A 111,480-nucleotide genomic window follows, 5' to 3' on the forward strand; every position below is an offset into this window, starting at 1 on the left:
GTCTTCGGGCGCATGCGCGGCGGCGGCCACGACGAGGCCGAGCTGGAGCAGCAGCTGGCGCAGCGCGGCCTGGTGAATCGGCTGCTCGGGCCGGTGACGAGGTCGGTGACCAAGCCCTGGCAGATGTATCCGATCGGGCTGCTGTTCGGTCTCGGCTTCGACACCGCCACCGAGGTCGCGCTGCTGGTATTGGCCGGCACCGGCGCGGCGGTGGGCCTGCCCTGGTACGCGATCCTGTGTCTGCCGATTCTGTTCGCCGCCGGCATGAGCCTGCTCGACACCATCGACGGCGGCTTCATGAACTTCGCCTACGGGTGGGCCTTCGCCAAACCCGTGCGCAGGGTCTACTACAACATCACCGTCACGGCGCTGTCGGTCGCGGTCGCCCTGATCATCGGCACCATCGAGCTGCTCGGCCTGCTCGCCGGCCAATTGGGCTGGACCGGCGGCGTCTGGGACTGGGTCGGCGGACTCGACCTCGACGTGGTCGGTTTCCTGGTGGTCGGCCTGTTCGTCCTCACCTGGGCCATTGCCCTGCTGACCTGGCACTACGGTGGCCTCGAGGAAAAATGGACCACCGCGCGGCAACCTGACGCCGGGGAATGAACCGCAGGGGTGAGGTGGTGTGCGGGGAGCGGCTCGGGAGTAGCTTGAGAGGGGTCCTTCTCGGTAGGGGTTCTTCTCGACGAGACGAGTCGTTGTGCACGAGATGGCGATTACCCAGAGTGTCATCGATGCCGTCGGCGAACACGCGGCCGGCCGCACCGTCCATAGCGTGACGCTCGAGATCGGCGCACTCTGTGCCGTCGTCCCCGACGCCCTGCGATTCTGCTTCGATCTGGCCGCCGAGGGAACCGTCGCGTCGGGCGCACGTCTGGACATCCATCTCATTCCCGGCATGGCCCGGTGCCGGGCCTGCGGCCGGGACTTCGTCCTGCCCGATCCTGTGCTGCTGTGCCGTTGCGGCAGTGCGGATGTCGAGGTGACCGCCGGGCGGGAGTTGCGAATCCGATCCATGGAGGTGAGCGACCCATGTGTGCTACCTGCGGATGCGGTGGCGAGACGGGCGGACTGATCACCGTCCCCCACCCGCACGACCCGGGCGAAGACCATGACCATCACGGCCACGTCCATGACGACCACACCCATCACGACCATGGGCACCCCGGGCACGACCATGCCGGCCACGAACACGGCGGTGACCACGTGCACCTGCCGATCACCGAGACCGTGACGCTGGAACAGCAGGTCCTGGCCAAGAACGACCGGCTGGCACAGGAGAACCGGGCCTGGCTCGCCGAACGCGACATCCTCGCGCTCAATATGACGAGCTCGCCGGGCGCGGGAAAGACCACGCTGCTGGTGCGCACCATTCGTGAACTCGGTGGAGCACCGATCGCCGTCATCGAGGGGGATCAGGAGACCCTGCTCGACGCCGAGCGGATCATGGCCACGGGATGCAAGGTGGCACAGATCAATACCGGTGCCGGCTGTCACCTGGACGCGGCCATGACCCGGCGCGCCCTCGACCTGCTCGCGCCGGAGTCCGGCAGCCTGCTGTTCATCGAGAACGTCGGAAACCTGGTGTGCCCGGCGCTGTTCGATCTGGGCGAGAGCGGCAAGGTCGTGGTGATCTCGGTGACCGAGGGCACCGACAAGCCGCTGAAGTATCCGCACATGTTCTCGGTGGCGACCCTGGTGCTGATCAACAAGATCGACCTGTTGCCCTACGTCGACTTCGACCCGGGCCGCTTCGGTGAGTTCGCGCGATCGGTGAATCCCGGAGTCCGAATCCTGGAGATCTCGGCGTCCACCGGGGCGGGTCTGGCGCAGTGGTACGAGTGGCTGTCCGCTCAGCGCGTGCCCGCTCGGTGAACTCTTGAGGCGGTCTCTGGCCGAGCCTAAACTTACGTGATCAGGCTCACATACCGGCCGGTCGTTTTCGAGAAAGCGGCGACGCCCGACCCCCTGGCTTTTCGCTTCGAAGGGTGGCACCTCTCCATGCCGACTAAAGAAGCAGTCAATGCGGAGCAGACGCTGATCCACGTTCTCTGGATCAACGCGGGACTCAGTTGTGATGGCGACTCGGTGGCCCTGACTGCCGCCACCCAGCCCAGTGTCGAGGAGATAGCTCTCGGATCCCTGCCTGGCCTGCCCAAGATCGCCGTTCATTGGCCACTCATCGATTACGAATGTGGCCCGACCGGGGGAGCCGACGACTTCCTCGAATGGTTCTTCAAGGCCGATCGTGGCGAGCTCGAACCCTTCGTCCTGGTCGTCGAGGGGTCGATCCCGAACGAGCGTTTGCACGTCGAGGGCTACTGGTGCGGATTCGGCAACAATCCCGAGACCAACCAGCCCATGACCACCAGCGAATGGGTCGATCGGCTGGCCCCGAAGGCGACCGCGGTGGTCGCGGCCGGCACCTGCGCGACCTACGGCGGCATCCACGCCATGGCCGGCAATCCGACCGGCGCCATGGGCGTCCCCGACTACCTGGGCTGGGAGTGGAAGAGCAAGGCCGGCATCCCCATCGTGTGCGTGCCGGGTTGCCCGATCCAGCCCGACAATCTCTCCGAGACCCTGACCTACCTGCTCTACATGGCCACCGGCCAGGCCCCGATGATCCCGCTCGACGAGGCGTTGCGCCCCAAATGGCTTTTCGGTGCGACGGTGCACGAGGGGTGCGATCGCGCAGGCTATTACGAGCAAGGGGATTTCGCCACCGAATACGGCTCGCCGAAATGCATCGTGAAATTGGGGTGCTGGGGCCCGGTCGTGAAATGCAATGTGCCCAAACGCGGTTGGATAAACGGCGTCGGCGGTTGCCCGAATGTCGGTGGTATCTGTATCGGTTGCACCATGCCCGGATTCCCGGACAAGTTCATGCCCTTCATGGACCCGCCGCCGGGCGGCAAGTTCTCCTCCACCGCGTCGGGTTTGTACGGCTCGGTGATTCGCAGTCTGCGGCACATCACCGGCCGCACCGTGGACAAGGAGCCGAGCTGGCGGCACAAGGGAGACAAACTGGATTCCGGCGCGGTCCGGACCTGGTAGGGAAGGCAATCCGATGACCGAGATCATTCCCGAGCCCTCGCACCGCACGATCCAACCGGATGCCCTCGTCGAGATGGCCTGGGATCCGATCACCCGCATCGTCGGGAGTCTGGGCATCTACACCAAGATCGATTTCGAGAACCGGGAGGTGGTCGAGTGCCACAGCACCTCCTCGATCTTCCGCGGTTACTCGATCTTCATGCGCGGCAAGGATCCTCGTGACGCGCACTTCATCACCAGCCGCATCTGCGGCATCTGCGGCGACAACCACGCCACCTGTTCGTGCTACTGCCAGAACATGGCCTACGGGGTGAAGCCGCCGAATCTGGGCGAGTGGATCGTCAATCTGGGTGAGGCCGCCGAGTACATGTTCGACCACAACATCTTCCAGGAGAACCTGGTCGGCGTGGACTTCTGCGAGAAGATGGTCTCCGAGACCAACCCGGGCGTGCTGGCGCTGGCCGAGAAGACCGAGGCGCCGCACGCGCAGGCGCACGGCTACCGCACCGTCGCCGACATCATGCGCGCGCTCAACCCCTTCACCGGCGAGTTCTATCGCGAGGCGCTGCAGGTCAGCCGCTACACGCGAGAGATGTTCTGCCTCATGGAGGGCCGCCACGTGCACCCGTCGACGCTGTACCCCGGCGGGGTCGGCACGGTCGCCACCATCCAGCTGATGACCGACTACATGACCCGGCTCATGCGCTACGTCGAGTTCATGAAGAAGGTCGTCCCCATGCACGACGACCTGTTCGACTTCTTCTACGCGGCGCTGCCCGGATACAACCGGGTCGGCCTGCGGCGCACGCTGCTGGGCTGCTGGGGCTCTTTCCAGGATCCGGAGGTGTGCAACTTCAACTACAAGGACATGGAGAACTGGGGCAACGCGATGTTCGTGACCCCCGGCGTCGTGGTGGACGGGAAACTGATCACCCACTCGCTGCTGGACATCAATCTCGGTCTCCGAATCCTCTTGGGCAGCTCGTATTACGAGGACTGGACCGACCAGGAGATGTTCGTCAAGACCGATCCGCTGGGCAATCCGATAGACCGCCGCCACCCCTGGAATCAGCACACCAACCCCAGCCCGCAGAAGCGCGACCTGGAGGACAAGTACAGCTGGGTGATGTCGCCACGCTGGTTCGACGGCAAGGAACATCTCGCCCTCGACACCGGTGGCGGACCGCTGGCGCGACTGTGGTCCACCGCCCTGGCGGGGATGGTCGATATCGGCTATGTGAAGTCGACCGGCCACAGCGTGCAGATCAATCTGCCCAAGACGGCGCTCAAGGGTCCGGTCGAATTGGAGTGGACGATACCGGCTTTCGGCAGCAACACCATCGAGCGCAACCGCGCCCGCACCTACTTCCAGGCCTATGCCGCGGCGTGCGCGCTGCACTTCGCGGAGAAGGCGCTCGAGGAGATCCGGGCCGGGCGGACCAAGACCTGGGAGCATTTCGAGGTGCCGGACGAGAGCATCGGCTGCGGTTTCACCGAGGCCGTGCGCGGTGTGCTGTCGCACCACATGGTGATCCGGGACGGCAAGATCGCCAACTACCATCCGTATCCGCCCACACCCTGGAACGCCAGCCCGCGCGACAGTTTCGGAACCCCGGGACCGTACGAGGACGCGGTGCAGGGACAGCCGATCTTCGAGGAGAACGATCGGGAGCACTTCAAGGGCATCGACATCATGCGCACCGTCCGCAGTTTCGATCCCTGCCTGCCCTGCGGTGTGCACATGTACCTGGGTGGTGGCAAGTCCCTGGACCTGCTCCACTCACCCACCCAGGCGCTGACCGCTGAGTAGCGGTCGAGCCGGTACCGGGAGGCGAGCGCGGTGAACGACCGATCCGAGGACCACCGCGCTCAGGCCGCGGACACCGATCGCTGGCGCGAGGCCGGCGAGCGGATCGACACCCTGCTGGGTGCGATTTCCGCCGCCGGGCCCGTGGCGCGGGAGCGCGCCGAGGAACTGGTCGGTGAGATCGTCGGCCTGTACGGTGCGGGACTCGAGCGGACCATCCGGCAGCTCGATCCCGAGACCGTCGAACGGCTGGCGGCCGACGACCTGGTCGCCAGCCTGCTGCTGGTACACGGACTGCACCCGCACGACACGCTCACCCGCGTGCGTGCGGCGCTGGATGACGTGCGCCCGTACCTGGGCTCGCACGGTGGCGACGTGACGGTGGTGGCGGTGACCGACGGCGTGCTGCGGCTGGCCTTCACCGGTAGCTGCCGCAGTTGCCCGTCCTCCGGGGTGACCCTGGAGCTGGCGGTGGAGGATGCGGTGCGTGCCGCCGCGCCGGAGATCGAGACCATCGAAGTGGTTGCGTCCGAACCGGATTCGAATGCCGGCGTGATTCCGGCCGAGTCGCTGCTGGCCCGCGTCCACGCCAACGGCGAGCACGGCGGAACCTGGATCGGGGCGCCCGAGCTGGCACAGCTCGGCGCGGGTGAGGTGGGCGGCTTCGCGCTGGCCGGCGCGGCCGTCGTGGCCTGCCGGGTCGGCGAGGAGCTGTTCGTCTACCGCGATCACTGTCCGTCGTGCGGGAATTCGATGGCGGGAGCGGCGCTGCATCGCCGGGCCGGGTTCGGGGCCGGCGCGGCCGTGCTGCGCTGCCCGGTCTGCCGGGCCCACTTCGACGTCGTGCACGCGGGCGCGCGCCTGGACGGCGACGGTCATCTGGAACCGCTCCCGGTCCTGATCCGTTCGGGCACACCGCAGGTGGCGGTGCCGATGGAGGCGGCCGGATGAATCCCGCCTTCGGCGTGCTGCGCAGGCTCGCGACGTCCCGGCCCGCCCCGGCGCCGGCCGGGGAGCGCTGTGAGATGTGCGGTGAAGCCATCGCCGAGGCGCACAGCCACGTCGTGAATGTCGAAGGCAGACAACTCATGTGCGTCTGCCGAGCCTGTTATCTGCTGTTCACCGACCGCACCGCGAACCTGCGGTATCGCGCGGTCCCGGATCGCTGCCTGGCCTTCCCCGGGGTCAGCATCGGCCCGGGGGAGTGGGACGCGCTCCAGATTCCGGTCGGCCTGGCCTTCTTCTTCCGCAACTCCACGCTCGGGCGCACGGTGGCGTTCTATCCCGGCCCGGCCGGTGCCACCGAATCCGAACTGCCGATGGACCAGTGGAGCGCGATCCTGGACCGGCATCCCGAGCTCGCACAGGCCGACGACGATGTCGAGGCGGTACTGATCCACCTGCCCGAGCGCGGCGGCACGCCGACCTGCCTGCTGTTGCCGATCGACGCCTGCTACGAATTCGTCGGGCGGATGCGGTTGCTGTGGCGCGGATTCGACGGCGGGCAGGAAGCTCGGCGCTACATCGAGGAATTCCTCGCCGCCATGACCGCGCGGGCCCGCGTGGTGGGAGGCACGTCGTGAGCCCGGCGTACTCGATCACCTTCGCGGTCCTGGGTATCCGGCCCGAACCGTATGCCGTGACGCCGACCCTGTCGGCGCGGATCGGTATCGCCGCGCTGTCCGAGGAGCCCGTGCACGCCATCGCCTTGCGCGCACAGGTGCGTATCGACCCGAACCGGCGCTCCTACACCGACGAGGAGGCCGCGGGCCTGACCGATCTGTTCGGTCCCCGCGAGCGCTGGTCGGACACCCAACGCTCGTTTCTGTGGATGCATTGCGCGACAATGGTTCCCGGCTTCGCCAGCGGTGGCACCGAGGTGGATCTGCCGATGCTGTGCACCTACGACCTCGAAGTCGCGGGTTCGAAGTACCTGCACGCGCTGCGCGACGGCACGGTACCGCTGTCGTTCCTGTTCAGTGGCACCGTGTTCATCAGGGGCGAAACCGGTTTCGCGGTGCAGCAGGTGCCGTGGGACCGCGACGACCGGTTCAACATGCCGGTGTCGGTGTGGCAGGATCTGATGGCCGCGCACTTCCCGGACACGGGCTGGGTGCGGTTGTCGCGGGAGACGCTGGATGCGCTGTCCGCCTTCAAATCCGGTCGCGGCCTGCTCGGCTACGACCAGGCGGTGCGCGAGTTGCTCGCCGCGGGGGGTGCGTGATGAGCGCCGATGTCGCCGCCCGGGCAGCGGCGCGCGCGGTGGCCGACGCGGTGCTCTACGAGGGGTACCTGCTGTACCCGTACCGGGCGAGCGCCCGGAAGAACGTGTGCCGCTGGCAGTTCGGTGTGCTCGGACCCGAGCGGGCGGCCGCCGACGGGCTGGGCGAGGATTCCGAGCTCGCGACGCAGTTCCCGGTCACGGCCGGCGAGCCGGCGCGGATCAGTGTCGCGGTGCGGTTCCTGCACCGGCAGCGGCGCACGGTCCGGAGCCCGGACGGCACCGCCGTCGCGGAACTCCATGCCGCCGGTCGGTCCTGGCTGAGCTGGGACGAGGCCGTCGAACACGAGCACGACATCGGCCCGATGCCGCTGGCGGACGGCGTTTTTCCGTTCACGGTCCCCGCCGCCGAGGAGAGTGCGGCGATCACTGACGACGCCGGCGGCGTGGTCGGCACGTTGCAGCGCACCCGGGAACCGCTGCGCGGCGAACTCGAAATGTCGGTGGACGACGTCGGCGGCTACCGCCGGGTGAGCATCGTCCTGCGCAACACCGGCACGGCGGCCACCGACCCCGATGACGCGCTGGCCCGCTCGCTGCTGGGCGCGCACCTGATCGTCGAGCTCGACGGCGGGCGGTTCCATTCGCTCACCGATCCGCCTCCCGACGCCGAGGACGTCGTCGAAAGCTGTTGCCACCATCGCTGTTTCCCGGTGCTGGCGGGCCCGCCCGGCCAGCACGAGCTGCTGCTGGTCTCCCCGATCATCCTCTACGACCATCCCGAGATCGCCCCGCAGAGCCAGGGCCCGCTGTTCGACTCCACCGAGATCGACGAGATCCTGGCGCTGCGCGTGCTGACCATGACCGACGACGAGAAGCGCGAGGCCCGCGCCACCGACCCGCTCGCCGCCGAGATCATCGATCGCTGCGAGCGCCTCGACGCCGAGCGAATGGGATCCCTGCACGGAGTGCTGCGGGAGGACCCGTCCCCACGGGTGCTGCCCACGCTGGCCGACGGCGTCGACTGGTGGGATCCGTTGGCCGACAGTGCCGTTGCGCCCGACACCGACGCGGTGGCGGTGGCCGGGGTGCTGGTGCGCAAGGGCAGCCGGGTGCGGTTGCATCCCGGGCGCCGCGCCGACGCGCAGGACCTGTTCTACGCCGGCCGCACCGCCAGGGTGGTCACGGTGCACGAGGACGTGGACGGCGGGGTGCACGTCGGCGTGGTCGCCGAGGACGACCCCGCGGCCGAATTGCACGAATGGTACGGGCGCTACCTGTATTTCGCCCCCGATGAGATCGAGCCGCTGGACGGCTCGCCCGAGTGAAAGGAAGGGCCGGAGATGGCAACGGTAGGAGTGGTCGCGATAGTGATCGTCGCCCTGGCCGCGTTGTTCGCGGTCGCTGTGGGCCTTGTGTCCATCCCCGATATCCGCAGGTACTTCCGGATACGGCACATGTGAGCGGGTGATCGCACGACACGGGTACTGGTCGCCGGGATCGGCAATATGTTCCTCGGCGACGACGGATTCGGATCCGAGGTGGTCCGGCGGCTGCCGCCGGACCGCGACCCCGGCGTGCGCGTCACCGACTACGGCATCCGGGGCCTGCACCTGGCCTACGACCTGCTCGACGGATGGGACGCGCTGGTGCTGGTGGACGCGATCCCCGATCGCGGCGAACCGGGACGCGTGGAGGTCTTCCGTGCCGAATCCGGCGGCGGCGCTGCCGGATTCGACGGGCACGCCATGCACCCGGAGGCCGTGTTCGAGACCGTGCGCGCACTCGGTGGCGCGGTGCCGCCGACGGTCGTGGTGGGCTGCCAGGTGTGCTCGGTCGACGAGCGTATGGGACTGACCGACGTGGTCGCCGCCGCCGTGCCCGCCGCGGTCGCCGCGATCGGCGGCGTGCTGGCCGAACTACTCGCCCGGCAGGAGGTGTGAGCCGTGTGCCTCGGAATTCCCGGCCTGGTCGTGGAGATTCTCGACGGCTATCACGACCAGATCGCGCTCGTCGACGTTTCCGGTGAGCAGCGGAAGGTGAATGTCGGCCTGCTGGACCAGGATCCGGTCCGGCCCGGTGACTGGGTGATCATTCACATGGGCCTGGCGGTGGAGAAGACCGACGCGGCCGGCGCGGCCGCGGCCCTGGACGGGCTGCGGCTGCTGCGCCAGGGAGACGCGCCATGAGCGCCGCGCGCGGCCGCCGCCGCGTGGTGGTGGGCGGCGTGGTTCAGGGCGTCGGCTTCCGGCCGTTCGTGTACACCACCGCCGCTGAACTGTCGCTGGCCGGCTCGGTGTCCAACGACAGCTGCGGCGTGATCATCGAAATCGAGGGCGCGACAGCGGATCTGGCGGAGTTCGTGCGGCGGATGCGGTCGGATGCGCCGCCGCTGGCGGTCGTCGAATCCGTCGAGTGCCGCGAGATTCCGGTGCGCGGCGGCACCGGCTTCCATATCGCCGCGACCAGCCGGGACGGGACCGGGCGCACACTGGCCTCACCCGATGTGGCGATCTGCGCCGAGTGTGTCGCCGATCTGTGCGATCCGGGCAACCGGCGCTACCGGCACCCCTTCGTGAACTGCACCAACTGTGGTCCCCGCTTCACCATCATCGCGAGCCTGCCCTACGACCGCGATCGCACCAGCATGGCCGGCTTCCCGATGTGCGCGCGGTGCGCCGGCGAGTACGCCGATCCCGCCGACCGGCGCTTCCACGCGCAGCCCATCGCCTGCCCCGACTGTGGTCCCCGGTTGTCCTACACCGGCCCGGGCGCCGGTGATCCGGTCGCCGCCGCGCGAGAGTTGTTGCGCGACGGCCGAATTCTCGCCGTCAAGGGCATCGGCGGGTACCACCTGGCCTGCGATGCCGGCAACGAGACGGCAGTCGCCGAGCTGCGCCGCCGGAAACGCCGCGGGGACAAGCCGTTCGCCGTCATGACGGCGGATCTGGATACGGCACGGCGTATCACCGAGATCGACGAGACGGCCGCCCGACTGCTGACCGGGCCCGCCCGGCCCATCGTGCTGCTGCCACGCGCCGCCCGCGCCGCTGGTACCGAAACCGGCGGGCGCGCCCCGGAACTCGCCATCGCGCCGTCGGTCGCCCCGCGCAACCCCGATCTCGGTGTGATGCTCGCCTACACGCCGCTGCATCTGCTGCTCTTCGGCCTGCCCGGCGACCCGCCCGGCCCCCGGGTGCTGGTGATGACCTCGGCGAACCTCGGTGGCGAACCCATCTGTTACGACGACGCCGATGCCCGGACCCGGCTGGCGGGTCTGGCGGACGCCTGGCTCGCGCACGACCGTCCCATCCTGGTGCCCTGTGACGATTCGGTACTGCGGGTGGTCGACGGCATGGAACTGCCGTTGCGTCGTTCGCGCGGCTTCGCCCCGCTGCCCCTGGCCCTGCCGCTGCCGGTCCAGCCCACGCTCGCGGTGGGTGCGGATCTCAAGAACACCTGTGCCGTCGGCGACGGGCGCTATGCCTGGCTCAGCCAGCACATCGGCGATATGGACGATCTGGCGACGCTGCGCGCCTTCACCGACGCCGAACGCCATCTCGAGGAGTTGACCGGCGTGCGACCGGTCGTCCTGGCCGCCGACGCCCACCCGCGCTACCGCTCGACCGCGTGGGCCCGGGAACAGGCGGGCGAGCGGCCAGTACGCACCGTGCAGCACCATCACGCGCACATCGCGGCGGTCATGGGTGAACACGGACTCGATCCGGCCGCCGCCGTCCTCGGAATCGCCTTCGACGGCACCGGATTCGGGCCCGACGGCGCGATCTGGGGCGGTGAGGTGCTGGCGGCCGGATACAAGGGCTACCGTCGGCTGGCACACCTGCGCTACGTACCGCTGGCCGGCGGCGACGTGAGCGTGCGCCGCCCCTACCGCATGGCGCTGGCGCACCTGCGCGCCGCCGGAATCGAATGGACCGAGGATCTTCCCGCGGTGGCCGCGTGCCCGCCCGCCGAGCGCGCCGTGCTCGCCCACCAGCTGGACACCGGATTGGGCAGCGCGCCGACCTCGAGCATGGGCCGGCTGTTCGACGCCGTCGCGGCACTGGCCGGGGTCCGGTTCGAGGTCGACTACGAAGCGCAGGCCGCGATCGAACTGGAATGGCATGCGCGCGGGGTGGACCCGGGGTCGGATCGCTACCGGTTCGCGAGGCCGGATCGGGCCGGAGACGGGGACGGTCCGTCGGTGTTCGACGCCGCCCCGGTGATCGGCGCCGTGATCGGCGACGTGCGGGCGGGCGTCCCGGTCGGGATCATCGCGGCGCGTTTCCACGACGCGGTCGCGCGGCTGGTCCTGGGCCTCGCGGCCGACTACGCCACCCCAGCCACCCCGGTCGTGCTGACCGGCGGCGTGTTCCAGAACGCGCTGCTGCTGTCGGCCGCGCGTGGACTGCTGGTGGACAACGGTTTTCGAGTCTTGACCGCTCATCGGTTGCCGCCCAACGACGGCGGCCTGGCATTCGGGCAACTACTCGCCGCCGAGGCGGGTTGAGCGAAGGGAGCAGCAAATGTGCCTGGCAGTCCCGGGAAGGGTTCTCAGCCTGCAGGAACGCAATGGCACCTTGATGTCGATCGTGGATTTCGGCGGTGTGCAGAAGGATGTGTGCCTGCAATACATCCCCGACGCCGCGGTCGGCGACTACGTCGTGGTCCACGTCGGTTTCGCCATTCAGCGCCTCGACGAGGAATCCGCCCTGCGGACACTCGCCGAGTTCGAGCATCTGGGTGTTCTGAAGGAGGAGTTCGGGAACGGATTCGAGATCGCGGCCGCGCAGGCGGGCCTGGCGAATCCCGAAGCAGTGCAGGAGTCGACAGGGCAGGAGTCGGATGAACCGGAGGTGGGGTCGTGAAGTACCTCGATGAATTCAGCAACCCGCAGCTCGCCGGGGTTCTCCTCGAGCGGATCCGGGAAAGCGCAACGCGCCGCTGGGCGATCATGGAAGTGTGTGGCGGGCAGACGCATTCGATCATCCGCCACGGCATCGATCAACTGCTGCCCGAGACGATCGAAATGATCCACGGACCCGGCTGCCCGGTGTGTGTGACCCCGCTCGGCATGATCGACAAGGCCCTCGACATCGCCGCGCAGCCCGGCGTGATCTTCTGCTCCTTCGGCGACATGCTGCGGGTACCGGGCAGCTCCAAGGATCTGTTCCGGGTCAAGAGCGAAGGCGGGGACGTCCGGGTGGTGTACTCGCCGCTCGATGCGCTCGAGCTCGCGCAGGCCAACCCCGATCGGCAGGTGGTGTTCTTCGGCATCGGCTTCGAGACCACCGCGCCCGCCAATGCGATGACCGTCTATCAGGCGAAACGGCTCGGCATACGGAACTTCTCGCTGCTCGTCTCGCACGTGCTGGTGCCGCCCGCCATCGCCGCGATCATGGAATCACCGTCGTGCCGGGTGCAGGCGTTCCTGGCCGCCGGACATGTCTGCACGGTGATGGGTACCCGTGAATACCCGCCGCTCACCGACAAGTACCGGGTGCCGATCGTGGTCACCGGGTTCGAGCCGCTCGACATCCTCGAAGGCATCCGGCGCACCGTCATTCAGCTCGAATCCGGACGCCACGAGGTGGAGAACGCCTACCCGCGAGCCGTCGCCGAAGCGGGCAACCCGGTCGCGAAGGCGATGCTCGAAGACGTCTTCGAGGTCACCGATCGCGCCTGGCGCGGGATCGGCGTCATACCGCGCAGCGGATGGCGGCTCTCGGAGCGGTATAGCGAGTTCGACGCCGAACAGCGATTCGCCGTCGGCGACCTGCACACCGCCGAGTCCTCGATCTGCCGTTCCGGTGAAGTGCTGCAAGGGCTGATCAAGCCGCACGAGTGCGCCGCCTTCGGGAAGCAGTGCACGCCACGCAACCCCCTCGGAGCCACGATGGTCTCCTCCGAGGGCGCGTGCGCCGCCTACTACCTGTACCGGCGCCTGGACCTGCCCGCGGAGGTGGCACATGCGTGAGGAGATCTCGGCGCCCGTCGACCTGGCGAACTGGGTGTGCCCCATGCCATTACGGGATTCACCCACCATCGTCATGGGGCACGGTGGCGGCGGCGCGATGTCGGGGGAACTGGTCGAGCATCTGTTCCTGCCCGCCTTCGGCGCGGCCGCCGAGGCCGGGATGGGGGACTCGGCGGTGCTCACCGTCGGGGAGTCCAGGCTCGCCTTCAGCACCGACTCCTTCGTGGTCAAACCGATGGTGTTCCCGGGCGGATCGATCGGCGAGCTCGCGGTCAACGGCACGGTCAACGACCTGGCCATGGCCGGTGCGCGACCGCTGGCGCTGTCGACGGCGTTCATCCTCGAAGAGGGCACCGCGCTGGCCGAGATCGCGCAGATCGCCGGGGCGATGGGTACCGCCGCACTCGGCGCGGGCGTCACCCTGGTCACCGGTGACACCAAGGTGGTCGACGCCGGGCACGGCGACCGGGTGTACATCAACACCACGGGTATCGGCGTGATCGACGAGGGCGTGGACATCCGTCCCCAGCGCGCGAGTGTCGGGGACGTGGTGATAGTCAGCGGCGATATCGGCTTGCACGGCGTCGCGGTGCTGAGCTGTCGCGAGGGACTGGAGTTCGGCACCACGGTGTGCAGCGATACCGCACCGCTGCACGGCCTGGTGGCTGCCATGCTCGCCACCGGCGCCGACGTGCACGTGCTGCGCGACCCCACGCGCGGCGGTCTGGCCGCCTCGCTCAACGAGATCGCCCATACCGCGAAAGTCGGTGTGGCACTGGAGGAGAACAACATCCCCATCCCGGCCGAGATCCGCGACGCCTGTGGACTGCTCGGCCTCGACCCGATGTACGTCGCCAATGAGGGCAAGCTGGTCGCCTTCGTCGCGGCCGAGGACGCGGATCGGGTGCTGGCCGCCATGCACGCCCATCCGCTCGGGACGCGAGCCGCTGCGATCGGCGTCTGTGTGTCCGAGCATCCGGGCATGGTGGTGGCCAGGACCGCCCTCGGCGGTACCCGGGTGGTGGATCTGCCGGCCGGAGAACAGTTACCCAGAATCTGCTGAGGCGGAAGGGAATTCGCCCATGGACCCGGTCCACATCGACGGGACCGAGATGTTCGCGCGCTATGCCTACGCGCCGAACGCGCTCGGCTACTGCGGGCCGCCCGATTCCGCCGGGTTGCGTGACGGGTCGAGCGCGGCGGTGCGGGCGACGGCACCGCTGTTCTCCGGGGCGTGGCCGTATCTGTGCGTGATGTCCGCGCTCACCGGGATCGAGGATCCACTCGACGCCCGCCTTGTCGAATCCTATTGGCTCGGTGGCGGAATCGGCGCCGCGCTGGATCCGGCCGAGTTCGGCGCGGCCCTGCTCGCGCGCATCGGGCCGGTCGCCGGACAGTACTGGGCGCACCTGAGCGCCCGCCTGGCCGTCGAGGCCGCGCCCAACCATAGCTTCCACGTGCTCGGCGTGTATCCCTGGTCCCGGCTGCTCGATGCGGCGGGTGCAGGCCCGGCTCTGCGGATTCTCGACGACTGCCGGATCACCTGGGCGCGAGTGATCGATCGGAGCCACTCGCAGGTTCTGGTCCGGTCCCGCCGGTTGAGCTGGAATGGCTCGAGCCTGGGCCTGTCCAGGCCCGAGGACCGGACCCTGCCCGTCTGGCACGACGGGTACGCCGCCGTGCCCGACGTCGAGGTCGGCGACATCCTCGCGGTGCACTGGGATCACCTGTGCGGGCGGCTGTCACCCGCCCAGGCTGCCGCGCTCGCTACCACGACCGTGCGCCAGATCAGGGTGACCAACGATCGGCTGGCGTTCGACCGCTCCGCCGCGACGGTGGGTTCGAGGTCGGATGGCTGAATTCCCATCCGGACCTCGACCACGTCGGTTGCCGCCGAAATTCGATGAGTGCCAGCGCATCCGGGACCCGATCAGGACCGGCCTAGGCGCTCGGCCAGGATCGTGGCCCGGGCCAGCTGGACTTTGCGGGCCTGGCCGGAGGCGAAGGCCATCAGTCCGAGCGGGGTGCGTAGCCGGAGTTCGTCCTCGATGCGTGTGCCTTCCGGGCTGTCGGCGAACTCGAAGCGGTAGGCCATGTGAACGCCCCCGGGGCTCTTGACCTCACCCCAGACCGCCTTGCCGGGCGTCCCCTCGAGCGACACCCGGATGCGGTTGTCGTATTTCAGCCCGAGGAGCCGGAACCGTTCGACGGCAACGTACGAGCCTTCCTGGACATCCTCGACCGCCACGACGAGTGGCGACAGGCCGATGTAGTTCTCGGGCCGGACCAGATGCTCGTAGGCCACTTCCATCGGAGCAGGGACGGTGAACGTGTTACGGAGAATCTTTTCCGGCATTCCCGAACTCTAGCGGCCACGCTGGTATCGGCTCGGCGGACGAGTGACCCTTCACCTGAATGTGTGATGCCTTGGGCGGCGCGAATCGGGCACGCTGTCGGTTCGGTCGCTGGTATGGCCCTGATCAGATGATGCCGTGACGAGGAGCGTCTCCATGACCAAGAGCGACGAATCGACGATGACGGTGGAACAGGCGCGGAAGATCTCTGCGCCACTGTATGCCGCGTTGAACAAGCCTGCCGAGAAGGACGTCGCAGCACTGCTGGCCGAGGCATGCAACGACGACTACCGGTCGTTCCACACCAACCAGGATTTCCTGACGCGTGACCAGCTGGGTGAGGTGTTCACGCGGATGGGGGAGACCGTCCCGGATCTGGCGTGGAAGGTCGTCGACATCCATGTGGTCGACGACATGATGATCGTGCGCGGCGAGGCGACGGGGACGCCCGTGGCCGAGTTCTGGGGCGCTGCGCCCACCGGTAAGTCCTTCCGCACCATGGCCATCGACGTGTTCACCGTCCGCGACGGAAAACTCGCCACGGGCTATCACGTCGAGAACTGGGTGACCGCGCTGGAACAACTGCAAGCCTCGTAGCACGTCCTCGGCGGGCAACGGGCACGATCCTGGTGTTCCGGAAACCGGAGTAGCACTCAGGCCGGCGGGTGAATTTCGGTGACGATGGTGTACAGCTCGATGATGGTGCCGTCCTGGGTGCGAGCGATGTCCATGCCGACGACCACCGGGGACTGCCCCGCGGGACCGTAGTGGAATCCGAGGTGGCCGATGTCGTCGAGTTCGGACGCTGGGCCCGCCGGGCGGAAGACCCAGTCCGGGTTCTCGGCGCGCAGCTCCTCGGCGCGGCGTTCGAGTTCCTTGCGCCCGTGCATGATTTGTTCCGCCTCGTGCCAGATCACGTCCGCGGCATAGGTTTCGGCGATGGCCGCGGCGCGGCGTGCCGGATCGGGCTCGTTGAAGACATCGAGGAGGTTGCGGCGCATGAGGTCGGCGGGGGAGAGCGTCACGGCAGGTCCTCTCATACGTGGTGGACGTAGCGATTCGCGATCGAGTGTGCCCGTACGGCCCAATCCTGGGCCGCGGGTGCGAGCTCGGCCAGGGAAGTCTCACCACCCGGTGCGGCGGTGCCGACCGGGAGCTGTTGGCCTGACGCTCGCCGCACGTCGAAGGTCTGGTAGATCATTTTCCCGGCGCTGTTCGAGCCGGATGTAGCAGTCGGCGCTGACCCCGGTGAGTCCGGCGGCCTCTTCCGCGCGGAAACTGGCCCAGTTCGTTGCCGGTCATCATCACAGCCTACGTACCGGACCGATCGGATCGGTCGCGACACCACGCCGTGGTTTCGGATCAAGGTCAAGGAAATCGCCGAGAATTATCCAATAAGGGATTACCAACCGACCGAATCGTCACTGCCACAAAGGAAATCGCCGCTCGTATGGCGTGGCGCCATCGACATTGAACACAGCAATCACGAAAACGAGCCAGCACAATATGGGGGCGGCGGGGTTGTTCGTAAGCCCGCAGCGCGGCGCACCGGGACTCAGAGCGCTCGCCAGGTCCAGGGCTTCGGCACCAGTCCACGGAGGCACGCGATGCGGTGCTCGGCTTCTATCGCGGCTGCTTGCCTCGTATCCGATCGGCCGAGCGCAAAACCGACCCATCGGAGCTCCTGGATATCGGCAAGTACCCGATAGCCCGGCCATAGGGTCACGTCGTAGCCGCCGTAGGCGTCGACAAAGCTCTGATACTGGCCGGCGGTGATCCGTCGGAAGTCGGTGTGGTCGACCGCCAGTTGAACGAGATCCCATTCGCGCCAGCCCAGGGACACCTTGTCGAGATCGAGCACAGTGGGATCACCGGAGTGCGGGACCACGAGATTTCCTTGCCAGGCGTCGCCGTGTATGACACAAGGCGGCGACGGATCGTCCAGTTCGTCGTACTGCTGGCGCAGCCGCGCATACTGCTCCAAAAGCCACGAGCGGTCGGCTTCCTCGATCGTGGTTGCGGACTCGATGCGTTCCGGCAGTCGATCGAATGGCGCGTAGCTCGGCAGCTGGAACTCGGTCGGGGGCGTCAACGCGTGCAACTGGCGGAGCATCGTGCCCAGCTCTTCAGGTGTGGACGGCCTGTGGTCGGGGATCAGTGTCCACCAGGTTACGGGCCGTTCGTCCACCACCGTGGGCTGTGGAATCGAGTTCACCGCTCGCACTGTCGTGATGCCATTTCGGTTGAGCCACTGGGAGATAGACAGTTCTCGTTGTGCCGCCCTGTAGCTGTGCGGCTCGCCGATCCGTGCCACGATCCCGTTGGGCAACTCGAAGATCGCATGCGAGCCATCGCGGATTGTCACCGGGCCGTGGGCATCGACGTTGCCGAGTTTCGCCGCCCGGGACAGCACCTCGGCGGCGGTGATCTGCGGTCCAGGCTGGTTCACGAGGACACCTCGAACGCCTCGCGCTCGTCGGTGAGCACGCCGTACAGCCTATACACCTCGGGGATGCCAAGGTGCTTGATCGACGCACGAGTCAGCACTTGCAATTCGTCGCGAATACGTTGGGAATGAAGCTCTTTCGCTTTTCGCGCGGCTTGTAATCCGAGCTCGGCTGCTTCCTGGGGGTCGCCTATCCGCATGGTCAGCGTGGCCAGTCGCGTCAGCGAGAAAGTTCGTGACCGAGGATAGCTCTGGCCTTGTCGCCGGATGGCTTGGCCAATCCGTGGTGCGGCCAAATCCATGTGATTTCGGGCCAACGCGACCGGTATGAGGGCCTTGCCGGTGCTGCCCAAGTGCTCGGCTTCGTCGTAGTAGCACATCCACGGCGCATCTTCGCCGGGCACGCTGTCGGCGAAGTAATCGTCTGAGCGCGCGACCTCGTTCAACGTCTCGTCGGTGCGACCGAGGGCGGCGAGGAACTGTGCGCGTAGCGCGCTGAGCATGGCGCGGGTGGTGGCAGAAAGCCGGTCGGACCGAACTTGGGCGAGTTCGATCAATGACAGAGCGTTGTCGGCGCCGCTGGTGTAAGCCGTCATTCGGGCCATGTCGGCGAGCGTGCTCGCGCGTAGTTCCCACGATCCGGCGGAGTCTGCGCACCAGAGGGCGAATCGGGAGTGTCGCTCTGCGGTGGTGAAGTCGGCGATATCGAAGGCGGCAAAGGCTGCGACGCCGCTCAGGTTGCCAACGGCCTCGAACAGTGCCCGGCGCGTTTCGGGTGCGGTCTTTCCTCGCACGAGCGGTGCGAACGAGTAAAGCTGTTGGCTGGCAGCGGTATTGGCCGATCCGCCGCCATGAAGGTTTTCCGTGGTTGCGGCGTGGCGGGCGGCTTCTTTGACTCGCTCGATATCGGACCATGCGACGCTTTCGGCGTACCGGGTATCAGGTGCGTAGCCGGCGGGCACGGACTCCAGGTTGAATGGGCTGAACACGTTGGCGGCGAGCGATTTGCCGGGTTCATCAGCGTTGGTGAGCGAGCTCGCGCCAGCACGCCGCCTCTCTCGTCGATCGCCGTCCGCCTGGGCGCGAAGGGTGACAAGCGCTCCGTTTGCCTCGAGGGCGTTGTCGATCGCGGCAACAAGCTCAGGCGAGGGAAGATTGGAATCTTCCCACTCGGTCATGGTGACGTACTGGCGCGAATAGCCGATCTTGGATGCCAGTACGCGCTGAGAGATGCCCGCCTCTTGTCGGAGGCGTTTGATTTCGCGCGCCAGATCGTCGGCAACCGATGGCGGTTGCCGATCGGGTTCGGTCGCCGGGTCACCCTCACCCCTGGTCATGGGTTCATTCTGGTCTACCGAGCAGGTATGGCAAGTCGGCTTTCGTAGCGACTCGCCATCTTTCTTGCCTGGCGAGTGCCGCGGTTTCCTCGTTGTGGACGACGCCGCGAATTGCGCGGCTCACACCCGGGCGACGAGGGAGCGCTGATGCACCGAGGTAGCAGGGTCTTCAGGTTCCCCGGGGGTGTGTTGGAACTTCAGGCCATCGGGGACGAGTCCGAGGACTGTCCGGGGTTCTACCTGGAATTTCTCGAGTTCAACGAGGGTGTCGGCGAGCACGAGCTATCGCTGGAAAGGTCAGACATGCGTTACAAGCCAACGTGTTTGGGCTACCTTCGGACTGACGTGTCCGGGGTGGCGCAGCTGTGGGACCAGAGCCAAATCCGCAAGCTCGCAACACGTCTGGGCTACGACTTCGCCGACATGATGATCTATGACCCGAAGTTCGGCCGTCCCCCGTTGGCTCGCCTGAAGGCGCAAGCGACCCGTTTGGATGCCGAAGCGGTCATTGTCCCTGGCCCTGAGCACTTCGAGGGCGGGGAGGTACCCGGGACGCTGGTCAAGCAACTCGACGTGATCACCGTGAACCCCGAAGAGACATACGCCCGACGACCAATGCCACCCCTTCGGGATCTCCCGTCTGCACGTACGGATGGGCCATAACGGGAACACCGGTCGATGCGCTGGACCGAGTCGTTCGCGGCGATCGTGGCCGCCTTCGTGACATCCGTCGTGGTCATGGCGGGATCGGTGCTCGCGGTCGCGCGGTTCGTATTCAACTTCACGCCAACCGAACTCGTCGCCGATGGGGATACATCCGTAGTCCGTGCCGTGGCTTGCCGAATCTCCCTCTGCAGGATCGAGAGCGGCGTGCATGCGCGCGCCGCTCGGGGTGCCCCGTCCTCGCTTCGCTTTCGTGCCCGTCGAGTCAGGGTGAAGCTTCAGATGCCGGAGGAACCGGGGAGGAGATCCACGCTGCCGGATTCGAGCGGATTCGAGCTGCCGGAACCGATGCCGCCTCCGCAGCCGGGCTGTGAGGGCGGTTGTGCGGGGGTGGATCCCAGTGGCGCGGCGACCACGGTCACCGGGGTGGAGGCGGTTTTGAAGGCCTGCTCCACGCTGAGGTTGTGCGTTCCGGCGGTAGTCGGCACCCAGAAGAGCGATGTGTAGTAGCCGATTCCCGCGTGGCCGAAGGTCGACGGCGACGGGGCGCTCGCAATGCACTGGCCGTTGTCGTAGAAATTCACGGTGGGTTTGGAGATCAGGTAGACGTTGGCCTCCGACACGATCTGGTAGGTGTGGCCCACGACGATCGACGATGCCGGCCCGCACGTGCTCGCGCTCGTGCCCGTGCACTCGTTGACCGTGATGGGTCCGAGGTCGGCGGAGGCGGAGGGAGCGGACAATGTGGCGATGGTCGCAGCCAGTGCCACAGTGGTTGTGCCCCAGGCTATTCGGTGCAGGGGGCGGTCGGTGATAGGCATGTGTGAAGTCCTCTTTCGTACCCTTGGTATGGGGTCGACAGAATCTAACGCTCATCTGTTGAAGACGTCGATCGTGAGAGACATGGCAATTGCTTTCGCTCGCAAGGGGCAATCGGTGGTCTGGACGACCCGGTAGCCGGATCACGGCTCGAGTATCCGGAGTCGGTTCCGGACGCTCCATCACCCGAATATGTGACCCTGCCGCAGGGCACTGATGCTGGTTCGAGAGTGGGCAGATCGAACGCAAGCTACGATTGACCAAGCAATTGCTTGGTAGAGGGAGAAGTAGTGAGCGATGACTTCCGGGGACGTGATGGCGCCGCGCTGGTCGCGGGTGGTACCGGTGGGATAGGTGCCGCGGTGGTCCGCGTGCTGGCGCACCGGGGCAGCGATATCGGACTCACCTATCGCGCGAATCGAGACGCGGCCGAGTTGCTGACGAAGGACGTCGAGCGGGTCGGACGCTCCTGCCGCGCCTGGGCGCTGGATCTCACCGATCCGAGTGCGGTCGCGGATGTCGTCGCGCAGTTCGAACAGCGATTCGGCAGTCTGCACACCGTGGTCTACGCCGCCGGGCCCCACGTCCCGATGGTTCATCTGAGCAGCGTGTCGCCGGAGCAGTACCGGGAGCAGTTGACTGCCGACGCCGCCGCGTTCTTCAACCTGATGCACGCCACCCTGCCGCTACTGCGCCGGTCGCAGGGCTCCGTCGTCGCGGTGACCACCGCCGCAACCCGACGCTATCCGGTCCGGGATGGCCTTTCCGCGGGCACCAAGGGGGCAGTGGAAGCCGTCGCGCGCGGCCTGGCGGCCGAAGAAGGTCGCTACGGCATCCGCGTCAACTGCGTCGGTCCGGGCATGCTGACCGACGGCATGGCCGAACGCCTCATCGATTCCGGAGATCTCGACCAAACCGCGCTCCAGGTCGCCCGCCGTAATATTCCATTGCGCCGCTTCGGGAATGCGGACGACATCGCGGAAGCAGTCGCATTCCTCGCATCGGACCGAGCGGACTTCATCTCCGGCCAAACACTGGACGTCGACGGCGGCTACACGGTCTGACCGACTTCGCCGACCGACCGCTGGTTCGCTGACTGTGACGACTATCGGCCCGATTGCAGCCGACCCGGCTGAGCGTTCATTCATCCGCCGGGATGCCGAGGCGGGCGAGTTCGGTCCGGACGGTAGCGATGACGTCGGGGAGTGCGGCGGCGACCGGGGTGGAGAGGCCGACACCGAGGTCGAGGCGGTGAGCTTCGACGGCGATGACGACGAGTTCGGCGGGGACGCGGCCGAGGGCGCGGCCCAGGGGGAGAGCGTCGGGGATGCCCATGGCGTGGGAGCTGGCGGCGTGGGTGAGGCCGCGCAGGGCATCGACGGTGGTGCGCCAGACCCGGCCGGGGGTGGAAGGTTCACAGAGGACGGCATCGACCACGATCGCCAGCTCCGCGTCGGCCCAGAGATCCAGCAGACGCGTCGGCTCGCCGTCGCTCAATGCCACGAGAACGCCGGGCAGGCCCAGCCTTTCGAGTTCCGTGGCCACGGCGGGGCCGATGCCGTCGTCGTGCCGGTACTCGTTGCCGACGCCGATGACGACGGCTCGCGGACCGCTCATCGGCGCACCACGTCGAGCTCGAGGAAGTGGGCCGAGCAGGAGATGCACGGATCGTAGTTGCGGATGGTGCGTTCGCACAGGGTGGTCAGCGCCGCATCGTCCAGGTCGAGGTGCTCGGACACCATGTGGCGAAGATCGTCCTCGATGGCAGCCTGGTTCTGGGAGGTCGGCGGAATGATGGTGGCCGTCCGGATGGAACCCGCGTCGTCGATTTCGTAACGGTGATAGAGCAATCCGCGCGGGGCCTCGCTGATGCCGTGGCCGACGCCCGGCTGTGGCGCGCAGGGCGCCGCGGGGTGCGCGGGCGGCTCGTAGTCGGCAATGAGGCGTAGCGCCTCATCGATGGCGTACACCACCTCGACAGCGCGAACCACGATGCTGCGGAACGGATTACGGCACTCCGTTCCGAGCCCGGCCGCAGCGGCGACCTCGCGGGCGAGTGGGGAGAGACGCCGGGAGTTGAGGCTGTATCGAGCCAGGGGACCGGTCAGATAACTTCGCCCGTCCAATCGCGCGTGGAGCGCGGTGGAATGCGGAACCTGTTCCTCGACGACGTGCTCGCCGAATTCACTTGCGGGGAAGTCGAGTCCGGTGCTGGTCGACACGGTGCCGTCCTCGATGGCGTAATGGTCCGACGCGGTGGCCGCGAGTAGATCGTGGTCGAGTTCTAGATCCGGGAAGTCGAATTGCGCCACCCGGCTGGCGGTTTCGATCGCGTAGTCCTGGGCCCGGCGCAGCTGTTCGGCGACCGGTGCCAGATCGGCGCGGCCGGGCACCGAGTAGAAACCGCCGACCCGGACATTGATCGGGTGGATGGCACGGCCACCGAGCAGTTCGAGCAGCGTATTGCCCGCCTTCTTGACGGCCAGCCCGTGCTCGACCAGTTCGCGATGGTCGGCGGCCAGGGCGATGGCGTCCGGGTAACCGAGGAAGTCGGGCAGGTGCAGCAGGTGAATGTGCAGGGTATGGCTCGAGATCCACTCGCCGCAGTAGAGCAGCCGGCGCAGCGCGGTCAGCGGCGGATCCAGTGTGACGCCGCATACCTGTTCGAGCGCGTTGCAGGCGCTGGTCTGATACGCCACCGGGCAGATGCCGCAGATCCGGGCGGTGATATCGGGTGGCTCGGTGTACGCCCGGCCGCGCAGGAAGGCCTCGAAGAAGCGCGGCGGTTCGTAGATATCGAGCTCTGCCCGCTCCACCCGGCCGTCCTCGACGACAACCCGCAGCGCGCCCTCGCCCTCCACGCGTGCCAGCGAGCTGACCCGCAATTGCCTACTACGATGGCTCATCCCGGTTCCTCTCGGCGAAGTCCGGCGCGGCGACCGCGACCGTGCTGAACACTCGGTCGATATCGACGGTATCCATGCCGTTGATCCGCAGGATCGGCAGCAGCGCACCGATATTGGGCCGTTCCATCGGGCCGAAGCAGCCGTAGCAGCCGCGATGGTAGGACGGGCACAGGGCGCCGCATCCCGCCTGGGTGACCGGGCCGAGACAGGGAATGCCGTCGGCGACCATCACACAGGTATTGCCGCGGCGCTTGCATTCGGAGCAGACGCTGGTGTTCGGCAGGTCGGGTTTGCGCCCGGCCAGCAGCGCGCACAGGGTCTCCAGCAGTTGGCGGCGGTCGATCGGGCAACCGCGCAGCTCGTAGTCCACCGGCACATGCGCTGCGATCGGCGTCGCGGTGTCCAGCGTCGAAATGTATTGCGGGCTGGCGTATACCACCGACGCGAATTCGGTGATGTCGGCGAAGTTGCGCAGCGCCTGGATGCCGCCGTGACTGGCGCAGGCGCCGATCGTCACGAGAATCCGTGACTGCGCGCGGATCTCGAGGATGCGGCGCTGCTCGTCGGGCGTGCTGACCGAACCCTCGACCAGCGACACGTCATAGGGCCCGGGCTCGACCGCGCTGCTCGCCTCGATGAAATGAGCGATGCGGACCCGGCCCGCCAGCGCGAGCAGTTCGTCCTCGCAATCGAGCAGGGTGAGCTGGCAGCCGTCGCAGGAGGTGAACTTCCAGACCGCGAGAGTGGGTGTCGTCATCAGAGCTCCCGTACCGAAAGCAGGGGTTCGGCCACCGCGTAGTCCACGACCGGGCCGTCGCGGCACAGCAGCAGCGGACCGAGCTGGCAATGGCCACAGCGGGCGACACCGCATTGCATATTGCGTTCCAGCGTGACCCGGATATCGGTGGGCGGGACGCCCTTGCGCAGCAGGGCGTTCGCGCAGAACCGCATCATCGGTTCGGGACCGCAGAGGAATGCCGTGGTGTTGCCCGGATCGACGACCAGCTTCGCGAGTGGTTCGGTGACGAAGCCGATCGGTCCCGTCCAGCCGGGACCCGGATGGTCGACGGTCTGATGCAGTTCGAGCATGCCGTCGCGGGCCCAGATCTGCTGGTCATCCCGGAAGAGGATGTCATCGGGTGTGCGAGCACCGGTGATCAGGACGATCCTGCGAAATTCGGTTCGCCGCGCCAGCGCCTCCAGCACCACCGGCCGCAGCGGCGCCAGCCCGACTCCGCCGCCGACGATCACCAGATCGCGCCCGGCGGCGGAGCCGAGATCCCAACCGGTCCCGAACGGTCCGCGCACTCCGATCGTCGCGCCGACCGGAGCGTCGTGCAGGGCCGCGCTCACCGCCCCGACCGAGCGGATGGTGTGCTCCAGGAAATCGACTGCGACACAGGGATTTCCACTGACCGAGATGGCGACCTCGCCCACGCCGAAGCGGTAGAGCATCATGAACTGCCCGGCCCGGAACCGTTGCGCGGCAGCGTCGATCGGGGCGAGCACCAGGGTCGCGGTATCGCTGGTCTGCAGGATGCGGCGTGCCACCCGATACGGGAGCATGGTGTCCGTGGACGCGCCGGCGCGGGCCTCGGCGATCATCGGCCCTCACCTGAGGTGCCCAGGCGTATCGGTGTGGCGGTACAGGTTTCGGTGGGATTGCGGTAGAGATCCAGCAACCGGGCGCGGGTGGCCTGCAATCGTTCCAGGAGCGCCTCGAACAGCAGCAGCGTCAGTGCATGGCCGAAACTCGGGTCGGCGTCGGCGAATTCGGTCAGCCGAGCCGAATCGAATTCGATCGCTCGCACGGGTTCGGCGGTGATCGCGCCGAAATGCCATCGGTACGGCGGAACCAGCCACGACCAGCCGAGCAGATCGCCCGGACCGAGCGTCTGCACCACGACATCGCCACGCCCCGGCACCGCTGCGTCCAGCACCACCCGTCCCTCGCGAATGAGCCAGCAGCGGTCGGCCCGTTGGCCTTCCACGATCAGGCGCTGCCCGGCCGGATAGTGCACCGCATGCCCGGCCCGGGCGAGCGTTTCCAGTTTCGCGCGGTCGAGTGCTGCCAGCGAGGCGAAGGCGGACAGTTCCTCAGTGGTGACCGTCGTCGGCCTCCTCGCGCAGTTCGACGAGCCGGCCCATCTCAGCGGTCAGATCGATACCGGCCGGGCACCATGCGATGCAGCGTCCGCAGCCCACACAGCCGGAGCTGCCGAACTGGTCGTACCACGTGCCGAGTTTGTGGCTGAGCCACTGCCGATACCGGCTCTCGCCCGACTGCCGGACGCTGCCGCCGTGCACATGGGAGAAATCCAATTCGAAGCACGACGCCCAGCGCTCCCAGCGTTCGGCATGGTCGCCGGTGAGATCGGTGACGTCCTCGGTAGTGGTGCAGAAGCAGGTGGGGCAGACCATGGTGCAGTTGCCACAGGTCAGGCAGCGGCTCGCGACGTCCTCCCACTGCGGTGATTCGTGGGATTCGCGAATCACCGCGCGCAGGTCCGCATCCGGCATGCTGCGGCCCATGCGACCCGCTGCGGCCGCCACCTCGGCGCGGGCGTCCGCGATCTCGGCCTGGGTCGCCGGGTGTGAGCGGAGCTCGGCGAGTATGCGCTCGCCCGCCGTACTGCCCACTTCGACCAGGAACCGATGCCCGCTGTCGTCGATGCGTTCGGTGAGCGCGAGATCGTATCCGGCCGAGACGCCCGGCCCGGTGCCCATCGACGCGCAGAAACACACCCCGCCCGGCTCGGTGCAATTCACGCCGACGATGAACAGACCGGCGCAGCGGGCCGCGAAAGCCGAGTCCGGGTACGCATCTCCACCGAGCACCCGCTCCAGAATGCGGATGGCGGCCATATCGCAGCCGCGCACACCGAGGAATGCGGCGGGGCGATCCGGTTGCGGTGGCTGCGACGACGGCCCGGTCGCCGGTGTCGGCGTCGGACCGTCTCCGGCCGCTACGAGATTCAGGTCGGCGTCGAGTCGTGCGATCAGGCGATGCGGTGGATGCAGGAACTGCTTCCACGATCCCGGCCCGGCCGAATGCGCGAAGACCGCCTGGTCGGTGCGGCGATACACGCGATACCGGCCCGGCTCGGTGTGCACGCCCCATCCGGCGGGCAGTGCGGCCGGCGTGTCGAGTTCGTCGAGGATGATCGCGTTGTCGCGCATCGTCGGGCCGATGACCCGATATCCGTTCTCCTGTAACACCACGACGAGCCGGTCCAGCCCGTCGCGGTCGATCGTCACGGTGTCGCCGATGGTCACGGAAGCCTCCGTTCTCGCGCGTCGTTCGATTCCAGTCTGGTCGGCGCGGCGCGGCGCGAACAGCGTCGAAGGTCCTCGGTACGGGGCCGGAGTGCCCAGGTCGGAAAGGCAGTGGCGAGATCGGTCAGCCCTGGCTGTCCGTATCGGAGTGGGAGGCGGGTACATGCTGCATCGACGAGTACCGTGCCGCGGCGATCTCCTCCTGGGCGCGCAGTTCCGCGCTGGTCCGCACGTAGGCGTCGGGGCCTGGAAAGGTCAAGGCCCGATGCCCGGTGTCGGTCCAGTGCACGAGATACGGCGGTGCGCCGTCCGTGCCGTGCACCTCTTCGATGAGACCGCGCCGGACCACGCCCCCGACAGCGCGTCCTTCGACGATCAGCCAGTCGCCTGGTTGTGCTCGCATCGAACGACCTCCTTACCCGTCGGCCGAAAACTGGTGTCTCGAATCTCTATCGTGGTAAGGCCATGGGATCCCCGGGTAGGGCCGGAGGTCCCTGCGCAGGACCCCTGGCCGCCCGCATGATGAACCACGCGACCAGGAATCGGCCGGTAGCGCACCTCTGTGCTCATCCGAACCTATACCCGGCCTCCGGGCCGCTCACGCCGCCCCCTCCGGCTCGGTAGTCGTAGTGGGCAACCGGGTGACGAACCAATCCCGCGCGAGCTCGGCGGCCTTACGCAGGGTGCCGGGTTCCTCGAACAGATGGGTCGCGCCGGGCACCTCTGCCAGCACGGTCTCACATGACATTGCCATGGCCGCCTGGCGATTCAGATCCATGACCAGGTAGTCGCGACCGCCCACGATCAGCAGAGTCGGCGCCCGTACCGCTGACAGTGCGCGGCCGGTCAGATCGGGTCGCCCGCCGCGAGACACCACTGCCCGCACGTGCACGCGCGGATCGGCTGCGGCGCGCAGGGCGGCGGCGGCCCCGGTACTCGCCCCGAAATACCCGATCGGCAGCCCCTCCGCGTGTTCCTGTCCGCTCAACCACTCGGTGACCGCCACCAGTCGCGGGGCCAGCAGGTCGATGTCGAACACGTTGGCGCGGTCTATTTCCTCGGCTGTGGTGAGCAGGTCGAACAGCAGCGTGCCGAGTCGGGCCTGCTGCAGTACCTCGGCGACGTAGCGGTTGCGCGGGCTGTGGCGGCTGCTGCCGCTACCGTGCGCGAACACCACGACACCGATCGGATGCTCTGGAATGGTGAGACGCCCCGACAGCATGGCTTTCCCGGCCCGCACACACACCTCGCCGTCGCGCAGCGGCGGATCCGCGACCGGTCCAGGTTGTGGCCGCGGATCCGGGGCGGCAGCGCGAGCCGACAGACGGCCCGCCTCGGCGCGATCCTCGAAGACCATCGAACCCTCCTTGAGGCAGGTACTTCCAGCCTCACAGCCACCGGCCGCCACCGGCAGATCCGGTTGTCGCCGGCCGGGAGAGTCGTTGGTCCCACAACGCCCTCCGAGACATTGGATTGCTGATAGCGGGGGTGCGGTTCCGGCGCACCGTCGGTGCCGCCGTGCTGCGACTCTCCGGAGCATCCGACGCGCCGACTGCAACAACCGAAGGCATGGCGTCGGCCCTCGGTATCGGTGACTTTCGGCCGTCACCAACGGCCACCCACCGGGACATGCTGAACAGTACGAAGCTGCGAATCCCGAGGAAGGAATGGCGATGTCGAGCACGCATCCCGATACCGACACCATCCGCGCGGCACTGGCCCTGGCCGTGCGCGCCCCGTCTGTGCACAACACGCAACCCTGGCAGTGGCGTATCGGGGAGAGCACCCTGCATCTGTACGCCGACGACACCCGCTGGCTGAAGCACACCGACCCCGACCGCCGCGAACTGGTGCTCAGCTGCGGCGCGGCTCTGCATCACCTGCGAGTGGCGATCGGCGCGGTCGGATGGGAGACGATCGTGCACCGGCTCCCGAATCGCGCGGATCCGCGACATCTGGCCGCGATCGAATTTCGCTCCGGGGCCACCGATCCCACGACGGTGCAGCTGGCGCAGGCCATCGCTCGACGTCGCAGCGACCGGCGGCATTTCACCTCCTGGGAGGTGCCCGCCGTGCACGCGGACAAGGTCATCGAGGCCGCCCGTGTCGTGGGGGTGGAAATTCGCGACGTCGACGCCCTGGAGGCGCGTGGGACACTGGCGCAGGCCTTCGAACAAGCGTCGGCGAGCCACGCCCAAGACCCGGACTACATAGCTGAATTGCATGCCTGGAGCGGCCACCATGCCGCACCATCCGGCGTCCCCGCCCGCAACGCCGTGGTCCCCACGGACCCGACGGTACGTCCGTTCTCCGATCCTCGGCTCCCCGAAGCCGTAGTTCGCGACACCGACGAATTCTCGCGAATGCTGTTGCTCAGCACCGGGTCCGACGATCCCCTGGCGTGGCTGCGCGCCGGCGAATCCACCAGCGCCGCCCTGCTGACCGCGACCGTCCGCGGCCTGGCCACCTGCGCTCTCACCGAACCTCTGGAACTGCCGGCCATCCGGGAACAAATCCGCACGAACATCCTCGGCGGCTTCGGCCACCCGCAAGTGATCATCCGAATGGGCTGGGCGGCAACCAGCGCCGACCCGGTCCCGGCCAGCCCGCGCCTCGCGCTGGACGATGTGGTTCACCCGCTGCAACCGGCCGACTCGGCCGACCGATCGCACTGACCACGCCGGGATGGTCGGTCCGTATGATGCCGCCGACTCGGCTGTCGGCCGAGCGGCGACGCAACCTCGCCGTGATCATTGGGGGATCGACGAGGTCGAATCCTGTGTCCCGTGGCCGTCAGGGATGAATCGGAATGATGTGCGGTGCGTGCAGATTCAGACCCTGCGCGATGGAATCCGAAAAGGTGCTGATGGCGGTCCAATCCCGCAGGTCGCCGTAGCGGCCGCCGCCGAGGAGGCGGTAGAGGACGCGTGCTCCGAGGGACACTCCGACGCGCTCGTAGTGCCCCGCGAAGGCCTGATATCCGCGCAGATCGATCGAGTCACGCACGGCGGCAATGCGTTTCGGCACCATGCGGCCGATCCGCTGTCCGATCGGTCCGCGCAGCGCCGGTCCGATGCCGACACTGAAGAGCCAGACCGGCCGAGCGCTGAGTTCGTTGCGGTGAGATGCCACGTACTCCGCGACGGTGGGCAGCAGGGCCATATCGTGCACCGCGCTGCCGATGACCACGGCATCGAAACGCGACAGGTCCGGTGCGTGCTCGGCGTCGGCGACCTCGACGGTCGCACCCCGGGCGGCGAGATCGTTGCCGATGTACTCGGCGATCTCCCGGGTCGACCCCTGAGCCGAAGCGAAAACGATGCTGACTGCAGGTTTGCGATTCTCCATGTGCCGAGCGTGCGCCCCCCGTGACGGTCCAGAAGAGAGGACTCGTGCCCGGCCGGAGGGGACGATGGTCACCGGCCCGGCGGCCGGACACGGAAGTCCCGCTTCTTCTGGATCTTGGAAGCCTTCATCGGAGGGTCGAAGCAGGCATTTGTTGCTGCCGGTGCGGGACAGGGCACAAGGTCCCATGGCCCGATGCCGGGGTCGCAGCCGAGAATGGGGGAGCCATTCCATCGCTGGTCGGAGGTAGGGACCATGGGTGTCATCGAGGCGCATGCAGTCACCAAACGCTACCAATCCACGCTCGCACTCGATCGTCTCGAACTCGACATCGAGGCGGGGGAGATCTACGGCTTCCTCGGCCCCAACGGCGCGGGCAAGACGACGACGATCCGGCTCCTGCTGGGCCTGCATCGTCCGACCTCGGGCACGGTGCGCATTGCGGGCCGGGACGCGTGGGCCGATCCGGTCGCCGCGCACCGGCATTGTGCCTACGTCGCCTCGGAGGCGTTGCTGTGGCCGTCGCTGACCGGAGCGGAAACCTTCGAATACCTGGAGAATCTGCGCGGCGGCTGTGATCGCGCATACCGCGACCGGCTGATCGAGCGCTTCGATTTCGATCCTGACAAGAAGATTCGCGCGCTGTCGAAGGGCAACCGGCAGAAGGTGCAGCTGGTGGCGGCGTTCGCGACCCGCGCCGAGATTCTTGTTCTCGACGAGCCCACCTCCGGATTGGATCCCTTGATGGAGGCCGCTTTTCGCGAGACCGTCGGTGAAGCCCGCGACCGCGGGCAGACGGTATTCCTGTCCTCGCACGTGCTCAGCGAGGTGGAGGCCTTGTGCGACCGGATCGGCATTCTGCGGGCGGGCCGGCTCATCGATGAGGGCACCCTGGCGCAGCTGCGGCACCTGTCGGCGCGGACGGTGGAGGTGAGCTTCGCGCGGGACGGCGTCGATATCGCTCCGCTGCGCGCGGTCGCCGGGGTCGAAGTGGTCGATGCGATGGATCACCATGTGGCACTGGAGGTCCGCGGTGAGATGGGACCACTGCTGGCAGCACTCACCGGGTTGCCGGTGACGACGATCGACAGCCGGGAACCGAGCTTGGAGGAGATCTTCCTGGTCCATTATCACGATGGCGCCGGCGGCCCTACCCGGAGCGGCCGGGCCGGGAGCGCAGCGGAGGCCAGTCGATGAACCTCGAGGCGATGCACGGCTTCGTCGTCATGGTGCGAGCACGATTGCGCGCCAACCGGATATCGCTGGCCGTGATAACGGTCTTGATGGCTGTGTTCTGCACGGCCGCGCTGCAGACCTATGTGGTGGCGTTTCCGAATCAGGCAACCCGGACCACGATGCTCGCACCGCTGACGAACAATGGCGCGCTGCGGGCGTTGTACGGCTACCCCTACGACATCGCCTCGCCCACCGGCTGGGTGGCGTGGCGCAGCATGACCAGCGTCGGGATCATCATGGCCATGTGGGCGGCGATCATCACGACCGGTGCGTTGCGCGGGGAGGAAGACGCGGGCCGAGGCGATCTGGTGCTCAGCGGCGGACAGTCCCGGCGGCGCTGGTTCGCGGCGGCGCTGACGTCCACGGCCGTCGAGACTCTCGTGATCACGGCGGTGACCGTGTCCGTGCTCGCCGCGGTCGGGGTGCCGCAGCATCTGCTCAGTGCCGCCAACACGTGCGAGCTCGGGCTGCAGCTCGCATTGCCCGCGCTGCTGTTCGCCGGAGTGGGCGCCCTGACCGCGCAGCTGGCGGCCACCGTGCGTGGCGCGCGGTTGCTCGCGGCGGGAATTCTGGTGGCGGCCTTGATCATCCGCATGCCCGCCGACGTCGGCGCGGGCATTCCGTGGCTGCGATGGCTCACGCCTCTGGGCTGGTTCGAGGAACTGCGCCCGCCGGCCGCGCCGCCGCTGCTCACGCTGGCGGCGATCGCTGCCGGAACGGCTGTGCCAGTGGTGATTTCCGTGTATCTGCTGCGGATCCGAGATATCGGCCGGGGCGTGCTCGGGGCCCGGGACAGCCGACCGCCACGGCGACTGCTGCTCGGCTCGGCGTGGCAGGCCGCCCTGCGTGATGAGATTCCGCAGCTGAGTTTCTGGTTCGGCGGGACCATCGCCTACACCCTGCTGATGGGCGGCCTGGTCAAGACCATTCTCGACTTCATGCAGCGCACCCCGATCTATAAGCAGTTCTTCGGTCGCCAGATCGCCGTCGACGGCTTTGTCGCCACGCTCTTTTCGCTGGTCCAGTTGCTGGCCGCGCTCCTGGCGGTGACATTGGTCGTGGCGGCCCGCAGCGAGGAATCGTCGGGCCGGCTGGAAGTCGTGCTAGCCATGCCGCACTCCCGGCTCCGATGGCTGTCCGGCCGCGCCCTGCTGGCGGTGTCCTTGGCGGCCGGTTTGACTCTGGTCGCATCGGTGGGCATGTGGACCGGCGCGGCGCTCACCGGCGAGCACCTTCGATTCGGTTCTCTCCTGGCGGCGTCGGCGAACAGTCTCCCGCTCATCGTGACCACTGTGGGCGCCGCGACCGCGGTGCTGGCGCTCGCACCCCGAGCCGTCTCCTTCGTGCACGCCCTGGTCGCCACAGCATTCCTCTGGGACTCCGTGGGTACGGCACTCAAAGCCCCGGCCTGGTCGCTGGAAGTCTCGCCATTCCACGCTCTTGCCCGCATGCCCATGCAGCATTTCGCCGTCTCGCCCGCCCTCGTGCTCACCACGCTCGGCCTGGCGCTGTTCGCGCTGGCGCTGCTCAGCTTCCGCCGCCGCGATCTCACGCTCGCCTGACGACCAGGTCGGCGACGGAGGTCCTCACCGCGATGGACTTTGCGCACTGCCCGTCGCGGGTACGGCGTCGTTGACTGGGAGCGGGAGGTTTCCATGAAGACCGTCAACCATGAGAGCCCGCGACAGCACCAGCCGATGCGCTGGGAGCCGATCGACAAGTCCGCGCTCGAGCGCGCCGCGGCCAATGCCACCAACTATGAGCTGTCCTACCGGGAATTCACCTGGGAAGTGGCGCGACCGAGTCTTGCGGGATTGCCCGGCGGCGGGCTGAACATCGCGTACGAGGCCGTGGATCGGCATCTGGGCACGCCGCTGGAGAACGCGCCCGCCCTTCGGTGGCTGGCCGCCGCGGGCGGCGACACCACCCTGACCTACGCCGAGCTCGCCACGCTCAGCAATCGGTTCGCCAATGTGCTGCGCGGGCTGGGAGTACGACGCGGGGACCGGGTGTGTTTGCTGCTCGGCCGGACCCCCGAGCTCTACATCGCGGCGCTGGGTGCGTGGAAGGCCGGATGCGTCGTATCCCCGCTGTTCTCGGCCTTCGGCCCGGAACCGGTGCGGCAGCGCCTGGAACTGTCCGGCGCGACCACCCTGATCACCAGCTCGGACCTGTACCGCCGCCGAGTCGCGTCGAACCGCTTCGCGCTGCCGGCCCTGCGGCACGTGGTGCTCACCGACGAGGGCATCGACGACGACCCGATCGACGACACCGTCGGGCTCACCCTCGCCATGGCCGTCGCCGGTGACGAATTCCCGATCGTGCGAACCGGTCCCGAGGATCCGGCCCTGTTGCACTTCACCAGCGGCACCACCGGCCGGCCCAAAGGCGCGGTGCACGTGCACGGCGCGGTGCTCGCGCACCGGATCACCGCCCACTACGCCCTCGACCTGCGACCCGGGGACGTCTTCTGGTGCACGGCCGATCCCGGCTGGGTCACCGGCATGTCCTACGGGGTCATCGCCCCGCTGTGCCTGGGTGTCACGGTGATCACCGACGAGGCCGAATTCGACGCCCAGCGCTGGTACGACATCCTGACCGCAGAGCGGGTCTCGGTCTGGTACACCGCACCCACGGCGTTGCGCATGCTCATGCGCCGCGGCGATGAACTGCCCGCCGGCACCGACCTTTCGAGCCTGCGCTTCGTCGCCAGCGTCGGTGAACCGCTCAATCCCGAAGCGGTGGTGTGGGGCGAGCGGGTGCTGGGCCATCCGGTTCACGACAACTGGTGGCAGACCGAGACCGGCGCGATCATGATCGCCAATCTGGCGGCCGCACAGATCCGCCCGGGCTCGATGGGCCGGCCGTTGCCCGGTATCGAGGCCGCCATCCTGCGCCGCGGGCCGGACGGGCGTCCGGTCATCACCGATGGCGATGTCGAGCACGCGGGCGTGGACGAGGTCGGCGAGCTGGCGGTGCGGGTGGGCTGGCCGTCGATGTTCCGCGGCTACTGGCACGAACCCGAAAGGTACGCACGGGCTTTCGCGGCGGGCTGGTATCTCAGCGGCGATCTGGCCCGCCGCGACCGGGACGGCTACTACTGGTTCGTCGGACGCGCCGACGATGTCATCAAGTCCGCGGGCCACTTGATCGGACCCTTCGAGGTGGAGAGCGCATTGATGTCGCATCCGGCCGTCGCCGAGGCCGGAGTCATCGGTGCGCCGGATCCGGTCGCGGGTGAGCGGGTGAAGGCATTCGTGTTGCTGCGCCCGGGATTCGAACCGTCGGAGGAACTGCACGACGATCTGATCGCCTTCGGCCGGCGGCAGCTGGGCGTGGTCGCGCCGAAGGAGATCGTCTTCGCCGACAGCCTGCCGCACACCCGCAGCGGCAAGGTGATGCGCAGGCTGCTCAAGGCTCGCGACCTGGGGCTGCCCGAGGGTGACGTGTCGACCCTGGAAGTTGTGTCATGACGGGCGGCCGTCGGTCGGTGCGGCCGAAGAGTGCAGCCCAGACCACCCCGACGCCGGGGAACGGAGCCCGGCCTCAGTCGGCGCGCACGAGCACCGAGGGCAAACGTACGACCGAGCTGCCGGCGGACGAGCGAATATCGCTGCTGCGGGACATGATTCGGATCCGGCGCTTCGAGGAGCGCTGCGTGCAGCTCTACAGCGCCGAGGCCATTCGCGGCTTCCTGCACCTGTACATCGGCGAGGAGGCGGTGGCGACGGGCCTGCTCGGCGTTCTCGAGCCCGGAGACGCGGTGGTATCCACCTATCGCGAGCACGGTCACGCACTGGCGCGCGGCGTGCCGATGAACGCCATCATGGCCGAAATGTAAGGCCGGACAACCGGATGCAGTCACGGGCGGGGCGGATCCATGCATCTGTTCGACGCCGAGTGCCGTTTCTACGGCGGCAATGCCATCGTGGGAGGTGGCCTGCCGCTGGCGGTCGGGCTGGCGCTCGCGGACGCACTGAGCAAACGGAATGTGGTGACGGTGTGCCTGTTCGGTGACGGCGCGGTCGCCGAGGGCGAGTTCCACGAATGCCTGAATCTCGCGGCGCTGTGGCAGCTGCCCTTGCTGTTCGCCTGCGAGAACAACCAGTATGCGATGGGCACCGCGCTGAAACGTGAGCACGCCGTCACCGATCTGGCCCTGCGCGCCGCGGGATATGGGCTGGCGTCGTGGCCGGTGGACGGCATGGACGCGGTCGCGGTGCGCCAGGCCGCCCGGCGTGCCGTGGAGTCCATCCGCGGCGGCGGGGGACCGTGCTTCCTGGAATTGCGCACGTACCGCTTCCGGGCGCATTCCCTCTACGACGCCGATCGCTATCGGGACAAGGCCGAGATCGAATCCTGGAAGGCACGCGACCCGATTCCACGGCTGTTCGACGAGCTGTGCGCGGCCGGGGGCGCGAAGCCCGAGGACCGGGCGGGCCTCGAGTCGGCGGTCGATGCGGAGATCGACGTGGCCATCGCCGCTGCTGAGGCCGCACCTCTCGAACCGGTCGCCGATCTGACCCGGTATGTCTACGGAGGCCCGGCATGACGACCTACCGCGACGCGATGCGGGAAGCCCTGCGCGACGCCCTGATCCGCGACGACCGGGTGTTCCTCATGGGCGAGGACGTCGGGGCCTACGGTGGCTGCTTCGGTGTGAGCCGCGGGCTGCTCGAGGAATTCGGGCCCGTGCGGATCCGGGACACGCCCCTGAGCGAATCCGCGTTCGTCGGCGCGGGTATCGGTGCGGCACTGGGCGGGCTGCGCCCTGTCGTGGAGATCATGACCGTCAACTTCAGCCTGCTCGCCCTGGACCAGATTCTGAACAACGCGGCCACGCTGCGCCACATGTCCGGCGGGCAGCTCGGCGTCCCGCTGGTGATCCGCATGGCCACCGGCGCGGGCAGGCAACTGGCAGCACAGCATTCACACAGTCTCGAGGCGTTCTACGCGCACATCCCGGGTCTGCGGGTGATCTCCCCGGCAACGGTGGCCGACGCCCGCGGCATGCTCTGGACCGCACTGCAGGACCCGGATCCCGTGCTCATCTTCGAACCGATCGCGCTCTACAACAGCGAGGGCGACCTGCCGCCCGACGCCGGCCCGGTCGATATCGACCGGGCGATCATCCGGCGCGCCGGAACCGACGTCACGCTGGTCGCCTATGGCGGAACGCTGCGGGTGGCGGAGGCCGCCGCGGACGAACTGGCGGGCGACGGCATCGCCGCCGAAGTCATCGATCTGCGCAGCCTGCGCCCGCTCGACGAGACGACCGTGCTGGAGTCCATCATCCGGACACACCGGCTCGTCATCGTGGACGAGGGCTGGCGCAGCGTCGGCATCGCCGCCGAAATCGCTGCCCGCGCAGCCGAACACGCCTACTACGACCTCGACGCGCCCATCGCGCGCGTATGCACCGCCGAGGTTCCGATTCCTACGCCCGCCAGCTCGAGGAGGCCGCCCTGCCGCAACCGGGCACGGTCGCCGACGCGGTGCGCAAGGTGGTGGGCTGAATGGGCGAGTTCCGGATGCCGTCGCTCGGCGCGGATATGACCGAGGGCACCCTGCTGGTCTGGATGGTGCATCCGGGCGACACCGTGCACACCGGCGACGTCGTGGCCGAAGTGGATACGACGAAAGCCGCGATCGAAGTCGAATGCTTCGAGGACGGAGTCATCGGCGAGATCCTGGTCGACGAGGGCGTCACCGTTCCGGTCGGCACGCCGCTGGCGACGATCGAACCCGCCGGAATCCGGCCGCCGAGGACGGAAGACGTGGCTGCTCAGCGTGTCTCGCCGGGGAACGGGTCGGGGCCGAAACTGGCCGTCGAGTCGCCGAAGCCCGCTGCGGCCGCACCTGAGACGCCGAGAGCCCCGGCCGCGCACGACCACACGCCGCAGACCGCTATTCGGGCGACACCGCTGGTTCGCAAGCTGGCCGCAGAGGCGGGGATCGATCTGGGCGAAGTGCACGGATCCGCACCCGGTGGGCGGATCGTGCGTGCCGACGTGGAACACGCTGTCGAGCGACAGCAAACGGAATCCTCCGGCACCGCGATGGCTGCGCCCCGGCCCTCGCCCCGAGTCGGCCGCGCGTCGGGGTACGCGCGCCGGCTGGCCCGAGAGCTCGGTGTGGACGTGTCCGCCATCGTGGGCAGCGGTCCGGGTGGTGCTGTGCGTGCGGCCGATGTGCGAGCCGCCGCCTCGCCGACCGCCGCATCGGAAACCCTCACTGCTGCTCACGAATCCGTGCGGAAGCCTGCGGACCTGGCCGGTACCGGTCCGGTTGCCGAAGCGCCGCACCATGATCCGGTACAGGTGCGCAAGCTGATCGCGGCGGCGATGGAGAGATCCAAACGCACCGTGCCCCATTACTACCTGTCGAGCACCATCGATATGGACGCGGCGCTGCGCTGGCTGCGGGAGTTCAACCGTGGGGCTCCGGTAACCGCCCGGATCCTGCCCGCGGCACTGCTTCTGGTCGCGACGGCGCGGGCGGCCAAGGCGGTCCCCGACCTGAACGGGTACTGGATCGACGACGAATTCCGGGCCGCCGCGGATGTCCATCTGGGCGTGGTGGTGTCGATGCGCGGCGGCGGCATCATCGTGCCGACGATCCCGCACGCCGACCGGCTGGTTCCGGCGGACATGATGGCGGCCCTGCGCGGGGTCGCCGAACGCGCCCGGGCGGTCCGGCTGCGCGCCACCGACGCCACTCCCGCCACCATCACCGTCACCAATCTCGGTGACCTGGGCGTGGACTCGGTCTACGGCGTGATCGCCGCACCCCAGGTCGCCATTGCCGGTTTCGGCGCGGTGACCGAACGACCCTGTGCGATAGATGGATTGCTCGGGGTCCGCGCTCAGGTCACCGCCACCCTGTCCGCCGACCACCGCGCCACCGACGGCGCGATCGGCGCGCGGTTCCTGCACACGCTGTCCGACCTGCTCCAGCATCCAGAGGAGTTGTGAAACCATGGCCACCACCCTGACCCGAGATGTCGCGGACGGCCTCGTGCGTGGCGCCCTGCACGGATTCGACACCCCGGCGAACCTCGCGGCGCTGGGCGAGGACGAACCGCTGCGCGCCGCGCTGAACCTGGACTCGCTCGACTTCCTGACCTTTGTCGAACGGCTGTCCGCCGCGTGTGACCGCCGGATCGATGAGGACGACTATCCACGTTTGACCACGGTCCGCGCGTGCGTGGAGTTCCTCGTTGAACCCACTGACGGCAAAGTGGTTTCGCGTGGCGCGGCCACTGCCGACGGTGGCGGGCGGAAACTTCGGGAGCCCGGGCTGCCCAGTTGGCTGACACCGAACGTCCGGGTTCTGTGCGCGGTGAGCTTTGCCGCAGATACCGCCAGTGAGCTGCTGTACCCGATCCTGCCGATCTTTCTCACGGCCACTCTCGGCGCGCCCGCGGCGGTGGTGGGGGCGGTAGAGGGCGCCGCCGAAGCCGCGGCCGCGGTCACGAAGGTCGCGGCGGGGCGGCTCGGTGACACGCATCGCAAACGCCCCTATATCGCGTTCGGGTACGCGCTCGCCGCGGTCGGCAAGGTACTGCTCGCCGCTGCCACGGTGTGGCCGCTCGTGCTGGCCGGGCGGTGTGTGGACCGGCTCGGCAAAGGGATACGGGGCGCGCCGCGGGATGCCTTGCTCATGGCCGGCGCGGATCAGGCCTTCCGTGGGCGGATCTTCGGACTGCACCGGGCCGCCGACACCGCCGGCGCGGTCGCCGGGCCCGCACTCGGCCTGCTGCTGTACGAGCTGCTCGACCACCGCATCCGGCCCCTGCTGATGATCGCGGTCGTGCCTGCGATCGCGGCTGTCGTCCTGGTCGGCCTGGTTCGCGAAACTCCTTCCATACCAGCGCCTTCCGGAACCCGATCGGGGGATGCGGCGCCTGCAGGGCGCGAGCGGCTCCCGGCTCGCCTCAGGGCGCTCATCACCGTGCTCACCGTCTTCGCGCTGGTGAACTTCCCCGACTCACTGCTGCTGTTGCGGGCACACCAGCTTGGTCTGTCCGTAGTCGGAGTGATCAGCGGGTACATCCTGTACAACCTCTCCTACGCGCTGCTGTCCTATCCCGCCGGTGCGCTGTCGGACAGAGTGCCGCGCCGGCTCATCTTCGTCGCCGGACTCCTGTGCTTCGCGATCGGATACCTCGGGCTCGGCGCAGTCGAGACGCCCGCCTGGGTTTTCCTCATCCTTCCGGTCTACGGAGGATTCACTGCCGCCACCGACGGAGTCGGCAAGGCCTGGGTGGCAGATCTCGCACCGGTGACACGGCAGTCGTCCGCTCAAGGCCTGTATCAAGGGCTCTCCGGAGCCGGCATGCTCATCGCCGGACTCTGGGCCGGAATCGCCTGGCACGGGGATGGCCGCGGCCCATTGCTCGTTTCCGGATCCGCCACCTTGGCAGTGGCGTTGGCGCTGATCGTGTTCGGCCGGTCGCTGGACCAGCCCGGGGACAGCGCACTGACAGTGTCCTTGCGGGGCTGGGGGCGAAAGTCATGAAGCGGGCAATGACCCGCCAGGCTGAAACCGAACGCGAGAGCACGAAAATGATTGCCGCCGAGGGTGAATTGCTGGCCGCCACGGCGTCGGGTCATGTCTCGGACGCCATGAGGCCCACCCGCTCGCCCTACAGCTGCGCAATTTGCAGACCCTGGTCGAACTCGGCGTGGACAGGAACACGAGTGTCGTCTTCCCGGCCCCGCTGATGAGTGCGATCGGGGACATCGGGATTCGGGTATGCGGGATGGCAGACGGCTCGTCGGTGAGGGCACTTGTACGCGGGTGGTCTCGTTGGGTGGTCGAGGACGTTGGGGCTCGGCGGTGGGGTCTTCGGACTCTGCTGATATCGGGGCGGCCGTGTGATGGTCGAAGTCGACACGGTCGGAGATGTTCGACGACCCGAGTTCGAGGAGTTGAGATCGATGGACATGAGCAACATGGACATGCAGTCACCGCTGATGCAGGTGTGTCACACGGTCATGATGTGGCTGCATCAGCAGGGCATTCTGCCCCCGATGACGATGTGATCGCCTGTGGCAGTGGCCGATCGCCGGCGACCACCTCCACGTGGTCATCGACGAGATCGCAGCCGGATAGCGCTGCGGGTCAGTGGGTGTGGCCGGACGGATGATGCCCGTTGTGGTCGGGGTGGGCGTGCTCGTCGTCGGGTGCGCCGCCCATCATGCGCAGCATGGGGATGCCGCCCGTGCGGACGAAGCGCAGCACGAGCAGCGCGGTGAGGATGAGGAAAGCGATGTTGAGCCAGGTGGTGTAGTTCCAGTGGATGCCCTCGGCCATCACCATGGCGTTGCGTTCACGCGGGACGAGACCGGTTGTGCTGAAGAGGATCTCGACGATATACCCGGCGCCGACCATCGCGGCGTAGAAGGTGCCCAGCAGGGTGAGCATCATGCGGGTGCCATAGTACTTGCGGTAGATGTTGAGGATCGGCAGGATCAGCAGGTCCGCGTAGATGAACGCGATCACGCCGCCGAAGCCGATGCCGCCATTCCACAGCACCGCGGCCAGCGGTACGTTGCCGATCGAGCACACGAACGACAGGATCGCCACCAACGGTCCCACAAGTGGGCTCCAGATCGCCGACGCCAGCGGATGGTCGGTCAGGAAGAACTTCTGCCAGAACGAATCCGGCACCCAAGCGCCGATGGCGCCCGCGATGAGCAGGCCGATGACCAGGTCGCGCAGGATGGCGGCCCACTCCATGACGAAGACGTGGGACACGGCCGTCAGACCCTGCCGTGAGAAGAGTCGCCGCAGGAACGATCCTTCTGTCGGTATCGACATGTCCATGGCGGCATGGCCTTCCATCGATCCGGCCAGCCCCTTGTCGGCTTGGTCGCGGGCCGCATCGACCAGCCGGGAGCGCACGAACAGCCGGAACAGCACCGCCAGCAGCACGATCATGATCGGGCCGCCGACGAATTCGGCCGCGGTGAACTGCCAGCCCATCAACAGGGCCAGGATGATGCCGAGTTCGACGACCAGGTTGGTCGAGCCGATCTCGAAGGCCATGGCCGCGGTGAAGTTCGCGCCCTTGCGGAACAGCGAACGTGCCAGCGCCACAGCGGCATACGAGCACGAGGACGACGCCGCACCCAATCCGGCCGCGACGGCGAGCGTGCGCGGGTGGTCATCACCCAGCAGTCGGACGATCGTGGACTTGCGCACCACGGCCTGCACCAGCGCCGACAGCGCGAAACCGAGAATCAGTGCCCAGAGAATCTCCCAGGTCATCGACCCGGCCAACGCCAGCGCGTGTCCGATAGCGTTCATCGCCATCCTCATCTCGTCCTGTTCGGCAGGATCTGTGACTACACCGCCGCGACCTTATGTGGTCGCGCCGGCGTTCGAGGAGTGCGGTACCGGTAGAGGGTGTTCGAGCAGCAGGACGACCAGCGCCCATACGCTGCACAGGAATCCGGCAGCGAAGCAGATGCCCCGCACGTAGACACCCCAGACAGTGAACGTGTCGAACGCGTTCTGCAACGCGGCGGTGTCGGTGTCGGCGACCGAGCCCACATGCTGCATCGTCGGGGCGGCGATCACGGTTGAGACGATCGCCCCGAGCGCCGCCGCCATCGCCAGGTACAACGCCACCCGGACCGCGCGCGATACCGACCGATCCCGCCGGCAGGCGATCACGGCCGCGAAAATCAGGCCCCACCAGAGGATCCCGCCGACCGGGTACATCACCTCACCTGGCCCCAGATCCGCATGCCGACTGTAATCGGCCCACGCCACCACCCCGAGATCCCGCCATGCGGGCGTGGCGACCAGCGCACGGTCCAGCAGCGATCCGAACAGCCCGCCGACGATCACGGTCGCGACGACCAGGGCCTCGGCGACTGTCAGGCGGCGACCTGATCGCCCGGTCACGGCTGCACTCCCCGGGCCGGCGTCACGGCGCACCGAACGTCGCCGGTATTCCGATCTTGTCGAAGCGGCCAGGACCCAGAGTGTGTGGCTGGAGCGACTTCTGGATCCTCTCGCCGAGGAACACCAGCCCCACCGCCACCCGGATGCAGATCGCCGCCGGACCGTCGGGGCCGGCCGTCCACTACCACCGCTGCGTTCCTGCCATCAGCACTCGCTCCCGATATCGGTACCCGATACAGCACCCGACACCCTACTTGCGAGTGCGGCCCCCGCGTGGTCCCCACGCCGGATCGATACCCACATGGCGAGTGGGTGAACTATCGCGCTGACCGCGGTCAACTATCGCGGCGTGCAGAAATCGGCGCTGGCGACCCGGATCATCGTCGCGGTCGTGCTCGCAGTGCTGGCCGCTGTCGTGGTCGCCGCTTTCACCTCGTGACAAGGACCTGCGAAACCCTCGAGTCCCAGGATTTCGCGAACAGCGATCTCCGGCGACGACTGAAGGTCCCCACTTCGGGGAGCAGTTCCGCGGTTACCGGCCCTCGCACGACTGGGCGTCGGTGCAGCGCAGCACCTGGCCGGGGCGGGTGCCGGAACGGTAGACGGTGATGCCCTTCGCGCCGGCCTGCCAGGCGCGCTGGAAGGCCCGGCGGACGTCGTCGGGGGTTGCGGATTCGGGGAGGTTGACTGTCTTCGAGACGGCGGCGTCGGTGTGGCGTTGGACGGCGGCCTGCATCCGGATGTGCCAGATAGGCTCGATTTCATATGCGGTGACAAATGTACGGCGAAGCTCCTCCGGCAGGCCGATCGCGCCGGAAGCTGTTCCGGTAGAGCGGATTTCGTCTTCCAAGACGGTGGACCACGCCCCTGCGGCCGTGGCGCGTGCCCGGAACAGGGGATCGATGTGCGGGAAGTCGCGTCCGAGGATGTGCCGGGTGTAGGCAAGGCCGTAGAGGGGTTCGATTCCGGCAGAGGTGCCTGCGATCAGCGAGATCGTCCCGGTGGGTGCGATCGAGGTGACCTGCGCGTGGCGCATGGGGGACCCGGTGGCCCAGCGGCTGTGGGGGAACAGCGGGAACGGGCCGCGCTCGGCGGCCAGCTGCCGGGAGGCGGTGTGCGCCCAGCGGGCGATGCGCGCCATGAGCCCGCCGGTGAAGTGGACGGCGTCGGTGCTGTCGTACGGGAGGCCCAGGGCGGCAAGCATTTCCGCGAGACCCATGACCCCGAGGCCGATCTTGCGGGTGGCACGCGCGGCGGCGGCCAGTTCGGGCACGGGATACTCGGACACGTCGAGCACATCCTCGAGGAAGCGGACCGCGATCGCGACAACCTGTGCGAGCCGCTGTTCGTCGAGGCCCTCGCCGGTGACGAAGCGGGCGAGATTCACCGATCCGAGCGTGCAGGACTCGTACGGGGCCAGCGGTACCTCGCCGCACGGGTTGGTGGCCCGCAATGTGCCCAGATCCGGTACCGGGTTGGCGCGGTTGACCGCGTCGAGGAACAGCAGGCCCGGTTCGCCTCCGCGCCAGGCGGATTCGGCGATCCGATCGAACAACTCGCGAGCCGGGACCTCCCGGACGAGGCGGCCGGAATGCGGATCGATGAGCCGATGCGCGCGATCCTGGTCCGCGGCGTGCAGAAACTCGTCGGTGACCGCCACCGACAGGTTGAACGTGGGCAGGGCCTCCCGGTCGGATTTGGCCGCGACGAACTCCTCGATGTCGGGGTGATGCGCGTCGAGCACCGCCATATTGGCCGCCCGGCGGCGCCCGCCCAGCCGGACCACCTGTGCCGCAGCGTTGTAGAGGCCGATGAACGACACCGGTCCGCTGGCGGTGCCGCCACTCGCGGTGCGTGCGCCGCGCGGGCGTAGTTCGGAGAACGAGTATCCGGTACCCGCCCCGCTCCGGTGCAGCAATGCGGCGGTACGCAAGGTGGCGAAGATGGACTCCAGCGAATCGGCGATCGGGAGAACGAAGCAGCCCGAGAGCACGCCGAGCGAGGTCCCGGCGTTCATGAGAGTCGGTGAATTGGGCAGGAATTCGCGAGCACGCAGCACCGCGGAGAAGCGCTCGGACCAGAGGGCCGATGCTCCCGGTCGATATTCGTCCTCGGCGCGGGCGACATGGGCCGCCACGCGATCCATCATGCCGCCGGGGGTTTCGCGGACGACGCCGGCGTCGTCGCGAAGCAGGTAGCGCCCGGCGAGCACGGCCTGAGCCGCCGGATCGAGCCCGAGATCGTCGATCACGGCGTGCGGGTTCCCGGCTCGGAGATCGCTCATCGCGTGACGATCCTGGGGAAAGCCGTTGCCGTATTGCGGGATACGATCTCGGTTCCGGGCGGGTCCGGAACCACCAGCACCGGGCAGGGCGCGTGGCGGACGAGATCCTGGGTGATGCTGCCCAGACGCGCCGTATGGGCGGACTCGGGATCATGCCCGATCACGACCAGTTGCGCAGTGGCACCGAGGCGTTCGACCACGGTCGCGGCATCGCCGACCACCGTGACGGGCCGCACTTCCACATTGGGGAAGTCGCGGCGATACTGCCGCAGCTGGGCGTCGGGGACGACCGAGGTCGCCGCGTGGTGATCGGGCGGAAGCCCCGACCACATCGCGTAGTCGGGTGGTGACGCCCACTGCCGCCCCTGCCATACCCGCGCCACGGTGACATCCGTGTCGCGGTCCCGTGCCGCACGGAACCCGGCGAGCAGGGCCGCACGGGCGGTGTACCAGGTGCCGACCACGACCAGGATCGAACCGTGCTCGGCTGCGGGCCGTCCGACCAGCGCGACCGGGCAGCTCGTCTCACGGGTCACCGCCAGCGCGGTGGATCCCAGCACCACGTGGGAGAGAAACCCGACGTCCCGGGCGCCCAGCGCGATGAGCATCGCGGATCGCGAGAGTTCGACGAGCACATGGTCGACCTGCCCTCGCAGCACGGCGGTGCTGATCTCGAGCGGGTCCGCATCCTCACCAGCGGGGTGCCGCGCGAGTATCGCGGAGCGCGCGTCCTCGAGTGCCGCGTGAGCCTCCCGGTGCCGCTGCCCGCCCGGCCGGAATGCGGGCTTGTCGATCGCGGGCACGACCGAGACCAATCGCAGCGGGGCATGCCGGGCGACGGCCTCGGCCGCGGCCCACTCGGCGGCGCGCACGGCCACCCGCGAGCCGTCGATGCCGGCGACGACCGGACCGGGTTCAGCGGTCACCGGAGTGGGGATGTTCGTCTCCATATAGCCAGGGTTCGCCGCGTCGCTCCCGTCGGCTAGGGACCCCGCACCCGGGATCGCGGGACCAAAGCCCTCGGAACAGGAGGCTGGGTGAGCTGGGAACTGACATTCCGTCGCGTCGACGAGGTCACCGACTTTCCCGAGTACAAGGTCATCGCGGTCGCCCTGCACCCGCGGCCGGCCGGCGGAAGGACTTCCGTCACCGGCGAAAGGACCACCGTCCCCGGCAGCGACGACTCGATGCCCTACAGAACTGCTGGCCGGGAGTGTGAAATCTATTGTGTCAGAACAGTTTACCTCTCGTAAGGAGGGATCATGAGTCTGCTGTCCGTACATCGTCAGCCCGGTTCGCTGCTGCCCGACCTCGCCGAGCTGTGGAACGCTGTGGCGCCGCCCGCCGTCCCGATGCTCGGTACCCACCTGATGCGCGTCGAGGACACCCTCGAGGAGGGGCGTTACCTGGTGCGCGCCGAGATTCCCGGTGTGGACCCGGCCAAGGACATCGAGGTGTCCGTGCATCAGGGGGAGCTGACCATCAAGGCCGAGCGGACCGAGAAACACGAGGCGAAGGGTCATTCGGAGTTCACCTACGGCTCCTTCCTCCGCACTGTCGTCCTGCCGCCGGGGGCTCAGGAGGAAGGCATCGACGCGAGTTATGCCAAGGGCATCCTCACTGTCAGTGTTCCCATCGGTGAACCCGAATCCCCCGTCAAGACGGTCGAAGTCAAGTCCGCCGAGTGACATCCCGGCCCCGCGAACCGGACGGGCCCACACCCGAGAGAAGGCGGCCGATGCCGATCGTGACCTTGACCATGAATCCCGCGATCGACATCGCCGCCGGTGCGGACCACATCCGGCCGACCTCCAAGACCCGCTGCACGCCACCGCGATTCGATCCCGGCGGCGGCGGAATCAACGCCGCGCGCACCATCGCGGCTCTCGGCGAGCCGGTGACCGCGATCTTCCCGGCGGGCGGCCCGTCGGGGCGGCAGCTCGAGGACCTGGTCCGTGACGCCGGAGTCCCGATGCGATCGATCCCGATCGCCGGCCATACCCGCGAGAACCTCGCGGTCACCGACAACGGAACCGGCGACCAGTTCCGATTCGTGTTTCCGGGACCCCGGGTGACCGCGCCGGAACTGCATCTCTGCCTGAGCGAAATCGAATGCGCGGCAGTCGGTTCCCACTATGTGGTCGCGAGCGGCAGTCTGCCGCCGGGCGCCCCGGACGACCTCTATCAGACTCTCGCGGACCTACTGCACGACCTGGGTGTCCGTCTGATCCTGGATACGTCGGGTGCAGCGCTGCGCGCGGTCCGGCGTGGGGTCCACCTCCTGAAACCGAGTGTGCGCGAGCTCGCCGAACTCGTCGGTCACCCGCTGCCCGACCGCAAGTCGCAACTCGCGGCCGCGCGGGAGCTCATCCTGGCGGGAGTCTGCGAGATCGTGGTCGTGTCGCTGGGGGCGAGCGGCGCGCTGGCGGTGACGCGCCACGACGACGAGTGGTTCCCGTCGCTCGAGGTGACCGTCCGCAGCGGTATCGGGGCCGGCGACGCCATGGTGGGCGCCATGACGGTCGGCCTCTCACGCGGCTACCCACTCGACGACGCGGTGCGGCTGGGCATCGCCGCCGCCACCGCCGCCCTGACCACGCCGGGCACCCGGCCCGGCCATCCCGCCCGCATCGCCGAGTTGTACCAGCAAGAACCCGAGACCCGGCCGAGCTGCTTCTCACCGGCCGGCTCGGGCAGCCCCGAAACGCCTGTTCCACAGAGGAGGACGTGATGACACACGAGGACTTCGACGGTCCGCACCAATGGGCCTCGGCCGGTGTCGTGGTCGGAGTGGACGGATCGCTCGGATCGGAGCTCGCCCTGCGCTGGGCCGCGAGCTATGCCGCCCAGCGCCGCCGGGAGCTCCAGATCGTGCACGCCCTCGATCTGGGCGGAGTCAGCAGTTCCGGAGGCCCCTCCGGGATGGTGCCACCATCCGTGGTCGACGCGGCGCGGGCCCGGGGGCAGCAGCTCGTTCGCGAGGCCGAGGAGATGGCGTTGCGGATCGAACCCGGATTGCGGACCGCGACACGGCTTTCGGTGACCAATGCGAGCAGACTGCTGGTGGAGCTGAGCACGGCCGCCTACGCGGTGGTGCTCGGAGCGACCGGAAACGCCGGGACATTCATCCATCTGGGATCCACGCTGTTCGCCGTCACCTCCCATGCGCACAGTCCCGTGATCGTGGTGCGCCCGGATCCGGATGCGCACGACACCCTCCGCGAGTCCGGACCGGTCGTCGTCGGCGTCGACGGCAGCCCGGTCAGCGAGGCCGCCATCGCCATGGCCTTCGCCGAAGCCGCCGAACGCCACACCGACCTGGTCGCCGTACATGTCTGGAGCGATTGGGATTTCGGCGAATACCTCGGTGACCGAGCCCCCGCCGACCTCGTCGAGGTGGACGGGCTCGAGGAAGCCCTCCTGACCGAACGACTCGCGGGCTTCCAGGAGAAATATCCGGACGTGCAGGTGACCCGCCGCGTCTATGTGTCCGCCCCGGCCGACACGCTGCAAGGGTGGTCGAAACACGCGCAACTGGTCGTGGTCGGCAACCGCGGCCGTGGCGGCTTCACCGGCATGCTCCTGGGTTCCACGACGCACACGCTGGTCCAGCACGCCCATTGCCCGATCATGGTTGTCCGTCCCGCGGAGTGAGCCGAGCAGCCGACGAATCAGGAGAAGTCATGGAAGAGAATGCTGTTCCCGCAACGAGTTTCGAGCGCTCGGATCACGATGATCTGGGGATCGTCGTCGGCACGGATGGATCCGAGATCTCCTATCAGGCGGTGATGTGGGCCGCCGTCGAAGCCGACATGCGGGGCTGCCCGCTGCATATCGTCACCTCGTACGCGAACCCGATCGTGGCGGGGGCGACGGAACAGAACCCCCACGACAGGCGTGACCTGCGGCAGCGGGGACAGCAGGTGCTCGCCGACGCCGCGCGTATCGCCGCCCACGCCGTGCCGGGGGCGAGCCTGCACATCAGGACCGAACTGATCTTCGACATGATCATCGGCGCGCTGATCGAGCGCTCGCGGCGGGCGCGGCTGCTGGTGGTCGGCAATCGGGGGCTGGGCGCGATCGGGCGGGCGGTGCTGGGGTCGGTGAGTGCCGCGCTGGCCCGGCAGGCGCACTGTCCGGTCGCTGTGGTGCACGGTGTTTCGGAGACGGACCCGGCGTCGGCGTCGAAACCGGTGGTGGTCGGGGTGGACGGATCGGCGAACAGCGTGCCTGCCATCGAGCTCGCCTTCGGGGAGGCGTCGCGGCGCAAGGCCGACCTGATCGCGGTGCAGGCGTGGAGTGATACGGGTGGCTTCGACCTACCCGTGATGGGGTGGGACGCGATCCGCAAGACCCAGGATGTGCTGCTGGAAGCGGCCCTCGCCGGCTACGCCGCGCGCTGTCCGGAGGTCACCGTGCACCGGGTCGTGTCCTCCGATACCCCGGTGCGCGCACTGCTGGAGGAGGCCGAGAGCGCGCAGCTCGTGGTGGTCGGCAGCCATGGCCGGGGCGGATTCGCCGGGATGGGGCTGGGCTCGGTGAGCTCCGCGCTGCTGCATCTGGCACAGTGCCCGGTCCTGGTCGTCCGTCAGCCATCGCAAACCCGGGCCGAAGAACCCGCCGGACAGTGACTTTCGGCCGTCACCGGCGGCCTGTCGCACGGGCCATGCTGAGTGAGGGCACGAGATTTCCGAGGAAGGACAGGCGATGTCGACTCTCCCCGATCACGACACCATCCGCGCCGCCGTGGCGCTGGCGGTGCGGGCGCCGTCGGTGCACAACACCCAGCCGTGGCGGTGGCGGGTCGGCGATACCACGGTGCACCTTTACGCCGACGACAGCCGCCGGCTGCCCTACACCGACCCGGACAGCCGGGAGCTGGTGGTGAGTTGTGGTGCGGCGCTGCATCATCTGCGCGTGGCATTGCGCGCGGTGGGCTGGGACACGGTCGTGCACCGGTTCCCGAACCCCGCCGAGCCGAGACACCTCGCCGCCCTGGAACTCCACCACGCCGAGCCCGACGCGACCGCTACGCGTCTGGCGCGCGCCATTGCCCGGCGGCGGAGCGACCGTCGCCGGTTCACCTCGTGGGAGGTGCCGCCCGCGCAGGTAGCCGCGGTCGTCGCCGCGGGCGCGGATGTACCGGGAGTGCAGGTCCGGGAGGTCGACGCGAACGGCGAGCACGCGCGACTGCTGCGCGCTTTCGTCGACGCCGCGACCGCGCACCGCGGTGACGCCGGCTACAACGCCGAGCTGGCGGAATGGAGCGGTCACCACGACAGCGCGCAGGGCGTACCCGCGCGCAACGCGGTGGTACCGTCGGATGCGACGGTCCGGCCGTTCGGTGACCCGCGCCTGCCCGAAGCGGTGGTGAGCGACACCGAGGAGGCCGCGCGAATGCTGTTGGTGTGCACCGCCTCGGATGATCTGCGGGGCTGGCTGCGCGCCGGCGAGGTGGCGAGTGCGGTATTGCTCGAGGCCACCGCGCGGGGTCTGGCCACCTGCTCGCTGAGCGAACCCCTCGAAGTCACCGGTGTGCGTACTCGGATCCGCCGGGATCTGCTGGGCGACTTCGGTTATCCGCAGCTGATCATCCGGATGGGCTGGGCGGTGACCAGCGCCGCCCCGGTACCCGCCACACCCCGGCTCCCGCTCGAGGACGTCGTTCGTCCGCTCGAATCCCTGAGCCTGTCGGGTGAGCAATAGCGAAGACACGAGAGTCAGGAGCGCACAAATGACTGAAGACCCTGCCCCGCAGGTGGATCCGAATCCACCGATCGTCGTCGGCGTGGACGGCTCGGCCGTCTCCTACCAGGCGGTCGCCTGGGGGTCGCTGGATGCCGCGCGGCACGGAGCCCCCTTGCACATCGTCACATCGATCTGCGCGCCGACCGGGCTGCCGCCGACCGCCGTGCTCGACACCCCCGATATCGCGTCGCTCGAACTGGACGGCGAACGCATCGTGGGTGAGGCAACCCGCATCGCGTCCGAGACATTGCTCGGCGAGGGGGTCGAGATGTCCTCGGAAGTCACCGAGGAGCCGATCATCTCGCGCTTGATCGACCTGTCGCGGGACGCCCGGATGGTCGTGCTCGGCAGTCGCGGACTCGGTGCGCTCCGGCGTGGGCTGCTGGGGTCGGTCGCCACGGCGGTGACCCACCACGCGCACTGTCCGGTCGCCGTCATCCACACGACCGCGGCCGCCGACCCGGTGTCGGCGCGGCAGCCGGTGCTGGTCGGTGTCGACGGCACGCCGAGCAGCGTTGCGGCGCTGGAGCTCGCGTTCGAGGAGGCGTCGCTGCGCAAGACCGGCCTGACCGCACTGCACGCCTGGAGCGACGTCAGCGGACCCTACCTGCCGATGTCGGGGTGGGAGACCATCGAGGAGCAGGAGCGGGCGACCTTCGCAGAGGAGATGGCCGGATACGCCGAGCGGTATCCCGATGTTCCGGTGCGGCGAATCCTGGTGAAGGACCGCCCGGTTCGCTCGCTGCTGGACGAAGCCGAACACTCGCAGCTGGTGGTAGTCGGCAGCCACGGACGCGGTGGCTTCACCGGCATGCTCCTGGGCTCCACCAGCAACGCCCTGCTGCACAGCGTCGACTGCCCGATCGTCATCGTGCGTGGCACGTGACCGGATCGCTCGGCGGCGGCCGGTTCACCGCAGCGGCACCGCCCAGTGCAGCAAGGTCCCCGCTCCTTCGGGGTTGCGGCCGTAGGAGAAGGTTCCGCCCATCTCCTCGGCCCGGCGCTGCAGGTTGTGCAGTCCACTCGGGGTGATGTTCTCGGGGATCCCACAGCCGTCGTCGGCGACCAGGACGGTCAGATCGTCGGAGACGTCGATGGTCACCGAGACGGTCCCGGCCCCGGCGTGTCGTACCGCGTTGGAAATCGCTTCGCGCACCACGGCTTCGGCATGGTCGGCGAGTTCGGCCGCCACCACCGACAGTGGCCCGGTGATGCGCAACGACGTGCGCAGGCCGGTATCGGCGGTGTGCGTGCGGATCACCTCCTCGATCCGCTGCCGCAGCCGGGTGCTGCTCGCCGCGCCGCCGTGCAGGTCGAAGATCGAGGTGCGGATCTCCTGGACCACGTCCTGCAATTCGTTGATGACGTCCGAGATCCGTTCGCGCACTTCGGCCGAACGGGCGCGGGCGACGGTGCCCTGCAGGCTCAGACCGGCCGCGAAGAGCCGCTGGATGACGTGGTCGTGCAGGTCGCGGGCGATGCGGTCGCGATCGGTCAGCACGTCGAGTTCGCGCATGCGCTGCTGGGCCTCGGCCAGCTGGATCGCCAGCGCGGCCTGATCGGTGAAAGCGCCTGCCAGTTCCTGCAATTCGTCCGCGAAGGGGGGAGCGCCGGCCGCGCGGACCATGACCAGCACGCCGAAGGTCGACTCCTGGGCGTTGAGCGGCAGGATCAGCGCGGGTCCGGCGTCGAGCGCGGTGTCGAGGCCGAGATCGTCGCTGTCGTCGAGGCGCAGGGCCACACCCTGGCGGAACGCTCGTCCGATCGCCGTCCCGGAGGTGTGGACCACTCCGGTGTGATCGTGACCGTCCGGCCCGGCGCACTTGCTGATCCGCAGCCCCTCGGCGTCACTGTGGTTGCCGTCGGGTTCCTCGTCGACCGCGAGGAACGCCCATTCCGATTCGGTGAGCGTGCGCGTATGCGTGACGAGGTGGGCGAGCACCTTCTCGGGATCGGTTCCGGCCAGGAATTCGGTGGCGATGTCGCGGGTGGCTTCGATCCAGGCTTGGCGGGTCCGGGTGGACTGGTACAGCCGGGCGTTGTCGATCGCGATTCCGGCGGCCGCGGCAAGGGCCTGCACGATGACCTCGTCGTCCTCGGTGAAGGGTTGCCCGCCGGACTTCTCGGTGAGGTACAGGTTGCCGAAGATCTCGTCGCGGATCCGGACGGGTACGCCGAGGAAGGTGCGCATCGGTGGATGGTGGTCCGGAAATCCGACCGACGAGGGATGATCGGCGATGTTGTCCAGGCGGATCGGCTTGGGCTGGCTGATCAGCAGACCCAGCACGCCGCGGCCCTCCGGGAGATCGCCGATCCGGGCTCGCATCTCCTCGTCGATGCCCTCGTAGATGAACTGTTCGAGCTGATCGTCCGCGCGGACGCCGAGCGCACCGTAGCGGGCGTCGACGAGGCTGATGGCGGTGTGCACGATGGTGCGCAGGGTTTGGTCCAGATCGAGCCCCGAGGTCACCGAGAGCATCGCCTCGACCAGGCCGTCCATGCGGTCGCGAGCGTCGATGATCTGTTCGACACGGTCCTTGACCTCGGTGAGCAATTCCCGCAGCCGCAGCTGGGAAAGGGTGTCACGTACCGAGTAGGAGCCGTCGGTAGGCTCAACGGTCATTTCCTGGCTTCCCTGCACTCGTGTCGGGCGCGCACAACTGGTTCTGTTACGGCTGTTCCAGTTTAGGCACGCGCGCGCCGACGATGGTGCAGGTGAGTGACGCGCAGCGTCACCGCCGGTCCGGCTGGGCCAGCGCGCTATCCAGGAGCACGCGCCGTTCGGCGGCTGCGACGGCGCGCCGGGTGCGCTGGATCGCATCGGGTGAGACGGACACCGACGTGATGCCCGCGCGCACCAGATGCTCCACGAATTCCGGACGGGTGGAGGGTGCCTGGCCACACAGCGACGAGGTGATGCCGAGCCGGCGGGCGGTGGTGACGATCTGCTCGATGGCGTTCAGCACCGCCGCATCGGATTCGTCGAACAGGTCGGCGCACTCCTCGGAATCGCGGTCCACGCCCAGCACGAGCTGGGTCAGATCGTTGCTGCCGATGGAGATTCCGTCGATCCCCAGTTCGACGTACTCCGGTAGCCGGTACATCACCGATGGCACCTCGGCCATGACCCAGCGGTGCAGGCCACGCTGGCGTCCGAGGGGGCTCTCGTCGACGAGCTCGAGGCACTGCTCGAGTTCCCAGCGGGTGCGGACGAACGGGATCATCAGGTGCACGTTCGGGGTCTGTTCGCGCACGCGTGCGAGCGCGGCCAGTTCGAGGCGGAACATCTCCGGCTGGCGGACGTAGCGGTAGCAGCCCCGGAACCCGATCATCGGGTTGTGCTCCTGGGGCTCGTAGCGGTCGCCGCCCTCGAGTGCCCGGAACTCGTTGCTGCGCATATCACTTGCCCGGTAGACGACCGGGCGCGGGGCGAAGGCGGCGCTGATCCGGTGGATGGAGGCCGTCATGCTCTGGATGAACTTCTCGTCCTCGCCGCGGGCGATGAGGTCGCGGGGATGGCGGCCACCGAGCGCCTGGGTCAGCAGGACCTCGGCGCGCAGCAGGCCGACCCCGTCCGCGTCTCCGGCGGCGGCGCGTTCGGCGACTTCGGGCAGCGCGAGATTCACGTAGACGCGCGTCGCGGTGGCCTCGGGTGCGGTGGTCTCGGGGACCGGGCGCGGCACCGCGGTGGTCGTGGCCGGAAACGGGTTTCCGGCGTACACCTGGCCGGCGGACCCGTCGACGGTGACCTCCTGGCCGGTGGTCAGCTGGGCGGTGGCCGTGCGGGCTCCGACGATGCACGGGATACCGAGTTCGCGCGCCACGATGGCCGCGTGGCAGGTCATGCCGCCGCTGTCGGTCACCACCGCGGCGGCCCGCGACAGGGTCGGCAGCCAGTCCGGATTGGTCATGGGGGCGATCAGGATCTCGCCGTCGCCCAGCGCGGATCCCTCTGCGGGCGAGCGCAACACGCGCGCGGGCCCGGTGGCACGGCCGGGTGCCGCGGCCAGTCCGCGCACCAGTACCCGCTCCTCGACGGCGTGCGCGATGGGCGGTTTCGGCGCGGTATCGCCGGGCAGTATGGTGATCGGCCGCGCCTGGACCAGCCAGAGGTGCTCGTCGTCGAAGACCCATTCGACGTCCTGGGGGCGGCCGTGGTGCGCCTGCACCTCGAGCGCGAGCCGGGCCACGGCGACGGCCTGGTCGTTGGTGAGAGCCGGCGCCTCGGCCTCGGATTCGGAGAGCTGAATTCGCTGATCGCCGTCCGCGCCGGGCACGATGGCGAAGCTCTGGCGGCCGACCTGGGTGGTGAGCAGTGTCGGTCCGGCCGCGTCGAGGACGTAGGTGTCGGGTGTGACGGCGCCGGAGACCACCACTTCGCCCTGGCCGCGCGCGGCGTCGATGACGATGCGATCGAGCGAACCGGTGGCCGGGTCGGCGGTGAAGGCCACGCCGGCCGTGCGGGCGGCCACCATCCGCTGCACCACCACGGCCATCTCGGGCCGATTGTGCATGCCGCGCCGCGCCCGATAGGTCAGCACGCGCGAGGAGAACAGCGATGCCCAGCAGTCGGTCAGCGCGGTGATCAATTCTTCGTCGCCGCGAATATTGGTGTGGGACACGTTCATTCCCGCGAACGACGCGGTCGCGCTGTCCTCGCCGACGGCCGAGGACCGCACGGCCACGGTAACCGCGTCGCCGAGCCGGTGATAGGCCGACAGCACGGCATCGCGGACGGCCGGTGACATCGGAGTGTCGTGCACGAATTCCCGCATGCGGCGGCACAGCTCGTCGAGCTGCTGTGCCTCGTCGCGGGTCGCGCCCTGTGCTGCCGCGAGCCCTCGGGTGTGCAGCTCGTCGAGTTCGGGGCCGTGCGCGCCCGCGCCGATCACCTCTTCGTAGGCGGATTTGAGCACGACGAACCCCGGCGGCACGGGCAGGTGCGCCGCGACCAGTTCACCGAGATTGGCGCCTTTGCCGCCGGCGCGGTCGGCATCGGTCAAGCGCAATTCATCGAAGGTGGCGACATAGTCACCCATGACGGCTCCAGTTCTTTTTCGACCCGGGCAGCATGAGCAGCAACAGAATCGGGACGGCGAGGATGAACAAGGCGGACAGCATCGCCAGCGGCGACGCGCCGCTGAGTTCGAGGCCGGTGACCACGAAGGGAAGTGCGACGACGAACAGAGGGGCGTGCCGGATCGTCATTGCTGTGCCTCCGGAGACTCGAAAACGCCTGCGGCGGTGAGAACCTCACTGAAATCGGTACCGAGCAGCACGCGCCGCAGGGGCACGGGAAGTTGTGCCAGCACGTGGTCGAGCTGGCCGGGGGAGAACAGCTGGGCCAGCGCATCGGTGACCGCCGCGGACATCCGCCTCGCCTCCTCCGTCGACACGTCCGCCGTCCGGGCGAACTGGTGCAGGAACGACTGCGGATCATGGCGCACCGGAACACGTCCCGGCGTCCAGCCGTCGTAGAAGACACCGCGCAGCAGCGTGGGCAGCTGGGCGCTCAAGTGCGCGGCCGCGCCGATATCGAGGCGGTCGCGCACGGTGTGCAGCCAGGCGCGCAGGGCCCGATTCGCCTCCATCCGGTCGTCGGTGCCGAGCCGGTCGGCGACGGTGCGCAGCCAGATGCGGCCGGTATGGATCGCCGGGGCGAATGGATCGGTGTGATGGCTCATCGGCATGGCCTTTCGCGGAAACGGGATGACCGGGGGTGCGCGGGTCAGGGGTGGGTCGGAGTGGCCTGGGCCTGCGGCAGGTGCAGGGCCTGCGCAATGGTGTCGGTCCAGACAGTGATGTCGGACCAGTCGCGCAGGTCCCCGTAGCGGGCACCGCCGAGCACGCGATACAGGGCGCGGGCGGGCAGTGAGACCCCGACACGCTCGTAGTGGCCGGCGAACGCGTGGAAACCACGCGGTTTGATCGAATCACGCAGGGCGGCAATCTTTCTCGGGACGACACTGCCGATGCGGCGTCCGGTCGGGCCGACCAGGGCCGGTCCCAGCCCGACGCTGAACAACCACACCGGGTATGCCCGCAGTTCGTGGCGGTGCGAGCGGACGAATTCGGTCATCTCCGGCAGCAGGGCCAGATCGTGCACGGCGCTGCCCAGCACGATGGCATCGAAGAGCGTGAGTTCGGGAGCGTGTTCGACGTCGGCGACCTCGACGGTCGCGCCGCGGGCCGTGAGGTAGGCGCCGATGTAATCGGCGATCTCCCGGGTGGATCCCTGGGCGGTGGCGTAGATGACGGCGACGCGGGGAGCGGTGGTTTCCATGCATCGAGCCTGCTCGCGTGGCCGGATTTCGGTGAGAGGCCTCCTACCCGTGGTGACCGGGACCATGGTCCTCGACCACCTCAGCCGGCCGCCGCGGCGGGATGGGCCAGGTCCGCCACTACGGCGGCGAGCAATCGACGCGCCGCTTCGGCCGGTTCGGCGCGTTCGGGCCTGGCCAGGACCTCGGCGAGCAGCGTGGGATCGGTGGCCTCCACGAGCACCCCGGTCCGGTCGGCCCGCACGACGACGATGCGGGGCAACAGACATCCCGCCTCCCGGTCGATGGAGAGGGCACGACCGGCGGGCTGCGGGTTGCAGGCTCCGAGGATCAGGTACTCCGCGATGTGCTCACCGGTCCCCTCGCGGAGTGCGGCCTGGACGTAATTCGGTCACGACGCCGAATCCTTGCTCCCGCAACGCGATCCGGGTGCGGTCCACGGCGTCGGGGAACGTCGCGTCGAGGCGGACGGTGATGGCCGCGGCGGGGGCCACCGGAATCCGGATCTCGGTGATCAGCAGACGGGGATGCCACAGAGGACAAGGTCACGGTGATGTGGAAACAAACGCACGGCCGTGCGGGGCGATCGGAAGGCGGGCCGGGTCATGATCACCGCCGTTCGTCGGCGGCGAGGGCGAAATAGTTCTCCTCCTCCTGGACGAAATGCAGGCGCAGCACGGCGTGCAGGCCGTGGAGGCAGGCCAGCAGGTCGTCGATCTGATCCGGGTCGAATCCGCCACGCGCGTGGGCCAGTTCGAGGTGGGTGCCTATGCGGGTGGCCAGCCGCTGGATTTCGGCGTGCGCGCGGCTCATGGTGGCGGTTGCCTCGGTGCCGCCGAGCGGCCCGGCGAGCGCGGGATAGAGCTGGGTCTCCTCGGCCACCTCATGGGGCAGCAGGTCCTCGATCAGAAAATGGTGCGCGCTGTCGAGTGCCGCGAGGGCAGCGTCGTCGGGGCGGTCCGCGACCCGGTCTGCGACCGTGCGGAGCCTCGCGAGGGCGTCCTGCAGGACATCGTGTTCGGCGGCGAAGCGGTGGAGCAGCTCTTCGGTGTCCGCCGGCAGGTCCAGGCGGGCGGCCGGATTGCCGCGCAGTGCTCGCAGCGCGTTCAGGATGACGGCGACGTCGATGGCCTCCTGAAGCAGCGCGCCCGCCGCGGGCGGCAGCCAGCCGACGGCCGCGACGACCATGGCCGCCAGCGACAGGGTCATGCCGACGGTCGCGCTCTGGACCGCGATTCGACGCGACCAGCGGGCGATGTCCATGGCGTCCGCGAGCCGGTCCAGCCGATCGGTGGTGAGCACGATGTCGGCGGCCTCGGACGAGGCGGTCGAACCCCGCGCTCCCATGGCCACTCCCACCGTGGCGACGGCGAGGGCGGGCGCGTCGTTGATGCCGTCACCCACCATCACGGTCACCTGCTGCCGGCTCTCGCGGCGCACCGCCTCGACCTTGTCGGCCGGGCTCTGGCCCGCGTAGACCTCGTCGAGGCCCAGCACCGTGGCGACCTCGCGCGCGGGCTCGGGGCGATCACCGGTGAGCATGACGAGGCGGTTCAGTCCGGCCTCCCGCAGCCGGCGCAGGGTACGGGGCGCCTGGCGCCGCAAGGGATCCCGCAGCAACACGACACCCCGCGGGTCGTCGTCGACGACGATCCAGGCGACGGCGGCGGAGTCCAGCCGTGCCCGATTCATCACCGGCCGCGCCCATTCCGGGGTGATCATCGACTCCGGCAACTTCCCCACCTGCACGCGATGACCGTCGACCGTGCCGGTGACGCCGCGACCCGCCTGCTCGGAAACCGCTGTGGCAACGGCGAGCTGGAGCTTGCGGGTCAGCGCCTCGGTCACGATCGCCTCGGCCAGCACATGTGGCGACAGCTGATCCGCCGAGGCGGCCAGCTGCAACAGCCACGCTTCATCCGCACCCGGAGCGGCGGCGACCTCCGTGACCACGGGCCGCCCGGCCGTGACGGTACCGGTCTTGTCCATGACCAGAGTTGTTGCGCGACCGAGATCTTCCAACGCCCCGCCATCGCGCACCACCACGCCGACCCGCGACGCGCGTGAGAGCCCCGACACGATGGCAACGGGTGCGGCCAGCAACAACGGGCAGGGAGTCGCGACCACGAGCACCGCCACCGCACGCACCAGCGATCCGCTGAACCAGTACGCGGCACCCGCGACGAGCAAGGTCAGCGGGAGAAACCACACGGCATAACGGTCCGCCAGCCGGACCGTGGGCGCGGTGGCGGCTCCAGCCTCGCGTGCCAGCCGCACGATCCCCGCGTAGGTACTGTCGTCGGCCGTCGCGGTCGCCCGCATCTCGAACACGCCGCCGGCATTGAGCACGCCGCTGCGGACCGGCTCCCCGGGGGCGCGCTCGACCTGGAGCGGTTCACCGGTCAGCGCCGATTCATCCAGTGCCGCAACGGTATCCATGATCCTGCCGTCGGTGGGAACCACCTCGCCGGCAGCGATCACCAGGATGTCACCCGGAACGATCTCATCGAGATCGACGACCCGCACCACGTCCCCCTGCCGTCGCCGCGCCGACCGCGGCGCCCGCTCGAGCAGGGCCCGCAGATCCCGGGCGGCGCGCCGCTCGGCGGCGGCATCGAGCGCGTGCCCGCCGCTGAGCATGACCGCGATCAGCGCGCCCGCGAGGTACTCGTGCACCCAGAGCGTGCCGACCAGCGACAACACCGCGATGAGGTCCACTCCGGCGCGCCCGCGGCGCAGCGCAGCGACAACCCACCACACTGCCGGGACCAAGGCCACCACCGTGCCTGCGGCCCAGCACCAGTCGGCCACCCCTGTCGCCCCGGCGGCCCAGGCGACGCCACCGGCGACCAGCGGTGCGATCGTCCCGGCCAGCAGCACCGTTCCGAGGACACCGCCGGCTCGATCGATCCAACCCTGGAAACGTGAATCGGCCACCATGGCTCTCGTCCTTTCGCCGGGTGTGCATTCCCGACCAGTGCATCGCAGTTGTCCGAAGGAGCGACAGGGCCACAGTCCCCGAACACCACTGCCCTTCGTCCCGGTCGTGGCCCGCCCAGGGTTCGTGGGCTGTGCCATGTCCGATGGATGCCCGAGACAGGACCTTCGGCCCTGTGAGGGGCGCTGGTGCGGATGCTGACATGGATCGAGGGGTTTGTCGTGCAGGGGATCAGGTGAGAAAGGGTCAGTTGATGCGTGGGTATCAGTTCGCTCCGCGCGCCACCGTGAGTCTGGGGCGCGCGGAAGCACTGCGGCTGCTGGCCGATGTTCCCTTCGGGAGGGTCATCTTCACGCGCGATGCCTTGCCCGCTGTACGGCCGGTGAACCATCTGGTCGACGAGGGCGAGATCATCGTCGTGCGGACCCGTCTCACGTCTCGGCTGACCTCGACCGTGCGTGCGGATTCGAATGTGGTGGTGGCCTACGAGGCCGACGACATCGACCCCGTCGCGGGGCTGGGATGGTCGGTGGTGGTGACGGGGATCGCTCGCACCGTGACGGATCCGGAACGGGTCGCACGCTACGAGCGCCTGCTGCAGCCCTGGGTCGACGGGGAGATGGACACCATCGTCGCCATCGAGCCGACCCTGGTGACCGGCGTGCGGCTCGTGGCGAAGCAGGCGGGTTAGCCGGATTCAGGGTGCCGAGGTGCCCCGCCAGGCGTCGAGATGGCAGGTCCCAGCAGCCGCCGACGCTCACACCTCGCTGTGCGCGGGTGCGGGCGCGGCGTGTTCGGGGGCGCCGCGAATGCCGCGCAGGAGCAGGACTGCGGCGGCCACCACCACGGGCGCTGGCGTGGGTTCGACGATGAGAGCGCACACGCCACCCCAGGCCAGCACCATCCACGCCAGGAAGACCGGCGGGACGATGCCGTTCCGGTCCATCCACACCACGAGCAAGCCGACGATCAGCAGCGGCAGGCCGAACCCTGCCGGGTTGGCCCAGAAGGCGTGGGCCGACAGGGTGTCCTCCTGCCAGTGGCCCCACAGCCGCAGCGACAGCCAGTCCCCGAAGGAGGCGCGGCTGAGCAATAACCCGATGGCGAGATGCCCGGCGCCGATGAACGCGATGATGCGTCCGGACCATTTGATCATGTGGATCAGACTCCTATCACGGAATTACGAGTTATGGGCGCATGGAAGGCTGGTCAGGCCGGAGTGGTCCGGGCGTCTCGCCTCTTGATCCAGCCCCTGTAGCCGACGGCGACGGGCACGAGGACGGTGAGGAAGCCCGACACAGGTTCGAACGCCAGCCCGAATCCGGTCAGCGCCGCGATCGCAGCGAGGATCGGCGCGGTGATGTAGCCACGAGCCCGCTCCACCTCGATGACGGTGACACCCAGGGCGATTCCGGCGACGCCGAATGCGGTGAACCAGAACGAAAACTCGGTGTCCTGGTCTTCGGTGACCCACAAAATGGCGCCCAGCGCCGTGTGGACGGCCCCGATGAAAGTGAGCATGCTGCCGACCATCGGGAACCGATTCTTCGAATACATTTTCTATCACCGATCATCGTGGCTTGTCGGCCCAGAGGATGACATTGGTGCCGAGGAACTTCTTGCTCCATCCGATGTTCTGAAAGCCCATTTGGCACAGCACATTCGCGACATGTTGGGGTGAGGTGAAGGCGAGGGTGCTGGATTCGAGGTAGGTGTACGACGACCGATCGCGAGCAATCGTCTGCCCCAGCAGGGGAATGATCGTGCTCATTCCCCACTCGAGGATCGGCCTCAACGGGCCGCTGGGAGGACAGGTTTCGAGGATGACGATCCGGCCGCCGGGCACGAGGACGCGGTGCTGTTCGCGAAGCACTCCGGGGAGGTCTTCGACGTTGCGGAGCAGATAGCCTTCGGTGACCGCGTCGAAGGACTCGTCGTCGAACGGCAGCCGGGTCGCGTCGGCCTGCTGCCATCGAACCGCGCCGGCCCCGGATTTGATCCGTGCGCGAGCCAGCATCGCCTCGGAGAAGTCGGCACCGGTCACGGCGACAGTGGGATACATCTGTGCCGCCGCCAGAGCGATCACGCCTGTCCCGGTGGCCAGGTCCAACAGTTGTCCGCCCGCGGGCGGCGCCGCGCGGGCGGCAACTTCACGGCACCAGCGCGCATGGCGGCCGAGCGTCATGACGAGGTTCATCCGGTCGTAGTATCCGGCGATCTTCTCGAAGATCGGGTGTACCGCAACACCTTTGCCGTGCGAGGTCTCGGCGACGGTGTTCGCTCGCCACTCGCGGCCGATGGCGCGCATCAGCGCCGGATACACACCGAGATACCGAAAAGGCTTGATACCGGCCATATAGAGGGCACCCAACAGGCCGTTCGGCTTCACCAGGACAGCCATCTGGCCGCGGTAGCCGCCGGTTCCGTCCGCAACCCAGCCGAGGTGCATGACCGCGTGGACGGTCGTGTTGCGGATTTCGGCTGCCCATTCGTTCTCCAGTTGGTAGACGGACCGGAACGGCGATGTGCCGAGGTCCGGGCCCCGGGAGCCCTCGCGGAGGTCGGCAGGCAAGCGGTCGTACAGGGAGGGCAGCCGATCGCCGGTGCCGGTATCGGGCCGGTCCCAGCCGAGCAGTGCTCCGAGCTTCCAGCGAATGGTGAACAGCGCCCGGGAGATCGCGGTATCACCGGTCACCCCACCGCCGATTCCTTCGGCGAATTGGCCTACCAGCCGAGGGAAGTCGTCGGGGCCGCCCGGCGTGGGCAACGCCCATACGTCCTCCACGGTGAAGTCGTCGGCGATGTCGTGGATCCGCCACGGGCGGTTGGTGTGAGCGGTTGGAGGAAGTCTCACGAGCTCGGCTCCGATCTATACGGGGGCGTATAGATCGAAGATAAACCCATCTATACGCCCCCGTATACTCCTTGCCGACGTGAGGAGGCGCACCATGGCCGTGGCTCGCACACCGCGAGGCAGATGGATCGAGGAAGGCTTGCGGGCACTCGTCGCGGGCGGCCCCGAAGCGGTACGGATCGAGGCGCTGGCACAGGCGCTCGGTGTCAGCAAGGGCGGCTTCTACGGGTACTTCCGCAACCGGGACGCACTGCTCACCGAGATGCTCGACACCTGGGAGTACGAGGTCGCCGAAGGCGTGGTCGAACAGATCGAGCGCGATGGAGGGGACGCCAGAACCAGGCTGGAGCGGCTTTTCACCATCGTCGCCGACACGGCGGACGGGCCGGTGCGGGGCATCACCGCCGATATCGCGATCCGCGATTGGGCCCGCCGCGACGTGGCCGTGGCCGAACGGCTCCGCCGCGTCGACAACCGCCGGATGGACTATCTGCGGTCCCTGTACTCCTCGTTCTGCCCCGACGCGGACGAGGTCGAGATCCGCTGCCTGATCACCGTTTCGGTGCGCATCGGCAACCACTTCCAGGCCGCCGACAACGGCCCGCGCAGCCGCACCGAAATGATGGAACTGATCAAGCACCGGCTGCTGGCTTAGGAGTTCACGGTCGCCGCCCGAGGCGTTCCGGTGGCGAAACGCGCAGCGCGACGGCGCATTCGATGATCGGGCCGGCGGTCGCGGGCGGCCGGGACGGCGGGGGTCGCCCGGAAGAACCAGTGCTTCGCGGTTTCCGCCAGCGCCAGGTAAACGACGATCATGGCGAGCAGTGCGACGAAGAAGGCGCCGGGCAGCGGCTGGAAGCCGAGCGTGGCGGCCAGCGGCGTCACCGGCAGCAGTGCGCCGATTCCGACCGCGGCCAGCGCGGCGGTGAGCAGGGTGACGCTCGGGTGGCTGCGGAAGAAGGGCGTTCTGCGGGTGCGGATCACGAACAGCACCAGGGTCTGGGTGGCCAGCGATTCGACGAACCAGGCGGTGTGGAAGAGGGCTTCGCCCGCGTGGAAGACCCACAGCATGATGCCGAAGGTCGCGAAGTCGAACACCGAGCTGATGGGACCGAACACCAGCATGAATCGCCGGATCAGCCCGATGTCCCAGCGCGCGGGCCGGGCCAGCTGCTCCTCGTCGACGGTGTCGGTGGGGATGGCGAGCTGGCTGGAGTCGTAGAGCAGATTGTTGAGCAGGATCTGCGAGGGCAGCATGGGCAGGAACGGCAGGAACGCGGAAGCGCCCGCCGCACTGAACATATTGCCGAAATTGCTGGATGTGCCCATCAAGACGTACTTCATGGTGTTGGCGAACACGCGCCGGCCCTGGGTGACGCCGTCCGCCAGGACCTGGAGGTCCTTCTCGAGCAGCACGACGTCGGCGGCGTCCTTGGCGACGTCGGTGGCGGCGTCCACGGAGATACCGACATCGGCGGCGTGCAGGGCCAGCGCGTCGTTGACGCCGTCGCCGAGGAACGCGACATCGACGCCGAGCGACCGTTGCGCGCGGACGATGCGCGCCTTCTGCTCGGGATCGATACGGGCGAAAACGGTTGTGGTGGCCAGCTTCCCGGTGAGCTCGGCGTCGGTGAGCAGATCGAGGTCGGCGCCCGACAGGGTGTCGCCCGCCGGTAGGCCCAGCTGTTCGCAGACCCGCGCGGCCACCGTCGGATGATCTCCGGTGATGACCTTGACCGCGACGCCGAGCGTGGCCAGGCGGCTGATCGCCTCGCGCGCAGAGGCTTTCGGCGGGTCGAGGAACACGAGGAACCCGGCCAGCCGCAGACCGGTCTCGTCGGCGGACGCCAGCGACGTCCGCCCGGGCGCCGGACGGGTCGCGACGGCGACCACGCGGTGCCCGGCCGCGAACTCGGCGCCGAGCGCCGCGGTGGCCGCATCCGGCACGTTCTCGCAGCAGGCCAGGACGGCTTCGGGCGCTCCCTTCGTAATGATCGTGCCTCCGGTGCCCGGTGCGTCGACCAGGACCGAGACCATGCGCCGCCGATGATCGAAAGGCAGTGTGGCGAGCCGGGTGTGCCGCTCGGCGCCCTCCCGCGGTGCGAGCGGCGCGGCCCACAGTGCCGTGTCGAGCGCGTCACCGCCGGCGAGGCGGCCGTTCTGGATCACGCCGTCGGTGCAGGCCATGCCGAGCTCGATGACATCGTCGCCGGCGTCCGGTTCGGCGGCGACCGCGCGCATGAATTCGATCCGTCCCTCGGTCAAGGTGCCGGTCTTGTCGGTGAACAACACCTCGATGTCGCCGAGATCCTCGATACAGACCAGCCGCTTCACCAGCACCTTGCGCTGCGCCAGGATTCGTGACCCGGCCGCCAGGCTCGTCGACACCACCGCCGGCAGCAGTTGCGGGGAAATGCCGACCGCGATCGCCAGCGAGAACATCAGCGCGTCCAGCAGCGGCCGGTGCAGCACCAGGTTCACCGCGAAGATGCCGATCGTCAGAACCGCGGCGACGCGCACCAGCAGCATCGAGAACCGGCGCAGCCCGGCCTGGAACTCGGTCTCGGGCTCCCGGCGCGCCAAACCGACGGCGATACGCCCGAATTCGGTGTCGCCGCCCGTCGCTGTCACGACGCCGCGGCCGGTCCCGGCGGCGACCACCGTGCCCATGAGTGCGCAGCAGGCCAGCTCGGACACCGGGCTTCCCGCCGCTACCGGGTCGGTCGATTTGATCACCGATTCCGACTCGCCGGTCAGCACCGATTCATCGCACTGCAGTCCGGTCACCGACAACAGCCGCAGATCCGCGGGCACCAGCTCGCCCGGCCGCAGCTGGACGATGTCGCCCGGTACCAGCTCCGCGAGGTCGACCGATCGTGCCTGTCCGGCACGCGTCACCACGACTCGATGCCGGATGCGCTCGTGCAGTGCGGCCGCCGCCTGCTCGGCGCGGAATTCGTTGACGGTGCCCAGCCCGACGGACATCGCCACGATCACCCCGATGACCACCGCGTCGCTGCGCTCGCCGAGGAAGAACGACACCAGAGCGGTCACAGCGAGCAACAGCAGGAGCGGCGAGCGCAATTGCCGCGCGATGACCGGCCCGATGCGCGCGCGATGCGCCTGAATGGCGTTCGGCCCGAAAAGGCGTGCCCGTCCGGCATATTCGGATTCGGTCAGCCCTTCGTCGCCGGTGGCCAGTACGGTCAGAATCCGGTCGGCGGACTGCGCCGCCGCGTCCGTGGCGGGTACGGCCCGAACCATGTGCGGCAGAGTGCGATTCGTGGCCGAGGACAGCGCGTGGACGTGCATACAGTCGAGGGTTCCGCTGTCCACGCCGGGCCGATAGGGCCTGCTCGCATCCAGGAAGGGGACCAAAGACCTTGTAGCCGAGGACTTGCCGCCGCTATTGGCTGGCCCCGGCCTCGGGGGTCGGCCTGTCGGGTCGGTGTGGGCGGAGGCGGGAACGCGCGATCGCCGCGCCTTCGGCCGAAGACGCGGCGGGGGAGCGCGGTTCGCTCTACTGCGGACGCGGATGGTCGCCACGCAGCTTGGACGCGTAGACCGCGGCCTGGGTGCGGCGCTCCATGCCGAGCTTGGCGAGCAGCCGGGAGACGTAGTTCTTGACCGTCTTCTCCGCGAGGAACATTCGTTCGGCGATCTGCCGGTTGGTCAGCCCGTCGCCGAGCAGGTCGAGAAGTTTGCGCTCCTGGTCGGTGAGCCCGGCCAGCGGGCCGTCGGACTGGGTGCTGCGGCGCAGCCGATCCATCAGCGCCGCGGCGGCGCGGTTGTCCAGCAGCGAGCGGCCGGCGCCGACCTCCTTGATGGCCTTCGCCAACTCCATGCCCTTGATGTCCTTGACCACGTAACCGCTGGCGCCGGCGAGGATCGCGTCCATCATGGCCTGCTCGTCGGTGAACGAGGTGAGGATGAGGCAGCGCAACGCATCGACGCGCGAAAGCAGATCACGGCAGAGTTCGATGCCGTTCCCATCCGGCAGCCGGACATCGAGGACCGCGACATCCGGTTTCAGCGCCGGGATTCTGGCCAGGGCCTGGGCCACATCGGAGGCTTCACCGATGACGGTGAGTTCCGGGTCGCTGTCGAGCAGGTCGACGAGTCCCCGGCGAACGATCTCGTGATCGTCAACGAGAAAAACCTTGATCATGGCCGGTTCCCAATCTGTAGGTCGTCGTGGTCGAACATAGCTCTCCGGGACGGATTATCGGGGATGGCCGGACGGAGCCGGGCCGCCGGGGGCGGCGGGAGCGGTGACCTCCAGGATCTGTTCGAGGGGCAGCCGTGGGGTATGGGTCGGCTGCCGGTCGGAGGCGGGAACCGTGCCGACCCGCACCAGCACCTGGGGTTGCTCCACGCGGCCGGTGAGCTCGCGGATGACCGCTCGGCTCTGCGGCACTTCGGTGACGTGGGTGATCGGGCAGGTCGCATAGCCCGCGACCGTGCACTCGAGCAGGATGGTGGACAGCGCCTCACCGCAGCGCAGCAGGTCCGCGGAGGTGTTGCCGCTCGACACGACGAGAACCACGGACCGATCGTCCTCGATCTCGGTCCGGCGCGGCTCCTCGTCGACGGCCGGGAGTACGCGGCTCAGATCGACCCGCTCGCGCTCCTCGGCGGACACCCGGGCCGTCGGCGGGATACCCTCCGCGGGGAGTGAATGCCCTGTCCACCACTGCAATTCGGCTTGATAGCCGGAATCGTAGCGACGTATCGCCGCGGTCAGCCGGGAAGCGCGGGCGAGCTCGGTGCGGGCCTCGGGCGGCAGCACGGTGATCACTGCGTCGGAGGGGGCGACGATGACCGGCAGTACCGGTTCGAATTCGCTCCAGTCCGCCGGTGCGGAGAAGGGGAGTCGGTCGGTGTAGCGAACCGTGATGGCGGCGGCCCGATCCCGGTCGGCGTCGGTCACGATCCGCGACGGCTCGAAGGTCACCGTCGCCGGCTGATCGTGCCGGTTGGGGTTGGGGAAGTACGTGACCTGCGTCTGCCACCCGGCCGCGGCCAGCGCGGCGCGCAGATGCCCCAGCGCGAGACCACAGCTGATCAGCATCTGCCGACCCGAGTGGTCGGTGGCCGGGAGCATGCGTGATGGCACCGAGAACAGGTGCAGGGCATCGCCGTCGAAGACCCACCGCCACGGCTGGCTGTTGTGCAGGGAAGGCGCGCGACCGGCCAGCCGGACTGCCTGCTCGATCGTGTCGCCGCTGGGTAGTTGGCTCATGGACTCACGCTAGGACGGGTGGCGTGCGCGCTACAGGGGCCGTTGGTCCTCGTTACGGTGCTACAGGACCCTTGGCCCGGTGCCCGGACACACGCACGCTGAAGCCGTGGACGACAACATGCAGTCCGCGCCGCTGATCGATGCGCGGCGCCATGACGCGGTGATCTTCGATATGGACGGCGTGGTGACCGACAGCGCCCGCGTCCACGCGGCGGCCTGGAAGGAGATGTTCGACGACTTCCTCGTGCATCGGGCGCCTGTCCCGGGCGAGAACCTGTCGCCCTTCACCGACGACGACTACCTGCGGTGGGTGGACGGTGAACCGCGCTACCGGGGAGTGTCCGATTTCCTCGCCGCACGCGGCATTTCGCTACTCCACGGCGATCCCGCCGATGCCGAGGACGCGGGGACGGTGTGCGCGCTCGGCAACCGCAAGGACCGGTTGTTCCTCGAACGGCTCGCCCGCGACGGGGTCCCCGCGTTCGCCTCCACCGTGGCGCTGGTGCGGCGCCTGCAGACGGCGGGTATCGGTGTCGCGGTGTTCTCCGCCAGCCGCAACTGCGCCGACGTGCTGCGGGCCGCCGGTATCGGAGACCTGTTCGCGGTGCGGGTGGACGGCATCGTGGCGGCGGAGCTGGGGCTGGCGGGCAAGCCCGACCCGGCGATGCTGCTCGAGGCCGCGCGCCGGCTGGGCGCGGAGCCGGAACGGACCGTCGTGGTCGAGGACGCGGAGGCCGGTGTCGCGGCGGGCCGGGCCGGCGGATTCGGCCTGGTGATCGGCGTCGATCGGGGCGGGCACGGCGATCGGCTGGCCGAGCGCGGGGCCGATGTGGTGGTGCCCGACCTCGATCGGGTGCGGCTGCGCAACGGTTTCCGGCGGATGTCGGTGGTGCCGGAGGCAGTCGCGGGGCGGCTCGGTGACCTGCTCGACACCGAAAAGGCTTCCGTCCTGCTCGATTTCGACGGCACGCTGTCTGCCATCGTCCCCGATCCGGCGGCCGCGACCCTGGTGGAGGGCGGTGCGGCGGCGCTGGCGCGGCTCGCGGCGCAGTGCCCGGTCGCCATTGTCAGCGGGCGTGAGCTGGCGGATCTGCGCGACCGGGTCGGTGTCGAGGGTCTCTGGTACGCCGGGTGTCACGGCTTCGAACTACAGGCCCCGGACGGCACGACGTACATGCACGATGCCGCTCCGGGCGCGGAACGCGCGCTGGCGGAGGCAGCGGAGGAGCTGACGCGGTCGTTGAGCGCGATCGAGGGGATCCTGGTGGAGCACAAGCGTTTCGCGGTCGCCGTGCACTATCGGCGGGTCGCCCCGGAGCAGGTCGGCGCGGTGACGGCCGCCGTGCACGCGCAGGCGCACCAACGTGGCCTGCGCGTGACGGGCGGACGCAAGGTGGTCGAACTGCGGCCGGACATGGACTGGGACAAGGGCGCCGCGCTCCAGTGGATCCTCGGCCACCTCGTCACGCCGATGCTGCCGATCTACATCGGCGACGACCTTACCGACGAGGACGCCTTCGACGCCGTGGAGGCCGAGGGTATCTCGATCGTGGTCCGGCACGACGAGAACGGCGACCGGCGGACCGCCGCCCGCTTCGCGCTACCCGGACCCGAGGGCGTGCGCCCCTTCCTCGACGACCTGGCCACCCTGCTCGCGGCCGAATCCGCTGGGGCCGTGTCGGATTCGTGGATATTCGCCTTCGACGGGTACGACCCGGCGCACGAGCGGCTGCGGGAGGCGCTGTGTACCGTCGGGAACGGGTACCTCGCCACCCGCGGGGCCGCGCCGGAGTGCGCGGCCGGGGAGCACCACTACCCGGGTACCTACGTCGCCGGGATCTACAACCGGCTCTTCGATCAGATCGCGGGGCGCACGGTCGACAACGAGAGCCTGGTGAACCTGCCCAACTGGCTGCCGGTCACCTTCCGCATCGGCGACGGCGACTGGCTCGACATCGACACCGTCGAATTGCTGTCCTACCGCCAGGAATTCGATCTGCGCCGGGCGGTTCTGCTGCGGCACTTCCGCTTCCGGGACGGCACGGGTCGCATCACCGCGGTGCGGCAGCGGCGGTTCGCGGCCATGCACGCGCCGCACCTGTGCGCACTCGAGACCGCGGTGACCGCCGAGAACTGGTCGGGAACGGTGGTCTTCCGTTCGACGGTGGACGGCGCGGTGAGCAACAATCTGGTGGCGCGGTATCGGGACCTGTCGGGGGATCACCTCGAGCGGGTTTCGGCGCGGGAGCTGTCACCGGAATCGGTGCTGGTGGTGGTGCGCACCGGGCAATCCGGGATTCCGGTTGCGACGGCGGCGCGTGGCACGCTGCACCGAGAAGGCGTGAAGCTGTGTCCCGCTACGGAGCTCGTCGAAAGCGACGGGTCGATCGGGCACGACCACGGCGTCGCGATGGCCGAGGGCGACACCGTCGTGCTGGAGAAGGTCGCGGCCGTGGTCACCGGCCGTGACCACGCGGTCTCGGCACCGGACGACGAGGCCGCGCGCGCACTTCGTAGTGCCGGCCCGTTCGCGGACCTGCTCGAATCGCACTCCGCTGCCTGGGAACACCTCTGGGATCGGCTCCGAATCGATCTGGGCGGCGGTGAACACGCGACCCGCGTGATCCGGTTGCACCTGCTGCATCTGGTGCAGACCCTCTCGCCGCACACCGCCGATCTGGACGTAGGGGTCCCCGCGCGGGGTCTGCACGGCGAGGCCTATCGGGGGCACGTCTTCTGGGACGAGCTGTTCGTGCATCCGGTTCTGAGTCCTCGCTTCCCGCGACTCGCACGCGGTCTGCTGCGGTACCGATACCGCCGGTTGCCGGAGGCGCGGCGCGCGGCGGCCGCTGCCGGGTTGTCCGGGGCGATGTTCCCGTGGCAGTCCGCTTCCGACGGTCGGGAGGAAAGCCAGCTCATGCATCTGAATCCGCTGTCGGGGCATTGGAATCCGGATCCGAGCCCGCGCGCCCACCACATCGGCAGTGCCATCGCCTACAACGTCTGGCAGTACTTCCAGGCGACGGGCGACCTAGAATTCCTCACCGACTACGGCGCCGAGCTGATGGTGGAGATCGCCCGGTACTGGGCGAGCCTGGCCGACTACGACCCGCGCCACGACCGGTATCACCTGCGCGGCGTCATCGGGCCCGACGAATTCCACACCGGTTCGCCGAGCGCCCCCGGAACCGGCGTGGACGACAATGCCTACACGAATGTGATGGCGGTGTGGACGCTGTTGCGGGCGCGCGACGCGCTGGCCCGGCTGACGCCCCGCGCACGGGCGGAACTGCTCGAATCGCTGCGTGTCTCACCGATGGAACTGGCGCGGTGGGAGCATGTCGGGCGGCGGATGTACGTGCCCTTCCACGACGAGGTCATCAGCCAGTTCGACGGTTACGAGCAACTGGCCGAACTGGATTGGGACGGCTACCGGCAGCGCTACGGCGAAATCCAGCGGCTGGATCGCATCCTCGAGGCCGAGGGCGATGACGTCAACCGCTATCGGGCCGGCAAGCAGGCCGATGTCCTGATGCTGTTCTATCTGTTCTCCGCCGACGAGTTGCGGGAGGTGCTCGAGCGCCTCGGCTATGACCTTCCCGGGGAGATGATTCCGCGGACGATCGACTACTACCTGGCTCGCACATCGCATGGTTCGACGCTGAGCGCACTGGTCCACGCCTGGGTGCTGGCCCGTGCGCATCGGGCGCGGGCGATGGAATACTTCGACCGGGTGCTGGACTCCGATATCGCCGATATCCAGGGCGGGACCACGCAGGAGGGAATCCACCTCGGCGCCATGGCCGGCACCATCGACCTGGTCCAGCGGTGCTTCACCGGGATGGAGATCCGGGCCGATCGCCTCATCTTCAACCCCTGCTGGCCCGACGAGCTGGGGGAGCTGCGCTTCTCGATCGTCTACCGCGGGCATCGGCTCGCGATCAGGGTCAGCGCCTCCGATCTGGAGGTCGCCGCCGATCCGGGTGTGGCGGACCCGGTGGAGATTCACTACGACGGATTCACCGAACTGCTGGCGGCGGGGGCGACGATCCGAATGCCGGTGAGCCGCAAGGCATCCGATCCGGATCCGCTCACGACCGCAGCCGAGTGACGCCCCATCGGGCCAGCCCGATCGCGACGGCCAGGTATTCGACGAGCGCGAGATACACCAGCACCGCGCCGTACAGCCGGGCCCAGAGAGAGATGTAATCGGTGGCGGCGGGAACCGCGATCACCATGCCCGCGCCGAGGACTAGGGCCACGGTCGCGACGGCATGAGGAGTTGCGGGAGAATTCATAGCGGCAAGCTTTGTCGCGGCCCGCGCGAATCAGCAGGGCCGTTGTTCCCGATCCGGTGGGACCAACGGCGGCCGAGGTGCCACACCGCCCGGACCGGCAGCCGTACAGAGGGGTCTTTGGTCCTCACACCGAGGACGATCGCCCGCAGAGGGCGGTCAGGTTCCATTCCTACCGTGAGAGTACGAGCCCTGCCCCGGGCGCCGACGACTTCACCGGAGGTCACGATGACAAACCAGGAACTCGACGATCCGCATCGGCTGGCCTCGGCGCCCGTAGTGGTCGGCGTGGACGATTCGGAAGGTTCGGCGCGAGCGGTGCACTGGGCCGCGAACTACGCCGCGCAGCGGCGGCGGCGACTGCACATCGTGCACGGCCTGGATCTGGCGGCGGTCAGCCGTGGTGTCGGTCCCTACGCGGTGGCGGCGCCGTCGCTGGCCGAGGCCGTCAAGGCCGCCGGTGTGGCGGCCATCGCCCGGGCCCGGCTGGCCGCCGGCGACTACGAGCCGGAACTGACGGTCTCGTCCGCGGTGTCGACCGGCAGTCCCGCCCAGATGCTGATCGATCTCAGCGAGTCCGCCTTCGCGGTGGTGATCGGGGCGACCGGGACGGCCGGCACGCTCTCGCATCTGGGATCCACCCTGTTCTCGGTGACCAGTCACGCCCGGGGCGCGGTGGTCGTCGTGCGGCCGGATCCCGACGCGGCCAATGCCGTTCGCGGCTCGGGTCCGGTCGTGGTCGGCGTGGACGGCAGCCGCGCGAGCGAGGCCGCGATCGGCGCGGCGTTCGCCGAAGCCTCCGAACGGGAGGTGGGATTGGTTGCCGTCCACGTCTTCAGCGATTGGGACACGGGGCAATTCGCCGACGCGGTGATCCCGGTGGTGACCGCGGAGCTGGCCGGTATCGAGGAAGCCGTCCTGGCCGAGCGGCTCGCCGGCTGGCAGGAGAAATATCCGGATGTCGAGGTGACCCGCCAGGTGTTCGCCTCCGGGCCCGCCGAGCGGCTGGGGGAGCTGTCGAAGACCGCGCAGCTGGTCGTGGTCGGCAACCGTGGTCGCGGCGGATTCATGGGAATGCTGCTGGGATCCACCACCCATTCCCTGGTGCAGCACGCGCACTGCCCCGTGATGGTCGTGCACGCCGATGACGAGGAGACGAAGCGATGACGCTGACCATGCCCGGCGCCGGAACCGGAATCAGGGACGACCTGATCGATCTGGACGCGTGGTGGCGGGCCGCCAACTATCTGGCCGCCGGGCAGATCTACCTCATGGACAACCCGTTGCTCACCGAGAAGCTGCGGCCCGAGCACATCAAGCAGCGGCTGATCGGCCACTGGGGAACCGTGCCCGGGGTGACGCTGACCTACGCCCACCTCAATCGGGTCATCATGCGGACGGGGCAGCAGATGCTGTTCGTGCTGGGCCCCGGCCACGGTGCCGCGGCGCTCACCGCCGCGACCTGGCTCGAGGGCACCTACTCGCTGCGGCACCCGGAGGTCGGCCAGAACCTGGCCGGGATGCGAGAACTGTTCCGGCAGTTCTCCTTCCCGGGTGGTGTCCCCAGCCATGCCTCACCGCATCTGCCGGGTTCCATCCACGAGGGTGGCGAACTGGGCTATTCGCTCGCCCATGCCACCGGCGCGGCGCTGGACAATCCGAATCTGGTGGTGGCGTGCATGATCGGTGACGGCGAGGCCGAAACCGGGGCCCTGGCCACCAGCTGGCACGGGTCGCTGTTCCTGGACCGCGTCAGCGACGGCACCGTGCTGCCGATCCTGCACCTCAATGGCTACAAGATCGCGAATCCGACGCTGCTGGGGCGCATGTCGCGACGGGAGCTCGACGCCATGCTCAGCGCACAGGGCTGGGAGCCGATGTATGTCGACGGCGACAATCCGGCCGAGGTCCACGACCGGTATGCGACCGTGCTCGACGAGGCGATGGAGCGGATCCGGGAGATTCGCGAGTTCGCCGAGCACGGCCTGGGTCCGCGCGACCCCTGCCGTCCGATGATCGTGCTGTCGACTCCGAAGGGGTGGACCGGTCCGATGATGGTGGACGGCGTGCGAGTCGAAGGCACCTTCCGGTCGCACCAGGTGCCGTTGCCGGGCGTGCGCGAGAATCCGGAACGCCTGGCGCAACTGGAGGACTGGTTACGGTCCTATCGGCCCGAGGAGCTCTTCGACGACGAGGGCCGTCCGGTGGACCGGATCGCGCGCCTGCATCCCGAGCATGTGCGGATGAGCGCCAATCGCGCCGCGCACGGTCACGACAGCGTCGACCTGCAACTGCCCGACCCGACCGACTACGCCCTCGAATTCCCCGCTCCCGGAACCGAATCGGCGGAGGCGACGCGGGTGCTGGGCGGGTATCTGCGCGACGCGCTGGTCCAGAATCCGCGCAATCTGCTGTTCTTCTCACCGGACGAGCACACCTCCAATCGCCTGGACGCCGTTCTCGAGGTCACCGGCCGGCGCTGGCGCGCCAGGCGGATCGCGGACGATGATCGGCTGTCCCCGGACGGCCGCGTCTTCGAGGTGCTGTCGGAGCATCTGTGCCAGGGCTGGCTGGAGGGTTATCTGCTGACCGGCAGGCACGGTGTGTTCTCCACCTACGAGGCCTTCGCGCACATCATCGACTCGATGGTGGTGCAGCACGCCAAATGGCTGCACATGGCGGCGGAATTCCCCTGGCGCGAGCCGATTCCCAGCCTGAACTACCTGATCACCTCGCACGTGTGGCGGCAGGATCACAATGGGGCGTCCCATCAGGATCCCGGCTTCATCGACCATGTGCTGAGCAAGCGGCCCGAGGTCAGCCGGGTGTACCTGCCGCCGGACGCCAATTGCCTGCTGCATGTTTTCGACCACTGCCTGCGCAGCCGCGGCCGGGTGAATGTCGTGGTCGCCGGGAAGCAGCCCGCGCTGCAATACCTCGACGACGAGGCGGCGCGAGTGCACTGCGAGCAGGGCCTGGGCGTCTGGCATTGGGCGAGTTCGGATTCCGATCGCCCCGCCGAGGTCGTGCTGGCCTGTGCCGGGGACGTCCCCACCCAGGAAGCACTCGCCGCCGCGGCGCTGCTGCGAGAGCTGGTGCCGGACTTGGCTGTCCGCCTTGTCAACGTTGTTGACCTGGCCCGTCTGTTCCCGCCGGATCGCCATCCGCACGGGATCTCCGACGAGGAATACCGCTCCGTCTTCACCGACGCGCCGGTGATCTTCGCCTTCCACGGCTACCCCTGGCTCATCCACCGCATCGCCTACCGCCGCCCCGGCCACGACGTCATGCACGTCCACGGATTCACCGACAACGGCACCACCACAACACCTTTCAGCATGTGCGCCATGAACGGCATCGACCGCTTCACCCTGGCGGCCGCCGCCCTCGCCGAGGTGCCGCGCCTGTCCGAACAACTCGCCCCGCTCACCGAAGAGCTCACAGCCCGCCGTGAGGCCGCCGACGCCTACGCCCGCCGCTACGGCATCGACCCACCGGAGATCGCCGACTGGCGCTGGCCCGCCCAGCTGTGACCACCTGGCGCCGGCGACGCGGATCAATTCCTCGTCGCTGGTGTCGTCGCACACCCCGTCGGCATCCCACGCCGCCTTGTTCGGTGACCGCTGCATCCCGTCCGGCGTCTGGCATTCGGCCGTTGGGATGAGCGGATCGGGTGGCGTGGCCGTGAAGCGGCCACGTTGTCGTTCCGGCAGCCCGGTGAGGTGGCGCTTACTCCCGGACAACGCTCCAACCGGTGGTATGTCGCGGTGGTGGTGATCCTGTTCGGCGTGCAGAGCCTGCTCGGCGCGGCCACTAGCACTATCGCGCCGATGTGACCACCTTCTTCGGCCTCGACCTGGCAAAAGTACTGCAATACAACCTGACTCGCGCCTGGCATCTCCAGTTGGCATTGTTCTGGGTGGTAGCGGCGTTCCCGGCGGCGGGAATCTTCCTGGCCCCCTGATCGCCAAGCGGGAACAGCGCGGGCAGGGCAAGCTCTCCCGCATGCTGCTGGGCGCGGTGGCGGTGGTGGTCTTCGGCAGTCTCATCGGTGAGGCGCTGAGCATTCACGGCAAGGTGTCGTTCACGAATTTCTTTGCCGCCCAGCAGTTCACCCTTCTCGACCTGGCGCGATTCTGGCAGATCCTGCTCGTGGCCGGCCTGGCGATCTCGCTGGTGATCCTGTACTCAGCCCGAGGTTGGCCTCGGCAATTCTTGCGCGCCGCTTCGACGGCGCCGATGGCGCGGTCAGGTGGCACGCTGGGTTACTGAGCAGTTGCCCAGTCTGTTTTTCTTGCTTTGACTGGTCGGCTGGTCTTGTAATCCCCCGAATCGGCATTGTTCGGTGACTGCTATGAATGCGCTGATCAGGCGTGTTAACTGAAGTAACACATATCACCCCCTAATCGGCGGCTGGTCTGGTGGATATCGGCCGCGCGCTCGATAGGGTTTCCAATCAGCCACTACAGCAGCAGTTTTCGATCCGAGTCGTGTCACGCGGAGCGGATCGAGGAGACGTGAGCCGCTCACCCCCTTCGCAGCGGCTCACGGTTGTCCCGCGGATTGCCTGCAACGATCCCGGTGACGACGTCGAGGTCGACGCCCGGGTGCGGTCTGTTGCCGCCTGCCCCGGGCGTCGGCCCCGACCGGCGCTGGCGGAGCTCCTGGAGGTCAGCGGTTTCGCCGATGCGGCGGTGCCGGGGCGGCCTGGTCGGCGAGGGTGAGTATGTCCGCTACCGGGCGTCGAGGGGTGGGGGGAGGTTGGTGCGCGTCGTCGATCGGTGGGGTGCCGATGCGGACTACCGCCTGCGGAATGCCGGGGCTGGAGATCATGCCGGTGAGCAGGTCCCGCCCGTCGGGTAGCTCGGTGATGTTGGTCAGGGTGCAGGTGGCCAGCCCGGCGGCCGTGCACTCCAGCAGTACCGCGGACAGCGCCTCTCCGACGCGAACCCATTGCGGCACCGAGTCCCGCACGGCGCTGAGGACCACGAGCTGGGCGCGATCGGCGAAGTGATCGCGGCGGGCGGTGCGCGGACCCGGGGGAAACACCCGGCCGACGCCGACCTGCGCGAACTCCGCCTCCGATGCCAGCGCGGTGCGGGGAATGCCTTCCTGCCCATCGGAATGACCTGCCCACCAGTGAAGTTCGGTGTCATAGAACATGTCGTGGCCGCGCAGTGTCGCGAATTTCCGGGAGAGTGCCGCGAGCTGCGGCCGGACGGATTCATCGAGTACGTCGAGCCGCACGTACTGTGCCGCTGTCAGCGCGCGCAGCCTGGGCAGCAGCTCGGCCCACCCCTGCGGCTCATGGAGGGCGAGCCGGTCGGTGCGGCGGTGTTCGACGGCACGGGCCAGCGTGCGGATGCTCGCCGGGGGATTGCTCCACGGCCGGAACTCGATGGCGGCCAGTCGATCCGGGCGACGCTCATCGGGAACATGCAAGATGTCGGTGTGCCAGCCGTGGTCGGCGAACACGGTTCTGACGTGGTTCAGCATCGCGCCACAACTGATCACCAGCTGGCGGCCGAGCGGGTCGGTCGAGGTCAGCTGCCGTTCGGCGTCGGCATACAGATAGAGGCGTCTGCCATCGAAGCGCCAGCGCCACGGCTGGGTGTTGTGCAGCGACGGCGCGCGCGCCGCCACCTCGATCATCGCCGTGATTGTCGCCGGATCGGGCACGGACCGACCGCGCACACCTTCGTCGCCGCTCATACCGAAAGTCTGCGGTTTTCCGGCAGCTCGAACATATGGCCGTTGCTCCTGCGCCGCAGGGTATTTGGTCCCTGCTGTGCGCTGTACGGTGGATCGGCGACACAGACGGCAGGGGGCTCATCGAGGCCCGATTGCTAGGGGCAATAGTCATCTCGAGTGCGATCTGTCGACTCTGCCGACCCTGCTGGTGGCTGCGCCAGGCTCGGGAATGCCGACCGGAGAGGACCGATTCCATGACCACCGCCCGTGCCTTCATCACCGCCGCAGTCTTCCTCTGGCTGGGCATGGTGCTGGCCATCTCGTTCATCGAGGCGCCGCTGAAGTTCCGCGCCCCAAATGTCACCCTCGCCATCGGACTCGGCATCGGCCGCCTGGTCTTCCGTGCCCTCAACGGCGTCGAATCCCTGCTCGCCATCCTCGTTCTCGCCGCCGTCTGGGCCGATCCCCCCGGTGTTGCGACGACCGCCGCCCTCGCGGTCGCGATCGGCGCACTGGTCCTGCAGCTCGTTTTCGTGCGCCCCCGGCTGACCCGGCGCAGCGACGCGGTGCTGGCGGGCCACGAGGGGCCGCGATCGCGCAGCCACTACGCCTATGTCGCCCTCGAAGCCCTGAAGGCGATCGCCCTCCTCAGCGGCGGCGTGCTCGTCCTGGACAGCGCGATGCGGTGACTTCGCGCGCTACGGTGCTCCGATGGGTGACGCCACAGGTCGTGGCTGCCCGGGACGCGACAGTGCCGGGGTGCCGAGGCCACTGTCGAGGTCGATCTGACCGCACTGGATGTCGTCGACCAGCTCCGCACCGAATTGGCCTCCCGTGGAGTGGTTTTCGCGATGGCGAGAGTCAAGAAGGATCTGCGGGCGGCCCTCGATGCGCCCGGGCCGACCGTATCGGCGCCGATCGCTTGTTTCCGACGCTGCCGACGGCGCTAGCGGCCTATCGGCACCAGACCGGCGACCTCGGACCGGCGGATCGGTGACTTTCGGCCGTCACCGAGCGGCCCTGGACGCGAGATGCTGAACGGGCAGACGAGAAACTCCAGGGACGAGGAGCAGGGCCATGTCACACAATTGCTCACTGCTGTGGCGGGTGTGGCGGATGCGGCCGTGGAATACGAATCCGCTCATGCGGGCATCCGACCGCTGGGAGTCGGTGCTGCACGTGCTGGTGGTCGTCCTGCTGCTGCTGGCCGTGCCGGTCGCCGCCGCGGTCGGGACCGAGACCTACACCCGCAGCGCCGCCCACATCAGCGTCGCGAACGCTTCGAAGACCACGGTCCACGCGACGGTTCTGACCGCGCCGAAGGAAGTCCAGCCGGCCGGTCCCGTGCAGCCGGCGCGTTTCGAGTCACAGGTGCAGTGGCAGCGCGACGGGAACCTCGCGACCGGAACGATCGAGATCCGGCGCGATACGAAGGCCGGCGACACGGTGCAGCTCTGGGTCGGGCCCGACGGGCTGGTCACCGACCCGCCGCGGCAACCCGAGATGGCGATGTGGGACGGCGTCGGCACCGGTGTCGCGCTGCTCATGGGAGCCGGATTCGGAGTATTCGCGCTGTTCTGGTGTGTCACGCAGGCGCTGGAACGCCTGCACGCCGCGCGCTGGGAGGCGGAGCTGCGCGGGCTCGGCCGTCCCATCGGCACGTAGTCACCACGACGATCTCGAGATCAGGTGTCGGTCATGACCGAATTGCAGCCGCTGGATGTGGGATTCATCGAACTGGAGGACTCCGATCGGCATATCAGCCTCGGTATCGCCGCCGTGGCGATCCTGGCCGGTGCGCCTCCCGGTCGTGCGGAATTCACGGCGGCGCTGGCCGAGCGGGTCTCGACCAACGACCGCCTGCGGCAGCGGGTCCGGCGTGCGCCACTGGACCTGACCGTACCGGTATGGGAGGACGACCCGAATTTCGATCTCGCCCACCATGTCCGGTGGAGCGCGCTGCCCGAACCTGCCGACGAGTCCGCCTTGCGTGAATTCGTCGCCGGTGAGCTGGTGGAGCGCCTGGACCGCGATCATCCGATGTGGGAGTGCGTCGTCATCGACCACTTCACGGGCGGGCGCTGGGCCGTGATCGTGAAGGCGCATCACAGTCTGGTCGATGGTGTCTCCGGCGTGAACCTGTTCGAAAGCTTCTGTGATGAAACGGAAGTGGAGCGCCGGGAGAAGCCGGCGCCGGACACCGATGCCGCGGGAGGCGGGAACTGGTTCGACTGGGCGGTCACCGGGCTCCGATTGCCGGTGGAGGTGCCACGCTATGCGCTGGGTCTGGTCCGCAGCCTGGTCCCGGTGGCGGCCGCTCTCGTCTCCACGCCCGCGGCCTCCTCGCTCAACGGTCCGATCGGCAGGCAACGACGTTATGCGATCGCGCGAGCCTCGCTCAACGAGATCAGGGAGATCGGCCACGGCTTCGACGCGACGGTCAACGACGTCGTGCTGGCCGCGGTGACATCGGCCTACCGAGCTGTCCTGCTCGGGCGCGGGGAAGAAGCCACCGGTAACAGCGTGCGGATCCTCGTCCCGGTGTCGATGCGCGCCGCGGATGCGAAGACGTTTCTCGACAACCGTGTCTCGGCGGTTCTGTCCCTGCTGCCCCTGCATCTCGACGACCCGGTCGAACGGCTCACCACCATCCACCGGCGGATGGCCCGGCACAAGGCGGGAGGGGCGGCGCAAGCCGAGAAGTCGCTGCTCGCCCTCGCCGGCCGGCTCCCGTTCGCGCCGGTCGCCTGGGGCATGCGGCTGTGGTCGCATCTGCCGCAGCGTGGCGTGACGACCGTGGCGACCAACGTCCCGGGCCCGCGCCGCACCCTCACCATGCTGGGTCGTGAGGTCCTGGAGCTGATACCGGCCATTCCCATCGCCATGCGCCTGCGCACCGGCATCGCCATCCTGAGCTACCGCGATCAGCTCACCTTCGGCATCACCGGCGACTACGACTCCACCCCGGACCTCGAGGTGCTCGCCGACGGAATCCACAGCGCCATAGCCGAACTGCTCACCGCGGTGCGAGCACAGCCGCAGCGCCCGGCCGGGTAGGCCTGCGGTGGGGCGGCAGCGGCGAAAGGCCGTCGGGCGTGCGACTTCGGCTTCTGTCTCGGGTGCCCGGTCGGGGCGGACGATCGGATCGGCGGGCGGATCGACGCGCTCGCGGACGGAGGACACAGTGGTTACGAAGTACGGGAGCCACAGCATCGAGCCGGCGGCCGTGCGGCTGCCGAACAAACTGCGACATGCGTTGGGGGAGTGCAGGACACCGCCTTCGAGCTTGGTGATCGATCCGGCGGCGCGCGAGGTGCACGGACGTGGCCGACGGGCATCGCCGGACGCCGCCTGCGGAGCGTCGATCCTGAAGCCCGGCAACGGATTCCCCCTCGAGAACGTGCACGACTCTTTGTTCCGAACAGGAGACAGACATGAACCCTGAACCCTCCACCGTCCGCTCCGTCCGACTGCGCGGCGACCTGGACGAACCGCTCTCCCGCTGGCTGTGGCTGGTGAAATGGATCCTCGCGATACCCCACTACATCGTGCTGTTGTTCCTGTGGATCGCCTTCTGGGTGGTCACGGTGGTGGCGTGGTTCGCGATCCTGTTCACCGGGCGCTACCCGCGCTCCCTGTTCGACTTCACCGTGGGTGTGATGCGCTGGTCCTGGCGAGTGCAGTTCTATACCTACGCGGCACTGGGTACCGACAGGTATCCGCCGTTCACCCTGCGGCAGACCGACTACCCGGCAGATCTGGAGATCGATTACCCCGAACAGCTCTCGCGCGGGCTCGCTCTCGTGAAATGGTGGCTGCTCGCCATCCCGCACTATTTGATTCTGGCCGCCCTGTTCGGCGGCGGTGTGATGCTCGGTGGTGGCACCGGTAACAGCAACGGCAACAACACGATTCCGCTGATCGGCGTGCTGGTACTGATCGCCGCGGTCGCCCTGCTGTTCACCGGCCGCTACCCGCGCGGACTGTTCGGATTCGTCCTCGGCGTGAACCGGTGGTTCTACCGCGTCCTGGCGTATTCGGCGCTGCTGACCGACGACTATCCACCCTTCCGGCTCGACCAGGGCCCGCGGGAACCAGCCGAGGATGTCGTGCCGTGACAACGAGATTCCCCCGCGTGCCGGAACGCTGGGCAGTCATCGCCGTGCTGCTGGCGGTCGCGGTGGTGCTGGCCGCCGCGGCCCTGGTGGCGATCCTCTGCGATCGCAGTGATCAGTCCGCGCCGGCGCCGCCGGCCACCGTCGCCTCGTCGGCCGGCGTCGACTGCCGCTACGAACCGCTCTTGCCCTTCCGCAGCCTCGCAACACTCGGCCGCTCAACCGCACAGCACGACAGGACAGGGGGAGTGATGCAACAGATCCCGGCTCGTGGAACCGAACAATGCGGCGGTGGCGGAGTTGCGGGCGCGGGTGCCGACGACCAGTAGCTGGGAGTCGCGTCCCGCCTCCGCCAGAACGGTGGCGGGTACGCCGGGAACGGTCACCTCGGTGACCTCCACGTCCGGGTGAGCCAGGCGATGCGGTGCCAGCGCACCCGTCAGGACGGCATCGTCCATGGTCGTATGGTCGCCTGCCGGTCCGATCGGCACGATCCGGTTCCACGACCGGCAGTGCACGGCGGTCAGCGGCACCGAGAGTGCCTCGGCGAGTTCGAATCCGAGCGCGACGGCCGCCGTACTGAGCGGGGTGCCGTCCACGCCCACCGTGACCGGTTTCCGCCGCGGAATGCGCCGGCCCGCTCTACCGCGCCACACCGCGACCGGGCACCGCGCGTGGCGCGCGACCTCCATCGTCGTCGGGCCGACCAGCCGCCCATCCCAGGCGGTCTGGGCCCCGACCACCAGGATCCGGGCGTGCGTGCTGCGCGCGATGAGCGCGCGAGCGGCCGTCTCGGGGGTGACCTCGGTGGTGACGGGCAACTCCGGCGCACAGGAACGGACCAGTGCCACAGCGTGTTCGGTGGTGTGCGCGGCGATCTCGTGCCAGCGCACCACCCGCCCACTCGGGTGAGCGTGCTCCGCCCCGCCGTCGCCGCGGGGAAATCTCGGAGCGCAGGCGATGACGAGCGGTTCGTGGATGGCGGTGGCGAGATACGCGGCCCAGCGGACGGCATTGAGTGAAACCGTCGAGCCGTCCACCCCGGCCACCACGGCGTTGCGATCATGGTGCGCGTCCATCGTTCCCTGCCTCCCGCCCGGCGTATCCGTGCGAAACCTGCTCCGACTCTCCGAGAATGACGCGTCACCGGCGATCGCACACGATCCGAGAGACCTCGATCGCGGTGACGTAAGACCATCCGCTCCCGGGATCAGGCCGGGCCGCAGGTGTGTCGGACCTACGCGGCGGTGATGACGACCTTGAGCGCTCCGGTCTCCCCGGCGCGCGCGAAGGTGTCGTACGCGGAGGGGAATTCGTCCATCGTGAAGCGGTGGGTGATCATCGCGGCGGGGTCGAGCCGCCCGCTGGCCACCAGGTCGATGAGCCGGGGTGTGGAGTAGGTGTCGACCAGGCCGGTGGTGATGGTCAGGTCCCGGATCCAGATCTTCTCGAGGTGCAGGGTGGCGGGCTTGCCGTGCACGCCGATATTGGCGACGTGGCCGCCCGGGCGGACGAGGTCGACCGCGGATTCGAACGTTTCGGGGAGGCCGACCGCCTCGATGGTGACATCCGCGCCGAGGCCGCCGGTGAGCCGTGCGATCACGTCGGCTGGGTTGTCGCGGCCGCTGTTGACGATGACGTCCGCGCCGAGTTTCGCGGCGGCGTCGAGCCGGCTGTCGGCCAGGTCGATGGCCACGATGTGGCCGGGGCTGTAGAGCCGGGAGGTGACGATCGCGGCCAGCCCGATCGGACCCGCGCCGATGATCGCTACCGTATCGCCCGGCCGCACAGCGCCGTTGAGGACGCCGACCTCGTAGCTGGTGGGCAGAATGTCGGCGAGCATGAGCATCTGCTCGTCGGAGATGCCCTGGGGGATCGGATAGGTCGAGGTATCGGCGAAGGGAACCCGCACCATCTCCGCCTGCGTGCCGTCGATGAGATGGCCGAGGACCCAGCCACCGCCGCCGAGGCACTGCCCGTACCGGCCCTCCCGGCAGAATCGGCATGCGCCGCAAGCGCTGATGCAGGAGATCAGGACCCGCTCGCCGACCGTGCGGGTGTGCACTCCGGTGCCCACCTCGACGATGGTGCCCACGGCTTCGTGACCGAGAATCCGACCGGGCGCGAACTCGGGTACGTCACCCTCGAGAATGTGCAGATCGGTGCCGCAGATCGTCACCGCCTCGACGCGGATGATCGCATCGGTCGGTTGCGTGATGATCGGGTCGGGCACCTCATCCCAGGATTTCTGCCCGGGTCCATGAAAAACCATTGCTCGCATGGGAATACCTCCTGTGCGCGGACATCTCGACCGGCCTAACGGTCCGATGCTGCTGCCGGGCGTGATCGGAGACCGTGCGTATCGGTCGCGGCGTCGAGGGAATCGGCGAAGTCGATGAGCTGGTGGACCTGTTCGCCGTGCCGGCGCAGGAAGTCCTCGCGCGCGCGGCCGCGACGGAAGGTGAGGAAGGAGCGGCCGGTCTCGAGCTGCCAGGTGTACCAGAACAGGTAGGGGATGGTGAGGACGAAATTGGCTATGCCCCACACGATCCAGACATCGTTGTCGAACCAGCCGTCCGACGGCATCACCTTCGGGAAGATGTTGTAGATCGCGATCACCAGCATGAGCACGGGCAGCGTGTAGATGCGCGCCATGATGTAGAGCTCGGGGCGGCGCTTGACGAGCGGATAGATCTCCGCGACCGCGAGAATGCAGATGCTGGCGGCGAAATGCTCTTCCTGCGGGGGATATCCGCCGAAGGTGAAGCACAGATTCCAGGTTGTGTAGAGGAAGTTCCACGCCATGGTCGTGTAGGCGACGAGCTCGGCGTTGCGGCCGGGCAGCACTTCCCAGAAGCGCGGGCAGTAGGGGATCGTGAGGCACAGTCCGAGCCCGACCGCGGCGTTCCAGTAGTTGCCGATCTGGGCGTCGCGCAGGGTGGCCTCGGCGATGTTGAGGAACAGGATCGCGTACGGGAACCACAGGAATCGCGGGTTGCGCAGGATCTCCCACACCCGTCCAGAACGTTGCCCGGCCACGGAGATCCGCATCGCGCCGACCAGGGTCAGCGGGATCAGCACCGACAGGATCTTGGCCCAGGAGAACCAGTTGATCAGGCCGATATCGCGGCCAGGCCCCCAGATCCAGAGCGGGAACGTCAGCAGCGACAGCCCCCACACCCACATCGCGGGTCGTGGATGGGTGCGCATGTAGTCGACGATGAGCCACAGGACGCCGCAGAACAGCAGCATCGAAACCGCCGTCACCCAGGTGAAGGGTGCCGGATTCCCGGACACCGCCTGCGACGCCGCGCTGATCATGGTGGATACCGCCTTTCGCTGACTTCGGAGGAGAGCGATCGGGCAACCGACGAGCAGGCAGATTCCGCCCATCGTGAGCCGACCGCATGGGCAGCCGCGGATCGCGCGTCGTGCGGCCGGGGAGGGGCAGCGCGCCCGCCTGCGTCAGCCCTGTTCGATCGTGAGGATGTCGGCCAGCGGGCGCCGGGGAGTCGGCGGCAGGGGCGGTTCCCCGTCCGGTACGGTGCCGATCCGCACGACGATCTGCGGTGTGCCGGGATGCCGCAGCAGGTTCGTGAGAATGTTTCGGCCCGTGGGCAATTCGGTGATGTGGGTGAGCGCGCAGGTCGCCAGCCCGGCCACCGTGCATTCGAGCAGCACCGCTGAGAGGGCCTCGCCCGTCGCCAGCCACTCGGGTAGGGAATCGCCCTCCGAGCTGAGCATGACCATGCCGGCGTGGTCGTCGGTCTCCGCGCGCCGCATGGAGTGCGCCGCGGACGGGAAGACCCGGCCCACCCGGACCCGGGCGAATTCCGCGTCCGAGACCAGCGCCGCGGCCGGAACTCCCTCGGGGTCCCCGGAATGCCCTGCCCACCAGCCGATTTCGGCCTGGTACATCATGTCGTGCCGGCGCAGCGCCGCGGTCTGCTCGGACACCGCGGCGAGCCTGGCCGTTACCGCATCGTCGAGCGTATCCAGCTCCAGGTAGTGCGGGGAGACCAGCATGCGCAGCCTCCGCTGCAGGTCTTCCCAGTTCTCGGGCGCGCCCAGCGGCAGCCGGTCGGTGTGGCGGTGCTCGATGGCGCCCGCCCGGGCCACCAGACCCGAGGGGGGATCGGGCCAGGGCCGGAAGCTGATCTCGGCCAGGCGGCCGGGATCCAGTGGGTCCGGGACCCGGGTGGTGTCGGTGTGCCAGCCCTGCGCGCCGAACGCGGTACGGACGTGGTGCAGCATGGCGCCGCAGCTGATCACCTGCTGGCGGCCGTGCGGGTCCGCGGCGGTGAGCAGCCGGTCGGGATCGGTGCGCAGGTGCAGCCGCGCGCCGTCGAAGCGCCAATGCCAGGGCTGGGTGTTGTGCACGGAGGGCGCGCGCGACGCCAGCAGCATCGCGGCCCGCAGCGTGCGGTGGTCGGGTACGGCGAGCGGGGTGGCGTTCATTGCGGTCATACTTCGAGTGTTCGCGTCGGCCAGTTCGGAACATACGGGCTTTCCGCCTGCTGACCAGGGACGTTGGTCACCAGGGCGAGTGCCGGCGCGGTGCGTTCGGCTCGCTCCTTGATGCCCCGCAGCATCTTGGCCTCCATGATGAGGCTGCCCGGTTCCATGATCAGCATGTAGAAGAGCCGTTGCAGCAGACCGGCATCCGGTAGCGCGATGCGGTTGCGGCTGATCAACCGGGTGCCCTCGGCGGTCGGGTAGAGGCCGAACGCCCACACCCAGTGGTGGTCGGTCGAGGCCAGCACGAAGGCGTGCGGACGATCCAGCACAGCTACCCGCATCGCGGGACCGGACTTGCCCATCGGCAGCACATCGTCCACCGCGAGCTGCTGATACTCCGGCAGGATCTGGTCGGCGCTGTGCATGTCCAGGCCGAGCAGGTTCTCGATCCAGTCGTAGGTGTAGGCGCCGGCCCGGCCCGGTCCCATCTGAACCAGCCATGGCCAGATCTGCTCCGGCGTGGCGGCGACGGTGATCGCACGCGTGGTGACGGTGCCGGCTTCGGCCAGCAGTCCGTCGCCGGGCATCGCCCGCCCGACCTCCTCGGCGGTCGAGCCCCAGGTCACGCACTTGGTGCGCGCGAAGAGCCGGTATCCGGCCGCCAGCCCGGTGAGGGCCGAGGCCACGCCGATCACGGTCGCCAATGGTGTCTTCACGGTTCTTCCTCTCGGTGGGACGTCGATGTCGATCCTCGGCCGCCCCGCGCGATTTCCGCAGGGACCGATGGCCCGACATCCGCCCTCGGAACCGGTGACTTTCGGCCGTCTCGCCGCGGCTCGCACGCGCGGGATGCTGTGAACGAACAGCGGATTCGCACGGATCGGAGGACAGGCCATGACAGAGTTCGCGGACAGGAGCGCGCTCGTCACCGGCGGTGCGCGCGGAATCGGCGCGGCGGTGGTCGCGGAACTGGTGAAGGCGGGCTTCGGCGTCGTCGTCGCGGACCTGCGCATCGACGCCGGGACCAAGCTCGCCGAAATCCATGGGCCGCAAGCACGATTCCATCATCTCGACGTCACCGACGAGCAGGAGTGGCAGCGGGTGCTGGAGAAGACCGAGCGAGAATTCGGGCCGCTGGGCGCACTGGTGAACACCGCCGAGATCCTCGACCTCGGGACCGTCGAGTCCGAGTCGCCCGCCCTGTTCCGGCATGTGCTGGACGTCAACCTCTACGGGCCCTGGCTCGGGATGCGGCTGGCCACGCCGCGCCTGCGTGCCGCGGGCGGCGGCACGATCGTCAATATCTCCTCGACGGCCGGCCTGGTGGGCTACCCGGGTATCAGCGGATACGTCGCCAGCAAGTGGGGACTGCGCGGATTGACCAAAGCCGCGGCGCTGGAGCTGGGTTCGTCCGGCATTCGCGTGTGCTCGGTGCACCCCGGGCTGATCCATACGGCGATGACCATGGGCCTGGCCGAGTCGATCGCCGTCACCCAGCCGCTGCCGCGATTCGGCGACCCCGAGGAGGTCGCGGCCATGGTGCGGTTCCTCGTCACGGAGGCGACCTTCTCGACCGGGTCGGAATTCGTGGTCGACGGCGGCGCGACCGCCGGTCAGGCCGGGCTGATCGAAACGTCTGGTGCAGACCAGCGGTAATGGCGACACGAAAGAACTGGAGGCATCGCCATGATGTATTGGTACGGCCACGACATGGGTGGCTGGGGCTACGCCTGGATGGGTGTGGGCATGTTGGTCTTCTGGGCCCTGCTCATCGTCGGGATCGCGCTCGCGGTCCGGTTCGCGGTATCCGATCCGGGCCGCTCGGGCCGCTATGAATCCCCGTCGCCGCAGGAGCTGCTGGCCCAGCGTTTCGCGCGCGGCGAGATCGACGAGACCGAATACACCAATCGCCTTGCCGCACTGCGGGCCTCGGGCGCGCGGCAGTAGGACGACAGGAGCGAGAGAATGTCGGAGATCTCCGAAACCCCGGGCGGGGAATTGAATCCGCCGGTCGTCGTGGCGACGGACGGATCGGCCGTCTCGTACCGCGCCGTGGCCTGGGCGGCCGTGGATGCGGGACTGCACGGTGCGCCGCTCGAGATCATCACCTCCGTGGCGGTCCCCGGCGGATGGGGGCCCGGTGCGATGCTGACCAATACCGACACCGACTGGCTCCGGCTCGATGGCGAACGGGTGGTCACCGAGGCGAGTCGCGTGGCGCGCACCGCGGCCGTCGGCGACGGCCTGTCCATCCGAACCGATATCACCTTCGACACGGCGATTCCGTCTCTGATCGAACGGTCGCGGCACGCGCGCCTGCTGGTGGTGGGCAGCCGCGGGCACGGCGCGATCCGGCGCGGCCTGCTCGGATCGGTCAGTACCGCGGTGACCCGGCATGCCCACTGCCCGATCGCGATCGTGCATTCGACAGCGGCGATCGACCCGGTGTCAGCGGAGAAGCCGGTACTCGTCGGCGTCGATGGCACGCCCAACAGCGTGCCGGCCCTGAGGCTGGCTTTCGAAGAGGCATCCCGGCGCAAGGTCGGGCTCGACGCACTGCACGCCTGGAGCGACACCAACCGTGACGGTCTGCCGCTGCCGGGGTGGGACGCCGTCCGCGACCGCGAAACCGAACTGCTCGCCGAACGACTGGCCGGATTCGGCGAACGCTACCCGGACGTCGAGGTCCGCCGAATCCTGGTCCGCGACCGCCCGATCCAGTCCCTGCTGGAAGCCGCGGAGAACGCCCAACTGCTGGTGGTCGGCAGTCACGGTCGCGGCGGCTTCGCCGGCATGCTGCTCGGCTCGACCAGCAACGCGCTGCTGCACAGCGTGGAATGCCCGATGATCGTGGTACCGACCCGCTGACCGGGCCGACAAGGTCTCGGCGCAGTGGTAGCTGCAGTGCCGCCCCCCGGAAAAGGGGGGTGCGTGCGCACCATTGATTGCATGTTTTCTAAACTAATAACCTAGTTTATTGGTGAAGGAGAATGTTGCCGTGGACGATCAGACCACTGCGGAGCAGCCCGCGGCAGTGCTGGAGCAGCCGGCAGTGTCGAAATCGGCTCTGGTGCAAGAACTGTGAGCGTGCGGGCACTGCTGCCGGTCTGGTCGGACTGGCGTGCGGGCGTGCGTGCGCCGGGCGCGGATCTGCTGTCCGGGCTGATCGTCGCCCTGGTGGCGCTGCCATTGGCGCTGGGCTTCGGGATCTCCTCGGGCCTCGGCGCGGCCGCCGGCCTGGCGACCGCGGTGATCGCGGGCGCGGTCGCGGCGGTCTTCGGCGGATCGCGGTTCCAGGTGTCGGGGCCCACGGGCGCGATGACCGTGGTGTTGGTGCCGATCTTCCATCAGCACGGTGCGAGCGGGGTGCTGGCCGTGGGGCTGCTGGCCGGGCTCGTGCTGGTGGTGCTCGCGGTCGCCGGGGTCGGGCGTGCGGTGCGCTACATGCCCGCCCCGGTGATCGAGGGTTTCACCGCCGGAATCGCGGTGGTCATTGCACTGCAACAGGTCCCGGCCGCGCTCGGGATCGCGCACGCGCACGGGGACAAGGTGTGGCAGGCTGCCGCTGACGCGGTGCGTCAGTACCTGGGGCATCTAGATCCGCTGCCGATCGCCACTGCCCTGCTGGTGGCAGCGCTCATGCTGGTCGGTGGCCGGTATCTGCCCCGCTGGCCGTTCGCGCTGCTGGCCGTGGCGCTGGCGACCGCGGCGGTGGCGGTGTTCGATCTGCCGTTGGCCCGGATCGGCGCCATACCATCGGGATTGCAGGCCCCCGCCCTCGGTTTCCTCCATGTCGACCAGCTGGGTTCGCTGCTGGCACCGGCGTTGGCGGTGGCCGCGCTGGCGGCGTTGGAGTCGCTGCTGTCGGCCACGGCCGCCGACGCGATGGCGGTGGGTACCCGCCACAACTCCGACCGCGAGCTGTTCGGCCAGGGCCTGGCCAATATCGCCGCACCGTTGTTCGGCGGTGTCCCGGCCACCGGCGCGATCGCCCGCACCGCGGTGAACGTCCGCTCGGGCGGTCGCACCCGGCTGGCCGCGCTCACTCACGCAATCGTGTTGGCGGGCATCGTCTTCCTGGCCGCCCCGCTGGTCGGGCAGATTCCCCTCGCCGCGCTGGCGGGCGTGCTGCTCGCGACCACGGTGCGGATGGTCGAGACGGCGTCGCTGGCGGCGATCGCCCGCGCTTCGAAGGGAGACGCGGCGATCATGGGCGTCACGTTCCTGGTCACCGTCGCCGCCGATCTGGTGACCGCGGTGGCGGTGGGCGTCGGGATCGCGGTGGTACTGGCTTTGCGTGCGGTCGCGAAAGAGGCACGCCTGCAACAGATTCCGCTGGACGAGGGAGATCATCTGGCCGAGGAGCATGAGCTGCTCGACGAACACATCGTCGCTTACCGGCTCGACGGGCCACTGTTCTTCGCCGGCGCGCATCGATTCCTGCTGGAGCTGGCCGAGGTATCGGATGTGCACGTGGTGATCCTGCGCATGTCGCATGTCACCGCGCTGGACACCACCGGTGCGCTGGTGCTCAAGGACGCGATCGGCAAACTCGAACACCGCCACATCATCGTGCTCATGTCCGGGCTTCGTCCCGATCACCAGCGCCGTCTGACCGCGATCGGAGCCCTGCCCGCGGGCGGCGCCGACCACCTGTTCACCCACACGCCCGATGCCATCACCTGTGCGCGGCAGCTGGCGCCGGTGGTGGCCGGGGACGGTCATCGATCGGGCGCCTGACATCCTGCGCCCGCGCTGTTCAGGGCGTGTTGGTGGAGGGGCGGGCGGGGAGCCCCAGGGCGGAGCGGTTGCAGGCCAGCGCGAGGTCGGTAGCGGTCACGAGGCCGGTGAGGCGGCCGGTGGAGTCGGTGACGGCGACGGCATCGAGGTTGGGGCGCAGGACGATTCGAGAGATGACGTCGGCGAGCAGATCGTCGGAGTGAGCGATCGCGGCCGGGGGGAGCGGGCGGGCGAGATCTGCGACCCGCAGGCCGGGGTGCGGACCTGCGCGGGTGCGCAGGAGATCGGCCCAGGCGAGGACGGCGTACGGGTGGCCGTTCTGGTCGACGACCGGGAAGAGGTGGTGGTGGGTGTAGACGAGGTCGGATCGGAGGAGCTGGTCGAGGGTCCATGCGGCGTCGGCCATCCGCGGCGCGGTGGTCATGACATCGCCGATGGTGGTGGCGCCCAGACGATGTCGCAAGCCCGCCATGGTCAGCTCGCTATTGGCGGCGCTGTAGAGGAACCAGCCGAGCAGTATCAGCCACAGGCCGCTGAAGTCGCGGAACGCGATGATCTCGGCACTGCCGAGACCGGCCAGGGTCATGCCCAGAACCTGGCCGGTGCGGGCGGCCGCGGTCGCGGCGCGCAGGCGGTCGCCGCTGCGCCACCAGATCACCGCCCGCACGACGCGCCCACCGTCGAGGGGCGCGCCCGGCAGCATATTGAACACGGCGAGAACCACATTCACGGTGGCGAGCCAGACGAGGGTTGCGGTGACCGGGCCGCCGGGGGAGAAGACCGACGACACGGCCGCCGCGCCGTAGGCCAGCACGCCGAGAAGCAGACTGGTGGCGGGGCCGACCAGCGCGACCCGCAGATCGGTCCGGGCATCCTTGGGTTCGTCGGTCAGCTCGGAGGCCCCGCCGAGCAGCCACAGCACGATGCGTTCGACATGAATCCCATTGCGGGTGGCCACGATCGAATGCGCCAGCTCGTGTGCGAGCAGGCAGGCGACCAATCCGAGAGCACCGGCGATCGCCGCGGCCCAGATGATTCCGGCGCCGGCGGTGCCACGGAGGTAGGTGGCGAGGATCCACGTGAAGAGCCCCACGGTGACGGCCGCCGACCAGTGCGCGGCGACACGGATGCCGGCGATTCTTCCCAGTGGGACCGTGGATCGGAGCTGCATGGCGTCCTCGTCTGTCGTGCCGCACGGATCAGCGCTCGGACCCGGTCAGCCCCTGAGCGAGCAGGATGCGATGAGCCTGCTGCGCGGCCGAGAATCCGCCGTGCTCGTCCGGTCCGGCGTCGGCGGGATACTCGAGGCCACGCACGAGCGCGGTGACGGCCTCGGTGAGCGCGGTCAGGCGTCGTTCGATGTCATCGGTCGGCATCTGGCCCGGCTGTGTGGGGACCGCCGCGCCCCCGTAGACCGCCGCCAGATCGGTGCCGAGCAGGAGGAAGCGCAGCGCCACCGGCAGCTGCGCCAGCACATGGTCGAGCTGACCGGGAGAGAACAGGTCGGCGAGGGCATCGGTCACCACCCCCACCAACGGCACGGCCTCCTCGGGACTGACGCCCGCGGCATGGGCGAACTGGGCGAGGAATGACGGCACATCGCGCGGGACCGGCACGTGGGCCGGGATCCAACCCTCGTAGAACGTGCCGCGGAGCAGTTCGGGCAACTGGGCGCTGAGATGCGCGGCGGCATTGACGCCCAAGCGGTCGCGCACGGTGTGCAGCCACGCGCGCAGGGCGCGATGGGCGAGGAAGCGATCCTCGGTGTCGATCGCCCCGGCCACGGCCGCCAGCCATTCGTGGGCGGTGTGCACGCTCGGTGCGAACGGATCGGTGTGATGGCCCATGGGACACGTCCTTTCGTGAGATGAGAACGCACTGAGCTAGGTCTGGTTCCACCCGCGCAATGCCTGGGCGATGGTGGCATCCATCGAGGTGGTGGTATCCACGGTAGTCGCGTCCGGCCACGGAGACCTGGTCGTGGCGAGCGCATGCGCGACATCGGCGGTCGCCTCGGAATCGCCGGGGCGGCGCGTACGAATGCGCGTGTCGGACGTCTGGGGCGGGCACTCACAGCGCAGCGAGATCAGCTCGGCGTGGGTGCCCGCAGCGAGCGCCTGGGCGCGGGCCCGTTCGGCGACATCGGTCCAGGAGGCGTCGAGTATCACCGAGACGCCGAGCCCGAGTCGCTGCCGTGCCAGTTCCAGCATGTGGGTGTACACCAATGATCTCGCGCCGGGCCGATAGGCTCCGGCGTCGAGGACGCCGCTCGCACCGGTGATCACTCCCGAGGCGCGGAGCCGGGCCCGCACGGTGTCGCTCGAGATCACCTCGGCGCCGGTGACCTGTGCGAGACGAGTTGCGACAGTGGACTTTCCGGTCCCGGGCAGGCCGCCGACCAGAGCCAGCCGCACCGCGCCGGCCTCCAGGTGCCGCACCGCGAGATCCAGGTGCCGGACAGCGTGACCGACGAACTTCTCGTCGCCCTGTGCGGCCCGGATGTGGTTCGTCTTGGCCCGCACCATGGCCCGGTAGGCGATGTAGTGGTGGCGCAGCGAGGCCGGCGGCGAATCCCCGGCCGCGCGCAGGTAATCGGTGAGAAAGTCCTCGGCGAGCTGGGGTCGGCCCAGGAACTCCAGATCCATCGCCAGGAAGGCGGCATCGTCGAGGCCGTCGACAGTGCGGAGGGAATCGTCGAAGTCGAGGCAGTCCAGGATCCGGAAGCCGTCGGGCAGCGCGAAGATGTCTTCGGTCATGAGATCGCCGTGCCCATCCAGAATCCGGCCGTCCGCAATGCGTTCGGCCAGCAGTGGCGCCCGGCCGTCGATGAAACGCATGGCCAGCCGCTCGATGCGGTCGACCAGCAGGGGCTCGAGCGCACTGAGCGGATGGGATCGAGGGCCGCGCAACAGGATTCGCCATCGCTGCCGCAGGGCCTGTGCCGTTCCCGCCTGATCGATCGTGCTGCTCCGACTGGCATGGCGATGGAATCGGGCCACCACCGCCGCCAGCTCGGACAGTTCCGCCCGGCCGATCTCGCCGCTGGTGACCAGCCTGCTCAAGCGCCGAGATTCCGGCATACGTCGCATGACCAGCACGGGTTCGCCGGGACTGTCGAGCGGACCGGTGAGATGTTCCAGGCCCAGGTAGACATCGGGCGCCCAGCGCCGATTCAATTCGAGTTCGCGGCGCAGCGCATGTTCTCGGGCCTCGGTCGTCGCGAAATCGAGGAAGTCGGTGACGATGGGCTTCTTCATCTTGTACGCCCGATCCCCGACCAATACCACCAGGCCGGTGTGCGTTTCCCGGAGCTCCGCGGCGCGCGCATCGTGGAGGGTCCCGCTCCGCAGGTGCTCGGCGGCCACGGCGCGGTCGACCGCCCGCTGTCGCAGGTCGTCGGGCCGGACGACAGGACGTGAGGTGGAGGCGTTCGTGTCCATGCCTCCCACACTCCGCGCGCCGGGCTGCCGGAAACAGAGGACTTAGGTCCTCGCGGTGACGACGACGGTCCCGTCTGCTTCCGGCTGGCTGTAGCCGCAGCGCGATGATGGCGCGGACTCAGGGCTGGGCCGGGGAGGGCGAGGGCCGCGTGCGGTAACGAATCTTCAGGCGGCGGGTCAAAACGTCCGGGTGGGTGGCGCTGAAGCGTTCGCCGTACTTCCTGCCGTAGGTCACGAGGTAATCGTGCAGGGCGGGACCGAAGCCGAGGTCGACGGCCACCTGGTCAGCCAGGAATTCTTCCCGCCAGTTCACCCACATTTTCGGGAAGGGCTGCAGGAGACAGACTATGGCGAGCGCCTGGGCGAGATGCAGGCCGATGGTCGGGAGCAGGGCACCGACCAGGGCAGCGAAGGACACGGTGTACATGATCAGCAGCAGGATCGTCGCAACGAAGTCCGGCGATCGTCGATAGGACAACACGGTGATCAGAAATGTGGCCGGCGCGCCGAAGACGGTGACGACCGGTGCGGTGCACAGGCTTTCCAGTCCCCTGACGGTCCAGCCGCCGATCAGCTGATGACCGAATTCATGTGCGATCACCGCCCGTAGCTCGAGCGGGGGTAGTTCGTTCACAGCCGAAATCGGCACTGAGACACGACGGCGCGGGTGCGACCGACCCGCGGACCGAGGGTGACGGGTTCGCAGCACGATTCGCAACCAGGTCTCGGGTCGGCCCGCGGCCCGCATGACCTCCCAGGAGGCTATAAACAGCAGGGTGGCGGGCTCGAAGCGTTCCGGTGGGCACGGCACGGTATCGGGAAACGCCACGACATGCCGCCATATCGTCAACTCGTCCGGCATGATCAGTTCGACGACCAGCGCGTAACACCAGATCAGACACCAGACCACTACGACGCTGATCGTCGCCCAGCGGCCGGCCCAGGCGGTGAGACTCCAGAGCATCACCACGGTCGCGACCGCCCAGGGCACAGCCAGGAGTAGGCCCAGCAGCGGCAGCAGTCGGGCTTCGATGCGGGCACGGCCAGTAAACCGGTACCTGGTTGTGCCCGAGGGCGATTCGAGAGACATGGCGGGTCAGCCCTTCGTGCGGGCGAGGCTGTGTTCTCCTGCGCGGTCGCTTCACGATACGAAACCGGCGACAAGGTCGCGTAGCCCCAAATTCGAGTGGGAGGGCGCGGAAGCGGTTCCCAGTCGATGCGGTGGTCGAACATCCAATCCCGATGTCCGACAACGCCCTTGGCCTAGTTGGCGATGGACTTGGGCAGCCCGTCCCGGCGCATGCGGCGGAGCAGGCCCGGGGTGAGGAGGTTCTCGACCGGTACCGACACCTCGGTGGAGAGGTCGGTACCGGCCGGCGTGGCCGGGCCAGGCGCGGAACGGCTGTCGATGCCGGTGCTGGCCGCGCATTCTGGATGTGGCACCGAACGTCTTCTTCCCGGTCGGCGCCGCGGGCACATGGAGGGGGTGCTGTTCTCGCTACAACGCTCGGAGAGACTCGATCGCGTGCATCACACGGGTGGGCTCGGGGTCGGCTGTGGGTGCCGGCAGGACGATGCCGTGGACGAGGCCGGCGTAGCGGTCACGAACGAGGTCCGGCAGGGCGTCGTAGTCGCCGCAGATGAGCAGTTGGTCGAGGACGTTGTCGGTGACCACGTCGTGGAGTCGATCCCAGTGTTGCTCTTTCACCAATTGCCGTAGGCGATCGAACAATTCGGGCAGACCGAGACGGGTCAGTGTCGGCCGGTAGGACGGGGTGGAATAGAGGAAGGCAAGTAGCCGGCGCTGCCGTTCACGGTCGCGTGCCACCTCGGCTGCCGTGGCGCCCGTGGCGATCGGGACTGCGGCGATGATTCCGGGGGCTTGGCGTGACCGTTCCACAGCGCCCGCGTGCAATGCGGGCTGGACGACGTCGCGCAGGTACCCCGGATCGGAGTTGGTGGAGTGGGTGATCACGCCGTCCGCGAGTTGTCCTGCGAGGCGGCACATCCCGGCATTCACCGCGCCGAGCAGGATCGGCGGCGGGGCGATGTCGTCGGGGCCGGGGTTGAAGTAGGGCTGCAACCGGGTCAGCCGGTAGCTGTCGCCCTCGAAATGGATCGAATCGCCGGATGCGAACGCGGCGAACAGCTCTCGCAGCACGGTCAGGTATTCCCCGATCCGCGCGACGGGTTCGGTCCACGGCATGCCGAAACGGCCTTCGATGTTCTGCTTGATCTGCGTTCCGAGCCCGAGCTCGAAGCGCCCGCCGGAGAATTTCGCGAGATCCCAGGCATTGTACGCGACCAGCGTCGGGCTCCGCACGAAGGCCAGCGTGATCGCGGTGCGCACGGTGATCCGGCTGGTGTGCTCCGCCGCCAGCAGCGCGACGGCGAACGAATCGTGGATCGTCTCGGGGATGTGAAGCCCATCGAATCCGAGGTCCTCCACCCGCCGCGCCACCCGTGGCACCTCGGACAGCGGCAGTCGCGGATCCAGGGCTGCATAGACTTTCATCGACCGTCTTCCTCGGCGTCGGTGCGTTGTCACCGCAGACGGTAGCGGGCGCACCGCGTCGTGTGCCCTCAGGCTGTCGGTCTGCTCCTCCGGAATCCATGCCCGCGCACGATCACGCCAAGATCTCCGCTTTCAGTTCCGGCCGATCTCGCTCCTCCGCGAACGTCAGTGCGCGCCCGCACAATAGGTCCACGAAGTACGCGTACGGGGCATCGTCGCTATCGACGGCCATCATGAACAACAACACCAGAAAGTCGTTCGCCGACTCCTGTGACCACCGGTAACCAACCGCCGGACCGAACTGGTCGAAGATCGGCGCACCGTTCTCAGGTGAGTTGAACCAAACACCCTCGACGCGTCGCACCATCCACTCGCCGATATAGGTGATGAATTGGTCCGCGAGATAACCGTTTTCGGGCGCGTACCGTCCATCCTCGCCGAACACGGCGGCATCGATCAGGGAAACGATCCAGTCGAACGCAGCGGCGCTGAATCGGTCATCGAGTGAGGGGCGGCCCTCGTTGCCCCGTACCGCTTCCAGCCGGGGCAGCGTCTGGGTGAACAACGTCTCGATGCGGGCATCGATCGCAGCTTGGTCGCTCCACGCGAGCCAGGCCGCGGACTGCTGGGCGTCGCTGTCGAACAATCCGGGGTCCAGATCACTATCGGCCCCAGTGGCCCGTCTCGCGTGAGTCTTCACGTTCCCCTCGTGTGTGTGCATGCCATTGATGGTGTGCTGGATGATAGACGATCTCGCACTGCCACAACGGTAGAGCCGCCGAGGTGCTGCTCGAGATTGTGGCTGATCATTGGTTGATCTCAGGGTCGGTGACGACCGCCGCTCGCCAACAGGTCATCCCCGACCCGTAATCCAGCTGCTGGGGCGGGAACTCCCACGGTCTACGTTGCGCGGCCGCGTACCTCCAGTCACTTCTGGCACTAAATCAACACCAGCCCTATAGCTTTCATTTCGCCGCAATCGACCGTCACCCAACCCAACTTTATTAGGAGTTCTAAGTGGAACCGCGCCGACCAGCACCGGCACATACTGTCGCATGAGCGGCACTGTGCGTCATCGATGGAATGCGACTGCCGCGATAGGTTTCTCGGTGCCGACACTCCAAACAACACCGCGTCGGCGCGCAAAGGGTTAGCGCCCGCCCGGGCGGCAATTTCTTTCAGCGCAACCCGGGCGGGCATTCTCTGTCCACGGATGATGATCTCAATCGCTTCGGGATTCATGCCACACGCGGCCTGCGCAGACGGCACGAGTGGCGCACGAGGGAATGTTCGCGTTTGAATGCCTCGACCGCTTCACGACACCCAGTGCAGATGGTGCCGCCTGTACTGATGAGGTCCTTCCCACATTTGGCGCTGATCGCTCCTCAGGCCGGGAAGTTGAAGTCCCCTCGAATGATGCCGGCGGCGAAGACATCCCATTCGCCGGGGGCGAAGACGAGGGCGGGGCCGGTCGGGTTCTTCGAGTCACGAACTCCGACCGTGCCTCCGGTCAGCCAGGCCACTTCGACGCATTCGGTTTGGCCGCTGCTGTGGCTGCTCTTGAACCACTGTGCTCTGGACAGGTCGATGTTCATGCGGTGTGACTCCTTGCTACCCGTCTGAGCAGGTCTCGTGTCGCTGTCTCGTTCAATGCGGTTTCTCTTATGGCCGAGGCGATTTCATGGTAGCGCCGCATGTCGTCGTTGCTCTCCATGTAGATGTCCGGTTTGCCCGCTCCCTCGAGATAGACGAGAGGCGGCTCGATGGGGCGAGATTTGGCATCCTGCCCGAACTCGAGAATGACAAAGGGACCATGCAACAGACCACGGCTACACCCACTCGCGAACGGTTGAACGCGCAGCGAGACGTTCGGCAGCTTGCCGATCTCGGCCATGTGCTGTAGCTGAGCAGCCATGACGCGCGGTCCGCCGATCATGCGGTGCAGTGCCGACTCGTGAAGCAGCAGCTCGAGTTTCACCGGATCGGTCTTGCGGGTGATGATCGTTTGCCGTTTGAGCCGCAACTCGACCCGGCATTCGATGTCTTCGCGGCTGCTGTCGACATAGAACGCGCTGATCAGGGCGCGGGCATAGTCGGCGGTTTGCAGGAGACCTGGAACGATCTCGTGGTAGGTGATCAGACGCTGGGCCGATGCCGCCAGTCCGACAAACATGTTGAATGTCGTATCGCTGTAGAGACCGCCGAATGCGGTGTACCAAGAGGTGACCTGCGCTTGCTTGGCAAGTTCGACGGCCCGATCGGTATCGCCAGGAGTGACTTCGTACAGCTCGCACAACGCCCGGATGTCGCGGATGCGAAGCTTCTTCACGCCACCGGTCTCGATGCGGTGCAAGGCGGTCTTGCTCAGCTCTACCAGGCGAGCCGCACGATCCATCGAGAATCCACGGCTGTCGCGGGCCTCGCGCAGGAACCGGCCCAGTTGCCGCCTGGGCAGCGTCGAGGGTTCGTCATCGCTGGTCATGTGTGCATCCTGTGAATTTTCGGAACGGAACACGCGCCATCGCGGAACAGACTGTACGCCCGGCGCGGACCCCGTCCTGGCCGATCGAACCAATCGTGTTCGGAACGTCCGAATTCGCTGTCTCGCCAGGACATCGGTGGTGTCCTGATCGCACGCCCGGCGAGAAATCACACCATCTGGTTCTCCAAATGCCCGGCGTGCCATAGCCGTCCGATGAGCAGGGGGTCGTTGATGTCCAGAAACAATCCGTGGTCGGTGCAGGCGATCATCGACCGCATCGAGCGTGAGAAGCAGCGAACCATTGACACAGAGCACGCCGAGGTCGGCGCGGCCGGGTATGCGGTGCGTGGGCTGTGGTCGTGCTACGACGATCCCGGCACATTGACTGCCGGACAAGCGCATACCGCAATGCAGCTGCATCTCGGATGCGGAGTGGACAGCTGCTGGGTGCGGTGGCGGGCGCGGACCGCGCTGGTCTCAGCCGGGCGTATGGTGCTCGATCCGCGTGCGGCGCGGGTGCCGGGTGTGCACCGCAGGTCGATGTTCACCGTGGTGCGGATTGCAGTGTTCTGGTGTGGCGCACTGTTTTTCGGCGGTCATTATGCCCTGCGATGACCCCGATCGGATCGAGATCCAAGTCATCCAGGACGTGCTCGACACCGTCGAAGCCCGGCTGTGCGACCGCGAACGTCGCGGGTGGCGGTTGACCGCGCCCCGTTCGCTCATCTACGCGGCCGTCCTGCACGCGGTCATCGTCAGCGCCCGTGCCTCTCACCGCCTGCCCGCCACCCTCGACCACGCCGCGGTCCTCGACGCCATCTTCGACGGCACCGAACCGTCGGAACCCGGTGAACGCGGCCGCCCGGTCGGGGACGTGATCGAACGACACACCATCAACATGAATTGACGGCCTTCGCCGCCGAGGCGGCTCCCGCGACGAGGAGGCCATCACGCTTGGCAACCGTCCAACTCCCTGGACTTCGGCGTGGCGGAAAGGCGCCGGACGATCATCGATTGGAGTGCCATCGTTCGCGGTACGGCACAGAAAGCCATCGCCCAGCAGCTCACCGTCAATGACTGGGAAGATCCAAAAGAACCCGCGGAAGCGGCCTTGGTCGACTTCGCTGACACCTACCACGTGTTGCTCGATCTGTTGGGCGGCGATCTCGACTATGCAGGATGAGTGTCCGAATCATGAGGGCGCCTCCGGCTTTGGCGGCTACTGGGTTTTATGGTCGTTTCCATCGATGTCCGTGGCATCAGCTACTTCGCGGATCGAATCCGCTGCACGAACCGGCGCGACTGCAGCGACGATCTCTGGGTACCTACGTTTGGCCGCGGAGCATCAGGGGGTGGAACTGGAGGCGATTGTGCCCCCGCCGATTTGCGGCAGGGGGCACAGTCGCATTTCGCCGATCGCGTGACTGTCGAGTTCAGCTCTTGACGACTTTCGGCGGTGTCCAGCTTCCATCGGTGATGGCCCGCTCGGGCCAGTACGTCCGCAGGATCATCTCGAAGTCACCCGCGGGGGTCGGGAGCCAGTTGGCCTCCTTCTCCGATCCCGGCGAGGTGCGCTGCAGGTACAGGGTGATTCCGCCGTCGGGGTTGCGCACCAGGTTCGGCAGCATCGGCGAGTTGATCAGGTACCGGTTGATCGGGTTGTCCACCAGCAGGATCTCCGGCAACTTGTACATGGTTACCGACCAGAACGCCTTCACCGGCGGGAGCTGTCCAGCGGGGAAAGTGAGGGGTCGGTTGCGATGAAGGTGCTGACACTGTCGATTATGTGGTCGCCGAGCATGTCTGGATCATCGGCGGTAATGGCGCTTCGTGGACGGGGGCGCTGACAGGCGTGGACGTCGTACCCGGCGGAGCCTGCTACGGCTCGCAATGGCATGGTGGCTGCTGCAGGTGGCGCGATAGGGTTCTGGCGTGCCGCACGCCATCACCGCGATGATCTTGCCCGGCCCTGTCAGTGCTGAAGCAGCGGACCGATGGGACCTGATGCCGGTATCGCTGCGATGCGATCTCACGCTACTGCACGTGACCCACTACTACACCGCGTATTGGCAAGCACGACTCGGGATTTCGAGCTACTTCGAACTCCCCTCCGAAGCGCCAGGACTGTTCCCTCGCGAGGGCGTCGTGACGACGATTGCTGCTGAATTGGCGACCCGACCCAACCCGACATTCGCTGTGGTGCTCACGGACTACTTCGGCGGCGTCGGAGACCAGTGGGCAGCGGTATCGGTTGGCGGTGGACCGGTTCGGTCGGTGAACACCATCGACACGGCGTTGCGTGCGCTGGGCATCAGCGCTACGGCGGGATCGGATGAGTTCGACACGGTCGGCCTGGCGTCTCATAGATCGACGCCCGACTACCTCGATCGGTACGTCGATCTGTGTGACGAGCTCGGTGTTTGACCCGGTACCTTCCGATTCCTGTTGTACGACAGGCATGTGCGTAGGTTGCCGCACCTCGGATCGACACGCTCCGTTGATCCTCCGGTCCCACGCTGGTCGGTTCGGTCAGCGCGCGATACGCGGCGTGAGAGCTCACTTCCGGTTGGCAATAGTCAGCTTGGTATAGGGTCCCGGCTACCGAATCCACTGTGCCGTGCTGATCGTCTTACTTGTCCGGGTTGCTCGGTACGGTTCCGCTTCGCAGGGTTCTACTACGTCTTGCCGGATTCACTTGGAGGAGAGGGAGTTCCGGGACTATGGGCTCAGCCTTCGATGTCGAAGCCGCCTCCGAGATCATCAGTTCCACACGTTCGTGTCGTGGTCGCCAGGCATCGACCGCTCAATCCGGACGATCTGGCTCAGCGCTGTTCTGCAACTGTAGGTTCGAGAACTGGGCCGAGGGGGAACGCAGGACGCAGCGCAGCGGCCAGACAGCGCCTGTGCACGAAAAGCTCTTGGAAACCCTTCTTTTTCGGCTGCCGAGACCTTCAGAACACGAAGATCGGCACTCGTCTCGTGGACCGCATCATCACAGAATGCGCACTGGTAGGACAGCATCGTTCGATCATCTCGTTCTGGGTCACAGCGGGTAATACCGACCATGCCGTGGCCGCCACGAACGTGGGACTCTCGGCAGATCAGTGCGTTCGGCGGGCCGAGATGATCTCGGCCCGTTGACCTTCGGCTACCCGCATCGGCGATGGGGCCGATGCCTTCGTCGGCGGTGTGCCTGATCAGTTGCTGAGGTCCTGGATGAGATCCAGGGCTGGGTACAGGACGGGGCGCAGTGGACGGAGTCTCGACAGTGCCACGATGCGTTCGACCAGTGGGGCGGTTCGGCGGATCAGCAGTCGGGTGCGTTCCTGGTCAGGGCTGCGGTCGTGGACCCAGAACAGGACGATGCCCATGTGGGCCAGCCACAGCAGATTCGGCAGCTCGGCCATCAGCCGCTTGTCACCCTTGACATCTGTGCCGATGACCATGTCGCTCATGATGGCGGTGGATGTCTGTCGGGCGGGTCGGCTTTCGTCGCTGAATGGGCTGAGCGGGCTGGTGGGTTCGGCGGCGATGGCGAAGAATTTGCCGCCGAACTCGTGGTAGGGCGCGGCTACATCGACGAAGGCCAGTTCCATCGTCAGCCATCGGGCGGCGAGGGAGTCGCTGCGGGGCCCTTGCTTGACCCGCTGTTGGTGCAGGGCCTGGATGTGCTGGTAGAAACCCTGGACCAGGTGTTCCTTGGATGTGAAGTAGTAGTAGGCGTTGCCGACGCTGACACCGGCTTCGCCCGCGATCGCGCGCATGGTGGTCTTCGTATAGCCGTTCTGTTCGAACAGGCGCAGGGCGGCGTCGATGATCTGCTGGCGAGTTTCCTCGCCGCGTGCGGTCGCGGGCTCGGGGCGGGGCATGGGGCTCAGGCTAGCTGGGCGGCGTCGACCGGAACCGGGGGGACACCGGCCTGCTGCTCCTTGTGCCGGCTGCGGCGGATCTTGTTCAGGGCGATCAGGTTTGCGAAGTGCATGGCGCCCAGTACGAGCAGGACCCTGCCAAGTTTCATGGCGAGTTCCTCGATTGCGACTCGCGCATCGCCGACTGGGACGTTGATGCGCAGAGCCAGTGCCACGAAGCCTGCGTTGACGAGCCAGAACCCGATGACCAGCAGATGATTCACGGCTTCGGCCAGGTCGCGGTCTCCATTCATGACATCCACCAGAAATCGTGCGCCGGTGCGATGCAAGACCCGCGCCACCCAGAACGTGACCGCCAAGCTGACGGTCGTGTAGGTCGCATATGTGACGACGACAAGATTCATTGTTCCAGCTCCCCACTGATTTGAACGTGTTCAACTGCGAGACTAAGGCATTTTTTGAACGTGTTCAAGTATGAGCAGCGCAACACGTCGAGCGCCGAAGTCTGCGCCCACCATGGCATCTGCAAGCGATGCATGACCGTCACCGGTCAGCTCGGCGGCGCCGTCGCTTTCGCTGACTCGGAACCGGGACCGCGTAGCGCAGTCGGGCGTATCGGGGTGCCGCACAGGGCTTGAGCTGCGCTGTAATCGGCAAGAGCGGATGATCCGCTGTACTCGGCCCCCACGCCCTAGTTGATCTGCCGAAGCTCCGCGGCGGCCGGCTCGATCAGTGTTCGCAGCGCGGGTCGGGGCAGGAGCGGATGTTCGTTGGGTTCGGACGTAGGGTGAGGCTCGTGGAGTCAGACAGCAAGCTGGAGGACTTACGGTCAGTGCTCTCGTGCGTTTTCGAGAAGCTCGGTGCCGAGAGCCTCACCGAGCCCGACCGGGTCGAGTTGGTGGCGCGCGCCGAGGTGGTTCAGGACCAGATCGACGCGATCCAGGACGTCGGCGGCGACGAGGAGCACGTACGCGTGCGGATTACGTCTGTGCCGGAGCCTTCGGGTGATCGGTTGTTCTGAGCCGGCTCGGGACCGCGCGGGTCGTGGCATTTCAGGAGGTTCGAGGCTCAGCTACATGCTGGTGAGGTTTGGTTGCCCAGCGACAGGATGTTGCAAATCCAGTCCTTCTGAACCTTCCATTTGCCGTCTTCGGCGACGAACGGCACGACTGCCTGCTGCGCCGCGCCGCCGTTGATCGCTGCTTGCGCGTCAGCAGTGAGAGTGCCGTTTCCCAGGTCGGTAACGTTGGTGACAGTGATGGAAGCGTTGTTCTGTTTGTAAGCTTCGATGATTCGCGAAGGCAGGCTCGGATCGGCCTGCATGCCCTGCATCAGGCCCAGCTTCTCGGAGTCTGGAACACTCGGATCCAGCACCTTTTGCATTGCGCTGTTCAGATCCGCTGCGGTCGGAGCGGGCGGGTAGGTCTGAGCGGCAGCAATTTTCGTAGTCGAAGGCTTGGCGGGCTTGGCGGTCTCCTTCTTTTCACCGCTGCCACATGCCGACAGACCGAGTGCCGTCACTGCAGCTAGTGCCGCAAGGGCGATACGTCCACTTTGACGGAGCCTAGCCGCTCGACCGGCGGCGGCTGCACCATCGTTGACGGTACCGAGAGGCTCCGCCGAGAGGCTCCAGGAAGAGAGCTCTGGAGCACCGGCCGTTTCGGTCAGCGCGGTATGCGGCATGACAGTACGTTCGACCCCACCACGGATCGGCCCAGTCGGTTGATCCTCCGCCGGAGCAACCGCGGCCAATTCGGTCAATGCCGGGCCACGGTCGGTCAGCCGAGGTGGAAGAACCCAATGATTCCGTTGCCGGGAATCTCTGCGGCACTTCGCATCCAGTCGACACATTGCTCCACCGAGTGAGCGACATCGGGATCAGGTTGTTGTCGTGGTTACGGTCTGGCCGACACGCGGGGCCGCGTGGGCATTGGCAGGGACATGGTCGGCGGGCACCTTGCATGTCGATTGTGCAGTGACCGACCCGACATGCCCGAGCGTTGCGTGCCACGGACGGGTGACACGCCTTCCACGACCGGCAGACCCCGGGGGCAACGCTCGCGGCGGTCAGGATTCTGCCGCCAGCACCTCCGCTACCGGTGGTTTCGCCTGCGCGCGGTCCGGTTTGTGAAGGATCCCGATGAATGGGATACCTCGTAGTCGATTCGCGCAAATAGCTGCTTCTGTGAGACGCGACACCCCAAATTCCGGTTCTTCGGCATACCTGAAGTGGCGTTCGCCACGATGAAAGGCATTCCCACCCATGCGAATCCGATCTCTTCGCCTTTCCATTGCGGTGATGGCGACCGCGGTCGTAGCCACAACCGCTACCACCGGCATCGCGTCCGCCGATATCGACTTCGGAAGCTCCGGGGGCAACTCCGGCAGCAGCGGCGGCATCGGCGCAGGCGAAATGGTCATCACCCTGGTGCGCCATGCCGAGTCCGTCGGTAACACCTCCGGCCTGATCGACACCAAGGTGCCCGGACCCGACCTGACCCAACGCGGCCGGACACAGGCAGACAACCTGGCCATCCAGCTGGCCGAAAAGAAGTACGACTGCGCCTTCGCGTCCAACATGGTGCGTACCGAGCAGACTGCGGCACCGACCGTTGCCAAGCGCGACCTGAGCCTCAACATTCAGCCCGGTTTCCGGGAGATCGAGGCAGGCCAGTACGAAGGTACCCCGGAGGCCCAGGCGATGTCCGGGTACCTACAGGCGCCCATCAAGTGGCTCTCCGGCGACCTGAACGCACGGATTCCAGGCTCCATCGACGGCAATGAGTTCGACGGCCGCGTCGATCAGGCGCTGCTCGATGTGCAGCGCCGCGGCTGCGCCAACCCGGTGATCTTCTCGCACGGCGGCACCATCATGTTCTGGTCCATGATGAACGCCGGCAACGCCGACAAGAGCAAACTCGGCACCGATCCGATGCGCAACGGCGGCCGCGTCGTCCTCAAGGGCAACCCGCAGAAGGGCTGGACGATTGTCGAGTGGGTCGGCCACCCGGACCTCGGCTGATTTACCCTTCCACGCCCCGGATGTCACCGACACAATCGATGGCACCGGGGCGCAGTTGTATCTCGGCCCAGGGTCCCCATGGCGACATCGAAAACAGCCTTCATCGTGATGCGACGACCTGAACGGCCCCTCGGGTATGGCCTCACCGACTGACCAGCTCAAACGCTTTGTCGGGCGTCGAACCATATTGGTGGACTTGCCGGCCTGACCCCGAGTAAGGCGCGTGGCCGCCCCGTCGATCGGAGGGGACTCTTCGACGGGCATCGGCCAGAGGCCGATATCCTGGCCGGACTCTTCGACGGAGCGCAGAACCGGCTCGTCGTCCATCGTCTGGCCTGACGAAGGAGGTTACGGCGGTGAGAGTGGTTGGGGAAAGCGGATTGTCGCGATGGACCGTAATCGAGTACTGCGCGCCATTCGGCATGAGCGCGCACTGCCGGCGGTCGTACGGTGCTCTGCCCGTTGATCTTCCGAGGTGCCGCGCCGACCGGTTCGGTCAGCGCTCGAGTGCACCGGCGAATTGGTGGATCAGCGTCGATACCAGCCAGACTGAGCCGATGAGTCCCGGCTATCCCTGCCCGTGTTGTGGCCATCGCGTCTTCGAAGAAGTACCCGGCTCGCTCAGATCTGCCCTGTCTGCTTTTGGGAGGACGACCCGATCCAGCTCCGTTGGCCGAGGAGTGCCATCGGAGCCAACAAGGTCTCGCTGATCGACGCACAGGGGAACTACCAAGCCTTCGGTTCCAGTGATGGTCTCACCTAGGTCCGGCATCCCGCAGCCGATAGGCCGTTAGCTGTCGGCTGGCGGCCCATCGACCTTGCCCGCGACGATTTCGAGGACTGGGGTGCCGAGCAACATATTCCGTGGCCGGACGACCGTACCGCGTTGTACCGGTGGCTTCCCAACTTCTGGCGTCGCGCTTCCGCACGCAATGACCTTGAGTAATCCCCTGTGCTGCATGTCATTTCATGATCCTTCTGTCTCAGCACGACAAGGGTCCGGAGTCCCTTGCACCCGCCGCCCATGGGTCGCCCGCTGACCCATCCGCAGAATGCACGGCATTCGGCATGAGCGCGCACTCTTGCTCGCTACATCCAGCCGAAGCGGCCCGCGCTGGAAACCTCTGCGGCGAGTGAGCCGTGCCCACATCGGGTTGAGTCGTCGGCGGGGCGGTCTAGCTAGCGGTAGCAGTAGGAATCGGAGGAGGCGTCACCGCCCTGGAGGCGCACCTGGTGCACCCGCAGACCTCGAAAGTCCTCGTCGTGTGGGAAGAACGACTCGTCGATGGTCATTCCGCCGTCGGGATCGGTGTGCAGCACGGCCATCCAGGCGCCGACCCCATCCGGGTAGAACTGGTCGTCCCACGTGCTGTAGAGCGAGTTGGTGAGGTAGACCCGCTGACCGTTACGGCTGATCTCGACCATCTGGGGGCCACCCGCAAGCGGCTGGTTCGGTGCGGCCGGGTGGGCGGCGCGGCCCACGATCCCGCCGAGCCGGACGGACGCGGTCTGTTGCGGGCTGGCCGGATCGCGCACGTCGAACTGCTTGAGCTCCCCGGTGCCCCAGCACGAGACGTAGAGGTATGCGTCATCAACCGACAGGTCGATGTCGGTGACCAGCGGCGGCACCGCGCCGAACGGTTTCAGTGCCGGTGGCAGCAGGTCGGGATCAGCCGGCTCGGCCGGGATGGTGATCACCTTGTCGACCGCCCACACACCACCGTCGTGGTGCCAACGCCACACGGAGGCCGACAAATCCTCGGTCGAGATCACCACGCCGACGAAACCCCAGGTGGCGTCCGGATCGTGCGAAGGGCGCAGCTCGAGTGCCATCTGGTTCTGTTCCCCGAGATCGACCCGCTGCTGGTGCCGACCGGCGGTGAGGTCCCAGAAGTGGATCGCGTGGCCGTACTTGTTGGCCAGCAGCAACTCCGGCTGCAACCCGTCCTCGATCATGGACGGAGTGCCCCACTCGCTGCTGATCAGGGTGTTCTGGTTGAGATGCCACCAGGCGTCGTACGCGAGGTATTGCGACCCGCGGTCGGTCTCCCATTGCCGCAACACATCGAACGTGCCGTGATCGAGCAGCGCGATCCCGCCCGGCCCGTCCGATCCGTCTGCCCCACCGAGGCAGGTCATGAAAACACCGTCCGGCCCGCAGTGCAGCGTGTGCGGGCGGGAGTAGCCGGCCTTGGCCGCGAGCTCGGAGCTGTCCACGATCTTGGAAAGGGTGGGCCGACATGGGTCGGGCTGGGTGTCGAACACGTACAGGTGCGACGAGCGCAGACCCGGCACGATCAGGTAGCGCCGAGCCAGCCCGTCGATGCGGTGGCCCTCGTGCTTCAGCGCGCTGCTGCAGACGTTCCAGCCGAAATGGTGCAGCTCGTTGCCCAGGTGGGGCACCTCGGTCCAGCCCACCACCCTGCCGTAGGTGGCCGAGCCCGGATCCACATCGACTACCGACAGCGCATCCGGCTGCTGTGCCGCCCGGTCGAACGCAACAACGTAGGCGAGCCGCTCCGGTGGCGCGGCAGCCGCCTCCGCTGCGCTCCGATAGAAGGTCGGGTCCAAGTCTGAGTGATCCATTTCCAGCCTCCTTCGTGTCGATAGGCGGAGACTCACGCACGTCGCCCGATCTGGCGGATCCGAGGTGGGGCGACCCGTGTGGTCGCAATGGCGCGGACAGGCAGTAACCAGTCTCGGCCTTTCGACGTAGATCCACCAGCTAGTTAGTGCTGCAACCGCGGTCGTCGACTGACTCGGTAGCGCCCCGCACTGGTATCTAGGTGTGCCGCACTCTGACCGGGGCCAAGGCTACGAGATTGCCGAACACGCCGCGTTCACCCTTCGCAACCGGTGTCTCGGTCTATTTCTGCGACCCGAAGAGCCTTGTCGGCACACCAGAATGGAACAGCCCGAGTCGCCTCGGGGCCGTCGATCTTCCGCAGGACCGCGCTGGCCGGTTCGGTCAGCGCGGCATGCGGCATAGAAAGACGTTCTGTGCTTCGGGTTACAGCGCATTCGCGAGGCGCTTGCGGCTGCCCGCAATGCGTTGTGCCGCTACGCTCGTAGGCGATGATCGAGAAGATTTTTCCTTCCGGTGTCGCGACGGCTGAGTTGCTCGAATACCCGGAGGACCTAAAGCCCCACCCGGCCGAAGAGCATCTCATCGCACGATCAGTGGACAAGCGGCGCCGAGAATTCATCGGAGCCCGGCACTGTGCCCGTCAAGCACTTCAGCAGCTAGGTGAGCCAGCTGCCGCGATCGGCAAAGGTGAGCGCGGAGCGCCAGTATGGCCTCGCGGAATAGTAGGCAGGCAGCCTCACCCACTGCGAGGGATACCAGGCCGCTGCTCTAGCTCATCACCTGCGGTTTCGATCGGTTGCGATCGACGCTGAACCGAATGAGAGCCTGCCCGATGGGGTACTCGATTCCGTGGCACTGCCGCAGGAACGAGAGTGGTTGCAGACCAACCCCTCTGGATTGAACTTGGACCGAGTTCTCTTCTGCGCCAAGGAAACGACCTACAAGGCGTGGTTTCCGCTAACCAAGCGCTGGCTCGGATTCGAGGACGCGCACATCACTTTCATTGTCGATGAGGAATCAGGCGGCGACGGCGCGGGCACATTCCATACCGAGCTGCTGGTATCGGGGCAGGAACGGGCTCCGACAGCCAGTGATTCAGCTCGTAGTGAGCCAACTCTTCCCATTCCGAAGTGGGAATCTCGAGATCTTCCCCCGGCAGGCCCGCCGCTGCTCGGCGCACCGAATCGATCAGATCGAGCCGCCCGGCGAACAGCACCTCGGCAGCGGCAACAATTTCCTCCAGAGCCAGCCCCATGTCGGCACCTCCCGCAACTGATAACGATTGAACGCCCGCTCAGCAGGCGTGTGCGTGCATTGGCCGGACGCGGGTCGCCACGGCAAGGTGGCATTCATCTGCCTCGCTGGCGGGTTCTGTCAGCACGCAGATAAGAATGTAAGCCGCGACACCGCGTTCGGGTAATCACGGTCCGTGGCTGGCGTCTATTCCATGCAGCAACGTCCAGCCGGCGAGGAGCAATCCGACGCCGAAGACGATTGCGCCGCTCACCAAGGCCGGTGCCTGGCCGAAACGGCGGTTCTTCACGGCGGCAGGCAGCCCGATTACCCAGACGATCACCCCTGCGATGAACCAGAAGCCCCACACGCAACACAGCGGCACAAGACCATTGGACAAGATGCCGTCCGCCGAGCAGGAGGTTTCGAAACCGCAATGTGTAGGCTCGTCCAGCGCCAGCCACACGATCAGTGACGCGAACCCCGCCGGTAACACCCCGAGCATGCCCATCGTGCTCCACGCGACGAAGAAACGTCGGATCCTGGTCGAATCGCCATGCGCCATAAGGTCCATGCTCTGGTTCACGGGTACCGGCCCTGCTTGGTCGTATTCCATTGTTTCGTCCGGTCCCACCTGAATCTCCCTGCGCTCAAGCAACATCGGCGACGCTACAGACAGCGACCGACACCATCCGTGTCCGGGATCCACCAGCGGTATCCAGAGCCCGAGCGAAGTCAACGCCGAGCTTGTCCACCGTGCAGGAAAGATCGAAAAGGTCCCTCGCGAACTCGCCACTCAACACTCTGTCCTCGGCATTACCGTGCGTTCGGCCGGCCTCGAATCGATACGACCAGTTGATCTTCCGATGTCCGGCGCTGGTCAGTTCGGCCAGCGCGATCAGCGGCATTAGTGTGCATTACGTTCGCCGCGAGTCTCACGATTGTCGATATGCCGACTGCGGGGACGGAGCGATGAGATGCCCCGAACGGACTGCCTGCTGGTGTTCAGAGTCGGCGGTCGTCGGCCGGGATGAGTAGGGGGAGGGCGAAGTGGCACAGTTCTTCGGCTGCGTCGACGTTTTGTGGGGTCTTGCCCAGCATTGGCTCGAGGATGCGGGAGGCGGGCGCGCCGGGCCAGGTGTGGCCCATGCCGTGGATGGTCCACGCCTCCACGTGGGTCCCGCCGACGCCACCGCCGACGGCGCGCCGGGTTATGGCCAGATGGTTGGGGACCGAACCTGCCGGCCGTTCTTCGACGGTCTCGTCGGCGGTGCAGCGATCGATTTCGGCCCAGTGCCGAGCGGTGTCGGCAAGCGAGAGGGTCC

General features: G+C 67.8%; 108 protein-coding genes and 9 pseudogenes (2 of these 117 cut by a window edge). 60 read left to right on the forward strand and 57 right to left on the reverse strand.

Features of this window, described 5'->3' with window-relative positions; translation table 11 throughout:
* The 16 genes from ABZV44_RS31430 to ABZV44_RS31505 form a co-directional block, all read left to right on the forward strand.
* Positions 1-606 carry the 3' portion of a HoxN/HupN/NixA family nickel/cobalt transporter gene (locus ABZV44_RS31430; protein ID WP_354844473.1) on the forward strand. The gene continues 468 nt to the left of window position 1, outside the view, so only the last 606 of its 1,074 coding nucleotides appear in the window; the start codon falls outside the window, past its left edge; it ends in the stop codon at positions 604-606.
* A gap of 94 nt (positions 607-700) precedes the next feature.
* Positions 701-1,075 carry a hydrogenase maturation nickel metallochaperone HypA gene (locus tag ABZV44_RS31435; RefSeq protein ID WP_354844163.1) on the forward strand — a complete coding sequence of 125 codons (375 nt, stop codon included), beginning with the start codon at positions 701-703 and terminating at the stop codon, positions 1,073-1,075.
* A complete protein-coding gene (gene hypB / locus ABZV44_RS31440) occupies positions 1,033-1,875 on the forward strand; it encodes a hydrogenase nickel incorporation protein HypB (protein WP_354844165.1) in 843 nt (280 codons plus the stop codon). The genes ABZV44_RS31435 and hypB overlap by 43 nt, the downstream gene beginning before the upstream one ends.
* A gap of 126 nt (positions 1,876-2,001) precedes the next feature.
* Positions 2,002-3,057 (forward strand): hydrogenase expression protein HypE, encoded by a 1,056-nt coding sequence (locus tag ABZV44_RS31445; protein WP_354844168.1) that lies wholly within the window; start codon positions 2,002-2,004, stop codon positions 3,055-3,057.
* A gap of 13 nt (positions 3,058-3,070) precedes the next feature.
* Complete coding sequence (locus tag ABZV44_RS31450; protein ID WP_354844171.1) at positions 3,071-4,867, forward strand: nickel-dependent hydrogenase large subunit; 1,797 nt, start codon at positions 3,071-3,073, stop codon at positions 4,865-4,867.
* Positions 4,868-4,897: 30 nt separating this feature from the next.
* Complete coding sequence (locus tag ABZV44_RS31455; RefSeq protein ID WP_354844174.1) at positions 4,898-5,815, forward strand: NifU family protein; 918 nt, start codon at positions 4,898-4,900, stop codon at positions 5,813-5,815.
* Positions 5,812-6,447 carry a DUF5947 family protein gene (locus ABZV44_RS31460; protein WP_354844177.1) on the forward strand — a complete coding sequence of 212 codons (636 nt, stop codon included), beginning with the start codon at positions 5,812-5,814 and terminating at the stop codon, positions 6,445-6,447. Before ABZV44_RS31455 ends, ABZV44_RS31460 begins: the two co-directional genes overlap by 4 nt.
* The gene (locus ABZV44_RS31465) at positions 6,444-7,088 is read left to right on the forward strand and encodes a DUF6084 family protein (protein WP_354844179.1); all 645 of its coding nucleotides are present in this window, start codon (positions 6,444-6,446) and stop codon (positions 7,086-7,088) included. Before ABZV44_RS31460 ends, ABZV44_RS31465 begins: the two co-directional genes overlap by 4 nt.
* Positions 7,088-8,413 carry a hypothetical protein gene (locus ABZV44_RS31470; protein ID WP_354844182.1) on the forward strand — a complete coding sequence of 442 codons (1,326 nt, stop codon included), beginning with the start codon at positions 7,088-7,090 and terminating at the stop codon, positions 8,411-8,413. The genes ABZV44_RS31465 and ABZV44_RS31470 overlap by 1 nt, the downstream gene beginning before the upstream one ends.
* 159 nt (positions 8,414-8,572) lie before the next feature.
* Positions 8,573-9,028 (forward strand): hydrogenase maturation protease, encoded by a 456-nt coding sequence (locus ABZV44_RS31475; RefSeq protein WP_354844476.1) that lies wholly within the window; start codon positions 8,573-8,575, stop codon positions 9,026-9,028.
* A 3-nt stretch (positions 9,029-9,031) separates the two neighbouring features.
* Complete coding sequence (locus ABZV44_RS31480) at positions 9,032-9,274, forward strand: HypC/HybG/HupF family hydrogenase formation chaperone (protein WP_354844185.1); 243 nt, start codon at positions 9,032-9,034, stop codon at positions 9,272-9,274.
* Positions 9,271-11,595, forward strand: a complete 2,325-nt coding sequence (gene hypF / locus ABZV44_RS31485) for a carbamoyltransferase HypF (protein WP_354844188.1) — start codon at positions 9,271-9,273, stop codon at positions 11,593-11,595. Before ABZV44_RS31480 ends, hypF begins: the two co-directional genes overlap by 4 nt.
* 16 nt (positions 11,596-11,611) lie before the next feature.
* Positions 11,612-11,953: a HypC/HybG/HupF family hydrogenase formation chaperone gene (locus ABZV44_RS31490; protein WP_354844191.1), complete on the forward strand. Its 342-nt coding sequence runs from the start codon at positions 11,612-11,614 to the stop codon at positions 11,951-11,953.
* A complete protein-coding gene (gene hypD, locus ABZV44_RS31495) occupies positions 11,950-13,062 on the forward strand; it encodes a hydrogenase formation protein HypD (RefSeq protein WP_354844194.1) in 1,113 nt (370 codons plus the stop codon). The genes ABZV44_RS31490 and hypD overlap by 4 nt, the downstream gene beginning before the upstream one ends.
* Positions 13,055-14,125 carry a hydrogenase expression/formation protein HypE gene (gene hypE, locus ABZV44_RS31500; RefSeq protein WP_354844197.1) on the forward strand — a complete coding sequence of 357 codons (1,071 nt, stop codon included), beginning with the start codon at positions 13,055-13,057 and terminating at the stop codon, positions 14,123-14,125. The genes hypD and hypE overlap by 8 nt, the downstream gene beginning before the upstream one ends.
* A 19-nt stretch (positions 14,126-14,144) precedes the next feature.
* A complete protein-coding gene (locus ABZV44_RS31505) occupies positions 14,145-14,921 on the forward strand; it encodes a DUF6390 family protein (protein WP_354844200.1) in 777 nt (258 codons plus the stop codon).
* 71 nt (positions 14,922-14,992) lie between these two features.
* On the opposite strand, the gene ABZV44_RS31510 is transcribed toward ABZV44_RS31505, so the two are convergent.
* A complete protein-coding gene (locus ABZV44_RS31510) occupies positions 14,993-15,418 on the reverse strand; it encodes an SRPBCC family protein (RefSeq protein ID WP_354844202.1) in 426 nt (141 codons plus the stop codon).
* A 154-nt stretch (positions 15,419-15,572) separates the two neighbouring features.
* On the opposite strand from ABZV44_RS31510, the gene ABZV44_RS31515 reads away from it, so the two are divergent.
* The gene (locus tag ABZV44_RS31515; RefSeq protein ID WP_354844205.1) at positions 15,573-16,013 is read left to right on the forward strand and encodes an ester cyclase; all 441 of its coding nucleotides are present in this window, start codon (positions 15,573-15,575) and stop codon (positions 16,011-16,013) included.
* A gap of 56 nt (positions 16,014-16,069) precedes the next feature.
* Here the strand turns inward: ABZV44_RS31515 and ABZV44_RS31520 are convergent, their stop codons facing one another.
* From ABZV44_RS31520 to ABZV44_RS31530, 3 genes are all read right to left on the reverse strand, one after another.
* Complete coding sequence (locus tag ABZV44_RS31520; RefSeq protein WP_354844208.1) at positions 16,070-16,441, reverse strand: nuclear transport factor 2 family protein; 372 nt, start codon at positions 16,439-16,441, stop codon at positions 16,070-16,072.
* Between the two features lie 530 nt (positions 16,442-16,971).
* Positions 16,972-17,865: an aminoglycoside phosphotransferase family protein gene (locus ABZV44_RS31525; RefSeq protein ID WP_354844211.1), complete on the reverse strand. Its 894-nt coding sequence runs from the start codon at positions 17,863-17,865 to the stop codon at positions 16,972-16,974.
* Entirely contained in the window at positions 17,862-19,199 is a 1,338-nt protein-coding gene (locus tag ABZV44_RS31530; protein ID WP_354844214.1) for a helix-turn-helix transcriptional regulator, read from the reverse strand. Before ABZV44_RS31530 ends, ABZV44_RS31525 begins: the two co-directional genes overlap by 4 nt.
* Positions 19,200-19,385: 186 nt before the next feature.
* Here ABZV44_RS31530 and ABZV44_RS31535 point away from each other — a divergent pair, with 186 nt between their 5' ends.
* Positions 19,386-19,862 carry a hypothetical protein gene (locus tag ABZV44_RS31535; protein WP_354844217.1) on the forward strand — a complete coding sequence of 159 codons (477 nt, stop codon included), beginning with the start codon at positions 19,386-19,388 and terminating at the stop codon, positions 19,860-19,862.
* A 278-nt stretch (positions 19,863-20,140) separates the two neighbouring features.
* On the opposite strand, the gene ABZV44_RS31540 is transcribed toward ABZV44_RS31535, so the two are convergent.
* On the reverse strand, positions 20,141-20,683 hold the full coding sequence (locus ABZV44_RS31540; protein WP_354844220.1) for a hypothetical protein: 543 nt from the start codon (positions 20,681-20,683) through the stop codon (positions 20,141-20,143).
* 288 nt (positions 20,684-20,971) lie between these two features.
* Between ABZV44_RS31540 and ABZV44_RS31545 the strand changes: the two genes are divergently transcribed.
* The gene (locus ABZV44_RS31545; RefSeq protein ID WP_354844222.1) at positions 20,972-21,745 is read left to right on the forward strand and encodes an SDR family oxidoreductase; all 774 of its coding nucleotides are present in this window, start codon (positions 20,972-20,974) and stop codon (positions 21,743-21,745) included.
* 76 nt (positions 21,746-21,821) lie between these two features.
* Here ABZV44_RS31545 and ABZV44_RS31550 read toward each other — a convergent pair whose 3' ends face one another.
* The 8 genes and pseudogenes from ABZV44_RS31550 to ABZV44_RS31585 all read right to left on the reverse strand — a co-directional run.
* Positions 21,822-22,298, reverse strand: coding sequence for a hydrogenase maturation protease (locus ABZV44_RS31550; RefSeq protein ID WP_354844225.1), 477 nt, complete (start codon positions 22,296-22,298; stop codon positions 21,822-21,824).
* Positions 22,295-23,587: a nickel-dependent hydrogenase large subunit gene (locus tag ABZV44_RS31555; RefSeq protein WP_354844228.1), complete on the reverse strand. Its 1,293-nt coding sequence runs from the start codon at positions 23,585-23,587 to the stop codon at positions 22,295-22,297. Before ABZV44_RS31555 ends, ABZV44_RS31550 begins: the two co-directional genes overlap by 4 nt.
* Positions 23,574-24,344 (reverse strand): oxidoreductase, encoded by a 771-nt coding sequence (locus ABZV44_RS31560; RefSeq protein ID WP_354844231.1) that lies wholly within the window; start codon positions 24,342-24,344, stop codon positions 23,574-23,576. The genes ABZV44_RS31555 and ABZV44_RS31560 overlap by 14 nt, the downstream gene beginning before the upstream one ends.
* Positions 24,344-25,192 carry an FAD/NAD(P)-binding protein gene (locus ABZV44_RS31565; RefSeq protein ID WP_354844234.1) on the reverse strand — a complete coding sequence of 283 codons (849 nt, stop codon included), beginning with the start codon at positions 25,190-25,192 and terminating at the stop codon, positions 24,344-24,346. Before ABZV44_RS31565 ends, ABZV44_RS31560 begins: the two co-directional genes overlap by 1 nt.
* A complete protein-coding gene (locus ABZV44_RS31570; RefSeq protein WP_354844236.1) occupies positions 25,189-25,608 on the reverse strand; it encodes a cyclic nucleotide-binding domain-containing protein in 420 nt (139 codons plus the stop codon). Before ABZV44_RS31570 ends, ABZV44_RS31565 begins: the two co-directional genes overlap by 4 nt.
* A 76-nt stretch (positions 25,609-25,684) precedes the next feature.
* Positions 25,685-26,863 (reverse strand): 4Fe-4S dicluster domain-containing protein, encoded by a 1,179-nt coding sequence (locus tag ABZV44_RS31575; protein WP_354844239.1) that lies wholly within the window; start codon positions 26,861-26,863, stop codon positions 25,685-25,687.
* A 124-nt stretch (positions 26,864-26,987) separates the two neighbouring features.
* Entirely contained in the window at positions 26,988-27,266 is a 279-nt protein-coding gene (locus ABZV44_RS31580) for a DUF1918 domain-containing protein (protein WP_354844242.1), read from the reverse strand.
* A gap of 195 nt (positions 27,267-27,461) precedes the next feature.
* Positions 27,462-28,136: pseudogene (locus tag ABZV44_RS31585) on the reverse strand (phosphoribosyltransferase); the annotation flags it as partial.
* A 400-nt stretch (positions 28,137-28,536) separates the two neighbouring features.
* Here ABZV44_RS31585 and ABZV44_RS31590 point away from each other — a divergent pair.
* Positions 28,537-29,538 carry an NAD(P)H nitroreductase gene (locus ABZV44_RS31590; protein WP_354844245.1) on the forward strand — a complete coding sequence of 334 codons (1,002 nt, stop codon included), beginning with the start codon at positions 28,537-28,539 and terminating at the stop codon, positions 29,536-29,538.
* A 118-nt stretch (positions 29,539-29,656) separates the two neighbouring features.
* Here ABZV44_RS31590 and ABZV44_RS31595 read toward each other — a convergent pair whose 3' ends face one another.
* Positions 29,657-30,211 (reverse strand): flavodoxin domain-containing protein, encoded by a 555-nt coding sequence (locus ABZV44_RS31595; RefSeq protein WP_354844248.1) that lies wholly within the window; start codon positions 30,209-30,211, stop codon positions 29,657-29,659.
* 252 nt (positions 30,212-30,463) lie between these two features.
* Between ABZV44_RS31595 and ABZV44_RS31600 the strand changes: the two genes are divergently transcribed.
* The 8 genes and pseudogenes from ABZV44_RS31600 to ABZV44_RS31635 form a co-directional block, all read left to right on the forward strand.
* Entirely contained in the window at positions 30,464-31,405 is a 942-nt protein-coding gene (locus ABZV44_RS31600) for an ABC transporter ATP-binding protein (protein WP_354844250.1), read from the forward strand.
* Positions 31,402-33,006, forward strand: a complete 1,605-nt coding sequence (locus tag ABZV44_RS31605) for a hypothetical protein (RefSeq protein ID WP_354844253.1) — start codon at positions 31,402-31,404, stop codon at positions 33,004-33,006. The genes ABZV44_RS31600 and ABZV44_RS31605 overlap by 4 nt, the downstream gene beginning before the upstream one ends.
* A gap of 93 nt (positions 33,007-33,099) precedes the next feature.
* A complete protein-coding gene (gene acsA / locus ABZV44_RS31610) occupies positions 33,100-34,917 on the forward strand; it encodes an acetate--CoA ligase (protein ID WP_354844256.1) in 1,818 nt (605 codons plus the stop codon).
* 152 nt (positions 34,918-35,069) lie between these two features.
* Positions 35,070-35,996: pseudogene (gene pdhA / locus ABZV44_RS31615) on the forward strand (pyruvate dehydrogenase (acetyl-transferring) E1 component subunit alpha).
* Positions 35,993-36,960: pseudogene (locus tag ABZV44_RS31620) on the forward strand (pyruvate dehydrogenase complex E1 component subunit beta). The pseudogenes pdhA and ABZV44_RS31620 overlap by 4 nt, the downstream one beginning before the upstream one ends.
* Entirely contained in the window at positions 36,961-38,418 is a 1,458-nt protein-coding gene (locus tag ABZV44_RS31625) for a 2-oxo acid dehydrogenase subunit E2 (protein ID WP_354844258.1), read from the forward strand. It begins immediately after the preceding pseudogene.
* 4 nt (positions 38,419-38,422) lie between these two features.
* The gene (locus tag ABZV44_RS31630) at positions 38,423-39,964 is read left to right on the forward strand and encodes an MFS transporter (RefSeq protein WP_354844261.1); all 1,542 of its coding nucleotides are present in this window, start codon (positions 38,423-38,425) and stop codon (positions 39,962-39,964) included.
* Positions 39,961-40,190 (forward strand): annotated as a pseudogene (locus tag ABZV44_RS31635) (slipin family protein); the annotation flags it as partial. The gene ABZV44_RS31630 and the pseudogene ABZV44_RS31635, both read left to right, overlap by 4 nt.
* Before the next feature lie 380 nt (positions 40,191-40,570).
* Here ABZV44_RS31635 and ABZV44_RS31640 read toward each other — a convergent pair.
* From ABZV44_RS31640 to ABZV44_RS31660, 5 genes and pseudogenes are all read right to left on the reverse strand, one after another.
* Positions 40,571-41,770: a permease gene (locus ABZV44_RS31640; protein WP_354844264.1), complete on the reverse strand. Its 1,200-nt coding sequence runs from the start codon at positions 41,768-41,770 to the stop codon at positions 40,571-40,573.
* Positions 41,771-41,812: 42 nt separating this feature from the next.
* Entirely contained in the window at positions 41,813-42,361 is a 549-nt protein-coding gene (locus tag ABZV44_RS31645; RefSeq protein ID WP_354844267.1) for a hypothetical protein, read from the reverse strand.
* Positions 42,362-42,389: 28 nt separating this feature from the next.
* Positions 42,390-42,512: pseudogene (locus tag ABZV44_RS31650) on the reverse strand (DoxX family protein); the annotation flags it as partial.
* Positions 42,513-42,898: 386 nt separating this feature from the next.
* Positions 42,899-44,612, reverse strand: a pseudogene (locus ABZV44_RS31655) (adenosylcobalamin-dependent ribonucleoside-diphosphate reductase); the annotation flags it as partial.
* 29 nt (positions 44,613-44,641) lie between these two features.
* Positions 44,642-45,595, reverse strand: a complete 954-nt coding sequence (locus tag ABZV44_RS31660) for a universal stress protein (protein WP_354844269.1) — start codon at positions 45,593-45,595, stop codon at positions 44,642-44,644.
* A gap of 87 nt (positions 45,596-45,682) precedes the next feature.
* Here ABZV44_RS31660 and ABZV44_RS31665 point away from each other — a divergent pair, with 87 nt between their 5' ends.
* The 7 genes from ABZV44_RS31665 (at position 45,683) to ABZV44_RS31695 (ending at position 51,279) form a co-directional block, all read left to right on the forward strand.
* Positions 45,683-45,898, forward strand: a complete 216-nt coding sequence (locus tag ABZV44_RS31665) for a hypothetical protein (RefSeq protein WP_354844272.1) — start codon at positions 45,683-45,685, stop codon at positions 45,896-45,898.
* 9 nt (positions 45,899-45,907) lie between these two features.
* A complete protein-coding gene (locus ABZV44_RS31670) occupies positions 45,908-46,333 on the forward strand; it encodes an Hsp20/alpha crystallin family protein (RefSeq protein ID WP_354844275.1) in 426 nt (141 codons plus the stop codon).
* Between the two features lie 50 nt (positions 46,334-46,383).
* The gene (locus ABZV44_RS31675) at positions 46,384-47,376 is read left to right on the forward strand and encodes a 1-phosphofructokinase family hexose kinase (RefSeq protein ID WP_354844278.1); all 993 of its coding nucleotides are present in this window, start codon (positions 46,384-46,386) and stop codon (positions 47,374-47,376) included.
* Positions 47,376-48,299, forward strand: a complete 924-nt coding sequence (locus tag ABZV44_RS31680; RefSeq protein ID WP_354844280.1) for a universal stress protein — start codon at positions 47,376-47,378, stop codon at positions 48,297-48,299. The genes ABZV44_RS31675 and ABZV44_RS31680 overlap by 1 nt, the downstream gene beginning before the upstream one ends.
* Before the next feature lie 29 nt (positions 48,300-48,328).
* Entirely contained in the window at positions 48,329-49,276 is a 948-nt protein-coding gene (locus ABZV44_RS31685; protein ID WP_354844283.1) for a universal stress protein, read from the forward strand.
* A gap of 76 nt (positions 49,277-49,352) precedes the next feature.
* On the forward strand, positions 49,353-50,351 hold the full coding sequence (locus ABZV44_RS31690; protein WP_354844286.1) for an NAD(P)H nitroreductase: 999 nt from the start codon (positions 49,353-49,355) through the stop codon (positions 50,349-50,351).
* 28 nt (positions 50,352-50,379) lie between these two features.
* Positions 50,380-51,279 carry a universal stress protein gene (locus ABZV44_RS31695; RefSeq protein WP_354844289.1) on the forward strand — a complete coding sequence of 300 codons (900 nt, stop codon included), beginning with the start codon at positions 50,380-50,382 and terminating at the stop codon, positions 51,277-51,279.
* Positions 51,280-51,303: 24 nt separating this feature from the next.
* Here the strand turns inward: ABZV44_RS31695 and ABZV44_RS31700 are convergent, their stop codons facing one another.
* The 7 genes from ABZV44_RS31700 to ABZV44_RS31730 form a co-directional block, all read right to left on the reverse strand.
* Positions 51,304-53,016, reverse strand: coding sequence for a GAF domain-containing sensor histidine kinase (locus ABZV44_RS31700; protein ID WP_354844292.1), 1,713 nt, complete (start codon positions 53,014-53,016; stop codon positions 51,304-51,306).
* Positions 53,017-53,125: 109 nt separating this feature from the next.
* A complete protein-coding gene (gene ppsA, locus ABZV44_RS31705) occupies positions 53,126-55,432 on the reverse strand; it encodes a phosphoenolpyruvate synthase (protein WP_354844295.1) in 2,307 nt (768 codons plus the stop codon).
* Complete coding sequence (locus ABZV44_RS31710) at positions 55,425-55,601, reverse strand: hypothetical protein (RefSeq protein WP_354844298.1); 177 nt, start codon at positions 55,599-55,601, stop codon at positions 55,425-55,427. The genes ppsA and ABZV44_RS31710 overlap by 8 nt, the downstream gene beginning before the upstream one ends.
* Positions 55,598-56,077, reverse strand: coding sequence for a DUF2267 domain-containing protein (locus ABZV44_RS31715; RefSeq protein WP_354844301.1), 480 nt, complete (start codon positions 56,075-56,077; stop codon positions 55,598-55,600). Before ABZV44_RS31715 ends, ABZV44_RS31710 begins: the two co-directional genes overlap by 4 nt.
* A gap of 44 nt (positions 56,078-56,121) precedes the next feature.
* The gene (locus ABZV44_RS31720) at positions 56,122-56,676 is read right to left on the reverse strand and encodes a flavodoxin domain-containing protein (RefSeq protein ID WP_354844303.1); all 555 of its coding nucleotides are present in this window, start codon (positions 56,674-56,676) and stop codon (positions 56,122-56,124) included.
* An 80-nt stretch (positions 56,677-56,756) separates the two neighbouring features.
* Entirely contained in the window at positions 56,757-57,020 is a 264-nt protein-coding gene (locus tag ABZV44_RS31725; RefSeq protein ID WP_354844479.1) for a DUF302 domain-containing protein, read from the reverse strand.
* Between the two features lie 263 nt (positions 57,021-57,283).
* Positions 57,284-59,614, reverse strand: coding sequence for a heavy metal translocating P-type ATPase (locus ABZV44_RS31730; protein WP_354844306.1), 2,331 nt, complete (start codon positions 59,612-59,614; stop codon positions 57,284-57,286).
* A gap of 251 nt (positions 59,615-59,865) precedes the next feature.
* Between ABZV44_RS31730 and ABZV44_RS31735 the strand changes: the two genes are divergently transcribed.
* Positions 59,866-60,303 (forward strand): pyridoxamine 5'-phosphate oxidase family protein, encoded by a 438-nt coding sequence (locus tag ABZV44_RS31735; protein ID WP_354844309.1) that lies wholly within the window; start codon positions 59,866-59,868, stop codon positions 60,301-60,303.
* A gap of 66 nt (positions 60,304-60,369) precedes the next feature.
* Here ABZV44_RS31735 and ABZV44_RS31740 read toward each other — a convergent pair whose 3' ends face one another.
* From ABZV44_RS31740 to ABZV44_RS31750, 3 genes are read right to left on the reverse strand one after another with little or no spacing between them, the layout of a single operon-like run.
* A complete protein-coding gene (locus tag ABZV44_RS31740; RefSeq protein WP_354844312.1) occupies positions 60,370-60,768 on the reverse strand; it encodes a DUF6463 family protein in 399 nt (132 codons plus the stop codon).
* A 53-nt stretch (positions 60,769-60,821) separates the two neighbouring features.
* Complete coding sequence (locus ABZV44_RS31745; RefSeq protein ID WP_354844315.1) at positions 60,822-61,169, reverse strand: DUF6463 family protein; 348 nt, start codon at positions 61,167-61,169, stop codon at positions 60,822-60,824.
* Positions 61,170-61,182: 13 nt separating this feature from the next.
* Complete coding sequence (locus tag ABZV44_RS31750; protein WP_354844318.1) at positions 61,183-62,466, reverse strand: ubiquinone/menaquinone biosynthesis methyltransferase; 1,284 nt, start codon at positions 62,464-62,466, stop codon at positions 61,183-61,185.
* 94 nt (positions 62,467-62,560) lie between these two features.
* On the opposite strand from ABZV44_RS31750, the gene ABZV44_RS31755 reads away from it, so the two are divergent.
* Entirely contained in the window at positions 62,561-63,121 is a 561-nt protein-coding gene (locus tag ABZV44_RS31755; RefSeq protein WP_354844321.1) for a TetR/AcrR family transcriptional regulator, read from the forward strand.
* Here the strand turns inward: ABZV44_RS31755 and mgtA are convergent.
* The 3 genes from mgtA to ABZV44_RS31770 form a co-directional block, all read right to left on the reverse strand.
* Entirely contained in the window at positions 63,118-65,730 is a 2,613-nt protein-coding gene (mgtA, locus tag ABZV44_RS31760) for a magnesium-translocating P-type ATPase (protein WP_354844324.1), read from the reverse strand. The genes ABZV44_RS31755 and mgtA overlap by 4 nt on opposite strands.
* A 256-nt stretch (positions 65,731-65,986) precedes the next feature.
* Entirely contained in the window at positions 65,987-66,634 is a 648-nt protein-coding gene (locus ABZV44_RS31765) for a response regulator transcription factor (RefSeq protein WP_354844327.1), read from the reverse strand.
* A 54-nt stretch (positions 66,635-66,688) separates the two neighbouring features.
* Positions 66,689-67,708, reverse strand: a complete 1,020-nt coding sequence (locus ABZV44_RS31770; RefSeq protein ID WP_354844330.1) for an NAD(P)H nitroreductase — start codon at positions 67,706-67,708, stop codon at positions 66,689-66,691.
* A 118-nt stretch (positions 67,709-67,826) separates the two neighbouring features.
* Here ABZV44_RS31770 and otsB point away from each other — a divergent pair, with 118 nt between their 5' ends.
* Entirely contained in the window at positions 67,827-71,819 is a 3,993-nt protein-coding gene (gene otsB, locus ABZV44_RS31775; RefSeq protein ID WP_354844482.1) for a trehalose-phosphatase, read from the forward strand.
* Here the strand turns inward: otsB and ABZV44_RS31780 are convergent.
* Positions 71,800-72,006, reverse strand: a complete 207-nt coding sequence (locus ABZV44_RS31780; protein WP_354844332.1) for a hypothetical protein — start codon at positions 72,004-72,006, stop codon at positions 71,800-71,802. The two genes, otsB and ABZV44_RS31780, sit on opposite strands and share 20 nt — an antisense overlap.
* A gap of 225 nt (positions 72,007-72,231) precedes the next feature.
* Here ABZV44_RS31780 and ABZV44_RS31785 point away from each other — a divergent pair, with 225 nt between their 5' ends.
* The 5 genes from ABZV44_RS31785 to ABZV44_RS31805 all read left to right on the forward strand — a co-directional run bounded on the left by ABZV44_RS31785 (position 72,232) and on the right by ABZV44_RS31805 (position 76,275).
* Positions 72,232-73,170 (forward strand): universal stress protein, encoded by a 939-nt coding sequence (locus tag ABZV44_RS31785; RefSeq protein WP_354844335.1) that lies wholly within the window; start codon positions 72,232-72,234, stop codon positions 73,168-73,170.
* Positions 73,167-75,536: a phosphoketolase family protein gene (locus ABZV44_RS31790; protein WP_354844338.1), complete on the forward strand. Its 2,370-nt coding sequence runs from the start codon at positions 73,167-73,169 to the stop codon at positions 75,534-75,536. The genes ABZV44_RS31785 and ABZV44_RS31790 overlap by 4 nt, the downstream gene beginning before the upstream one ends.
* A 165-nt stretch (positions 75,537-75,701) precedes the next feature.
* Positions 75,702-75,839, forward strand: coding sequence for a hypothetical protein (locus ABZV44_RS31795; protein WP_354844341.1), 138 nt, complete (start codon positions 75,702-75,704; stop codon positions 75,837-75,839).
* The gene (locus tag ABZV44_RS31800; protein ID WP_354844344.1) at positions 75,836-75,967 is read left to right on the forward strand and encodes a hypothetical protein; all 132 of its coding nucleotides are present in this window, start codon (positions 75,836-75,838) and stop codon (positions 75,965-75,967) included. The genes ABZV44_RS31795 and ABZV44_RS31800 overlap by 4 nt, the downstream gene beginning before the upstream one ends.
* 41 nt (positions 75,968-76,008) lie before the next feature.
* Complete coding sequence (locus tag ABZV44_RS31805) at positions 76,009-76,275, forward strand: hypothetical protein (protein ID WP_354844347.1); 267 nt, start codon at positions 76,009-76,011, stop codon at positions 76,273-76,275.
* 399 nt (positions 76,276-76,674) lie between these two features.
* Here ABZV44_RS31805 and ABZV44_RS31810 read toward each other — a convergent pair whose 3' ends face one another.
* Positions 76,675-77,715: a hypothetical protein gene (locus tag ABZV44_RS31810; protein WP_354844350.1), complete on the reverse strand. Its 1,041-nt coding sequence runs from the start codon at positions 77,713-77,715 to the stop codon at positions 76,675-76,677.
* 233 nt (positions 77,716-77,948) lie between these two features.
* On the opposite strand from ABZV44_RS31810, the gene ABZV44_RS31815 reads away from it, so the two are divergent.
* From ABZV44_RS31815 to ABZV44_RS31835, 5 genes and pseudogenes are all read left to right on the forward strand, one after another.
* Positions 77,949-78,383, forward strand: coding sequence for a hypothetical protein (locus tag ABZV44_RS31815; protein WP_354844353.1), 435 nt, complete (start codon positions 77,949-77,951; stop codon positions 78,381-78,383).
* A gap of 72 nt (positions 78,384-78,455) precedes the next feature.
* Positions 78,456-78,691: pseudogene (locus tag ABZV44_RS31820) on the forward strand (sodium-independent anion transporter); the annotation flags it as partial.
* A gap of 80 nt (positions 78,692-78,771) precedes the next feature.
* The gene (locus ABZV44_RS31825) at positions 78,772-79,359 is read left to right on the forward strand and encodes a hypothetical protein (protein WP_354844356.1); all 588 of its coding nucleotides are present in this window, start codon (positions 78,772-78,774) and stop codon (positions 79,357-79,359) included.
* Positions 79,360-79,392: 33 nt separating this feature from the next.
* The gene (locus ABZV44_RS31830; protein WP_354844359.1) at positions 79,393-80,751 is read left to right on the forward strand and encodes a wax ester/triacylglycerol synthase family O-acyltransferase; all 1,359 of its coding nucleotides are present in this window, start codon (positions 79,393-79,395) and stop codon (positions 80,749-80,751) included.
* A gap of 377 nt (positions 80,752-81,128) precedes the next feature.
* Complete coding sequence (locus tag ABZV44_RS31835) at positions 81,129-81,812, forward strand: DUF4389 domain-containing protein (RefSeq protein WP_354844362.1); 684 nt, start codon at positions 81,129-81,131, stop codon at positions 81,810-81,812.
* Positions 81,813-82,027: 215 nt separating this feature from the next.
* On the opposite strand, the gene ABZV44_RS31840 is transcribed toward ABZV44_RS31835, so the two are convergent.
* From ABZV44_RS31840 to ABZV44_RS31860, 5 genes are all read right to left on the reverse strand, one after another.
* The gene (locus ABZV44_RS31840; protein WP_354844365.1) at positions 82,028-82,888 is read right to left on the reverse strand and encodes a universal stress protein; all 861 of its coding nucleotides are present in this window, start codon (positions 82,886-82,888) and stop codon (positions 82,028-82,030) included.
* Positions 82,889-83,046: 158 nt separating this feature from the next.
* Positions 83,047-84,090, reverse strand: coding sequence for a zinc-dependent alcohol dehydrogenase family protein (locus ABZV44_RS31845; RefSeq protein ID WP_354844368.1), 1,044 nt, complete (start codon positions 84,088-84,090; stop codon positions 83,047-83,049).
* Between the two features lie 35 nt (positions 84,091-84,125).
* Positions 84,126-85,130, reverse strand: coding sequence for a hypothetical protein (locus ABZV44_RS31850; RefSeq protein ID WP_354844371.1), 1,005 nt, complete (start codon positions 85,128-85,130; stop codon positions 84,126-84,128).
* Between the two features lie 144 nt (positions 85,131-85,274).
* Positions 85,275-86,276 (reverse strand): hypothetical protein, encoded by a 1,002-nt coding sequence (locus tag ABZV44_RS31855; RefSeq protein WP_354844374.1) that lies wholly within the window; start codon positions 86,274-86,276, stop codon positions 85,275-85,277.
* A complete protein-coding gene (locus ABZV44_RS31860) occupies positions 86,273-86,983 on the reverse strand; it encodes an SRPBCC family protein (protein WP_354844377.1) in 711 nt (236 codons plus the stop codon). Before ABZV44_RS31860 ends, ABZV44_RS31855 begins: the two co-directional genes overlap by 4 nt.
* A gap of 178 nt (positions 86,984-87,161) precedes the next feature.
* Here ABZV44_RS31860 and ABZV44_RS31865 point away from each other — a divergent pair, with 178 nt between their 5' ends.
* From ABZV44_RS31865 to ABZV44_RS31880, 4 genes are all read left to right on the forward strand, one after another.
* Positions 87,162-87,923 (forward strand): SDR family oxidoreductase, encoded by a 762-nt coding sequence (locus tag ABZV44_RS31865; RefSeq protein WP_354844380.1) that lies wholly within the window; start codon positions 87,162-87,164, stop codon positions 87,921-87,923.
* Between the two features lie 30 nt (positions 87,924-87,953).
* The gene (locus ABZV44_RS31870; RefSeq protein WP_354844383.1) at positions 87,954-88,214 is read left to right on the forward strand and encodes an SHOCT domain-containing protein; all 261 of its coding nucleotides are present in this window, start codon (positions 87,954-87,956) and stop codon (positions 88,212-88,214) included.
* Between the two features lie 18 nt (positions 88,215-88,232).
* Positions 88,233-89,135 carry a universal stress protein gene (locus ABZV44_RS31875; protein WP_354844386.1) on the forward strand — a complete coding sequence of 301 codons (903 nt, stop codon included), beginning with the start codon at positions 88,233-88,235 and terminating at the stop codon, positions 89,133-89,135.
* 213 nt (positions 89,136-89,348) lie between these two features.
* A complete protein-coding gene (locus ABZV44_RS31880; RefSeq protein ID WP_354844389.1) occupies positions 89,349-91,007 on the forward strand; it encodes a SulP family inorganic anion transporter in 1,659 nt (552 codons plus the stop codon).
* A gap of 19 nt (positions 91,008-91,026) precedes the next feature.
* Here ABZV44_RS31880 and ABZV44_RS31885 read toward each other — a convergent pair whose 3' ends face one another.
* The 9 genes from ABZV44_RS31885 to ABZV44_RS31925 form a co-directional block, all read right to left on the reverse strand.
* Entirely contained in the window at positions 91,027-92,178 is a 1,152-nt protein-coding gene (locus ABZV44_RS31885; protein ID WP_354844392.1) for a site-2 protease family protein, read from the reverse strand.
* A gap of 28 nt (positions 92,179-92,206) precedes the next feature.
* Entirely contained in the window at positions 92,207-92,854 is a 648-nt protein-coding gene (locus ABZV44_RS31890) for a DUF2267 domain-containing protein (protein WP_354844395.1), read from the reverse strand.
* A 36-nt stretch (positions 92,855-92,890) separates the two neighbouring features.
* Complete coding sequence (locus ABZV44_RS31895; protein WP_354844398.1) at positions 92,891-94,447, reverse strand: AAA family ATPase; 1,557 nt, start codon at positions 94,445-94,447, stop codon at positions 92,891-92,893.
* Between the two features lie 118 nt (positions 94,448-94,565).
* Positions 94,566-95,537, reverse strand: a complete 972-nt coding sequence (locus ABZV44_RS31900) for a M48 family metalloprotease (RefSeq protein ID WP_354844401.1) — start codon at positions 95,535-95,537, stop codon at positions 94,566-94,568.
* A gap of 173 nt (positions 95,538-95,710) precedes the next feature.
* Entirely contained in the window at positions 95,711-95,890 is a 180-nt protein-coding gene (locus tag ABZV44_RS31905) for a hypothetical protein (RefSeq protein ID WP_354844404.1), read from the reverse strand.
* A 55-nt stretch (positions 95,891-95,945) separates the two neighbouring features.
* Positions 95,946-96,962 carry a TIGR03617 family F420-dependent LLM class oxidoreductase gene (locus tag ABZV44_RS31910; protein ID WP_354844407.1) on the reverse strand — a complete coding sequence of 339 codons (1,017 nt, stop codon included), beginning with the start codon at positions 96,960-96,962 and terminating at the stop codon, positions 95,946-95,948.
* A 112-nt stretch (positions 96,963-97,074) separates the two neighbouring features.
* Positions 97,075-97,683: a hypothetical protein gene (locus tag ABZV44_RS31915; protein WP_354844410.1), complete on the reverse strand. Its 609-nt coding sequence runs from the start codon at positions 97,681-97,683 to the stop codon at positions 97,075-97,077.
* Positions 97,684-98,347: 664 nt separating this feature from the next.
* Positions 98,348-98,557: a DUF397 domain-containing protein gene (locus ABZV44_RS31920; RefSeq protein WP_354844413.1), complete on the reverse strand. Its 210-nt coding sequence runs from the start codon at positions 98,555-98,557 to the stop codon at positions 98,348-98,350.
* Positions 98,554-99,444 (reverse strand): helix-turn-helix transcriptional regulator, encoded by an 891-nt coding sequence (locus ABZV44_RS31925; RefSeq protein ID WP_354844416.1) that lies wholly within the window; start codon positions 99,442-99,444, stop codon positions 98,554-98,556. Before ABZV44_RS31925 ends, ABZV44_RS31920 begins: the two co-directional genes overlap by 4 nt.
* Before the next feature lie 231 nt (positions 99,445-99,675).
* Here ABZV44_RS31925 and ABZV44_RS31930 point away from each other — a divergent pair, with 231 nt between their 5' ends.
* The 3 genes from ABZV44_RS31930 (at position 99,676) to ABZV44_RS31940 (ending at position 100,627) form a co-directional block, all read left to right on the forward strand.
* Positions 99,676-100,059: a hypothetical protein gene (locus ABZV44_RS31930; RefSeq protein ID WP_354844419.1), complete on the forward strand. Its 384-nt coding sequence runs from the start codon at positions 99,676-99,678 to the stop codon at positions 100,057-100,059.
* Positions 100,046-100,351: a hypothetical protein gene (locus tag ABZV44_RS31935; RefSeq protein WP_354844422.1), complete on the forward strand. Its 306-nt coding sequence runs from the start codon at positions 100,046-100,048 to the stop codon at positions 100,349-100,351. Before ABZV44_RS31930 ends, ABZV44_RS31935 begins: the two co-directional genes overlap by 14 nt.
* Positions 100,352-100,429: 78 nt before the next feature.
* The gene (locus tag ABZV44_RS31940; protein ID WP_354844425.1) at positions 100,430-100,627 is read left to right on the forward strand and encodes a hypothetical protein; all 198 of its coding nucleotides are present in this window, start codon (positions 100,430-100,432) and stop codon (positions 100,625-100,627) included.
* 250 nt (positions 100,628-100,877) lie between these two features.
* Here the strand turns inward: ABZV44_RS31940 and ABZV44_RS31945 are convergent.
* Positions 100,878-101,186, reverse strand: a pseudogene (locus tag ABZV44_RS31945) (DUF1214 domain-containing protein); the annotation flags it as partial.
* A 190-nt stretch (positions 101,187-101,376) separates the two neighbouring features.
* On the opposite strand from ABZV44_RS31945, the gene ABZV44_RS31950 reads away from it, so the two are divergent.
* Complete coding sequence (locus ABZV44_RS31950; protein ID WP_354844428.1) at positions 101,377-101,868, forward strand: hypothetical protein; 492 nt, start codon at positions 101,377-101,379, stop codon at positions 101,866-101,868.
* A 773-nt stretch (positions 101,869-102,641) separates the two neighbouring features.
* Here the strand turns inward: ABZV44_RS31950 and ABZV44_RS31955 are convergent.
* Both ABZV44_RS31955 and ABZV44_RS31960 read right to left on the reverse strand, forming a co-directional pair.
* Entirely contained in the window at positions 102,642-103,313 is a 672-nt protein-coding gene (locus tag ABZV44_RS31955; protein WP_354844431.1) for a TetR family transcriptional regulator, read from the reverse strand.
* A 5-nt stretch (positions 103,314-103,318) separates the two neighbouring features.
* Complete coding sequence (locus ABZV44_RS31960) at positions 103,319-103,717, reverse strand: hypothetical protein (RefSeq protein ID WP_354844434.1); 399 nt, start codon at positions 103,715-103,717, stop codon at positions 103,319-103,321.
* Positions 103,718-104,109: 392 nt separating this feature from the next.
* Between ABZV44_RS31960 and ABZV44_RS31965 the strand changes: the two genes are divergently transcribed.
* Positions 104,110-104,334, forward strand: coding sequence for a hypothetical protein (locus ABZV44_RS31965; protein WP_354844437.1), 225 nt, complete (start codon positions 104,110-104,112; stop codon positions 104,332-104,334).
* A gap of 47 nt (positions 104,335-104,381) precedes the next feature.
* Here the strand turns inward: ABZV44_RS31965 and ABZV44_RS31970 are convergent, their stop codons facing one another.
* A complete protein-coding gene (locus ABZV44_RS31970) occupies positions 104,382-105,074 on the reverse strand; it encodes a hypothetical protein (RefSeq protein WP_354844440.1) in 693 nt (230 codons plus the stop codon).
* 538 nt (positions 105,075-105,612) lie between these two features.
* Here ABZV44_RS31970 and ABZV44_RS31975 point away from each other — a divergent pair.
* Together ABZV44_RS31975 and ABZV44_RS31980 are read left to right on the forward strand one after the other, a co-directional pair.
* Positions 105,613-106,335: a histidine phosphatase family protein gene (locus ABZV44_RS31975; protein WP_354844443.1), complete on the forward strand. Its 723-nt coding sequence runs from the start codon at positions 105,613-105,615 to the stop codon at positions 106,333-106,335.
* Positions 106,336-106,915: 580 nt separating this feature from the next.
* On the forward strand, positions 106,916-107,098 hold the full coding sequence (locus ABZV44_RS31980) for a CPCC family cysteine-rich protein (RefSeq protein ID WP_354844446.1): 183 nt from the start codon (positions 106,916-106,918) through the stop codon (positions 107,096-107,098).
* Between the two features lie 416 nt (positions 107,099-107,514).
* On the opposite strand, the gene ABZV44_RS31985 is transcribed toward ABZV44_RS31980, so the two are convergent.
* Positions 107,515-108,921: a selenium-binding protein SBP56-related protein gene (locus ABZV44_RS31985; protein WP_354844449.1), complete on the reverse strand. Its 1,407-nt coding sequence runs from the start codon at positions 108,919-108,921 to the stop codon at positions 107,515-107,517.
* Positions 108,922-109,410: 489 nt separating this feature from the next.
* Here ABZV44_RS31985 and ABZV44_RS31990 point away from each other — a divergent pair.
* Positions 109,411-109,993, forward strand: a pseudogene (locus tag ABZV44_RS31990) (4'-phosphopantetheinyl transferase superfamily protein); the annotation flags it as partial.
* Here ABZV44_RS31990 and ABZV44_RS31995 read toward each other — a convergent pair.
* The 4 genes from ABZV44_RS31995 to ABZV44_RS32010 all read right to left on the reverse strand — a co-directional run.
* The gene (locus ABZV44_RS31995) at positions 109,923-110,177 is read right to left on the reverse strand and encodes a hypothetical protein (RefSeq protein WP_354844485.1); all 255 of its coding nucleotides are present in this window, start codon (positions 110,175-110,177) and stop codon (positions 109,923-109,925) included. The pseudogene ABZV44_RS31990 and the gene ABZV44_RS31995 overlap by 71 nt on opposite strands.
* A 165-nt stretch (positions 110,178-110,342) precedes the next feature.
* Positions 110,343-110,789, reverse strand: a complete 447-nt coding sequence (locus ABZV44_RS32000) for a hypothetical protein (RefSeq protein WP_354844452.1) — start codon at positions 110,787-110,789, stop codon at positions 110,343-110,345.
* A 16-nt stretch (positions 110,790-110,805) separates the two neighbouring features.
* Positions 110,806-111,063, reverse strand: coding sequence for a hypothetical protein (locus ABZV44_RS32005; RefSeq protein WP_354844455.1), 258 nt, complete (start codon positions 111,061-111,063; stop codon positions 110,806-110,808).
* A 97-nt stretch (positions 111,064-111,160) separates the two neighbouring features.
* Positions 111,161-111,480 carry the 3' portion of a PHB depolymerase family esterase gene (locus tag ABZV44_RS32010; RefSeq protein ID WP_354844458.1) on the reverse strand. The gene runs 583 nt beyond the window's last position, so the window shows 320 of its 903 coding nt (coding positions 584-903); its start codon lies beyond the right edge, outside the window; the stop codon is at positions 111,161-111,163.

The sequence above is a fragment of the Nocardia sp. NPDC004860 genome (genome assembly GCF_040609015.1).
Classification (GTDB): Bacteria; Actinomycetota; Actinomycetes; order Mycobacteriales; family Mycobacteriaceae; genus Nocardia.

What these genes read in the sequence shown, in the direction of transcription:
- hypB (WP_354844165.1), top strand. Translation starts at nt 1,033, where the DNA reads ATGTGTGCTACCTGCGGATGCGGTGGCGAGACGGGCGGACTGATCACC.
- ABZV44_RS31445 (WP_354844168.1), top strand. Translation starts at nt 2,002, where the DNA reads ATGCCGACTAAAGAAGCAGTCAATGCGGAGCAGACGCTGATCCACGTT.
- ABZV44_RS31450 (WP_354844171.1), top strand. Translation starts at nt 3,071, where the DNA reads ATGACCGAGATCATTCCCGAGCCCTCGCACCGCACGATCCAACCGGAT.
- ABZV44_RS31460 (WP_354844177.1), top strand. Translation starts at nt 5,812, where the DNA reads ATGAATCCCGCCTTCGGCGTGCTGCGCAGGCTCGCGACGTCCCGGCCC.
- ABZV44_RS31470 (WP_354844182.1), top strand. Translation starts at nt 7,088, where the DNA reads ATGAGCGCCGATGTCGCCGCCCGGGCAGCGGCGCGCGCGGTGGCCGAC.
- hypF (WP_354844188.1), top strand. Translation starts at nt 9,271, where the DNA reads ATGAGCGCCGCGCGCGGCCGCCGCCGCGTGGTGGTGGGCGGCGTGGTT.
- ABZV44_RS31490 (WP_354844191.1), top strand. Translation starts at nt 11,612, where the DNA reads ATGTGCCTGGCAGTCCCGGGAAGGGTTCTCAGCCTGCAGGAACGCAAT.
- hypE (WP_354844197.1), top strand. Translation starts at nt 13,055, where the DNA reads ATGCGTGAGGAGATCTCGGCGCCCGTCGACCTGGCGAACTGGGTGTGC.
- ABZV44_RS31505 (WP_354844200.1), top strand. Translation starts at nt 14,145, where the DNA reads ATGGACCCGGTCCACATCGACGGGACCGAGATGTTCGCGCGCTATGCC.
- ABZV44_RS31510 (WP_354844202.1), bottom strand. Translation starts at nt 15,418, where the DNA reads ATGCCGGAAAAGATTCTCCGTAACACGTTCACCGTCCCTGCTCCGATG.
- ABZV44_RS31515 (WP_354844205.1), top strand. Translation starts at nt 15,573, where the DNA reads ATGACCAAGAGCGACGAATCGACGATGACGGTGGAACAGGCGCGGAAG.
- ABZV44_RS31530 (WP_354844214.1), bottom strand. Translation starts at nt 19,199, where the DNA reads ATGACCAGGGGTGAGGGTGACCCGGCGACCGAACCCGATCGGCAACCG.
- ABZV44_RS31540 (WP_354844220.1), bottom strand. Translation starts at nt 20,683, where the DNA reads ATGCCTATCACCGACCGCCCCCTGCACCGAATAGCCTGGGGCACAACC.
- ABZV44_RS31550 (WP_354844225.1), bottom strand. Translation starts at nt 22,298, where the DNA reads ATGAGCGGTCCGCGAGCCGTCGTCATCGGCGTCGGCAACGAGTACCGG.
- ABZV44_RS31555 (WP_354844228.1), bottom strand. Translation starts at nt 23,587, where the DNA reads ATGAGCCATCGTAGTAGGCAATTGCGGGTCAGCTCGCTGGCACGCGTG.
- ABZV44_RS31560 (WP_354844231.1), bottom strand. Translation starts at nt 24,344, where the DNA reads ATGACGACACCCACTCTCGCGGTCTGGAAGTTCACCTCCTGCGACGGC.
- ABZV44_RS31565 (WP_354844234.1), bottom strand. Translation starts at nt 25,192, where the DNA reads ATGATCGCCGAGGCCCGCGCCGGCGCGTCCACGGACACCATGCTCCCG.
- ABZV44_RS31580 (WP_354844242.1), bottom strand. Translation starts at nt 27,266, where the DNA reads ATGCGAGCACAACCAGGCGACTGGCTGATCGTCGAAGGACGCGCTGTC.
- ABZV44_RS31590 (WP_354844245.1), top strand. Translation starts at nt 28,537, where the DNA reads ATGTCGAGCACGCATCCCGATACCGACACCATCCGCGCGGCACTGGCC.
- ABZV44_RS31595 (WP_354844248.1), bottom strand. Translation starts at nt 30,211, where the DNA reads ATGGAGAATCGCAAACCTGCAGTCAGCATCGTTTTCGCTTCGGCTCAG.
- ABZV44_RS31600 (WP_354844250.1), top strand. Translation starts at nt 30,464, where the DNA reads ATGGGTGTCATCGAGGCGCATGCAGTCACCAAACGCTACCAATCCACG.
- ABZV44_RS31605 (WP_354844253.1), top strand. Translation starts at nt 31,402, where the DNA reads ATGAACCTCGAGGCGATGCACGGCTTCGTCGTCATGGTGCGAGCACGA.
- acsA (WP_354844256.1), top strand. Translation starts at nt 33,100, where the DNA reads ATGAAGACCGTCAACCATGAGAGCCCGCGACAGCACCAGCCGATGCGC.
- ABZV44_RS31625 (WP_354844258.1), top strand. Translation starts at nt 36,961, where the DNA reads ATGGGCGAGTTCCGGATGCCGTCGCTCGGCGCGGATATGACCGAGGGC.
- ABZV44_RS31630 (WP_354844261.1), top strand. Translation starts at nt 38,423, where the DNA reads ATGGCCACCACCCTGACCCGAGATGTCGCGGACGGCCTCGTGCGTGGC.
- ABZV44_RS31640 (WP_354844264.1), bottom strand. Translation starts at nt 41,770, where the DNA reads ATGAGGATGGCGATGAACGCTATCGGACACGCGCTGGCGTTGGCCGGG.
- ABZV44_RS31660 (WP_354844269.1), bottom strand. Translation starts at nt 45,595, where the DNA reads ATGGAGACGAACATCCCCACTCCGGTGACCGCTGAACCCGGTCCGGTC.
- ABZV44_RS31670 (WP_354844275.1), top strand. Translation starts at nt 45,908, where the DNA reads ATGAGTCTGCTGTCCGTACATCGTCAGCCCGGTTCGCTGCTGCCCGAC.
- ABZV44_RS31675 (WP_354844278.1), top strand. Translation starts at nt 46,384, where the DNA reads ATGCCGATCGTGACCTTGACCATGAATCCCGCGATCGACATCGCCGCC.
- ABZV44_RS31680 (WP_354844280.1), top strand. Translation starts at nt 47,376, where the DNA reads ATGACACACGAGGACTTCGACGGTCCGCACCAATGGGCCTCGGCCGGT.
- ABZV44_RS31685 (WP_354844283.1), top strand. Translation starts at nt 48,329, where the DNA reads ATGGAAGAGAATGCTGTTCCCGCAACGAGTTTCGAGCGCTCGGATCAC.
- ABZV44_RS31690 (WP_354844286.1), top strand. Translation starts at nt 49,353, where the DNA reads ATGTCGACTCTCCCCGATCACGACACCATCCGCGCCGCCGTGGCGCTG.
- ABZV44_RS31695 (WP_354844289.1), top strand. Translation starts at nt 50,380, where the DNA reads ATGACTGAAGACCCTGCCCCGCAGGTGGATCCGAATCCACCGATCGTC.
- ABZV44_RS31700 (WP_354844292.1), bottom strand. Translation starts at nt 53,016, where the DNA reads ATGACCGTTGAGCCTACCGACGGCTCCTACTCGGTACGTGACACCCTT.
- ppsA (WP_354844295.1), bottom strand. Translation starts at nt 55,432, where the DNA reads ATGGGTGACTATGTCGCCACCTTCGATGAATTGCGCTTGACCGATGCC.
- ABZV44_RS31710 (WP_354844298.1), bottom strand. Translation starts at nt 55,601, where the DNA reads ATGACGATCCGGCACGCCCCTCTGTTCGTCGTCGCACTTCCCTTCGTG.
- ABZV44_RS31715 (WP_354844301.1), bottom strand. Translation starts at nt 56,077, where the DNA reads ATGAGCCATCACACCGATCCATTCGCCCCGGCGATCCATACCGGCCGC.
- ABZV44_RS31720 (WP_354844303.1), bottom strand. Translation starts at nt 56,676, where the DNA reads ATGGAAACCACCGCTCCCCGCGTCGCCGTCATCTACGCCACCGCCCAG.
- ABZV44_RS31730 (WP_354844306.1), bottom strand. Translation starts at nt 59,614, where the DNA reads ATGGTGGCCGATTCACGTTTCCAGGGTTGGATCGATCGAGCCGGCGGT.
- ABZV44_RS31735 (WP_354844309.1), top strand. Translation starts at nt 59,866, where the DNA reads ATGCGTGGGTATCAGTTCGCTCCGCGCGCCACCGTGAGTCTGGGGCGC.
- ABZV44_RS31740 (WP_354844312.1), bottom strand. Translation starts at nt 60,768, where the DNA reads ATGATCAAATGGTCCGGACGCATCATCGCGTTCATCGGCGCCGGGCAT.
- ABZV44_RS31745 (WP_354844315.1), bottom strand. Translation starts at nt 61,169, where the DNA reads ATGTATTCGAAGAATCGGTTCCCGATGGTCGGCAGCATGCTCACTTTC.
- ABZV44_RS31755 (WP_354844321.1), top strand. Translation starts at nt 62,561, where the DNA reads ATGGCCGTGGCTCGCACACCGCGAGGCAGATGGATCGAGGAAGGCTTG.
- mgtA (WP_354844324.1), bottom strand. Translation starts at nt 65,730, where the DNA reads ATGGTTCGGGCCGTACCCGCCACGGACGCGGCGGCGCAGTCCGCCGAC.
- ABZV44_RS31765 (WP_354844327.1), bottom strand. Translation starts at nt 66,634, where the DNA reads ATGATCAAGGTTTTTCTCGTTGACGATCACGAGATCGTTCGCCGGGGA.
- ABZV44_RS31770 (WP_354844330.1), bottom strand. Translation starts at nt 67,708, where the DNA reads ATGAGCCAACTACCCAGCGGCGACACGATCGAGCAGGCAGTCCGGCTG.
- otsB (WP_354844482.1), top strand. Translation starts at nt 67,827, where the DNA reads ATGCAGTCCGCGCCGCTGATCGATGCGCGGCGCCATGACGCGGTGATC.
- ABZV44_RS31780 (WP_354844332.1), bottom strand. Translation starts at nt 72,006, where the DNA reads ATGAATTCTCCCGCAACTCCTCATGCCGTCGCGACCGTGGCCCTAGTC.
- ABZV44_RS31785 (WP_354844335.1), top strand. Translation starts at nt 72,232, where the DNA reads ATGACAAACCAGGAACTCGACGATCCGCATCGGCTGGCCTCGGCGCCC.
- ABZV44_RS31790 (WP_354844338.1), top strand. Translation starts at nt 73,167, where the DNA reads ATGACGCTGACCATGCCCGGCGCCGGAACCGGAATCAGGGACGACCTG.
- ABZV44_RS31805 (WP_354844347.1), top strand. Translation starts at nt 76,009, where the DNA reads ATGCTGCTGGGCGCGGTGGCGGTGGTGGTCTTCGGCAGTCTCATCGGT.
- ABZV44_RS31810 (WP_354844350.1), bottom strand. Translation starts at nt 77,715, where the DNA reads ATGAGCGGCGACGAAGGTGTGCGCGGTCGGTCCGTGCCCGATCCGGCG.
- ABZV44_RS31815 (WP_354844353.1), top strand. Translation starts at nt 77,949, where the DNA reads ATGACCACCGCCCGTGCCTTCATCACCGCCGCAGTCTTCCTCTGGCTG.
- ABZV44_RS31825 (WP_354844356.1), top strand. Translation starts at nt 78,772, where the DNA reads ATGTCACACAATTGCTCACTGCTGTGGCGGGTGTGGCGGATGCGGCCG.
- ABZV44_RS31830 (WP_354844359.1), top strand. Translation starts at nt 79,393, where the DNA reads ATGACCGAATTGCAGCCGCTGGATGTGGGATTCATCGAACTGGAGGAC.
- ABZV44_RS31835 (WP_354844362.1), top strand. Translation starts at nt 81,129, where the DNA reads ATGAACCCTGAACCCTCCACCGTCCGCTCCGTCCGACTGCGCGGCGAC.
- ABZV44_RS31840 (WP_354844365.1), bottom strand. Translation starts at nt 82,888, where the DNA reads ATGGACGCGCACCATGATCGCAACGCCGTGGTGGCCGGGGTGGACGGC.
- ABZV44_RS31845 (WP_354844368.1), bottom strand. Translation starts at nt 84,090, where the DNA reads ATGCGAGCAATGGTTTTTCATGGACCCGGGCAGAAATCCTGGGATGAG.
- ABZV44_RS31850 (WP_354844371.1), bottom strand. Translation starts at nt 85,130, where the DNA reads ATGATCAGCGCGGCGTCGCAGGCGGTGTCCGGGAATCCGGCACCCTTC.
- ABZV44_RS31855 (WP_354844374.1), bottom strand. Translation starts at nt 86,276, where the DNA reads ATGACCGCAATGAACGCCACCCCGCTCGCCGTACCCGACCACCGCACG.
- ABZV44_RS31865 (WP_354844380.1), top strand. Translation starts at nt 87,162, where the DNA reads ATGACAGAGTTCGCGGACAGGAGCGCGCTCGTCACCGGCGGTGCGCGC.
- ABZV44_RS31870 (WP_354844383.1), top strand. Translation starts at nt 87,954, where the DNA reads ATGATGTATTGGTACGGCCACGACATGGGTGGCTGGGGCTACGCCTGG.
- ABZV44_RS31875 (WP_354844386.1), top strand. Translation starts at nt 88,233, where the DNA reads ATGTCGGAGATCTCCGAAACCCCGGGCGGGGAATTGAATCCGCCGGTC.
- ABZV44_RS31885 (WP_354844392.1), bottom strand. Translation starts at nt 92,178, where the DNA reads ATGCAGCTCCGATCCACGGTCCCACTGGGAAGAATCGCCGGCATCCGT.
- ABZV44_RS31890 (WP_354844395.1), bottom strand. Translation starts at nt 92,854, where the DNA reads ATGGGCCATCACACCGATCCGTTCGCACCGAGCGTGCACACCGCCCAC.
- ABZV44_RS31895 (WP_354844398.1), bottom strand. Translation starts at nt 94,447, where the DNA reads ATGGACACGAACGCCTCCACCTCACGTCCTGTCGTCCGGCCCGACGAC.
- ABZV44_RS31900 (WP_354844401.1), bottom strand. Translation starts at nt 95,537, where the DNA reads ATGTCTCTCGAATCGCCCTCGGGCACAACCAGGTACCGGTTTACTGGC.
- ABZV44_RS31910 (WP_354844407.1), bottom strand. Translation starts at nt 96,962, where the DNA reads ATGAAAGTCTATGCAGCCCTGGATCCGCGACTGCCGCTGTCCGAGGTG.
- ABZV44_RS31915 (WP_354844410.1), bottom strand. Translation starts at nt 97,683, where the DNA reads ATGCACACACACGAGGGGAACGTGAAGACTCACGCGAGACGGGCCACT.
- ABZV44_RS31920 (WP_354844413.1), bottom strand. Translation starts at nt 98,557, where the DNA reads ATGAACATCGACCTGTCCAGAGCACAGTGGTTCAAGAGCAGCCACAGC.
- ABZV44_RS31925 (WP_354844416.1), bottom strand. Translation starts at nt 99,444, where the DNA reads ATGACCAGCGATGACGAACCCTCGACGCTGCCCAGGCGGCAACTGGGC.
- ABZV44_RS31930 (WP_354844419.1), top strand. Translation starts at nt 99,676, where the DNA reads ATGTCCAGAAACAATCCGTGGTCGGTGCAGGCGATCATCGACCGCATC.
- ABZV44_RS31935 (WP_354844422.1), top strand. Translation starts at nt 100,046, where the DNA reads ATGCCCTGCGATGACCCCGATCGGATCGAGATCCAAGTCATCCAGGAC.
- ABZV44_RS31955 (WP_354844431.1), bottom strand. Translation starts at nt 103,313, where the DNA reads ATGCCCCGCCCCGAGCCCGCGACCGCACGCGGCGAGGAAACTCGCCAG.
- ABZV44_RS31960 (WP_354844434.1), bottom strand. Translation starts at nt 103,717, where the DNA reads ATGAATCTTGTCGTCGTCACATATGCGACCTACACGACCGTCAGCTTG.
- ABZV44_RS31975 (WP_354844443.1), top strand. Translation starts at nt 105,613, where the DNA reads ATGGCGACCGCGGTCGTAGCCACAACCGCTACCACCGGCATCGCGTCC.
- ABZV44_RS31985 (WP_354844449.1), bottom strand. Translation starts at nt 108,921, where the DNA reads ATGGATCACTCAGACTTGGACCCGACCTTCTATCGGAGCGCAGCGGAG.
- ABZV44_RS31995 (WP_354844485.1), bottom strand. Translation starts at nt 110,177, where the DNA reads ATGGGGCTGGCTCTGGAGGAAATTGTTGCCGCTGCCGAGGTGCTGTTC.
- ABZV44_RS32005 (WP_354844455.1), bottom strand. Translation starts at nt 111,063, where the DNA reads ATGCCGCTGATCGCGCTGGCCGAACTGACCAGCGCCGGACATCGGAAG.